This window comes from Streptomyces sp. NPDC087422, assembly GCF_044744145.1.
Taxonomy (GTDB): Bacteria; Actinomycetota; Actinomycetes; order Streptomycetales; family Streptomycetaceae; genus Actinacidiphila.
Genome location: NZ_JBIUXT010000004.1, coordinates 740,274 through 855,616, shown reverse-complemented (window position 1 = coordinate 855,616; position 115,343 = coordinate 740,274). Strand labels below are relative to the sequence as shown.

Sequence of the window (115,343 nt, the reverse complement as noted above, 5' to 3'; positions counted from 1 at the left end):
ACCGGAGTCCGGGTGCAGGTGGTCCACGTGCGCCGCGTCCACCAGCCCGTGCATCGCGGTGTCGATCGACGGCGCCGCGCCGCCCTTGCCGTGCAGGCAGTAGTCGAAGGCGGCGACCATCTCGTCCTCGCGCTCCACCCCCGGGTAGACCTCGGTGAGGGCGCGCAGCCGGTCCAGGCGCAGCACCGCGAGACCGGAGCCGGTGAGCGTACCGAGGTCGCCGCCGGACCCCTTGACCCACATCAGCTCGGTGTCGGCCCCGGTCACCGGGTCGGGCGCGGTGCCCTTGGCGGACGTGTTGCCGCCCGCGTAATTGGTGTTGCGCGGATCGGATCCGAGCCGGTTCGAACGGCCGAGCAGCGCCCCGACCGTGCTGTCGTCGGAACTGGAGGCGGAAGCCATGCGGTGTCCTTCGGAGGAATGAGTACGGGTGCGGGTGCGATGAGCTCGACCGGCTCGGAGGCTCCACTGCGCGTCGCGAAGCCGGTCGGCCGCGTGGGCTCGCCGTCAGGAGGGCCGGCGAGTGAACCGAAGCGGAGCGGTCGCTGTTGAAAGGGAGAACGCGCGCAGGTTGTGAGGAACGAGCAACCGAGCACGATCGACCGTCGACAGCGACTAAGCGCAGCGGAGGTGAACCGAGCCTTGAAAAAACTGGCGCGGTGAACCGAGCCTTAAAAAATCACGCGCCCCAGCCGGCCTGTTCGCCGCCGACGCGTTCCGAGATGATGCGGGTGGCCCAGCCGGAGCCGCGGTAGGCGGCCATCGGGTCGGGGTCGAGACCCAGTTCGGTGCGCACCTCGGCGAGCAGCGGCCGGACGTCGGTGTTGTAGGCGTCCATCAGTACGGCGTTGGCCTCCAGTACGTCACCGGCGCGCTGGGCGGCGCCGAGAGCGTCGAGGTCGACCAGCAGTGCCTTGGCGGTGGCCTCCTGGACGTTCATCACCGAGCGGATGATCGCGGGGATCTTCGCCTCGATGTTGTGGCACTGGTCGAGCATGAAGGCGACGCCCGTCTCCTGCTTCAGGCCGCCGTTCTTGGCGACCTCGTGCATGATCCGGAAGAGCTGGAAGGGGTCGGCGGAGCCGACCATGAGGTCGTCGTCGGCGTAGAAGCGGGAGTTGAAGTCGAAGCCGCCGAGCTTCTTCTCGCGCAGCAGGAACGCGACGATGAACTCGATGTTGGTGCCCGGCGCGTGGTGGCCGGTGTCTACGACGACCTGCGCCTTGTCGCCCAGCTTGAGGCAGTGCGCGTAGGAGGTGCCCCAGTCGGGGACGTCCGTGGTGTAGAAGGCGGGCTCGAAGAGCTTGTACTCCAGCAGCATCCGCTGGTCGTCGCCGAGCCGGTCGTACACCTGGGACAGCGCCTCGGCGAGCCGGTCCTGGCGGGCGACGATGTCGTCCTGGCCCGGGTAGTTGGTGCCGTCGGAGAACCACAGCTTCAGGTCGCGCGAGCCGGTGGCGTCCATGATGTCGACGCACTCCAGCAGATAGCTGACGGCCTTGCGGCGGATCGCGGGGTCGGCGTTGGTGACCGAGCCGAGCTTGTAGTCGTCGTCCTGGAAGACGTTGGAGTTGATCGCGCCCAGGGTCAGGCCGCGCTCCTTCGCGTACGCGCCGAGCGCCGCGTAGTCGTCCACCAGGTCCCAGGGGATGTGCAGGGAGACGATGGGCGCGACGCCGGTGGCCGCGTGCACCTGGGCCGCGTCGTCCAGCTTTTCGTACGGGTTACGCGGCACGCCCTCCTGCCTGAACACCTTGAAACGGGTGCCCGAGTTGCCGTAGGCCCACGAAGGGGTCTCGATCCGCTGGGACTTCAGCGCCGCCTTCACGGCCGACAGGTCTGTCATGGCAACCTCTGTGAATCGTTTCATTTGACGGCTCACCTTAAAGGCGACACTGCGCCATGTCAATGGTCATGACGAGAACCCGATGGCGGGCCGGTCGCCGTTATTGAATCGTGTCACATGAGCCGGACGCGCTGCTAGAGGGTCTCTTTCCAGCCGCGATTGGCCGTCCGTCGGGGGTTGATCTCCCGAAATGGCTTCCACGGACTCTTGACGGCCTGATCAAGCGGGGCTAACGTCCCGGCAACTCCATTGAAACATTTCACCCCGCGGCGCAAGACCGGGAGATCCAGGAGACATCAATGACCGACCCCGAACCGGAACGGACTCCGGTCCTCGCGCTGGAGGGGGTGAGCAAGTCCTTCGGCGCGGTACGGGCACTGCGCGACGTCTCACTGCGGCTGTACGCGGGTGAGGCGCACGCCCTCGCGGGGGAGAACGGCGCCGGCAAATCGACCTTGATCAAGGCACTGGCCGGGGTGCACCGACCGGACACCGGAACGGTACTGCTCGACGGCGCGCCGGTGGTCTTCCACGGCCCGGCCGACGCGCGCGACGCCGGTGTGGCCGTCATCTACCAGGAGCCCACGCTCTTCCCCGACCTCTCCATCGCCGAGAACATCTTCGTCGGCCGCCAGCCGCGCCGCTCGCTCGGCCGGGTCGACCACAAGGCCGTGCACAAGGCCACCGAGCAACTCTTCAAGCGGCTCGGCGTCGACCTCGACCCCGACCAGCCCGCCCGGGGCCTGTCCATCGCCGACCAGCAGCTCGTCGAGATCGCCAAGGCGCTCTCCTTCGACGCCCGCGTGCTGATCATGGACGAGCCCACCGCCGCCCTCACCGGCAGCGAGGTCGCCCGGCTCTTCGGCGTCGTCAGGGCGCTGCGCGAGGACGGCGCCGCCATCCTGTTCATCTCGCACCGCCTGGAAGAGGTCTTCGCGCTGTGCCAGCAGGTCACCACCCTGCGGGACGGCGCCTGGATCGCCAGCGAGCCGGTCGACGGCCTCACCGAGGACGACCTGGTCCGCCGGATGGTCGGCCGTGACCTGGACGAGCTCTACCCCAAGCAGGACGCCAAGGTCGGCGATGTCGCGCTGAGCGTGCGCAGGCTGACCCGTGAAGGCGTCTTCACCGACGTGTCCTTCGACGTCAGGCGCGGCGAGATCGTCGGCCTGGCCGGACTCGTCGGCGCCGGGCGCAGCGAGGTGGCCCGCGCCGTCTTCGGCGTGGACCGCTGGGACGCGGGCGAGGTCGAGGTCGACGGCCGCCCGCTGAAGTCCGGCGCCCCCAGCCTCGCCATGGCCGCGGGCCTGGCCCTCGTACCCGAGGACCGCCGCGAACAGGGCCTGGTCATGGAGATGTCCATCGAGCGCAACATCAATCTCACCGGCTTCAAGGCCACCACCCGCGCGGGCCTGATGGACCGCGGCGCCGAGCGCAGCCGCGCCGTCGACTGGGCCATGCGCCTCCAGGTGAAGTACGCCCGGCTCGCCGATGTCGTCGGCACGCTGTCCGGCGGCAACCAGCAGAAGGTGGTGCTGGCCAAGTGGCTGGCCACCGACCCCCGGGTGCTGATCGTCGACGAGCCCACCCGCGGCATCGACGTCGGCACCAAGGCCGAGGTGCACCGGCTGCTCTCGCAGCTCGCCGCCGACGGCCTCGCCGTCCTGATGATCTCCTCCGACCTCCCGGAGATCCTCGGCATGGCCGACCGTGTCCTGGTGATGCACGAGGGCCGGCTGGCCGCCGACATCCCGCGCGCGGACGCCACCGAGGAATCCGTCATGGCAGCGGCCACCGGCCGCGGAAGGAACGCGGCATGACCATGACCGCCAAACCGGCGTCGGCCGCGCCGCCGGACACCGCCTCCACCGGCGGCCTCCTCGACCGGGTGCTGAAGGTCAGGGAACTGGCCATCCTCGTCGTCCTGGTGCTGATGCTGCTGGCCACCCAGCTCGACAACAGCGCCTTCCTGTCCCAGCAGGGCATCAAGGACCTGCTGCTCAACGCGACCATCCTGGTGCTCGTCGCGGTCGGCCAGGCCATGGTGGTGATCACCCGGAACGTCGACCTGTCGGTCGGCTCCACGCTGGGCATCACCGCCTTCGCCGCGGGCGAGTTCCTGCGCGGCGGCGGCAATCCGCTGGTCGCCATCCTGATCGCGGTCGCCCTCGGCGCCGGATTCGGCATCGTCAACGGCCTGTTGGTCAGCCTCGGCCAGGTGCCCGCGCTGGTCGTCACCCTCGGCACGCTCTACATCATCCGCGGCCTGGACTCGATCTGGTTCGGCTCCAAGCAGATCACCGCCGCCGACCTCCCGTCGGGCTTCGGCAGCTTCGGGCACGACGGCCTCGGCGCCGTCCCGTATCTCGCGCTGCTCACCGCGGTCGTGCTGATCATCGCCGCGTACTACCTGCGCAGTTACCGCAGCGGACGCGACCTGTACGCGCTCGGTTCGAGCCCGGAGGCCGCGCGGCTGGCCGGTGTGCCGGTCCGCAAGCGCATCCTCACCGCCTACATCGTCTGCGGCGCCCTCGCGGGCCTGGCGGGCGCTCTCTACCTCGCCCGCTTCGGCAATGTCGACTCCGGCACCGGCAGCGGCTACGAACTCACCGTCGTCAGCGCCGTGGTGGTCGGCGGCGTCGCCTTCACCGGCGGCTCCGGCAGCCTGTACGGCGCCGCGCTCGGCGCCCTGCTGCTGACCTCGATCAACAGCGTGCTCCCCTCGATCGGCGTCAGCTCCGTATGGGTGCAGGCCATCGACGGCGTCCTCCTGCTGCTGGCCATCGCCGTCGACCGGGTGGTCGCGCTGCGGGTCGCGGCGGTGCTCCGTAAGCGGGCCGCACAGACAAGGAGTGCGACAACTCATGCCTGAGCCAACGAAATCCACCGGTCCGGCGAAGGCCGCGAAGCCGTCCGCCGGTACGAACCCGTCCGCCGGTACGAAGCCGTCCGCCGGTACGAAGCCGTCCGCGAGCGCGAAGCCCGCCACCGCGGGCCGTACGGCGACCGGTTGGGCGCGGGACGCGTTCCGCTGGGACACCGTCGTCGGAGCCCTGCTCGTCGTCCTGCTGCTCTGCTCCTTCTCCCTGGTCGACAACTTCGGCAACGCGCTGAATCTGTCGTTCCTGATCGGCAACACCCTGCCGATCGCGCTCATCGCGCTGCCGATGACGATGCTGGTGATCTCCGGCGAGATCGACCTGTCGGTCGGCTCCACCGCGGGCCTGTCCGGCGCCGTCATGGGCAAGCTGTGGAACGACGGCATGGCCATCGAGATGATCATCCCGCTGTGCATCCTGCTCGGCGTGGTCTGCGGCCTGGTCAACGGCCTGCTGGTGACCCGGCTCGGACTGCCCTCGCTGGCCGTCACCATCGGCACCCTGGCCGCCTACCGCGGCATCGCGCAGATCGTGCTCGGCTCCAACTCGGTGACCGACTTCCCGCAGCAGTACCTGGACTTCGGCTCCGCGCGGATCGGCGGCACCTTCATCCCGCAGGCCGCCATCCCGTGGGCCGTCCTGCTGGTCATCGCGGCCGTCGTCCTGCACGCCACCCCGGTCGGCCGCTCGCTGTTCGCGGTCGGCGCCTCGCAGGAGGCCGCGCGCTTCGCGGGCATCCGCACCAAGCGGCTGAAGCTGTCGATGTTCGTCGCCACCGGCACGATCTCCGCGCTCACCGGCGTCTTCTGGGCCCTGCACTACGCCAGCGCCCGCTACGACAACGCCACCGGCCTCGAACTGTCCGTCATCGCCGGTGTGCTGCTCGGCGGCATCGACTTCGACGGCGGCAAGGGCACGCTGGGCGGCGCGATCGCCGGAGTGTTCCTGCTCGGCGCGCTCCAGAACGTGATGAGTCTGATCAACGTCTCCGCGCAGTCCCAGATCCTGATCACCGGAGTCCTGCTGGTGATCTCGGTACTGGCACCGCGGGTGGCCCGGCAGGTGGGCAGGGCGCGAGCCCGGCGCAGAACCGCCGACGCGCCACCACCGGCCGCACTGGCCGCCACCTGACCCCCCGCACCACGCACGTCGTCCGAACACCCTCACCTGGTCGTCACCTGCCGCGAGTGCGGCATCGAAAGGACACCCGCATGTCGTACAGAACCGCCCCCGCCCGTCGCGCCGCGGCCGCGGTCGCCGTTGTCGCCGTTGTCGCGCTCAGCGCCGCTGCCTGTGGCGGCACCACCAAGAAGTCCAGCTCGGACTCGGAATCGGCCTCCGCCGGATCCGGTACGAAGGCGTCGGCCTCCGCCGACCCGAACGCGCCCGTCAAGAAGGGCCTGACCATCGCCTACCTGCCCAAGCAGGTGAACAACCCGTACTTCACCATCTCCGACAACGGCGGCAAGAAGGCCGTCGAGGCGCTCGGCGAGAAGTACAAGGAGGTCGGCACCAGCAGCGGCACCGACACCGCGGGCCAGGTCAGCTACGTCAACACCCTGACGCAGCAGCAGGTCAGCGCCATCGCGGTGTCCGCGCAGGACCCGGGCGCGCTGTGCACCGCGCTGAACCAGGCGCGCAAGAACGGCGTCAAGGTCGTCACGTACGACTCGGACACCAACACCAACTGCCGTGACGCGTTCGTCTCGCAGGCCAGCGCGGAGGACCTGGGCCGTACCGAGGTCCAGTTGATGGCCAAGCAGATCAACAACAAGGGCCAGATCGCGATCCTGTCGGCGGCCCAGACGGCCACGAACCAGAACACCTGGATCGACTTCATGAAGGACGAGCTGAAGAAGCCGGAGTACAAGGACATCCAGCTCGTCAAGGTCGCCTACGGCAACGACGACGCGCAGGCGTCGTTCCAGCAGACCCAGGGCCTGCTCCAGCAGTACCCGAACCTGAAGGGGATCATCTCCCCGACCACGGTCGGCATCAAGGCCGCGGCGCAGTACCTGAGCGGTTCCAAGTACAAGGGGAAGGTCCAGCTCACCGGCCTGGGCACGCCCAACGACATGCGCGCGTACGTCAACAACGGCACCGTGCAGTCCTTTGAGCTGTGGGACCCGGCCAAGCTCGGCGCGCTCGCGGGCTACACCGCCGTCGCGCTGGCCTCCGGCCAGATCACCGGCGCCGAGGGCGAGACCTTCACCGCGGGCGACATGGGCACCTTCACCGTCGGCAAGGACAGCGTCATCGTCCTCGGCAAGCCGACCGTCTTCGACAAGGCGAACATCGGCCAGTTCAACTTCTGAGCCGACGGCACCATCCAGTAAGGCAGTTGGACCGCCGGCCCTGTGGGTCCGGGCCGGCGGTGTGCGGAAGGAAATCCTCAAGTGCGGCGCGTCTGCTTTGTGTTGAAGGTCCGTCAGGAACGGCTGGACGAGTACCGTGCCAGGCACGCGGACGTCTGGCCGCGAATGCGTGAGGCGCTGTCCGCCGCCGGCTGGCACAACTACTCGCTGTTCCTGCGCGAGGACGGCCTGCTCGTCGGCTATCTGGAGACCGAGGACTTCGAGCGGGCGCGCGCCGCCATGGACGGTACGGAGGTGAACGCCCGCTGGCAGGCGGAAATGGCGGGCTTCTTCGAGGAGTTGGACGGCGTCGCGCCCGACGCGGCGATGGTCCCGCTCACCGAGGTGTTCCACCTTCCGTGAACATGAGAGGTTGGAACGATTCAGTTCGTGCCGGATCAACCAGCACGCACTGTGCTTGAATAAGTTCAATGCGTTGATTCCGGGTGAACGTCGAGCACGTCGCGCCGACGCCGGATGAGCGTTACGAGGAGCCCTGCCTGCGGCGGGCGGGACGGAGCAGTGGAGCCCATGGTTGGGATCAAGGACGTGGCACGGCAGGCGGGTGTCTCGGTCGGGACCGTCTCCAATGTGATCAACCGCCCGGACCTGGTGTCCGAGGAGACCAGGACCCGGGTGCAGTCGGTCATCAGCCGCCTCGGCTACATACGGAGTGAGTCCGCCCGCCAACTGCGGGCCGGGGCAAGCCGTATCGTCGCGCTGCTCGTCCTCGACATGGGCAACCCCTTCTTCGTCGACGTGGCCAGCGGCGCCGAGCGCGCCGCCCGCGCCGCCGGACTCGGCGTCATGGTCTGCAACAGCGCGCAGAGCACCAGCGAGGAGGTCGAGTACCTGTCGCTCTTCGCCGAGCAGCGGGTGCGCGGCGTGCTGGTCACCCCCGCCGACGCGACCGGACACAGCCTCAAGACGCTGCGCAGCCAGGGCATTCCGTACGTCCTGGTCGACCGGGTCTCCGCCGACGTCGCCGTCTGCTCGGTCTCGGTGGACGACGTCGTCGGCGGACGCCTCGCCGCCCAGCACCTGATCGCCGCGGGACACCGCTCGATCGTCTACGTCGGCGGCCCGCCCGAACTCCCGCAGGTCCGCGACCGCCGCGCCGGGGCGCTCGCCGCGCTGGCCGAGGCCGGACTGCCGCCCGAGTCGCTGACCGAGGTGTCCGCCGAGCGGCTGGACGTCTCGGCGGGCCGCGACGCCGGAGCCCGGCTGCTCGGCCTGGCGCCCCGGCCCACCGCCGTCTTCTGCGCCAACGACCTGCTGGCCCTCGGGGTCCTCCAGGCGGTCTTCGCCGCCAGGATCGCGGTCCCCGAGGAGATGGCCATCGTCGGTTACGACGACATCGAATTCGCCGCCGCCGCGGCCGTACCGCTGACCTCGGTCCGGCAGCCCGCCGTCGCGATGGGGCGGCTCGCCGCCGAGATGCTGCTGGAGGAGACGGCGGACCCCGAGGGCCACGAGCACCGCCAGGTCGTCCTCCAGCCGGAGCTGGTCGTGCGCGGCTCCAGCCTCGGGGCGCGCTGAGGGGGTCCGGTCGCGCGCCCCGCGTTACGTGAGCGGGGCGTCGTTCGGCCGGGTCGGGACGGCGTCCAGCGCGGCGAGGGTCGCGGCGTCGAGCGTGAGCGCGCCCGCGGCCACGTTCGCTTCGAGGTGGGCGGTGTTCGACGTGCCCGGGATGAGGTGGACGTTCGGCGCGTGGTGCAGCAGCCAGGCCAGGCCGACCTGGGAGGGCGTGGCGCCCAGCGCCCGCGCCGCGGCGATCACCGCCGGTTCGTCGGTCACCTTCGGCAGGCCGGGGAAGGCGCTGCCGAGCGGGAAGTACGGCACCCACGCGATGTCCTGCGCGGTGCAGAGGGCCAGCATGTCCTCGTCGTCGCGCGCCACGAGGCTGTACGCGTTCTGCACGCACGCGATGCCCGCCGGGATCGCCCGGCGCAGATTGTCCAGGCTCACGCTGCTCAGCCCGATCGCGCCGATCTTGCCCTCGTCGCGCAGCGCCACCATCGTCGCGAGCTGGTCGTCGAGCTCGACCACCTGGTCGCCCTCGGCCCGCAGGCCCGGCCCGACATCGGTGCGGCGCAGATTCACCAGCGGGATCCGGTCGAGGCCGAGGCTCGCGAGATTGTCCTCCACGGCCGCCCGCAACTCCTCGGGCTTCTGCGCGAGTCGCAGGTGCACCGGGCCGCCGGAATCCGGTGTGGCCCCCACCTTGCTGGCGACCAGCACCTCGTCCTCGGACCCGACCGCCTCGCGGATCACCCCGTTGACGAAGCCGTCGCCGTAGAACTGCGCCGTATCGACGTGGTCCACCCCGAGTTCGACCGCCCGCCGCAGTACGGCGACCGCGGCGGCCCGCCCGGCCCGCTCGGTCAGTTGCATCGCCCCGTACCCGACGCGCGACACCGTCCGCCCGGCCAGCGCCCCCGCCCCTCCGGCCCGCCGCGCCCCGCCGGCCGTCGTCCCGTCCGAGGCCATCCCGCTGGAAGCCATGAGCATCCCGTTCCCGTGCGACACCAGAACAAGCGGAGGTCACTCCGCTTCTTCGACCGTACCACTACCGGAGATCCCTCCGCTTTGCTCCGGCGCTCTCCGCCCGCCCGCGGCGGCGGCCGTTAATTCGGTGGCGGAGGCGGTGGGGGAGGGGCTACGGTCCCTGGTGTTGGAGCGGAAGCCGCGGAAGTGGCTCGCCGCTGTCGGCTCGTGAGTACGGCCAGGAGGTGTGACTCGATGACTGCCTTGGTGATGGGCGCTGCCCAGATGCGGAAGTTCATTCAGTTCACCTCTGTGGTCTCCGGCTGACCTCTCTTCTTCTGCCGCGCCGATCGGACGCGCGGTGCCGGGGCCCTGTTGGAAGGGTTTCCCTTGTCTTTCTCGTCTTCTTCCTTCTCGTCGTCGTCCTCCTCTTGGTCCTCACTCGTCCCGTACGGCTGGGACTCGCTGCTGGACGACGCCTTCTCGGCGTACGCGGCGGACGGACTGGTGCCCGCGCGGATCGTGCGGGTCGACCGGGGGATGTGCGACGTCGTCGTCCCCGACGGCGCGGACGGTCTGCTGACGGTCCGCGCCGGTACCGATCCGGTGCACTCGCCGGATCCGATGCTCGTGGCGTGCACCGGGGACTGGGCGGCGTTCGACCCGGACCCGGCGCAGCCGAAGGGCCCGTCGGTACGGGCGCTGCTGCCGCGCAGGACCGCGATCGTACGGTCGGCGTCGTCCAAGCGCTCCGAGGGCCAGGTGCTCGCGGCTAATATCGACCACGCGGTGATCGCGGTGTCGCTGGCGGCCGACCTCGATCTGGGGCGCCTCGAACGCTTCCTCTCCCTGGCCTGGGAGAGCGGCGCGCAACCGGTGGTCGCGCTGACCAAGGCGGACCTCGTGCCGGACACCACCTATCTGCTGGAGGACGCCGAATCGGCGGCGCCCGGAGTGCCGGTCCTGGTGGTGAGCGCCACGACCGGCGAGGGGATCGAGGCGCTGTCGGAGCTGCTGGCGGGCGGCACCTCGGTGCTGCTCGGCCAGTCGGGCGCGGGCAAGTCCACGCTCACCAACGCCCTGTTGGGGCGCGAAGCGCAGGAGGTGCAGGCCACCAGGGACTCCGACGGCAAGGGCCGGCACACCACGACCACGCGTGACCTGCTGCCGATGCCGCAGGGCGGGGTGCTGATCGACACGCCGGGGCTGCGCGGGGTCGGCCTGTGGGACGCGGAGTCCGGGCTCCACCAGGTGTTCTCCGAGATCGAGCAACTGGCCCGCGACTGCCGCTTCCAGGACTGCTCGCACCAGTCGGAGCCGGGCTGCGCCGTCCTGGCCGCGCTGGAGGACGGCACCTTGCAGCACCGCCGTCTGGAGAGCTACCGCAAGCTGCTGCGCGAGAACGCGTGGATCGCCTCACGCACCGACCAGCGGCTGCGCTCCGAGATGCGGCGCGAGTGGAAGCAACGGACCGCGGCGGGCCGGGAGATGTACGAGCGCAAGCGCGGCGGGGGCGGCGGCCACCGCCGCCGGTCCTGAACCCGGTCCCGTACGGCCGACCGTACGGGCGCGGACCCTATCCGGCGCCGCCGCCAGGACCCTGCTGGTGGCGGCGCCGCACCGCGATCGGGCTGCCCGCACTCCAGAACGAGCCGACGACACAGGCGACCACGAGCACGACGATCACGACGCCGAGAATCACGCTGTATGCCATGTCGGACCTCCTCGCCTCCGGCACGGCCTTCACCGTGCCCTCACCTTCGCTACCTGTTCGTGACCTTCCCTTCGCCCGACGTTCCCAACCCACAGGTGGGGGACCGGTGTTCGCGCGTGGGTTCGATCCGATGAAGTGACGGTATGTCAGGCGGAGTCGGGCGGTGCCGAGTGCCCTCGGACGGGCGCGGTGCGGCGCTCAGGGGGAAGCGTGGTGCTCGGGCCGGGATTCGGCGCTCAGGCGGAGGCGCGGACCACGAGGTGCGTCGGCGTGACGATGGAGGACAGGGCGGGAACGCTCTGCGGGCCCGTCGGCGGCGCCACCGCGCGCAGGAGGAGGCGGGCCATGAGGCGGCCCATTTCCTCGATGTCCTGGCGGACGGTGGTCAGGGGCGGGTCGGTCCATTCGGCGACGGAGACCATGTCGTCGAAGCCGACGACGGCGATGTCGTCGGGGACGCGGTGTCCTGAGGTGCGCAGCACGCGCAGGGCGCCGGAGGCCATGACGTCGGAGGCGGCGAAGACGGCGTCCAGGTCGGGGCAGCGCTGGAGGAGTTCGGCCATGGCGCGGGCGCCGCCTTCCGGGGTGAAGTCGCCCTCGGCGATCATCCGGGGGTCGGTCTCCGGCAGCACGTCACGGAACCCGTCCAGCCGGTCCACCGACGCCGTCTGGTCAAGTGGCCCCGCGATGTGGGCGATCCGGCGGCGGCCGATCCTCAGCAGGTGCCGTACCGCGTCCCGCGCACCGCCCCGGTTGTCGCAGTCCACGTACAACGTGCCGTGGTCGCTGTCGAAGTCGGTCCAGCCGGGCCGCCCGCCGATCACCGTGGGCACTCCGGCCCTGCGGGCCAGCACGGGCAGCGAGTCGTCGGTGTGCAGCGAGAAGATCAGCGCGCCGTCGACGTGACCGCCCGCCAGATAGCGGCCGACCCGCTCGTAATCCGCGGCCCCTTCGGTCAGCAGCAGCACCAACTGATTGTCCCGCGCGGTGAGTTCCTTGCTGATCCCGCGCACCTGCTGCGCGAAGAACGGGTCGGTGAAGAACCGCGTCTCCGGCTCGGCCACCACCACCGCGATGGCGTCATTGCGCCGCGTCACCAGCGTGCGGGCCGCCTGATTGGGCACATATCCCAGCTCGTCCACGGCCTTGCGGACCCGCTCCACCAGCGGCGCCCGTACCCCTTCGCTGCCGTTGACCACGCGCGAGGCGGTGGCACGCGACACCCCGGCCCGCGCGGCGACGGCCTCCAGCGTAGGACGCGGCGCGAAGCTCGGGTCGGACAAGGGACGTCTCCTTCACGCGGAAATAACAGAAAACCGGGGGCCGGTACGCGCACAGCGTAACGGGTCCCCCGGCGCGGCGTGAGAGCGCTCTCCGTGTCGGTTCGGCAGGTGAGACGGGTGTGCCTTGTGTGCGCCTTGTGCGGGCCGGGCGACGGTGGTGCGAGCGACGCCCGGCGAGGTCCGGCGCGCGGGGTCAGTCCTCCAGGCCCCAGCCGATGATCGAGTACGGGTGGATCCGGATCAACTCGTCGCTCATCTGCGCGCCGAGGTCGTGCGGGCCCACGACCTGCTCGGCGGTGCCGCGGATCTCGACCCCGCGCACCGTCCACGGGTCGGTGCCCGCGATGTCGTCCACGACCAGCGACACGTAGTGGTTCGCCGCCACATTGCGCCACTTCTTCGTGGCGCCCATCGTGTAGCCGCCGATGTCGACCGTGCCGTCCGGGCGAAGGAAGTAGCCGACCGGATTGGCCTGCGGACGGCCCTGCGCGTCCACGGTCGCCAGCCGCCCGAGGCGCTGCGTGCGCAGATAGCGCAGCTCGGCCTCGGTCAGCGCTGTCCTGGGTGTCTTGATCGCCATGCCCTCACCCTCACACGGGTGAGCGCACCGGGCCATTGGACCTTTGACCTATCCAGGACCTAGGCCGAGTGGGGACGCGCGGTCGTACGGCCATACGTATGTCCGTACGACCGCACACCCCGTACGTCTCCCCCTGAGCGCGGGGCCGGGTGCCGGTCAGCCCGCGATCACCGCGCCCAGCCACGCGCCCGCCACGACGAGGCACGCCAGGAGTTCGACCAGGACGGAGCCGCCCACCGCGCGCATCGCGGTGCGGGTCGCGGTCCAGGCGGCGCGGTGGCCGCCGAGGCGTACGCGCTCGGTCGCGTAGATCGTGCCGACGAAGCCGAGGACCGCGCCCACCACCGGGATCAGGAAGAAACCGGCGATGGCGAAGGAGCCCGCGACCAGCACGGTGTGCCAGGTGATGCCCGAATCGCGGATCCGGCGCGCCGGGAGCAGCCACACCACCACCTGGACGACGGCCAGCAGACCGGTCGCCCCGGCCAGTACGCCCCAGGTCAGGCTCGTGTGCTCCTGCGTCGCCCACCACATGACGGCGGCCCAGCAGAGCAGCGTCCCCGGCACGCCGGGGGCCAGCACACCGACGAGTCCGAGCAGCATCACCGCGCCGATCAGGCACACCTGTGCGGTCCCCATGAGCCCACCCTGCCCGATGACGCGCCCGTCCGCCGGGCGGATCACCCTCGGGGCGCAAGGCGAGACCTGTCCGAGACCCGTAGGACCACTCGCGTACGCCGCTCGTACGCCGTCCGTACGCCGTGGGGACGTCGTCGGTCCGCCGCCCCGTCAACCGTCCGGTGGCGCGCTCACCCTTCCGGCGGGACCGGCGGGACCGGCGGGACCGTCGGCCCGGTCGCCGGTCGCCGGTCGCCGCGTCCGCCGTGTACGGCCCCGCGCTCATACGTCCGTGTCGCCGCGTGCCACCCAGCCGCGTTCGTAGGCGTGCCAGCCGAGCTGGAGGCGGGTGGTGACCTCGGCGATCTCCATCAGCCGTTTGACCCGGCGCTGCACGGTGCGCAGCCCGAGGTCGAGCTGCTTGGCCGCCGAGGCGTCCGTCAGACCGGCCAGCAGCAGCGAGAGGATGCGCAGGTCGGTGCTGTCCGGCGCCTCGGGGGACTCCTCGGCCACGGTGCCCGTCCCGTCCAGGCTCAGCGGCATCCCCTGCCGCCACACTCCCTCGAACAGCCCCATCAGCGACTCCAGCAGCCCGCTGGCGTGCACGACCAGCGCGGCGGGCTGGGCGAGGCGGCGCGTCAGCGGCACCATCGCCAACGACCGGTCGGCCACCACCAGTTTGGTCGGCACCCGGTCCACCACCCGCACCTGTTCGTTCCTGCCGAGCGCGGCGGACACCTCCGTGAAACCGCTCGGGCTCGTCACGACGGAACGTTCCAGCACCACGCGGTACGTGACGCCGCGTCGGGACGCCTCCTGCTCGGCGTCGTTCTCCGTCCCGGTGATGGCCACCGGGCGGTCGGTGACCAGGGCGCAGACCTCGCTCTCCGCGCCGAACTGGAGTTGCAGGAAGCGCTGCGCCACCGCGTTGGCGCCGGTGACCACCTCGACCAGGTCGTGCACGGCCGGTTCCGTCGCCTCCGCGCGGAACTCGGCGGCCAGGACGGCGGCGGCCAGCTCCGCCTGCTCCAACTCGTGCCGCTGCCGGGTCAGCAGGGCCGACAGCGCCACGGCCGGTGGCGCGGCGACCCAGCGGCCGGGCCGCGCCGACGACTGCGCGACCAGCCCGTGCCCCTCCAGCCTGCGCAGGATGCGGCCCGCGTCCTCCTCGTTCAGCCCGAGGCGGTGCGACAGGTCGCCGACCTCGGCCGCGCCCAGGCCGACCAGCGCCCGGTAGGCCGATTCCTGCACTTCGTCCAGACCGATGGCGCCGAGCACGGAGCCCCCTCCCTGCGGTGATGGTGACGGTGGCGGAAATGAGCCACGGCGGTTTCCCGCCTTGGTCATCTTGTACTCCCGCAGGTCCGCTCTGCCAGTGTGATCGACACCGAGCTTTGCGGAGAGCTTGACGGGGAGCTTTTCGGTGGCTTCGCGGGAGGCGGGACGGAGGGCGCCGGGGACGGTGTCCGTGGCAGCCCCCGGAAGAAGTCTTCGGACGCGTCCGAAGGTCTCGGTGCGGTCCCCGGAGGATCTTTCCCGAGGTCCCGGCCGGGGACGGCGACTCCGCCGGGCGGCCCTGCTGTGGGGGCGGGGCCGGCCCGGCGGTTCCACGTTTCCCGGCGGCCCGCGCGGTGGACAATAAGGGCATGAGCCAGCAGGGGGACTCCCACAGCAGCCAAGAGGACGACTGGTGGCGTCAGTTGTACGACGACGACGCGGCCACGCCGTCCGCCACGCCGGATTCCGTCGACGCGCACTTCGATACGGCGCTGGACGCGGTGGCGCCTCCGCCGCCGACGCCGGCCGCCGACACGTTGCGACTGCGTCGGCCCACTCCGCCGCCTCCGCCCCCTTCCTGGCCGGGGCCGCCGCGCACACCGGGTGCGCCTCCGGCGCCGGTCCCGACCACGGCGCCGGTCTCGGCTCCGGAGCCCGCTTCGGTGTCGATTCCGGCTCAGCAGGACGCGTCGCCCGAGGTGCCGGTCGACGAGGCACCGGCTGACGAGGTGCCGGCCGACGTGGTGCCGGTCGAGCCGCCGGTCGAGTCCTCGGCCGAACCACCCGCCAAGCCGTCGATCGCCGCGCCGGACGCGCCGCCGGTCGACGAGGTGCCGGCTGACGAGGTGCCGGCCGACGAGGCGCAAGCCGACGAGGTGCCAGCCGAGCGGCCGGTCGAGCCGCCGGTCGAGTCCTCGGCCGAACCACCCGCCAAGCCGTCGATCGCCGCGCCGGACGCGCCGCCGGTCGATGACGCTCCCGCGTGGGACGCCTGGTCGGCCGAGCCGACCTTCGGTACGGCGCCGCCGCCACCGGAAGAGGCTCCGGAGGCCGCCGCGCCCGAGCCCACTCCGCCGCCCCGGCCGGAGCAACGCCCTTGGGACGCCTGGTCGTCCGCTCCCACCTTCGCCGAACGCCCCGAGCCGTCGGCCCCCGCCCCGGAGCCCCGCGAGGCGCCGCGCCCCGCGTCCGACTCCTGGTGGACCCGCTCACCTTCGGCCGCCCCCGAGCCGGCACCGGCGCCGGAGCCCGTCGCCGAAGAGCCGGAGGCCCCGGAGGGCGATACGCCCGGAGCCTCGTGGGACGCGTGGTCGGCCACCCCGACCTTCGCCGTAGAGGACCCCCCGCCCGCTTCCCCGGACGAGCCTGCCCTCTGGCCCCGCACCGCCTGGCAGGCCCCGACCCCCGAGACGGCCGAACCGGCACCGGCCGAGCCGGACGATTCCGGGCCGCCGTCGCCGAACGACTCGGCACTCGACCAACTCCTGGCAGCCCGCCGCCCCGCGCCCGAGCCGCCCCCCTCCGACAACTCCTGGGCCACCCCCGAGGCGGACCGCCCCGAGGCCGAGCCCCACCGCCCGCTTACCGCCCCGACCGGCGCGGTGGACCCCAACTACCCCTGGCCGCCCGCCCCGACCACGCCGAGCGCACCCCCGAGCCCGCAGACCGCCCCGCCCGGACCGGCCCCCGATCGTTCCCCTTCGGCGGCCCAACCACCCGCCCCTGCGACACCGGACGAGCCCGCCCAGCCCATTCCCCCGCAGCCGTCCGCCCTGCCCGAGCCCCGCCGCCCGTGGGTCCCCCCGACCGAGGCGGAGCCCGCCCGGTCGGGTCCCTCCTCGCAGGCGGCTGACGCCGAGCCTGTCCCGGCCGACCGGGAGGCCCCCACCGCCTTCCCGGAGCGCGGCTCTCCCTGGGCTGTCCCGCCCGAGGCGGACGTCGATCGCTCCTGGGCGGCCCAGCCGCCCGCCGTACCGGAGCCCGATCAGCCGAGCCCCCCGCAGCAGTCCGCCCCGGCCGAGCCCCGCCGTCCCTGGGTGGGTCCGACTGCCGTGGGTGTGCCGACCGCAGCGCAGAACGATCAGCCGGGTCCTTCTCCGGAGGCACCGGCCCAGCCGGGTCCTTCTCCGGAGACGCCTGCGGCCGAGGCCGAACCGGCCGAGCCGGAGCCCGATCCGTCACGCCCTTCGCAGGCGGCTGACGCCGAGTCTGTCCCGGCGGTGCCGGGCGAGTCCGACGGGTCGGAGTCCGAACAGCCCAATCCCCCGCAGCCGTCCGCTTCGGCCGAGCCCCGCCGTCCGTGGGCGGGGCCCGCGGTCGTCGGCGTGCCGGTCGGCGGGCGGAAGGGGCAGGCGGGGGAGCGGGACGGTGCCGAGGCCGGGACCGGGGCGACCGAGGGCGCAGGGAAGGCGGCCGGGTCGGCGGCGGGGTGGGGGCGGGAGACGGCGTTCGTGGAAGGGGAGGTGCGGTGGGCGCCGGAGCTGCCGCCCGGGTGGGTGGCGGCGGTGGGGGCGCGGGACGAGGTCGCGGAGCCGGAGGTGGTGGGCGGGGGACCGCCGACGTACGCGGCGGAGCCGACCGCGTGGCCGGAGGCGGAACCGGACGACCTCGGCGCCCTGGTGGCGGACACGGTGCTGGACGGCGCGCGGTACGGCCGCATGACGGTCCGGACGGTGTCGCTGCGCGGCGACTCGGCGCGGTACCGGGGCCAGCCCCGCAGGGACGCCCTGCTCACGGCCCGCTTCGGCAGCGGCGACGAGGCGCTGCTGCTGGTCGCGATGGCCAGCGGCGCCCGCGCGGCGGACGACGCGCACAAGGCGGCGCAGGACGCGGTGCGGTGGATCGCGGGCGCGGTCGGCCGGAGCAGGAACCGGCTCTCTGACGACCTGCGCGCGGCCCGCAGAGGCTCGCTCAAATCGGGCCTGCACCGGCTGACCGACCGTTGCTACGGACGCCTGCGGGCCCGCGGCGAGGACCTGGGCCTGGACGAGGGCACGTACACCGCCTCGCTGCGCTGTCTGCTGCTGCCCGCGGACCCGGAGTGCCGGACCCGGCTGTTCTTCGGCGTCGGCGACGGCGGACTGTTCCGGATCAGGGACGACACCTGGCAGGACCTGGACCTGGCGCCGGACGAGACGGCGGCGCCGTTCCGCTTCCGGGCCACCGTCGCCCAGCCCGGCGACGCGCTGGTGATGTGCAGCGGCGGCCTCGCGGAACCGCTGCGCGGCGAGCCCGCGCTGGCCGTCCACCTGGCAGGCCGCTGGGGCGCGGGACCGCCCGGCATGGCCGCGTATCTGGCCGACGCCCAGACCCGTGTCAAGGGCTACGCCGACGACCGGACGGCGGTGACCGTCTGGGACGCGTGACCGGGCGGGCCCCGGCGCTCCCGGATGCGGGGCCACCCACTTCCCGGTGAGATGAGAGGAGTCACCGACGAGGACAGGTGGGCCCGATGGCGAAGCAGACCGTGGCCGAGCAGTTCATCGACGTGCTGGTGCGCGCGGGCGTACAGCGCGTGTACGGGGTGGTGGGCGACAGCCTCAACCCCGTCGTGGACGCCGTACGCCGCAACCGTTCCATCGAATGGGTGCACGTACGCCACGAGGAGGTCGCGGCCTTCGCGGCGGGCGCGGAGGCCCAGCTCACCGGCAAGCTCGCGGCCTGCGCGGGTTCCTGCGGCCCCGGCAATCTGCACCTGATCAACGGCCTGTACGACGCGCACCGCTCGATGGCCCCGGTGCTGGCGCTGGCCTCGCACATCCCCAGCAGCGAGATCGGCACCGGCTACTTCCAGGAGACCCACCCCGACCAGCTCTTCCGCGAGTGCAGCCACTACAGCGAGCTGATCTCCAACCCGGCGCAGATGCCGCGGGTCCTCCAGACCGCCATCCAGCACGCGGTGGGCCGCGGCGGCGTCAGCGTCATCAGCCTGCCGGGCGACATCGCCGCGCAGACCGCGCCGCAGCGCAGCATCGAGCACGCCCTGGTCACCCGCCGCCCCACCGTCCGCCCCGGCGACGCGGAACTCGACGTCTTCGCCCGGCTCGTCAACGGCGCCAACAAGGTCGCCCTGTTCTGCGGCAGCGGCACCGCGGGCTCGCACGACGAGGTGATGGCCTTCGCCGAACGCGTCAAGGCCCCGGTCGGCCACGCCCTGCGCGGCAAGGAGTGGATCCAGTACGACAATCCGTACGACGTCGGCATGAGCGGTCTGCTCGGCTACGGCGCCGCGTACGAGGCGATGCACGAGTGCGACCTGCTGATCCTGCTCGGCACCGACTTCCCGTACAACGCCTTCCTGCCGGACGACGTGACGATCGTGCAGGTCGACGTGCGGCCCGAGCACCTCGGGCGCCGCTCGAAGCTGGACCTGGCGGTGTGGGGCGACGTCGGCGAGACGCTGCGCTGCCTGACGCCGAAGGTGCGGGAGAAGTCCGACCGCAAATTCCTCAACCGGATGCTGAAGAAGCACAGCGACGCGCTGGAAGGCGTCGTGAAGGCGTACACCCGCAAGGTCGACAAGCACGTGCCGATCCACCCGGAGTACGTGGCGTCCGTGCTCGACGAAGAGGCCGCGGACGACGCGGTGTTCACCGTCGACACCGGCATGTGCAATGTGTGGGCGGCCCGTTACCTGACGCCCAACGGCAAGCGCCGCGTCATCGGCTCCTTCACGCACGGCTCGATGGCGAACGCGCTGCCGCAGGCGATCGGCGCGCAGTTCCTCGACCGCCGCAGGCAGGTGGTGTCGATGTCGGGCGACGGCGGCTTCACCATGCTGATGGGCGACTTCCTGACGCTCGTCCAGTACGAACTCCCCGTCAAGGTGGTGCTGTTCAACAACTCCTCGCTCGGCATGGTCGAGCTGGAGATGATGGTCGAGGGCCTGCCCGCGTACGGCACCACCAACCACAACCCGGACTTCGCGGCCATCGCCAACGCCGCCGGGGCCTACGGCGTCCGGGTCGAGAAGCCCAAGGACCTGCGGGACGCGCTGCGCGGCGCCTTCCGGCACAAGGGGCCCGCCCTGGTCGACGTCGTCACCGACCCGCACGCCCTGTCCATCCCGCCGAAGATCACCGGCGAGCAGATCGGCGGCTTCGCGCTGTCGGTGGGCAAGGTCGTACTGGACGGCGGCGTCGGCAAGATGGTGCAGCTCGCGCGCTCCAATCTGCGCAACGTGCCGCGCCCGTAGCCCCGTTCGGCTCCGTTGTGACCCAGGACCGCGCCCTCCGGCACACCCCGACCGGCACCTTCCACCGGCTCGACCCCCCGTCCCGGTCCAGCGGTGCCCGGACAATCAGCCGTCGCTGTACGGGTACCGCGGGACGGAACAGGGGGCCGACGGAGGAAAAGCCGTCAACTCTGGATCAGATCGAACTCCTCCCACTGCCCGATGGCCGCCCGATTCGCGATCAGCGCCGCCGCGCCCCCGTTCTCGGCCGTCACGTACTGGTTGTTGACCCGCGCCCGCAGGCTGACGCTCCCGTCGCCGTTGCGCACGAGCTGGAACTGCTCCCAGGTGCCGACCGCGTCGACCTTGGCGAGCAGCGGGGCGGCGCCCGCGTTGTCGGCCGTCACGTACTTGTTGTTGGCGTGCGCGCGCAGCGCGATCCAACCGCCGCCCTGGTCGATCTCGTCGAACTGCTCCCAGGGCCCGATGGCCGTACGGTTGGCGATCAGCGGCGCCGCGCCCGCGTTGTCCGCCGTCACGTACTGGCCGTTGGCGTGCGCGCGCAGCGAGACCACCGTGCCGCCGCCGGGCGCGGTGCCGCCGCCGTCCAGACCGATCTGCACATTGCCCAGGTGCTTGGCGGCGGTGGCGGGGGAGCCGGAGACCTGCGCGTAGGGCAGCGCCGTGGTCGGCGCGGCCACCGGCTCGACGAGGTACGACTGCCCCGAGGCGACCGGCACATTGAAGGTGCCCGCGGTGGTCGGCGCGACCACGACGGCGTTGCTCGAACCGTTCACCACCTGCACCGACTGACCCGGCCAGGGGTTGCGCACGCGCATGGTCTGCGACGACCCGGCCTGGATGGCGACCGTGACCGGGGTGCCGTTCTGGACCTGCACGTCCACCTTGGTGTTGCCCTGCACCGAGACCGTGCCCGCCGCGTCCCAGCCGGCCGGCCAGGCCGGGGCGATCCGCAGCAGCCCGTCGTAGTCCTGCACCAGCGCCTCGTTCAGCGCGGTCGCGACACCGGACGCCTGCTCGATGTACGCCTCCGTGCCGACGGTGTTGCCGAGGTCGGCCAGCCCGTTGATGTACACCTGGTGGCTCTGGGTGATCGACGTCAGCCTCGCCGCGACCTCACTGGCCAGCCCGAGCCTGGCCGCGTCGATCGCGTCCATGCTCCAGTCGTTGCCCCCGGTCACCGCCCGGTGGTTGTACGAGCGCACCGCCAGGTCCCGCAGCGACCCCGGGTCGTCGGTGACCAGGTTGTACGGCCACACCGGCTCCAGGTCGATGTTCTCGCTGTTCCTGATCTGCGCGGTCGGCTGGTACGAGTACGCGATGATGTCGTTGTTCGACGCGTCCGCCGACGGCGGCAGCACCTGCGTACGGCCGTAGTCGGTACGCGCCCACGCCGGTATCTGGCCCTGCGCGGTGGTCAGTTGCGAGATCAGCGCGGTGTCCCCGGTGTTGAGGAGCTGCGCCGCCTTGATCACCACGGGGAAGAGCGCGGCGTCCGCGGCCAGGTCGGTCGTCGGGTCCTGCACCGCCCACTGCGTCTCGTGCGCGTTGGCGACCGCGTGCAGCTTCCCGTCCGAGCCGACCTTCTGGTAGTTGAGCAGGAAGGTCGCCGACGACTTCAGCAACGGGTAGTACGTGCGCAGGAAGTTGATGTCGCCGGTGGCCAGGTACTGCTGCCAGATGAACAGGCTGATCTCGGCGCCCGAGGTGATGTTCAGGGCGTTCCAGTTGGGGCTGCCCGGCTGGCTGCACGCCGCGTTGGCGCCGTTGCCGGGGTCACCGCCGTTGCCGTTGAACCGCATGACCTCGGGGACGCAGGCGCCCGGTGTGCCGCCCATCTGCTGCTTGGTCCACGCCTCGATGGCGGCCAGGTTGTTCTGGTAGAGGTTGAAGATCGGGATGTTCAGCGCGAAGTTGCCGCTGCTGGTGTTTGCGGAGATCTGGGTGCGCAGATTCCACAGCCAGGTCGCCGACGGCGTCCAGTTCTGGTGGTCCTGGCCGAAGTTGAACATGTCGGCGACGCCCGCCTGGCTGCCCGGCACGGTGCCGCGCATCGAGGCGGCCTCCATGTACAGGTACAAGGTGCGCAGCGTCTCCATGTACTGCGCGGTGCCGTCGGCCGAATTCGCCTCAAGGACACCGGAGTTGGCCCAGAAGCCGGACCACCAGGACTGCTGGGAGGACAGCAGCGAGGACTCGGCGGCGGTCGCGTCGGAGCCGAGCAGATTCGCGGCGGTGGTCGCCGCGTTGCCGCCGGTCCAGGCCGGGGCGCCGAGGATCACCCGGTAGGAGCCGTCGGCGTTGGGGGTGAACGCGACCTTCACCTGGGTGGAGTTGACCACCGAGGCGGTGACATTGCGACCGCCCGCGGAGAGCGCGGCCAGCGAGCCGAAGGTACGGCCCGAGGAGCCCGCCTCCTGGTTGTCCACCCAGGTCTCGGCCAGCGTGCCGACGGTGCCCGAGACGGCGGCCTGCGGACCGCGGCCCGACCACAGGCTCAGCGTCGCGGTCTGCTGGGCGCCCGGATCGGCGCCGGTGACGTCCACGATCAGTTCGTCCTTGGTCGCCGACACCCAGGACTTGAGGGTCATGCCGCCGCCGGACTCGGTGAGCACACCGGTGTAGACGTCCAGCGAGCCCTTGAAGTCGCTCGCGTTCGTCAGCGCGGACAGGCCCGGAATCTGCACCTGGCCGGGGGACTTGCGGCCCGGCAGGGTGTCGGCGCGGTTGAGCTGCGCGGTGAAGCCGCCCGCGGCCCAGGCGGCGGCGCCCAGCGAGCCGTTGCCCAGCGGCAGCGACTGCGCGGCGGCGGTGTTCGGCGAGCCGAGCACGATGTTCGAGCGCCGGATCACATTGGGGGTGTCGACATGGAAGCCGCCGTTCTGCCAGGCCGTGGTCGCGGTCGCCGCCGCGGCCGGCGGGGCGGCGGCGGGGACGAGCAGGCCCGCGGTGAGCAGGCCCGCCGCCAGAAGTGCGGTGGTGACGAGCGCGGGTGGTCGGATCATTCGCCGACGTCCGAGTTTTCCTTGCGGTGAGTACACGGGCCCCTCCCGAGGCAACGGGACGACAACACAGGCGCAACACCCAAGAGACACATGGGATGAGTGCGCCACAGAGTGGAGGCCGTGACCGCGTAGTGTCAAGGATTTTCACAACGCTGAGTCGGCTATACATCGGACCTCTCTAGGGAGTGGAGGTCAGAGTGCCTGCCCGGGTCGAGAATCCGCGACGGCGGCGGCGCGATCCGCAGACCTCCGATGTGACGTCGGCTGCGCGCATCCGGGACACATCAGGGGATCACGCGCGCAGGACTGGAACCTGTGGGGCTGGGAATGCCTATCGGCAAGAAAGTTCGACCGGGGAATCGCGGCGGCGACCGGAGCGGGGCCATGGAAGAGCCCGAAGCAGGGGAACTGGGGGATCAGACGGACATCACGGGGCAGATACTGCGGCATACGGTGCGGCACGCCGACCTCCCGGCCGTGGCCGAGGTGCGTCGCCTGCTGCGCGAGCATCTGCGGGACTGGGGAGTGCCCGTGCTCTGCGACACGGCGGAGCTGCTCGCCACCGAGCTGGTCACCAACGCACTCCAGCACACCACCGACGGGGCGGTGCTCACCGCCACACTCGTCCCCGGGCGGACGGCCGGGGAGCGGCTGCGCGTCGAGGTCTACGACGACCTCGCCCGGCACCCGAGGCTCCCGGCCCAGGCGACCGCCCCCGAGGACCACGGCACTTCGGGCCGCGGGCTCCTCCTCGTGCAGTCCCTGGCCGACGCCTGGGGCGCGCACTCACGCGGCAAGGGCAAGGTCGTCTGGTTCGAAGTCGACGCCCGCCGCGCGTGACAGCGCCCACGGGGCGGGGACCCGGGTATCTCTCCCGTGCCCCACCACCCGTGGGCGGCAGTCGACAACCGGCTTTCGGCTCAGCCGAATTGGCGTTCCATTTCCTCCAGCTTGCGTTCCAGGGAGTCCAGTCGGGGGAGGGTCATCGTGTCGTCCTCCGCCGTCAGGTCGATGGTGAAGGGGGCCGCGGCGTCCTCGCGTACCGGCTGGAGCGCCGGACGGGCGCGGACGGGGAGTTCGGCCGCGTGGGCCTCTATGGCAGGCTCCGATGCGGCCTGGCCGCTGCCGCCCGCGGCACTGGCCGCCGGAGGCAGTTCGACCTGACGGCCGCCCCGGCCGCCACCACGCGGCCAGTTCCTGTGCTGCCGGTTGAGCGCCTTGACGCGCGCCCGCTCCAGCCGGTCGTGGTCGCGGCGGCGCATCACGTTCTGCTCGCGCTCCCGCTTGTCCTCCCGGACCTCCTCGACCGCCTCGTCCAGCGTGCGTACGCCTTCGAGGAGCATCAGGGACCAGGCCGCGTACGTCTCACGCGGTGCCCGCATCCACCGCACCATGCGGATCTGCGGCAGCGGACGCGGTACGAGCCCCTGTTCGCGCAGCGCCGCCCGGCGGGTCTGCTTCAGCGCGCGGTCGAAGAGGACCGCGGCCGAGAGCGACATCCCGGCGAAGAACTGCGGAGCACCGGCGTGGTCGATACCGCGCGGCGCGTGCACCCAGTTGAACCAGGCGGCGGCGCCGGCGAACAGCCACACCAGCATGCGCGAGCCGAGAGCAGCGTCACCGTGGCTGGCCTCCCGCACGGCCAGTACGGAGCAGAACATCGCCGCGCCGTCCAGGCCGAACGGAACCAGGTACTCCCAGCCGCCGGTCAGGTTGAGGTTCTCCCGGCCGAAGCCGACCAGGCCGTGGAAGGAGAGGGCCGCGGCGACGGCGGCGCAGCAGAAGAGCAGCACGTACGAGGCGCTGCCGTATATCGCCTCCTTGCGGCGACGGCGCTCCTCACTGCGCTCCCACGAATCCACCTGGGCGCCGTCGGCGCTGCTCGAACTCGCCTTGCGGTTGCGGAAGACGAGCACGCAGGCCACGAGGACGACCAGGCCGATGGCCCCCGAGAGCGCCCAGTCCAGCGATATGTCCGTAAGTCTCATGTGCGATTCCTAGTGTCGCTTCCGTCGCGCTCGGGCCGCGGGACGGCTTACGAGCGACATCTTTGCGAAGAGCGCGGATGACTGGAGAGGTTATGGCCCAAGAGCACGCCTTCGGATGGATTGCTCGAACTTCCGTGCCACAACAACTCAGTTGAGCGAGATCGTAGCGTGATCGTCAGGCTGCCGAGACCAGCCGCCTGATCCGGTCCGCGTCGCAGGTCCGCGGGCAGGTGGTGCAGGCATCGGCCGGACTGATCGTATAGAACCGGCAGCAGGTGAGCCGGTCCCGGGTCCGGCTCACGGGCGGTGACGGTACGTCAGTACCGGTCGGGACCGTCAGTTCGCGGAATGCGGCGCCTCCCGCATACGGCGTAGTGCCACCGGGCAGCAGCGCGGCCAGCTCCGCCGCGGCCCGCTCCTCCTCGCCCAGCAACTGCCCCACGCGCCAGAGCCCTTCGGTGATCTCGTCGGTCGCCATGCCCCACAGCGCACGCGGTCCGCGCCGCAGCCGCGGCCCGAATCCCTCCAGCAGCGGCGCGAGATGCTCGGCCAGCGCGGCCCGCAGTTCGTCGCGCAGTGCCGCCTCGTCGGGCACGACGCGGGCGTGGGGGAGCGCCGCGGCCGGGTCGTCCGGCAGGCAGGCGAAGGAGCGCGGCCGTACGGTCATCCGGCCCGCGGCGCGGTGGAAGGACACGTCGGTGACCGCCAGCCGCGGCACCCGGCGGCTGAGGAACCACGGCACGGTGAAGAGCAGGCACGCGGGCCACGCGTAGCGGTGCAGCGCCAGCGCCGCCGCCACGTCGGGCCGCGGGCGGCGGCCGTGGTCGGCCGTGACCTGGGCGGCGACGGTGTCCGTGAGGGCGTCCGCCGCCGCGCCGCCGTCCGCCAGTTCGCGCGCCCCGACCCAGCCGGGGCCGTGCGGCAGCGGCTGGGTCACGTCGGTCGCCTCGGTCACGACGAGGCCGGGGAAGACCTCGGCGAGCCGGTCGTACGCCATGGTCAGTGGCGAGCCGGTCGGTGCGGCGGGCGGCAGGATTCTGGACACGGGCATGCGGCTCACCATCGGGTGTTTCGAGCGACACGAGATCGTTACGAGGTAAGGCTTACCTTACTCATGGAGAAGGGTTCTTGAGCAATCCGGGGTGTTTGCCACTACGGCATTCGGGGGAAAGGCGTGCCCGCACGCCCCCCTCCGGCTGCCCCGCGCCCCCACCGGCCTGCCCCGGCCGCCGCCCGTGCCGGGCGTGTCGCGTCGGTCCGCTACCGCTGCGCCTCCAGGTCGCGGAGCCAGCGGAGCTGGGTGGCGCGGTGTTCGGCGGAGCCGCCCTCGTGGCCGTTCCAGGGGTAGACGCTGATGTCCTTCGTGCTGCCCGACCAGTGGTTGTACGAGGCGAAGACCGTCGACGGCGGGCAGACCTGGTCCATGAGCGCCACCGAGTACAGCGCCGGAGCCGTCGCGCGGGCGGCGAAGTTGAGGCCGTCGAAGTACGAGAGGGTCGTGAACACGTCGTCGTCCGTGCCGCGTTGGGTCGCGAGGAACAGCACGATCTCCTGGTACGGGTCCCGGTCGGTGAGGGTCAGCGCGCGCCGGAAGTGCGACAGGAAGGGCACGTCGATCAGCGCCGCGGCGACCCCCGGGTGCAGTCCGGCGGCGGCGGTCGCGATGCCGCCGCCCTGGCTGCCGCCGGCCACGTACACCCGCCCGGCGTCGACGGCGGGATGGGCCGCCGCCACGTCCACCGCGCGGACGGCGTCGGTGAAGACCCGGCGGTAGTAGTACGCCTCCGGGTCCAGGATGCCGCGGGTCATGAAACCGGGGGCCTGCGGGTTGCCGCCGCCGTGCGGGTCCGGCGTCGAGCCCGCGCTGTTGCGGCCCACCGCGCCCTGGCCGCGGGTGTCCACCACCAGCGCGGCTCGGCCGGTGGCGGCCCACACCAGATGGTCGTGCGGCAGGCCGCGCCCGCCGCCGTACCCGATGTACTGCACCACGCACGGCACCGGGCCCTCCGCGCCGCGCGGCACGACCAGCCAGGCGGATATCGGGTGGCCGCCCCAGCCGGAGAAGGTCGTGTCGAAGACGTCGACGGCCGTCAACGCGGCGTCGACGGGCAGGAATTCGGCGTCGGGAGCCGACCGCGCCGCCTCGTCGAGCGTGCGCTTCCAGAAGGCGTCGAAGTCGTCGGGCTCGTGGCGCTCCGGCCGGTACGAGCGCAGTTCTTCGAGGGGCAGATCGAACAGGGCCATGCGGACTCCATGGGCGAGAGCGAACCGAGAGTAAACAAGGTCGCACAAGAATAAACGAGACCGCACGCCCGGTCGGCTCCGCCAGCCCGGTCCGTTCTCTCGGACTGGTCCAATGCCGGTGGGGGATAAGGCCGTTGGACCAGTCCACTCATGGTTCCGGAAGCTGACGTCGGACCTGTCCGACGTCACTGCGTCGCACGGAATCCGGTGCGGGGAATTTCCCTCGGCGGGCGGTGACCGGCGCGCGTACGGCGCTCCGCGCGATACCCCGCGGGGGTAATGCGCGGGCGGCCGGGGACACCACCGGCGCGGGTTACGCTTACCGCACTGCGCCACCCGAGTGGCGTCACCAGGCACTGGTCACCGGTCACGGCCAGGACGGCCGGTCACGCTCACGGAGTACGGAGAGGGACGCCGCGTGGAACGAGCCGCACCCGGGGGCGCCGAGCAGGTACGCGGCGACCACCCGCACGCCGGGCAGCCGGAGCTGCCCGTGCCGCGGCGCATGCCCGAGCGGCTGTCCGTACGCGACCAGGTGCTCGGAGCGCTGCGGCACGCGCTGGTCAGCGGTGAGCTGCCGCCCGGCACCGTGCACTCCGCGCCCGCCCTCGCCGGCCGCTACGGCGTCTCCGCCACGCCCATCCGCGAGGCCATGCAACTGCTGGCCCGCGAGGGCGCCGTCGAGGTGCTGCCCAACCGCGGCTTCCGGATCACCGAGCGCAGCGCCCGCGACCTGGCGGAGCTGGCCGAGATCCGCGCCCTGCTCGAGGTGCCCGTCGTCCTCGGCCTCGCCCGCAGCGTCACCGCCGACCAGTGGGAGGCGCTGCGCCCGCTGGCCGAGGCGACCGTGACCGCCGCCGCCCTCGGCGACCGGGCCGCCTACGCCGAGTCCGACCGCGCCTTCCACCGCGCGATGCTGGGCCTGTCGGGCAACCTCCAGCTCGTCTCCGTCGCCGACGAGCTGCACCGCCGCGCCCAGTGGCCGCTGGCCGTCCCGCGCCCGCCGCACGCCGCCCGCCCGGCCCCGGCGGAACTGCTCGCCGACGCCACCGAGCACGCCGTACTGCTCGACGCCCTCGTCGCGGGGGACACCGACACCGTCGAGGCGCTGGTCAGGGAGCACTTCTCGGGCGCCGCCCGCGGCTGAGCCGGTCGAGACGGCCGAAGACGCCCGCGTATGCCGGTGAGCGGGTCGGCCATGGTCCGGGGGAGGGCCGCTGACGTTGGCTTGACCCATGACGACGACAGACGCACGACACGAGACGGTGCTGGTCCTCGGCGGCAACGGGAAGACCGGCCGCCGCGTCGCCGCCGGGCTGCGCGAGCACGGGTTGCGGGTACGGATCGGCTCGCGGGCGGGCGAGCCGCCGTTCCTCTGGGAGGACCGGGGGACCTGGCCGAAGGTGCTCGACGGCGTCCGCGCCGCCTACATCGCCTACTCCCCGGACCTGGCCGCGCCCGAGGGCGCCGACGACGTGGGCGCCTTCGCCGCGCTCGCCGTGGAGCTGGGCGTACGGCGGCTGGTCCTGCTCTCCGGCCGCGGCGAGCCGGGCGCGCTCCGCGGCGAGCGGGCCGTCCAGGACAGCGGCGCCGACTGGACGATCGTACGGTCGAGCTGGTTCGCCCAGAACTTCAGCGAGGACTATCTGCTGGAGCCGGTGCTCGCCGGGGAGATCGCGCTGCCCGCGGGTGAGGTCGGCGAGCCCTTCGTCGACGCCGAGGACGTCGCGGACGTCGCCGTGGCCGCGCTGACCGCGCCGGGGCACGAGGGGAAGGTGTACGAGGTCACCGGGCCCCGCCTGCTCACCTTCGGCGAGGCCACCGCCGAGATCGCCCGCGCCACGGGGCGCGACATCCGGTACACGCACCTGCCGGCCGCCGAGTACGCCGCCCTGCTCGGCTCCCACGGGCTTCCCGCCGAGCTGGTCTCGCTCCTCACCGACCTGTTCACCGAAGTCCTCGACGGCCGCAACGCCCACACCGCGGACGGCGTCCGGCAAGCCCTGGGGCGTCCGCCGCGCGACTTCACCGAATACGCCCTGCGGGCCGCTTCCGAAGGCGCCTGGACCCGGGGCTGACCCCGCGCCGCCCCGGGGAACGCAACCGCGCGGACCGCCGCCACCGGCCGGTGTCCGGAGACGACCGAACCGCCCCGCCGGGGCCGGTGGCGGGGGCCTGCCCTAGGCCGCCGTGAAGGCCGGGGCGAGCCAGGTGGGGACGCCGTCCAGGAGGGCGTAGAGGCGGGCGGCCTCAAGACGGAGCCGGGCGGCCTCGGGCTCGTCCTCGACATCGGCCAGGGCGAGCAGCGCCGGGGCGGTGCCGACGAGGTGCCCGAGGGAGACCCGGATGCGGAGGGACTCCGCGAAGCCGTGCCGGGCCTCGGCGATCTCGCCGTCGGCGGCGGCGAGCCCCGCGAGGTGGCGCCAGGTGAAGGAGGTCAGGAAGACGTCGCCGTGGGCGACGGCGCCGGCGTGGGCGCGGCGGTAGGCGGCGCGGGCGGCAGCCGGATTGGCGGCGATGTTCTCGGCGACCAGGCCGCGCCGGAAGTCCAGCAGCGGCCTGCCGGGAGAGGCGGGGGACAGCAGCGCGGCGGCGCGGCCGAACGCGGAGCTGGCCTCGTCGGCGCGGTCGCGTACGGAGAACAGCGTCGCGCCGTACGCGAGGTACCCCCGTTCGGAGGCGGCGGCGCCGCGCTCCTCGTCGGTGCCCGCCAGCGCCTCGGCGGCGCGCAGCGCGTCCTCCGCCTCGGACCAGCCGTCGAGGTGGTAGAAACACCCCTCGACCAGCAGTTCCGCCCTCCGTAGCGCGGCTCCGGCGTGGTCGGCGCAGAACGGCGCGAGCAGTGTCGCCGCCTCCGCCCAGCAGCCGCGAGCCCGCAGCCGCCATACGTCCGGTTCCCCGACCACCGATTCCGACAGGGCGGTTTCCGCCACAGTCTCTCCCCCAAGCGCGTCGTCGAGCGAGTGCGAGTTCCTGCTTACGTGCAGTGGCCGAAGTCCAACATGGCGCGGGGGTCCACGCCAAGGGGTTGGAGATCACCTTTTGTGAACGGGATCACTAATGCCTGTTCGGCAGGTCGGACGGTCCAACAGGTGAACGTGTGAAGGAGATTCGACGGCCGCTTCGGCGGGCGCGCCGCCCGTACCGCCGTGCCGTCAGCTCATCCGCAGCGCGAGGAAGAAGTCCAACTTGTCCTCAAGGCGCGACAGATCACGCCCCGTCAGCTGTTCGATCCGCCCGATCCGGTACCGCAGCGTGTTCACGTGCAGGTGCAGCCGGGTGGCGCAGCGCGTCCAGGAGCCGTCGCACTCCAGGAACGCCCCAAGGGTCGGGATGAGGTCGGCGCGGTGCCTGCGGTCGTACGCGCGCAGCGGGTCGAGCAGCCGGGCGGTGAAGGCGCGGCGCACGTCGTCGGGGACGAAGGGCAGCAGCAGGACGTGGGAGGCCAGCTCCTCGTGCCCGGCCACGCAGACCCGGCCGGGGCGGGCCGCGGCCACCCGGCGCGCGTGCCTGGCCTCCTCCAGGGCGCCGCGCAGCCCCTCGGCGGACTGCACGGCGGCGCTGACGCCGATGGTCAGCCGTCCGTCGTCGGCGAGCCCGCGGCCGAGCGGGCCGCGCAGCACGTCGAGCAGCCGGTCGGCGTGCAGGGTCGCGGGGGAGTCCTCGCCGCCCTCCTGGGCGCCGGGGACCGGCGGCGGCAGCGGTACCAGCGCCATCGCCTTGTCGTCCAGGTGCGCCACCGCGATCCGGTCCGTCGCCTCGGCCCCGGCCGCCGCCGGGTCGACCAGCACTTCCTCCAGCAGGTCCCGCGCCACCGGTCCCGGCGCCAGGTCGCCGCCCGCCCAGTCGACCCGGGCGACCACGATCTGCCACTGCGGCGCGCCGCCCGCGCCCGGCACCAGGACGGGCGCCGCGGCCCGCAGCCGGGCGCCGATCTCGGCGGGCGGCGCCCCGCCGCGCACCAGCTCGAAGACCTCCGCGGCCAGCCGCCGCCGTACCGTACGGGCCGCGTCCCGCCGCTCCCGCTCCACCGCGATGAGCTGCGTGACGCCGTGCAGCAGGTCCAGGCGCTCCGCGGGCCACTCTCCGGCGTCCGCCTCGACGGCGAGGAACCAGTCGGACAGTACGGTCGCCCGTACGTCCTCAGCCCCCGCGCGGACCGGGAAGAGCGAGTAGATCCGGCCGCCCTGGACCGCGACGCGGTGCGGCGCGGGCCGGGCGGTGCGGGCGGCGGCCTGCTGGGCGCCGGCCAGCTCGGCGCGGACCGAGGCGGCCAGCGACTGGCCGGAGCCGCCGATCTCCCGGCCGACCGCGGACAGCACCCAGGCGCGCAGGTCCAGGTCGCTGCCGAGCAGGTCGAGCACGGCGTCGGGGCCGCCGCCCGCGGGCCCCGACGACATCAGCCGCCGGTGCCGGTCCACGACCGCCGCGAGATCACCCGCCCGGCCGCCGGAGACCTGCCGGACCACGTACTCGGTGACGGTCGCGAAGGCCACCGTCTCGTCCACCGCGAACAGCGGCAGCCGGTGCCGGGCGCAGGCGGCCACCAGATCCTGCGGGATCGTGCTCAGCCCCGCCTCGCCCGCCGCGAGCGCCGCCACCCCGGCGCCGGCCAGCAGCCGGACGAAGGGCTCGCAGTCGCCGGGGCCGCGCCGCCAGGCCAGACCGGTGAGGACCAGTTCGCCGCCGGTCAGATAGCGGCTGGGGTCGCGCAGGTCCGTGGTCATCACCCCGCGGACCGTACGGTCCAGCTCGTCCTCGCCGCCGAGCAGCCGCAGGCCGAGGGCCTCGGTGTCCAGCAGTGCGCGCAGCCGCATAGTCGTCGCCTTGTCCTCTGCCGGGTCGTGGTCGCGGTCCCGGCCGTCGTCGCGGGAGCCCGGGGTCGCAGTGTCGAACACCGGTGTTGCGGGTGGGCTGCCGCGAGGTTTCGGAGCGGACCCTTTCGGAGGAATCTACAAGACCCACCCATTGGCCAGCCAACCGCTTCATGTTTTCGGTGACTGCACCCGGACGGCCCCACAGCCGTGTACTGGGGCCACCCCGCGTGTACAGGACATGAACAGCCCACTCGGATTCGAGAAGAGAACCCCATGGAATTCCTGCGCCCCGCCAGCTGGGAGGAAGCGCTCGCCGCCAAGGCCGAGCATCCCTCCGCTGTGCCCATCGCGGGTGGCACGGACGTGATGGTCGAGATCAACTTCGACCACCGCAGGCCCGAGTTTCTGCTGGACCTGAACCGCATCGGTGAGCTCCAGGAGTGGGAGGCGGCCGAGGACACCGTCCGGCTCGGCGCCTCCGTCCCGTACACCCGGATCATGGAGAACCTCAGAGCCGAGCTGCCCGGCCTCGCGCTGGCCAGCCACACCGTCGCCTCCCCGCAGATCCGCAACCGCGGCGGTGTCGGCGGCAACCTCGGCACCGCCTCCCCGGCCGGTGACGCCCACCCGGCGCTGCTCGCGGGCGGCGGCGAGGTCGAGGCGCAGTCCGTACGCGGCACCCGGCTGATCCCCATCGACGACTTCTACCGGGGGGTGAAGCGCAACGCGCTGGAGCCCGACGAGCTGATCCGCGCCGTGCGGCTGAAGAAGGCGACCGGGCCGCAGCAGTTCTCCAAGGTCGGCACCCGCAACGCGATGGTCATCGCGGTCTGCGCCTTCGGCCTGGCCCTGCACCCCGAGATCCGCGAGGTCCGCACCGGCATCGGCTCGGCCGCGCCCACCCCGATCCGGGCGCGGACGGCCGAGGAGTTCCTGGCCGCCGCGCTGGACGAGGCCGGGCTGTGGGAGAGCCGCGGGGTGATCCCGCCCGCCGTCGCCCGGCAGTTCGCGGAGCTGGTCTCCGGGGCCGCCAACCCGATCGACGACGTCCGCGGCACCGCGTCCTACCGGCGGCACGCGCTGGCCGTCATGGCCCGCCGCACGCTCGGCTGGTCCTGGGAGCAGTACCGCGGCAACGAGCCCCACGAGCTGGACGACAGGAGCAAGCCATGCGCGTGACCTTCACCGTCAACGGCAGTCCGCAGGAAGCCGACGACGTATGGGAGGGCGAGAGCCTGCTGTACGTGCTGCGCGAGCGGATGGGCCTGCCCGGTTCCAAGAACGCCTGCGAGCAGGGCGAATGCGGCTCCTGCACGGTCCGCCTGGACGGCGTGCCGGTGTGTTCGTGTCTGGTCGCCGCGGGCCAGGCGCAGGACCGCGAGGTCGTCACCGTCGAGGGCCTGGCCGGTGAGGGCGGTGAACTCTCCACCGTCCAGCAGGCGTTCGTGGACGCGGGCGCCGTCCAGTGCGGCTTCTGCACCCCCGGACTGCTGGTCGCCGCCGACGAGTTGCTCGAACGCGTCCCCGAGCCGTCCGACGGCGACATCCGCGAGGCGCTGTCCGGCAACCTGTGCCGCTGCACCGGCTACGAGAAGATCCTCGACGCCGTACGGCTGGCCGCCGCCCGTACCGAAGGAGCGGTGTGAGCATGCCCAACACACCCGCGCCCGGCGCCGGTTCGTCCGTCACCCGGACACCCACCAGCCTCACTCAGGGCGCCGCCTCCAAGGGCGGCATCGGCGAGTCCACACTGCGCCCCGACGGCATCCTGAAGGTCACCGGCGAATTCGCGTACTCCTCGGACCTGTGGCACGAGGACATGCTGTGGGGCTACACGCTGCGCAGCACCGTCGCGCACGCCGAGATCCGCTCCATCGACACCTCGCAGGCGCTGGCCACCTCGGGCGTCTACGCGGTGCTCACCTACGACGACCTGCCCACCGAGGTGAAGAACTACGGCCTGGAGATCCAGGACACCCCGGTCCTCGCCCACGGCAAGGTCCGCCACCACGGCGAGCCGGTGGCGCTGGTCGCCGCCGACCACCCGGAGACCGCGCGCCGCGCCGCCGCGAAGATCCGCGTGGAGTACGTCGACCTGCCGGTGATCACCGACGAGGCGTCCGCCACCGCGCCGAGTGCCGTCCTGGTCCACGAGGGCCGCGAGGACCACCACATCGGCCATGTCCCGCACCCCAACATCGTCCACCGCCAGCCCATCGTGCGCGGCGACGCGGACGCGGCGGCGGCCCGCGCCGACGTGGTCGTCAGCGGCGAGTACGTCTTCGGCATGCAGGACCAGGCGTTCCTCGGCCCCGAGTCCGGCCTGGCCGTGCCCGGCGAGGACGGCGGCGTCGACCTCTACGTGGCCACCCAGTGGCTCCACTCCGACCTGCGGCAGATCGCGCCGGTCCTCGGGCTGCCGGAGAAGAAGGTCCGGATGACGCTCTCCGGCGTCGGCGGCGCCTTCGGCGGCCGTGAGGACCTGTCGATGCAGATCCACGCCTGCCTGCTGGCGCTGCGCACCGGCAAGCCCGTCAAGATCGTCTACAACCGCTTCGAGTCCTTCTTCGGTCACGTCCACCGCCACCCCGCCAAGCTCTGGTACGAGCACGGCGCGACCCGCGACGGCAAGCTCACCCACATCAAGTGCCGGATCGTGCTGGACGGCGGCGCCTACGCCTCCGCCTCCCCGGCCGTCGTCGGCAACGCCGCCTCCCTGTCGGTCGGCCCGTACGTCGTCGAGGACGTCGACATCGAGGCGCTGGCCCTCTACACCAACAACCCGCCCTGCGGCGCGATGCGCGGCTTCGGCGCGGTCCAGGCGTGCTTCGCCTACGAGGCGCAGATGGACAAGGTCGCGGCCGAACTCGGCCTGGACCCGGTCGAGTTCCGTCAGCTCAACGCCATGGAGCAGGGCACGCTCATGCCGACGGGCCAGCCCGTCGACTCGCCCGCGCCGGTCGCCGAACTGCTGCGCCGGGTCAAGGCCCGCCCGCTGCCGCCCGAGCGCCAGTGGGAGGTGGCCGGGGGAGCCGCCGACGTACGCGCGCTGCCCGGCGGCCTGTCCAACACCACGCACGGCGAAGGCGTCGTACGCGGTGTCGGCTACGCGGTCGGCATCAAGAACGTCGGCTTCTCCGAGGGCTTCGACGACTACTCCACCGCCCGGGTGCGGATGGAGGTCATCAACGGCGAGCCGGTCGCGACCGTGCACACCGCGATGGCTGAGGTCGGCCAGGGCGGCGTCACCGTGCACGCCCAGATCGCCCGCACCGAACTCGGCGTCACCCAGGTCACCATCCAGCCCGCCGACACCCGGGTCGGCTCGGCCGGTTCCACCTCCGCCTCCCGGCAGACGTACATGACCGGCGGCGCGGTGAAGAACACCTGCGAAGCCGTACGCGAGAAGGTGCTGGAGACCGGCCGCCGCAAATTCGGCACCTACCACCCGGCGTGGGCCACCGCCGAACTCCTGCTGGAGGGCGGCAAGGTCGTCACCGACGGCGGCGAGGCGCTGGCCGACATCGCGGACGTCCTGGAGGACGAAGCCGTCGACCTGGAACTGGAGTTCAGGCACCGCCCGACCGTCGCGTTCGACCTGCGCACCGGACAGGGCAACGGACACGTCCAGTACAGCTTCGCCGCGCACCGCGCGGTGGTCGAGGTCGACACCGAACTGGGCCTGGTCAAGGTGGTCGAACTCGCCTGCGCCCAGGACGTCGGCAGGGCGCTCAACCCGCTGTCGGTCGTCGGCCAGATCCAGGGCGGCACCACGCAGGGCCTGGGCGTGGCGGTGATGGAGGAGATCATCGTCGACCCCAGGACCGCCAAGGTCCGCAACCCGTCCTTCACGGACTACCTGATCCCCACGATCCTCGACACGCCGACCATCCCGGTCGACGTGCTCGAACTCGCCGACGAGCACGCGCCCTACGGCCTGCGCGGCGTCGGCGAGGCGCCCACGTTGTCGTCCACTCCCGCGGTCCTCGCGGCGATCAGGAACGCGACGGGGCTGGAGTTGAACCGGACCCCGATCCGGCCGGAGCACCTGACCGGAACCTAGGCGGCCGGGGGGCACCCGCCCCCCGGTCCCCCTTTCTTGTTCGTCTCGGGCCGTCCCCCGGGTCGTGCAGGCCACGCAGATCCCAAATCCCGTACACCGCGTACGAGTGCCCCTGTGAACCTTGGGAGTTGGCACCATGACCCAGACGCCAGTAGAGCCGCGGACGGCGGCGGAGGACGCGGGCGAAGGCTCGCGACAGCCCGCCGGGAGATCCTGGCTCGACCGGTACTTCCACATCTCGGCCCGAGGCTCGTCGATCCCCCGCGAGGTCCGCGGCGGCATCACGACCTTCATGGCGATGTGCTACATCCTGCTCCTCAACCCGCTGCTGCTGTCGGGACCCGACGTCGCGGGGCACAAGCTCAGCCACGCCGCGCTGATCACCGCGACGGCGCTGGCCGCCGCCGTCTCCACCCTGCTGATGGGCTTCGTCGGCAAGGTGCCGCTCGCGCTCGCGGCGGGGCTGAGCGTGGCCGGGGTGATCTCCACCCAAGTGGCTCCGAACATGACCTGGCCGCAGGCTATGGGTATGTGCGTGATCTACGGCGGCGTCATCGTGCTGCTGGTGGTCACCGGGCTGCGCGAGATCGTCATGAACGCGATACCGCTGGCGCTCAAGCACGGCATCACCATCGGCATCGGCATGTTCATCGCGATGATCGGCCTGGTCAACGCCGGTTTCGTCGGCAAGGGCGACCCGCACGGCACGGCCCCGGTCGCCCTCGGCGCGGGCGGCCAGCTGCGCGGCTGGCCCGTGCTGCTCTTCTGCGTGACCCTACTGCTGATCTTCATGCTCCAGGCCAGGAATCTGCCGGGCGCGATCCTGATCGGCATCGTGGCCGGCACCGTCCTGTCCGTGATCGTCAACGCGGCGGGCGACCTCACGGCGGCCGACTGGGGAGGCAGCGCGCCCAAGCTGGAGGGCAGCGCGGTCTCGATGCCGGACTTCGGGCTCTTCGGCCATGTCGAGTTCGGCGGCTGGGGCTCGATCGGCGGTATGACCGTCGGCGTCATCGTTTTCACTCTGGTGCTCGCCGGGTTCTTCGACGCGATGGCCACCATCATCGGCGTCGGCACCGAGGCCGGGCTCGCCGACGACAAGGGCCGGATGCCGGGCCTGTCGAAGGCGCTGTTCATCGACGGCGCGGGCGGCGCGATCGGCGGCGTCGCGGGAGCGTCGGGGCAGACCGTCTTCATCGAGTCCGCGACCGGCGTCGGCGAGGGCGCCCGCACCGGCCTGTCCTCGGTCGTCACCGGCGTCCTCTTCGCGCTCGGCCTGTTCTTCACCCCACTGGCCCAGATCGTGCCCGGCCAGGTCGCCGCCGCCGCGCTCGTCGTGATCGGCGCGATGATGATGAGCAACGCACGGCACGTCGACTGGTCCGACCGCGCCGTGGCCGTACCGGTCTTCATGACCGTCGCCCTCATGCCGTTCACCTACTCCATCACCGCGGGAGTCGGCGCCGGGGTCGTCTCGTACACCGCCATCAAGGCCGCGCAGGGCAAGTGGCGCGAGCCGGGGCTGTTCATGTGGATTCTCACGGCCGTCTTCGTCGTCTATTTCGCCCTGCACCCGATCGAGGGCTGGCTCGGCGTCAAGTGACCGCCGGGAAGAGCGAGTTGTAGGAAGAAGGAGCTGGAACGCCATGCTGGACATCGCTGACGAGTTGTACCGCTGGTGCGGTCTCGGGCGTCCGTTCGCCGTCGCGACGGTCGTCGCGACCGGCGGCAGCGCCCCGCGCCAGCCCGGTGCGGCGCTCGCCGTCGACGGCGGCGGCGACGCCATCGGCAGCGTGTCCGGCGGGTGCGTGGAAGGCGCGGTCTACGAGCTGTGCCGGGAGGTGCTGGCCGCGGGCCCCGACGCGGCCGCGGTCCTCCAGCACTTCGGCTACTCCGACGAGGACGCCTTCGCCGTCGGCCTGACCTGCGGCGGCGCGATCGACATCTTCGTGCAGCGGATCGACCCCGCGGTACGGCCCGAGGTCGTCGCGGCGCTGGCCGCGGCCGTCTCCGGCGAGGCGGCGGCGGTGGCCCGCGTGGTCGAGGGCCCGGCGGAGCTGCTGGGCCGGGCGCTGCTGGTGTCCGAGGCCGAGGGCGCCGGTGCGTACGCGGGCTCGCTCGGTGACGACGAGCGGGACCGTACGGCGGCGGCCGAGACCCGCGCGATGCTGGCCGCCGGGCGCACCGGGACCGTCGTGATCGGCGCGGACGGCAGCCGCTACGGCGCGCCGCTCACCCTGCTGGTCGAGGCCAGCGTGCCGCCGCCGCGGATGCTGGTCTTCGGGGCGATCGACTTCGCGGCGGCGCTGGTACGGGCGGGCAAGTTCCTCGGCTACCACGTGACGATCTGCGACGCGCGGCCGGTCTTCGCCACCGCCCGCCGCTTCCCCGAGGCCGACGAGGTGGTCGTCGACTGGCCGCACCGCTACCTGGAGGCAGAGGCGCGGCAGCGGCGGCTCGACGGCCGTACGGCGGTCTGCGTCCTCACCCACGACGCCAAGTTCGACATCCCCCTGCTGGAGCGGGCGCTGCGGCTGCCGCTGGCCTACATCGGCGCGATGGGCTCGCGCCGCACCCATCTCGCGCGCCTGGACCGGCTGCGCGACACCGGGGTGACCGAACTCGACCTGGCCAGGCTCCACTCGCCGATCGGCCTCGACCTCGGCGCCCGCACGCCCGAGGAGACCGCCCTGTCGATCGCCGCCGAGATCGTCGCCCACTCGCGCGGCGGCTCCGGCGCCCCCCTCACCGGCGCCCGCACCCCGATCCACCACGAGCCCAAGACCCCGTCCCGCCGCCTGGGCTCCCCGGCCGCGTAGCGGCCACCGGCCCGCCGAGACCGGGTGCGGGTCCCGATCGGGACCCGGACCCGGACCTCGCCGCACCCCCCATTGCGGGGCCCGGGTCCAGGGCGGCCCGAACTCCTGTTGGCGGTGTCGGTCAGCGTGCTTTGAGCGGCGCCTGGATGACCGGGGGCAGTTCCACGATGTCCGAGGGGTCCGGGGCGGGACCGCCGGGCATCTGGCCGGGATGGTCGACGACGCCGGTCGTCACGCGGGCGAAGGAATCGGAGAAGTCGCTCTCTCCGTGCCAGTCGACGCGGTCGCCGCGGTAGGTGTACGTGCTCGGGTCCAGGATGAGGTACTCGTGCGTTCGTTGCCGATCGTGGAAATCGAAGGCGATGGCGAGTCCCGGCCGACCGGCCGCGTCTCGCATCGGCGTGCTGACCAGCGTGGTTCCGGGGATCAGCGCCAGCGCGTGGTAAAGCGCGGCGTTGATCCGGGGCGGGACGGTCGATGCGGTCCGCAGAATGTGGAGGATCCTGGTGAACTGCGCTGCGGGTGTGACGGCCGGGGGCCGTTCACCCAGGCTGTGGAATATTCCGTTGGTGGGGGCCGCGCCCGGCTCTTCTCCTGAACTGTTGAAGAAGGGGTCAGTACTCACCCGCCTGAGGAGCTCGTGGGGATCGGTGGGCAGTCGGGACAGAACCTCGCGGGTCTCCCGCGGATGGTCCCCGACCTTCCCCGAGCGGAAGGGGGTGAAGACATCGCGCACCTGGACGGCAGTGCGGTTTCCTGACGCCAATGACTTGCCGACCGATGCGCTCTTGAGACCGTCGTACCGGTACCAGGACCGCTCGTGCCCGCACGTCGTCACGCAGACAACATCGTCCGTGTACAACCACTGGTGGAGACCCGGCTCCTTGCCCGGACCCTTCGCGGCGTTGTCCGCGGCGGCGTCCAGCACCTGGGCGACCGTCATGGCGTGTACCGGCTGGGGCTGCACTCCCCGGACGGAGGAGGTCGCGACGATCGTGGTGGCCGCCACGCCCGCGGCCAGGCCCGCGAACGCGGTCCGACGTACGGCGGGACGTGCGAGGATCCCGCGGGCGGCCACCGGCGGCTTTGGTCGGGATGCCCGCTCTGTTTCCCGCTGTTCGGCTCGTACCTGTTCCAGTAGGGCCAGCTCGGCACCGAGGCGTTGCTTGAATCCGACCGGGGTGTTCATCGGGTGACCTCCGTGAGGGGGGAATCGAATGCGGCGGACGGGGTGGTGGATTCGGCACGCAGGGCGGCGCGGGCGCGGTGCAGGCGGACCCGGGCGGTCGCCTGGGAGATCCGGAGCACCTTCGCGGCCTCCTTGGTCGTGAGACCGTCGACAGCGACGAGGTCGATCACCGCGCGCAGCGGCTCGGAGAGCCCGGCGTGCCGGGCGAGCAACTCCCTGGCCGCCCATTCGGCGTCGATGCGCTCCTCGAAGCGCTGCATGTCCTGCTCGTCCAGCAGCCGCCGACCGCTGACCGCGGCCACCGCGTCCCGCTCACGTACCGCGCGGCGGGCATGCGCGGCCGTGGTGTTGCGGGCGATCCCGTAGAGCCACATGAGGTGCGTGCCGCGCCTGGGGTCGTAACCCTCGAATGCCTCCAGCGCGGCCACGAAGACGTCGGCGGTCAGGTCGGCGGCCAAGTGCCGGTCGGTGGTTCTCCGGGTAATGAAGCCGAGAACGGCGTCGAAGTGCGCCTCGTACACCTCGCCGAACGGGGTTCGGTTCCGTCCGGGCTCGTGCGTGGGTATCTGCACGCGGGGACCTCCTGTGCTGTCTGCCACCTGTCACCCATCACTTGGTTCGGGGACCGAAAACCGTTTCTTCCCGCAGGTCAGGGTGGTCAGTGGTGCGGCCGTCGCGCGCACCGCCCGCACCGCCCGCCCGCCGTCGCGGACAGCGACTGTCCGCGACGGGCCCTAGCGTAGGAGCCATGCTCACGCCGCTCGACCGCCGCACTCTCAACCGGACCCTGCTCGCGCGCCAGCTTCTGCTGGACCGGCGGCGGACGGCCGCCGAGGACGCCGTCGCCCATCTGCTCGGACTCCAGTCGCAGCACCCCACCTCGCCCTATCCGGGCCTGTGGACCCGGCTGAACGGCTTCCGCTTCGACGAGTTGGGCACGCTGCTCACCGAACGCGCGGTGGTGCGCGTCGTCTTGATGCGCGGCACCGTGCATCTGGTGACGGCGGCGGACGCGCTGCGGCTGCGGCCGTGGATCCAGCCGATGCTGGACCGGGGATTTCGCGGCTCGCAGTGGGCGGCGGGGGCCGCGGGCGTCGACCGCGCGGAACTGGTCGCGCACGGCCGCGAGGCGCTGGCCGAACGGCCGCTGGGACCCGCCGAGTTGCGTACCGCGCTGAGCGCCCGCTGGCCCGACGCGGACCCCGCCTCGCTGGTCAACGCGCTACGGGTGTGGGCGCCGCTGGCACAGGTGCCGCCGCGCGGGCTGTGGGGCGCGAGCGCCCAGCCCGCCTACACCCTGCTGGACGACTGGCTGGGACAGCCGATGGCCGACCCCGCCGCGACCGCCGCGGAACCGGCCGCGCTGGTCCGCCGCTACCTGGCCGCGTACGGCCCCGCCACCCCCGCCGACATGCAGAAGTGGTGCGGACTCACCGGCCTCAAGAAGGTCTTCACCGCGCTGGACTGCCGGACCTACACCGCCGAGGACGGCAGGGAGCTGTACGACCTGCCGGACGCGGAACTCACCGACCCCGCCACCGAGGTCTCCGCGCGCTTCGTCGCCGACTTCGACAATCTGCTGCTCTCGCACGCCGACCGCACCCGCGTCCTCGCCGACGAGCACCGGCCGCGGGTGATGACCGTCAACGGCATCATCCGCGGCACGGTCCTGGTCGACGGATTCGTCGGCGGCACCTGGCGGTTCGAGCGTGCCAAGGACACGGCGGCCGTCGTCGTCGCGCCCTTCGCGCCGCTGCGCCCGGCCGACCGGGACGCGCTCGACGCGGAGGGTCTGCGGCTGCTGGCCGCCTCCGACCCGCGGGCGCGGACGCCCGAGGTGCGGTTCGAGCGGCCCGCCGGGTGAGGCGGCGCGCTGACGACCGCTCAGCGCGCCGCCTCGAACGCCCGCCCCGCCGCCGTCTCCACCGGACCGCTGTGGAACAGCCCGCTGCTCGGCTTGTTGTCGTCGGCGGGCAGCCCGAACCAGGCGTACCGCTGGAGCCACGGCAGTCCGTCGAGCATCTTCGTCGCGGCCGTCACGAAGGCGGCCTGCTGGCTGTCGGTCGGGAAGCGGACGCCGTTGGCGAAGTCGATCAGCGCGAATTCGGTGAGCCAGATCGGCTTGTTGTACCGGTTGTGGACCGCCGTCAGATACGACTTGAGCTGGGAGACCGCGTTCGGCGTCGTGAAGTCCCCGCCGTACCAGTGCAGGGCGATGAAGTCGACGCGGTAGCCGCGCTGTTGAGCCCCCGACATGAACCGGTCGAGCCAGCCGCCGGCCGTGTCGCCGCCGTAGGCGACCGCGGGACTGCCGAGCACCTTGCCGTTCGCCATCAACTTTGGCCACAGCGACAGCGCCTGATCGACCGTCATGTTCGCCTGGCCGCCCATGTCCGGCTCGTTGAAGCCCAGCAGGTACGGACCCGCCGCCTTCGCCTGCGCCAGTGCCGTCGGACTCGCGCTGTCACCGCCCCAGATCATCGGTACGAAGCCGGGTCCGCTGATGCCGCCGTGCGTCGTGGACCACGTGTAGTACCAGCCCGCGCCCGACCGGTCGAGCGCGGTGTTCACACCGGGGAAGGACCACACCCCGACGCCCTTGCGGACCGAGGAGACCGGCGCGACCGGCGGCGGCGCCGCGGGCGGCGGCGCATGGGTCGTCGGCGTGGGCTTGCGCGGCGGCTTCGTCGTCGGCTTGGCGCCGGTCCTCGTCGCGGACGGCGTGGGGGAGGGGGAGGCGGTCGTGGCGGGCGCCGAGATCGTCACCGAAGGACGGATCGGCGTGCTGTCGGCGGCCGGGGTGCCGGGGGACCGGTCGGCCGACAGGTGCACGGCCAGCAGCGCTCCGGCCGCCACCGCCGCGACCGCGCCCATCGCGGCGGCCGGGACGCTCAGCGGACCGTGCAGCAGCCTGCCGCGGATTCCCCGGGGCGCACCGCTCCGCCGTGGGGGGCGGTGTCGCGGAGCGGTGCGCGGGGCCGCCGCTTGGGGAGCGGCCTGGGAGGGGGGTATCGGGGAGTGCGCGGGCGGCGGGCCCGCGGGGCCGGTGTGCGGGGGCGCCGCCGGGGCGTGCCCGCCGAAGGGGGCGCTGAACGGCATCCCGAGCGGCACCGGCAGCAGCGGCAGCCCGCTGAGCAGCCGGTCCATCGGCAGCAGCGTCCGGCCGCGCTGCCCGCAGTCCGGGCAGCCGCGGATGTGCCGCGCGAAGCGCTTGCGCCACAGCGGGCTCGGCACACCGTCCCAGCCGCCGGTCACATGCGTGAGACCCGCGCAGCCGCCCGCGTCGCCGAGCGCCCGCACCACCGTGCGCGAGGTTTCGAGCTGTTCCTTCATCCGCTGGACCTTCACCGCGGCGTGCTGCCGGGTCAGGCCCAGGGCGTCGGCCAGCTCCGAGCGGCCGAGGTCGCCGGTCTCCTCCAGCCACCACAGCGCGAGCAGCGTACGGTCGTCGCGGTCCAGCCAGCGGGTGGCCTCCGCGATCTCCCGGCGCTGGTCGGTCAGCCCGAGCCGCAGGATCGTCACGGCGGCGAAGTCCGAGGCCGGGTCCGGTATCAGCTCCGCCGCGTCCAGAGCGGTCTGCTGGTGCCACGCCGCCTTGCGCGCCTGCTCGCGGTCGCGCACCTGGCGGACCGCGATGGCCACCAGCCAGGAGCGGAACGCCGCCGGGTCGCGCAGGTCGGACAGGCCGCGGACCACCCGCAGCAGCGTCTCCTGCACCACGTCGTCCACGTCGTCGTGCCCGTCCAGGGCGCGCCCGACGATGTTGTAGACCAGCGGCAGGCACTCCGCGACCAGCCGGTCGAGTGCCGCCTGGTCGCCCGCCCGCGCGGCACTCACCAACGCGGGGTCGGGACCGACCCGGTCGCCTGCGCGCATGCTGCTCACACTCCGTCCTGGCCCGGACTCCGGCCGGGTGACACGTATCTGCCCTCGGACAGGAGACGCTGCCACGACCAGGGGGATAACAGAAACCCGCCGGCCCCCCGGACTTCCCGCGCGGGGAGGTCCGGGGGGCCGGCGACCGGACGGCGGGCCGGGCCCCCGGTCCGGGGGCCCGGCCGCGCCACCGGATCAGGAGGACGGCACGGTGTCCGTGAAGGTGGTGCCCGCCGTGCGGTAGGCCGCGACCTGGGTCTGCACCTGGGCGGGCGTCAGCACCTGGTCCTTGAGGAAGTACACGTAGTCGACCTGCTGGTTGTACGAGCGCGGGGTGTTGCTCGTCTGGCCCGCGAGGTCGATCAGCCAGTGGTTGAAGTCGATCCACTGCGGCGTCTCGGGCAGGTACGGCTCGCCGTGCTGCGCGACCTGGTTGCCGTCGATGTAGTAGGTGATGTTCGTGTTGTCGATGGTGATCTGGAGGTTGTGCCAGCCGTCGAGGCTGCCGTACTGCTGGCCGTGGGTGTTGACCGCGTTCCACGGGTCCGGGTTGTAGGTCTCCCAGGACGTCTCGTACATGATGTTCTGGGTCTCGCCCCAGCCGCCGTTGGGCAGGTACTCGAAGTCCTGCTCGCTGTAGTTCGGGTCCATCGGCGCGTTGAGCGGCGTGAAGGTGAAGAAGGTCTGGTTGACGTGGTCGCCGTCGGGGCCGCCGGTCGGTGTGTCGTTGAACTTGACCCGGGCCGCGTAGGTGCCGTTCTTGAACTTCCTTGCGGTGGTCTGGAGTTCGGTCTCCTTGGTGCCCGCCGCCGTGCCGTCGGTGGTGAGCCGCAGATTCATCACCTTGTTGCTCGCGCCGTCGGCGACGAAGGTCACGTCCTGCGGCGACCAGGTGGCCCCGGCCACACCGGGGCCGCCCTGACCGGACTTGACCGTCCAGCCGTGCTGCTGCACGGCCGGGTCGGAGCTGGAGGTGTAGGTGAAGTCGTCGAACATCGCGGGACCGGTCGGGTTGCCGGTCGGCGGGGTGGTCGGGGGAGTGGTGGGCGGGTTGGTCGGGTCGTTGCCCGCGGGCGCGGTGCCCCAGACCACGGCGCCGCTCTTCTGCACCGTGACCTTGTTCCAGTTCGCGTACGCCGTCTGCGAGCCGTTGAAGGAGTAGTCGTCGGACTGCGTGAGGGTCTGCCAGTCGGCGCGGTAGAACCGCAGTTGCATGTCACCGGTGTTCTGACCCGGCGTCAGCGAACCCGCGCCCGAGGTGAAGCCGATCTCCAGGTAGCGGTCCGCGGTGGCCGTCGGATTGGCCAGCGTCCCGAAGGCGCCGGTGATGTTGCCGCAGCCCTTGACCGCCCACGAGCACGCGAAGCGGTAACTGACGTTCGGGCCGTCGGACTTGAAGTAGTACCGCACGGTGACGGTGTTCAACGGCACCGTGGTGCTGCCGGTGTTGGTGACCTCCAGCCACGGCTCCGACTGGTCGGCGGTGGCGCCGGAGGCGCTGGTGCGGTACTGCGCGCTCAGCGAGTCCTGCGCCGCCGAGGCGGGCATCGCGGTGAGCGCGGCGCAGGCGAGACCGGCCGCCGTACAGACGGCCATCGCCGTACGGACGCGGGTCGACATGCGGAACTTTCCTGACACGGTGATCCCTTTCCAGAGGGGGGTGATGGTGCGGGACTACTGGGAGATGGTCCGGGGAGAGGTGGTGCGGGAGGTGGCTCGGGGGGTGTGCGGCGGGACCGCGGGGTGCGGGATCGTCCGGTGGGCGATACCCAGCGCCGCCAGCCGGTCCTCGTGCCGGAGCAGGGCGGGCAGGAAGTCCGTCGACCAGTCGCCCGCCGGATTCCACGCCCGGTCGGCGAGCGCGCACAGCCGGGGGAAGACCAGGTACTCGGCGTGTTCGGCGGTCGGTACGAATTCGCTCCAGAGCTGCGCCTGCGTGCCCAGCACCCGTGCCGCCGCGGCCGGTTCCCAGTCGGCGGGTACGGTCTCGCCGCCGTGCACGGCCCGCAGGTCGACGATTCCGCCCGCCTGGCCGAGCGGTTCACCGGGCTGTTCGGTCTGCGGGTAGTCCAGATACGTGGAGCGGTGCGGCGCCATGATCACGTCGTGGCCGCGCCGGGCGGCGGCCAGCCCGTGGTCGGTGTCCCGCCACGGCATCACGGTGAACTCCGGCGGCAGCGTGCCCGAGTCCTCCGCCCAGCACAGCGGGCGCCGCCCCGCCTCGATCAGGAAGTCGCCGATCCGCCCGAGGAACCAGCCGCGCAGGTCCTTGGGCGCGGCCAGGCCCAGCTCCGCCGCGCGCCGCCGCGCCGCCGGGCTCTCCTCCCACTCGGTGACCGGGCACTCGTCGCCGCCGATGTGCACGTACGAGGAGGGGAACACGTCGAGCACCTCGCCGAGCACGGTGCGGCAGAAGTCCAGCACCTCGTCGTGGACGCCGAGGATGTTGCGGCACACACCCCACTCGGTCCACACGTCCAGCTCGCGCCCCGGCACGTTCCCCAGGTGCGGATAGGCCGCCAGCGCCGCGCGGGTGTGCCCCGGCATCTCGATCTCCGGCACCACCGTGACGCCGCGCTCGGCCGCGTAGGCGACCAGCGACCGCAGCTCTGCGGCGGTGTACGCCCCCGCGTGCGGCAGGTCGTCGAACCGGCCGCTGCCCGAACGCCCGATCATCGAGCGGGACCTGGCCCCGCCGACCTCGGTGAGCCGGGGGTAGGCGGCGACCGGCATCCGCCAGCCCTGGTCGTCGGTCAGGTGCAGATGCAGCACGTTCAGCTTGTGGAACGCCAGCAGGTCCACGAAGCGCCGCAGGAACGACACCGGCTGGAAGTGCCGGGCGACGTCCAGCATCATGCCCCGCCAGCCGAACCTCGGCACGTCGGTGACCTGCACGCACGGCATGCGCCAGGCCACCCCGCTCTCCGGGCGCTCCGACAGGGCCTGCGCGGGCAGCAGTTGACGGATCGTCTGCACACCGTGCAGCAGCCCCGCCGGCCTGGCCGCCCGCAGCAGCACCGCGTCGGGCCCGACGGTCAGGCCGTAGCCCTCCGCGCCGAGACCGCCGAGTTCGGGGTCGAGCGCGAGCACCACCCGGCCGGTGGGCGAGGGCCGCAGCGGCAGCCCGGTGGCGGGCGCGAGCAGCGTACGCAGCAGGTCCGCCGCGCCCTGGGCGCCGTCGCTCGCCCGGACGGACGTGGTCGCGTCGAAGGTGAAGTGGCCGGGGATACGGGCGAGATGGGAGGGGTGCGGAATGATCACAGCGGCTCCAGTGGGGGCGGCGGGGGTCGGCGGTCGACGGCGTCGAGCGAGGTGACCTGGGAGCGGGCGCGGGGAGCGGGCGTGGGGAGGTAGCGCGGACAGCGGTCGCGGGCAGGGGGCGCGGGGAGCGGTCGCGGGGTCAGCCCTTCACGGCGCCGGCGGTCATTCCGGTGGTGACCCGGTTCTGGAGGACGAGGAAGACCAGCAGCACGGGCAGCATGAACAGCGAGGAGGCGGCCATCGTGGCGCCCCAGTCGGTACCGAAGACATTGCTGAACGAGGAGAGCCAGACCGGCAGCGTGCGGGCGTCCTGGTTCTTGATGATCAGCGTGTTGGCGAAGGCGAACTCGTTCCACGCCGTGATGAAGCCGAACAGCGACGTGGACAGCAGGCCGGGCGCGAGCAGCGGGAAGGTGACCCGACGGAACGCCTGCGGCCTTGTGCAGCCGTCCACTTGGGCGGCCTCCTCCAGCTCCACCGGGATCGCCGCGAGGAAGCCGCGCAGCGTCACGATCGTGAACGGCAGCGTCGTCATGAAGTAGACCAGCGTCAGCATCGACAGCTTGTCGAGCATGTCGGTGTCCCGCGCGATCACGTACATCGGGATCAGCAGCGCCTCCCACGGCGCCATCTGCGCGGTGAAGACCAGCAGGATGAAGGCCCGCCGGCCGCGCCAGCGCATCCGGCCGACCGCGAAGGCCGCCAGCAGCGCCACCACCAGCGACATCAGCACCGCGCCGAGCGTCACGGTCAGGCTGTTGCGCCAGAAGGTGCCGAAGCCGTCGGCGTGCATGGCCGTGCGGAAGTGCGCGAAGGTGGGGTGCAGCGGCAGGAAGGACGGGGTGTCGGCCTGGATGGCGGTGGTCGGCTTGAAGGCCGTGATCACCATCCAGTAGACGGGGAAGGCGGCGACCGCCAGCGTGAACAGCGCGGCCAGATTGAGCGGCAGCCGCCGCAGGGACCCGCGGCCCGGCCGGTTCCGACGGCCCGCGCCGCCCGCGCCGCCCGCGCCGCCCGGTCCGCCCGGTCCGCCCGCGCGCGGGGCCTTACCAGTTGCGGTGAACGTGCTCACTGCGCGCCCTCCTCACGGAACATCCGGCGCAGGTTGAAGACCAGCACGCCGAGCAGGATCAGGACGGTCAGCGTGGAGACCGCGGACCCGAGGTCGTACTTGTGCAGGGACTGCGCGATCTGGAAGGCGTAGACCGGCAGCGTGGTGGTCGCCCCGTTGGGACCGCCCTCGCTGATCACCCAGATCTGGGCGAAGCACTTGAAGCACCAGATCACCTCAAGGGAGGTGATCAGCGCGAACAGCGGGCGCAGCATGGGGAAGGTGACCAGCCGGAAGGTCTGCCAGGCGCCCGCGCCGTCGATCCTGGCCGACTCGTACAGCTCCGCCGGGATCGTGGTCAGGCCGCCGTAGAGGGTCAGCGCGGCGAACGGCACGGACTGCCAGACCACCAGCGTCACCAGGATCGCGAAGGTCGAGCCGCCGTGTGCGAACCAGGTGTAGTCGCGGTACGACTCGAAGCCCAGCTTTACCAGTAGCCAGTTGACCACTCCGAAACGGGACTGGAACAGCCACTGGAAGATCGTGGTGGCCGCGATCACCGGAGTGGCCCAGGCCAGGACCAGACCGCTCATCACCGCGAGCCGCATCCGCTTGCCGAGCTTGACGAGCATCAGCGAGACCAGCGTGCCGAGCACCATGATCAGCACGACGTTCAGCCCGGTCCACCACAGGGTGCGGCGGACCACCGTCCAGAACTCCGGATCGTCCAGCACCGTACGGTAGTTGGCGAAGCCGACCCAGGTGGCGCCGCCGCGGATCAGCTCGCCGAGGCCGAAGTGCTGGAACGACATGACGGTGTTTCTGACCAGCGGGTAGACCAGCAGGAAGGCCGTGCCCACCACGGTGGGGGCGACCAGCAGATACGGCCAGACCGCGGCGAGCGGGCGGCGGCGGCGCCGACGTTCGCGGGGCGGCGGTGGCGGTTCCGCGACGGCCGGCCGTGAGGCGGCGTTGGGAGCGGTGAGCACGGCGGTTCTCCTCGGGGCGCTGATCGGACGCTGTCGGGCGGACGCGGATCAGATAGGGAGCGGGCGGGGCGTGGCCGGTCAGGAGGCGGTGTTGAGGGCCTTGGTGACGGCCGCCGAGGCCGTCTTGCCCGCCGCGTCCGGGTCGCTGCCGGTCAGCACCTGCGTCATGTACTGCTTGATCGGGTTGTTGGCCTCGACCGCCGCCCAGTTGGGCGAGTTGGGCGTGGCATGGCCGTTGGCCGCGCCGACCGCCATCACCGAGGCGCCCTCGTTGCCCGCCAACACCCCCGCGAGCGAGGTGCGGTTGGGCACGTAGCTCATCTCCTTGGCCATGTCCGTCTGCCACTTGGTGCCCGCGAGCGCCTTGACCACCTCGTAGGCGAGCGCCTGGTGCCGGGACGCCTCGGGGATCACCAGGTCGGAGCCGCCGGTGAAGACCGCGCCCGGCTTGTCGGCGGTCTTGCCGGGGATCGGGAAGAAGCCGATCTTGTCCTTCATCGCGGGATTGGCCTTGACGATGGCGTCGGCGCCGCCGGGCACCGAGATGATCTGCGCGCTCTTGCCCTTGGCGAAGACGTCGGCCTGGAGCGGCTTGGCCTCGTCGGAGTCCTTCGGGCCCTTCCCGAGCGCCTGGAGCCGCTTGTAGAACTCCATGCCCGCCTTGGCCTGCGGGGTGTCCAGCGCGCCCTTCCAGTTGTCGCCGTCCTGGACCGCCAGGTCGCCGCCCTCGTCCCAGATGAATCCGGCCAGCGCGTACCAGGTCTGTCCCGGCAGGTAAATGCCGTCGTTGCCCCCGGTGTTGAGCTTGGTGGTGTCCTGGATCCACTCGTCGCGGGTCTTGGGCGGCGCGGCGATGCCCGCCTTCGAGAAGAGGTCCTTGTTGTAGATCACGACGCGGTTGGCCGCGTACCAGGGGATGCCGAACTGCTTGCCGTCGATCTTGCCGGGGTCGGCGAGGCCGGGAATCCAGTCGGCGCCCTGGAGGTCGGTCACCTTGTCGGTGAGGTCCTTGACGCCGCCGCTCGCCGCGTACTGCGCGACCTGCGTGTTGCCGACCTCCATCACGTCGGGTGCGTCGTTGCTGGCCAGCGCGCTGGTGATCTTCTGGCCTATGCCGTCCCACTCCTGGATCTGGATGTCCAGGGTGGTGCCCTTGTGCCCGGCCTCGAAGTCGGACCTGAAGCGGCTGAGGAAACCGTCGGACATGCTGCCGCGCATGATCCACACGGTGAGCTTGGCGGGGGCCGGCGTCTTGGCGGAACCGCCGGTGCCGCCGGAGTCACCGGAGCCGCCGGATCCGGAGGAGGAGCCGCACGCGGAGAGCGCGGCGACGGCGAGGACGAGCGCCGCGGCGCCGGGAACGAGTCTGGATCTCACGGGGATGTCACCTCGGGCAGGGAGCGAACAGGACTTACCACTTGCCAACTGGTCTAGTGCTGGTCAGTGAAAATGGCATAGACCACTGAGCACGTCAAGGGTTCGCGCACCCGTCGCCCGCCGACCCGCCGTCCGCCGCGCACCCGCCACACGCAGGCCGTATACGAATGAGGCCCCAGAAAGCCAGGTGGCAAGGAGCGCTGGCATACTGGTCAGCATCTGGATAACCTCAGCTCACCAGCACGTCACATGAACCCACCGGCACGTCCCCCGAACTCAGCAGCACGTCATACGAACTCACCCGCACGACGGCGGCACACCGGTGACCCGTCGGCGGCAGGAAGGTGCCCCCCATGGCCAGCGAGCCGCCGCGCTCGGCGCTGAAACGCGAACGGGTCCGCGACTACCTGATGGAACTGGTCGAGTCGCGCGCGCCCGGCGACCCGATCCCGTCGGAGCGCACCCTGTGCGAGCAGCTCGGCGTCTCCCGCCCCACGCTCCGCTCCGCCGTGGACGAACTGGTCACCACGGGACTGCTGGTCCGCGAACACGGCCGCGGCATGTTCGTCGCCCGCGCCAAGATCACCCAGGAGCTGGCGCTCGACGGCCAGGCGCACCGCCTCCCGCAGGCGTCCGGCACCTGGGCCAGCCGCGTCCTGGAGTTCACCACCGTGCAGGCGGGCGCCCGCGTCGGCCGCAAGCTGCGCATCTCCCCGGCCGCCGAGATCACCTACATCGCCCGGCTCCGGCTGGTCGACGACGAGCCGATGGCCATCGAATACCTGCACGTCCCGGCCGACCTCGTGCCCGGCCTGCACGCGGCGGACATGGAGTCCGGCGACTTCTACGACTTCCTGCGCGCCCGGCACGGCGTCCACGTGCACGAGGCCGTCCAGTCCATCGAGCCCACCGTGACCAACGACGAGGAGGCCCGGCTGATCGGCGTGCCCGTCCTGTCACCGGCGCTGCTCTTCGAACGGCTCACCAAGGACGCCACCGGCCGCCCGGTGGAGTACGTCCACTCCGTCTACCGCGGCGACCGCTACCGGATCGTCTCCCGGCTGGCCCTCGGCGACGCCGCGCCCGCGACCGCGCAGTCCGCCGACCGGCACCACCCGGGCATCCCGCCGGGCGACCTCGCGGGGCGCGGGGACGTGACGGCGCAGATGGTGGGGGAGGTGCAGCCCGCGGGCTGAGGCCGGGGGCGTACGTGCTGAGGGTGCGCCGCGGCGCACCCTGGCGTGCCGGGGTCTCGAACGGCGAACTACGGTGCCAGGCCCGCCGGTTGCTGGCGTATGCCGTCGCCGCCCTCGTCCCCTTCAGCGGTGCCCGCCGCGGCGCCGTCGGTGCCGCGGCGCGGGCAGGGGCGGCCCGCCGCCGGATCGGTCCAGGAAGCCGGGGGCCGGGCGGTCAGCAGCGGGTCGACGGTCAGATGCCGGGCGCCCAGCGGCTCGGCCATCGCGCGCAGCGCGCTCTCCGAGAGCTTGATCCACGGCTGGGTCGGCCCCAGCACCGAGCGCAGCCGCTGGTCACTGGTGAAGGCGACCGCCGTCCTGCTGCCGACGGGCGTACGCCACAGCCGTACGACATAGCCCGCGGGCCCCTGTCGCACCGGCACATACAGCGGCCCTTCCGGTACGGGCACGGATTCCGCGGTCGGCGAGACCGGCCCGGGGGGCGTCTCGCGGGCCGTCGCGGGGGCCGTCTGCTCGTGGGGCTGTCCTTCGGGAGTCCGGTCACCGGGTCCGTCGTGCTGGCTCACGTGCATGCAGCCACCGTAACCCGGCCGCCGGACGCGCATTCGGCGAGGTCGAGGCGTGGACACCGCGCCGACCGGGCCCGCGCGCCGCTTCGGCCGCCCGCCCGCCCCGCGCCCGGCACCCGCCGATCGAGTGACGCGTCCGCCGGACACGGCCGCGGACCGCCGTCGTCCATGTGCCCTCGCCACGCTTATGGCGTCCGATCCGGGGCGAACGTTACGTTTGCGCCATGACAGCGCCGAACACCGTACTCACCTGGCAGGTCGAGGAGACCGGCGGATACGAGACCGCGTGGGTCGAACTGGCCGCCGGACGGCTGCGCGCGCACGGCCGCGCGGTCGGACTGAAGCCCGAACCGTACTGGCTGAGCTATGAGTTGGACACCGATGCCGGGTACGTGACCCGGCGGCTGCACGTCACCTCGCACACCGTCGACGGCACCTACGACCTCGAACTGCGCCGGGACGAGCGCAGCCGCTGGACGGCCAACGGGCAGGTCGTCCTCGCGCTCGACGGCGCGCTCGACTGCGACCTCGGCATGTCACCGCTCACCAACACGATGCCGGTGCTGCGGCACCAACTCCACCGCAACGAAGGCCATCAGGACTTCCTGATGGCCTTCGTCCCCGTCCCGACCCTCGCCGTCCGCCCCTCCATCCAGGGCTACACCCACCTGACCCCGCTGATGTCAGGGGCCCGGCTCGGCTACGCCTCCGGCACGTACCGCAGCGAGATCGACGTGGACGCCGACGGTCTGGTCGTGCACTACGAGGGCCTGGCCACGCGCCTCAACCGGGCGGCCCCCAAACTCTGAGGGCCCGCCCGCCGCCCCGTGGCCGGGCGCTCAGACGCCTCCGCCCTCCTCCGCGAGCACGGGACCCTCGGCCCCGCCCCTCGTCCGCCGCGCCCAGCCGATCGCGACGGCGGCCAGCAGCGGCGGGACCGCCGCCAGGAGGAAGCAGAGCGCCGGCGGCACGCCGGCGACCAGCAGTGCGGCCACGGCGCCACCGGCCGACGACCCGGCGTTGACGGCCGAGTTGACCCAGGTCGTCGCGCGGGTGGTGGCGCCGTCGGGCGCCGCGCCCGCCGCCGCGAGATAGGCGGTCGAGAGGATCGGCGCGGTCAAGGTGCCCGCGGCGGCGACGCACAGGCCGAACACCGTGAGTACGGGGGCGGCGGCCGTGACCGAGACGAGCGCGGCCAGGACGAGGAGCAGGCCGGGGAGCCGGGCGGCGGCGGGCAGCCGCCAGGAGATCCGGCCGTACAGCAGGCCGCCGAGCGCGCTGCCCGCCGACTGCGCGGCGAGGATCCAGCCGACCGCCGAGGGGTGGTGGTGCCGGTCGGCGAAGGCGATCACGAACAGCTCCACGCAGCCGAGGCAGCAGCCGATCCCGGCGGCGGCGTACGCGGCCCTGCGGACGCCGCCGCCCTTCTCGCCGAACAGCCGCAGCCGCCCGGCCGCCGAAGCGGTCGACGTGTGGCGCGGCGGCAGCAGCCGGGCGGCGGGGGAGGTGACCATCGCGAGCGTGCCGCAGCCGATCAGGGCGCCGGAGAGCACCAGGCCGTTCACCGGGTGCACGGCCACCACGAGCAGCGGCCCGCTGAGGAAGATCAGCTCCTCCGCGACCGTGTCGACGCTGAACGCCCTTTGCAGCAGCGCCTCGTCGGGCGTCAGCGCGTCCCACAGCGCGCGCATCGTCGGCCCGAGCGGCGGACACAGCGCCCCCGCCGCGCCGCTGAGCCCGGCGAACGCCCACAGCGGCGTGCCGGGCTCCCGAACGGCCGCGGCCAGGACGAACAGGGTCGTGGCGAACGGCAGCGCCAGCGTGGTCAGGCCGCGCCTGGCGCCCCAGCGGTCCACGAGCGCGGCCCGCGCGGGGCCGAGCAGGACGGACACGGTCGCGAAGAGCGTGGCCAGCAGCCCGCCGCGCGACAGCGACCCGGTGGCGGAGGTCAGGGACAGGACGAGGGAGAGCGAGACGACGCCGTAGCCGAGGCGTCCGAAAAGGGCCGCACCGAAGGTGCGGCGGGCATGGGGAAGACGGAAGACGGCAGCGTAGGACGCAGCCCGGGCAGGCGCGGACATGGGGGTGATCCTCGGGTTTCCGGGGGAAGGCGGGCGGTTTCGCGTATGCCGCGCAGCGCCGTCAACCCGCCGTCAGGGCGGGGCCGGTCGTCTGTGGGCGCTTACCGCTGCCTAGACACGGTGGGGGAGGATCATGCGCCGCACCCTACCCGTCGGACAGGGTGCGGGAAAAGAGAGACCGGCCGCCCGGCCTGTGCGCACGGGGGCGGCGCACTGGCCGGGCGGCCGGTCGGGGGGCCGGGGGTGCCGGGTGTCCCGTCCCCACGATGACCCGGCGGCCCGGTCCCCTTGACCCCGGCCCACTACCGCTCACTGCGGGGCCGGGGGGCTTGGGGAGCCCGGAGGCTTGCTTACATGTGGACGGCCTGGACGGTGGTGTCGCCCTGGCTGGGACGGCCGCTGCGGTACATGAGGGCGGCGAGGACGAAGCCGACGGCGAAGAGGGCCGCCGACCACCAGTAGGCGGTGGAGTAGCTGTGGAGCTGGGCCTGCGCGGCCACGGCCGGGGACGGCTTGTGGCTGGACAGGTAGCTCGTCGCGGCGCTGGCGGCCAGCGTGTTCAGCAGCGCCGTACCGATGGAACCGCCCACCTGCTGCATGGTGTTGACGGCCGCGGAGGCCACACCGGCGTCGTCGGCGGCGATCCCCGCGGTGGCCACGCTCATGGCGGGCGGCAGGGCCAGGCCGATACCGAATCCGATGACGAGCAACTGCGGCAGGACGTGCGCCGCGTAGGTGCTGTTGAGGTCGAGGACGGTCAGCCAGGCCATACCGGCGCCGGCCATCGCCATGCCGAGCGGGACGATCGGGCGGGGCCCGAACCGCGGCATCAGGTTGTTGGTGGCGATCTGCGCGGAGACCATCAGCGCGCCGATCATCGGCAGGAACGCCAGACCGGTCTTGACCGGCGTGTAGTGCAGCGACGCCTGGAGGAAGTAGGTCAGGAAGAGGAAGACGCCGAACATCCCGGCGCCGGAGATCGCCAGCATGATGAAGGACGCGCCGCGGTCACGGTCCAGCAGGACGCGCAGCGGCAGCAGCGGGTGCGCGGCCCTGGTCTGCCACCAGGCGAAGGCGCCGACCAGCACGCCGCCCGCGACCAGGAAGCCCCAGGTCATCGGGGAGCCCCAGTGGTGGGTCTCGGCGTTCGAGAAGCCGTAGACCAGGCCGAACAGACCCGCGACGACCATGACCGTGCCGGGGACGTCGAGCTTGGGGCGGTCGGCGGGAGCGCCCTTGCGCAGGAAGGCCATACCGCCGACGAAGGCGAGGACGGCGAAGATCAGGTTCACGTACAGCGTCCAGCGCCAGCTCAGGTGCTCGGTGAGCACGCCGCCGAGCAGCAGGCCCACACCGCCGCCCGCGCCCGCGATGGCGCCGTAGATGCCGAACGCCTTGGCGCGTTCCTTGGCGTCGGTGAAGGTCGTGTTGAGCAGCGACAGCGCGGCCGGCGCGAGCAGGGCGCCGAACAGGCCCTGGAGGGCGCGGCCGGTGACCAGCACCTCGAAGTTCTGCGCGGCGCCGGCGAGGGCGGAGGCGCCCGCGAAGCCGACGACGCCGATCAGGAAGACGATCTTGCGGCCGATGAGGTCGGCCAGGCGTCCGCCGAGCAGCAGCAGGGAGCCGAAGGCGAGGGAGTACGCGGTGACGATCCACTGCCGGTTTCCGTCGCTGAAGCCGAGGGCGTTCTGGGCGGACGGCAGGGCGATGTTCACGATGGTGGCGTCGAGGACGACCATGAGCTGGGCGAGCGCGATGACGCTCAGCACCCACCAGCGGTGGTTCGCCTTCTCTGTCTTCTGCACCGGGCCCGTGGGGCCCGCGCCGAGGGGCCCTGAGGCCGCGGCGGAGTCGCCGACGTGCGCGTCGGCGGTGGACTGGGATGACATGAGGCGGGACTCCTGAGGAGGAACGGGACGGGCAGGAACCGACCGGAACCGCTGCATGAACGAAACGGTTTCGTACTCCAACGACGGTACGACCCGACCTATCGAAACGCAAACGTTTCGTTGCCGCGTGCCCTGTGCCTCTGATCACATCACCCGATCCACCCGTCCCACCAGGCACGACGGCCGGGCGGGAGGGGTGAGGGCGGTGGTCCACCGCGCGCGTACATGTCACATCCGGCGCGCCGCGGGGTCCGGCCTACTGGTCGGCGCGCCCCGTGACCGCGACCGTCACACCCAGGCCGATCATCGCCAGACCCCCGGTGCCGCCGACGGCCGCCAGCCGCCGCGGCGAGCGGGCGAACCAGGTACGGGCCGCCGACGCGGTCAGCGCCCAGACGCTGTCGCAGATCAGCGCGATCACCGTGAACACCAGCCCGAGCAGCAGCATCTGCTCGTGTACGTGCCCCGCGCCCCGGTCGACGAACTGCGGCAGCACGGCCGCGAAGAACACCATCGTCTTCGGATTCGTCACGCCGACCACGAACCCCTCCCAGAGCGTACGGAGATCCCCCCGGGCGGCCCCGGCCGGTTCGTCCGCGCTCATCGCCGCCGACAGCGCGCCCCGCTGCCGGAACGCCTTCACCCCCAGATAGACCAGATACGCGGCGCCCGCCAGCTTCAGCGCCACGAACACCGTCACCGACCGCGCGACGATCTCCCCGAGCCCCACCGACACCGCCGTCACCAGCACATACGCGCCCGTGGCGTTCCCCAGCACACTGCCCAGCGCGGTCCGCCGCCCGTGGGCCAGCGCCCGGCCGAGCACGAACAGCACGCTCGGACCCGGAATCAGCACCAGCACCAACGACATCGCCGCGAACCCGGCCAACCGGTCGACCGACATCCCGTCCCCCTCCACGCCTCGACTCCCGCAGTCCGCGCCGTCGGCGCGCCGCAGGTCCGACGAGCGTAACCGCGGGCCCCCGGCTGAGGCCCCCCAATAACGCCGCCGTTCATCCGCCCGAGGTCAGGGCAGCAGGCCCTCGCGGCGCGCCGCGACCACGGCCTCAAGTCGCGTGTGGGCACCCAGCTTCCGCATCGCGGACCGCAGATAGCTCTTCACCGTCTCGGGCCGCAGCCGAAGCCGCGCGGCAGCCGCCGCGTTGGTGGCGCCCGACGCCACCGAGGCCAGCACGTCCAGCTCGCGCGGGGTCAGCGGCGCCGGGCGCGGGACCCGCGACGCCGCGCCGGAGGGGACCGCGGCCGAGGCCAACCGGGCGCAGGCGGACAGCAGTTCCTGCCGCAGCCGCACATCGGGAATGCGGGTGGCCAGCGCGCGCAGTTCGAGATGCGCCTCGCGCACCTGCTCCCAGGCCCGCGGGTCGGCGGTCAACGGCTGCTGGCAGAAGGAGAGCAGCCGCTGGGCCTCGTCCCGTACGGCCAGCGCCTGCTCCAGTTCGCGGACCGCGTCGAGGGCGACGGACAGCGGACGGTCGCCCAGGGCGTACGGCTGCCGCAGCGCGCCGTACAGCACCCCGCGCACCCGGCGGCGGACGACGACGGGCACCGCGAGCACCGAGCGCAGCCCCTCGGCGGCGACGGGCGGGTCGTACTCGTGGCTGATCACGCGGGACGAGCCGTAGTCGGTGACCGAGCAGGGCCGGACCGTGGCGAGGGTCTTGCCGCCCAGACCGTTGCCGGTGGTGATGGCGAGGCCCCGCAGCGACTCGGTGTCGGTACCGGACATCTCGGAGATACGGAACTGCCGGGCGCCGTAGCCGCCCGCCTGGCCCGCGGCGCCGGTCACCAGTCCGCCGAAGGCCACCGGCAACAGCCCCGACCTGCGCATTCGCAGCAACGCGGCCCGTACCTCGACCGCCTCGCCCCGCTGACCGTCCACCCGATCCACCTCCTCGCCCCCGACCGTCCACCCCGGCCAGGAGCCCGTGACTCCCGGCCGGACGGAATCGGACACCGGCTCTCACCCCCGTCCGGGGGTAGTGAGACCCAGGTCACTACCGCACGATGCTACCGAGGGGTCCATCGATGAGGAGGACAGATGGCGGCAACGGACGCGACCGGTGCTTTCCGGGCCGCCCGTGACTTCCTGCTGCGGCACCGTGAGGACTACCAGGCGGCCCGCGAGGGCTTCCGGTGGCCGGAGCCCGAGGAATTCAACTGGGCGCTGGACTGGTTCGACGCCATCGCGAAGGACAACGACCGCACCGCGCTGTGGATCGTCGAGGAGGACGGCACCGAGGTCAGGATCTCCTTCGCGGAGATGGCCGAGCGGTCCGCGAAGGTGGCCAACTGGCTGCGGGCGCGCGGCGTCCGCGCGGGCGAGCGGGTCCTGGTGATGCTCGGCAACCAGGCGGAGCAGTGGGAGACCGCGCTCGCCGCCATGAAGCTGCGGGCCGTCGTCATCCCCGCCACCCCGCTGCTCGGCCCCGCCGACCTGCGCGACCGTATCGACCGCGGCGCCGCCCGGCACGTCGTCGTACGCGCCGCGGACACCGGGAAATTCGCCGAAGTCCCCGGCGACTACACGCGGATCGCGGTCGGCGGCGCCCCCGACGGCTGGCTCTCCTACGAGGACGCGTACGCGGCGGACCCCGGCTTCGTACCCGAAGGGCCGACCCCCTCGGGCGACCCGCTGATGCTCTACTTCACCTCGGGCACCACCGCCAAGCCCAAGCTGGTCGAGCACAGCCACCTCTCGTACCCGGTCGGCCACCTCGCCACGATGTACTGGATCGGGCTGCGGCCAGGTGACGTCCACCTCAACATCTCGTCACCCGGATGGGCCAAGCACGCCTGGTCGAGTCTGTTCGCGCCGTGGAACGCCGAGGCGACCGTCTTCGTGCACAACTACACGCGCTTCGACGCCGCCCGGCTGATGGCCGAGATGGCACGCGCCCGGGTGACCAGTTTCTGCGCCCCGCCCACGGTCTGGCGGATGCTGATCCAGGCCGACCTCAGCGCGCTGGGCACCCCGCCGCGCGAGGCGGTCGCGGCCGGTGAACCGCTGAACCCCGAGGTCATCGAGCACGTACGGCGGGTGTGGGGCGTGCTGATCAGGGACGGCTTCGGGCAGACCGAGACCGCCGTGCAGGTCGCCAACAGCCCGGGCCAACTGGTCAAGGCCGGCTCCATGGGACGGCCGACGCCCGGCTACACGGTCGCGCTCGTCGACCCGGTGACCGGCGAGACCGGCGACGAGGGCGAGATCTGCCTCGACCTGCGCCGGGGCCGGCCGGTCGGCCTGATGACCGGGTACGCGGGCGAGCCCGAGCTGACCGCCGAGGCGATGGGCGGCGGCTTCTACCGCACCGGCGACATCGGCTCGCGCGACGCCGACGGCTACATCACGTACATCGGCCGCGCCGACGACGTCTTCAAGGCGTCCGACTACAAGATCTCGCCCTTCGAGCTGGAGAGCGCGCTGCTCGAACACGAGGCGGTCGCCGAGGCGGCGGTCGTGCCCGCGCCCGACGAACTGCGGCTGGCCGTACCGAAGGCGTACGTCGTCCTCGCCGAGGGCTGGGCCCCGGACGGCGAGACCGCCAAGGCGATCTTCGCGCACTCGCGGGCCGTCCTCGCCCCGTACAAGCGCATCAGGCGGCTGGAGTTCGCCGACCTCCCCAAGACCGTCTCCGGCAAGATCCGCCGCATCGAGCTGCGCGAACGCACGATGCACGACGGGAGCGGCGAATTCCACGAGGAGGACTACAAGTGAGCGCGGCGGGCGGCCCGGCGGCCCGGAGCGCCGAGCCCTCCTACGCGCACGGGACAGGGGAGACGCCGTTGCTCGGGGACACCATCGGGCGCAATCTCGACAGGGCGATCGCCGCGCACCCCGCACGCGAGGCCCTGGTGGACGTGGCGAGCGGGCGGCGCTGGACGTACGCCCAATTCGGCGCGGACGTCGACCGGTTGGCGCGCGGACTGCTCGGCCGCGGGGTGATCAAGGGCGACCGCGTCGGCATCTGGGCGGTCAACTGCCCCGAGTGGGTGCTGGTGCAGTACGCCACCGCGCGGATCGGCGCGGTCATGGTCAACATCAACCCGGCCTACCGCGTGCACGAACTCGACTACGTCCTGCGGCAGTCCGGCATCGAGGTGCTGATCTCCTCCACCGGCCACAAGACCAGCGACTACCGCGGGATGGTCGGCGAGGTGCGCGGCAACTGTCCGCTGCTGCGCGAGGTCGTCTTCATCGGCGACCCGACCTGGGACGCCCTGCTGGCCGCCGCCGACGGTGTGTCCGAGGATCAAGTCGCCGCCGTCGAGGCGACGTTGAGCTGCGACGACCCGATCAACATCCAGTACACCTCGGGCACCACGGGCTTCCCCAAGGGCGCCACGCTCTCGCACCACAACATCCTCAACAACGGCTATTTCGTGGGCGAGACGGTCGGCTACACGCAGGAGGACCGGGTCTGTCTGCCGGTGCCCTTCTACCACTGCTTCGGCATGGTGATGGGCAACCTCGGCATCACCACGCACAGCGCGTGCATCGTCATCCCGGCCCCCTCCTTCGACCCGGCCGCGACCCTGCGCGCCGTCCAGGAGGAGCGCTGCACCTCGCTCTACGGCGTCCCCACGATGTTCATAGCCGAGCTGGGACTGCCCGACTTCGCCGACTACGACCTGTCGTCGCTGCGGACCGGCATCATGGCCGGATCGCCGTGCCCGGTCGAGGTGATGAAGCGGGTGATGGCCGAGATGCACATGGCCGAGGTGTCCATCTGCTACGGGATGACCGAGACCTCGCCGGTCTCCACCCAGACCCGGATGGACGACGCCCTCGAACACCGCACCGCCACCGTCGGCCGGGTCCTGCCGCACCTGGAGGTCAAGGTCGTCGACCCGGTCAGCGGCGTCACCGTGCCGCGCGGCGAGCCCGGCGAACTGTGCACCCGCGGCTACTCGGTGATGCTCGGCTACTGGGAGGAGCCGGAGCGCACGGCCGAGGCGGTGGACGCCGGGCGCTGGATGCACACCGGCGACCTCGCGACGATGCGGGACGACGGCTATCTCGCCATCGTCGGCCGGATCAAGGACATGATCATCCGCGGCGGGGAGAACGTGTACCCGCGGGAGATCGAGGAGTTCCTGTACACCCACCCGAAGATCTCCGACGTGCAGGTGGTCGGGGTGCCCGACGAGCGGTACGGCGAGGAGATCCTGGCCTGTGTGATCCCGCGCGACCCGGCCGACCCGCCGACCCTCGCCGAGATCAAGGACTTCTGCGCCGACCGGCTCGCGCACTTCAAGGTGCCGCGCCACCTGCGGATCATGGACGCCTTCCCGATGACGGTCAGCGGCAAGATCCGCAAGGTGGAGCTGCGGGAGGACTTCAAGCCCGAAGGAGCGTGACCGCCGGGCCCGAAGCCGCGTGACGGCCGGGCCGTGACTGCTGGGCCCGCCGGCCCGTGGACCTCAGACCCGCCGGGCCCGTGGACCTCAGACCCGCAGCGGCACGACCGCCGTGGGCGCGTGGCCCGGCTCGGTGGCCAGCTCCTCGAATTCCACGACGTTGCTGATGTCGGCCGTCGTGCTCATCGAGATGTTGGTGATCCGCTCCAGGATCGCCTCGACCACCACCGGCACCCGGTACTCGGCCGCCAGCTTCTTGGCCTGCTCGAACGCCGCGCCCAGCTCGGCCGGGTCGGTGACCCGGATCGCCTTGCAGCCCAGGCCCTCGACCACCTTGACGTGGTCGACGCCGTAGACGCCCAGCTCGGGCGAGTTGACGTTCTCGAACTCCAGATTGACCTGGAAATCGATGTCGAGACCGATCTGCGCCTGCCGGATCAGCCCCAGGTACGAGTTGTTCACCAGCACGTGCACATACGGGATCCGGTGCTGCGCGCCGACCGCCAGCTCCTCCAGCATGAACTGGAAGTCGTAGTCGCCGGACAGGGCGACGACCTGCGCGTCCGGGTCCGCGGTGGCGACACCGAGGGCGGCCGGGATGGTCCAGCCCAGCGGGCCCGCCTGGCCGCAGTTGATCCAGTGCCGGGGGCGGTAGACGTGCAGCATCTGCGCGCCCGCGATCTGCGAGAGGCCGATGGTGGTGACGTACCGCGTCTCGGGGCCGAAGGCCCGGTTCATCTCCTCGTAGACGCGCTGCGGCTTGATCGGGATGTCGTCGAAGTGCGTACGCCGCTGCAAGGTCGCCTTGCGCTCCAGCGTGGAGTCGATCCAGGCGCGGCGGTCGGGCAGCCTGCCCTCGGCCTTCAGCTCGCGGGCAGCCTCGACGAAGAGCGCGAGCGCGGCCTTGGCGTCCGAGGCGATGCCGTAGTCGGGGGCGAAGATCTTGCCGATCTGGGTGGGCTCGATGTCGACGTGCACGAAGGTGCGGCCCGCGGTGTAGACGTCGAGCTTGTAGCCGGTGTGGCGGTTGGCCCAGCGGTTGCCGATGCCGAGGACGAAGTCCGACTCCAGGAACGTGGCGTTGCCGTACCGGTGCGAGGTCTGGAGGCCGACCATGCCCGCGTTCAGCTCGTGGTCGTCGGGGATGGCGCCCCAGCCCATCAGGGTCGGGATGACCGGGGTGCCGGTCAGCTCGGCGAATTCGACCAGCAGGTCGCTGGCGTCGGCGTTGAGGATGCCGCCGCCCGCGACGATCAGCGGGCGCCGCGAGGCCAGCAGCATCGCGAGCGCCTTGTCGATCTGGGCGCGGGACGCGGCGGGCTTGTAGACCGGCAGCGGCTGGTACGTCTCCGGGTCGAACTCGATCTCGGTGAGCTGGACGTCGATCGGCAGGTCGATCAGCACGGGTCCCGGACGGCCCGAGCGCATCAGGTGGAACGCCTGCTGGAAGACGCCGGGGACCTGCGCGGCCTCCAGCACGGTGGTCGCCGCCTTGGTGACCGGCGCGGCGATCGAGGCGATGTCGACCGCCTGGAAGTCCTCCTTGTGGATCACGGAGGTCGGGGCCTGGCCGGTGATGCACAGGATCGGGACGGAGTCGCCGGTCGCCGAGTACAGGCCGGTGATCATGTCGGTGCCCGCAGGGCCCGAGGTGCCGACGCACACCCCGATGTTGCCGGGGCTGGTGCGGGTGTAGCCCTCGGCCATGTGCGAGGCGCCCTCGACGTGCCTGGCCAGCGTGTGGCGGATGCCGCCGGACGCCTTGAGCGCAGCGTAGAAGGGGTTGATCGCGGCCCCGGGCACCCCGAAGGCGACGTCGACGCCCTCCAGCTTGAGGATCTCCACGGCCGCGCGGGCGGCGGTCATACGAGGCATGAGGTCCCTCTCCTGCTTCTGTCGGCGACTACTTCCCTCCAAGCTTTCCGCTATGTGGAAAAGTAGTTCTGCGATATGGAATGAACGTAAGCCGTGCCGGTGCGCGCGTCAAGAGGCGTCCCGGGCAGCGAAAAGGCGCCCGGCGCGCGGGAATTCGCGCTGCCGGGCGCCTCGGGGCACCGTGAAGGGGGGCGGGTCAGCCGGGGGTGCCGGAAAGGGGGATCAGCCGGAGGTGCCGGAAAAGGGGGGCGGGTCAGCCGGGGGTGCCGGGGCCCGTCCTGATCAACTCGTCCGCCGCGTCGTTCACCGGCTGCGGGGTGCCGGTCAGGTCCATCACGAACAGCGGTACGCCGAGCTGGTCGGCGCGCAGCCGCGCGTCGTGGGCGTAACCGGCCAGCGAGAAGAAGGCCCCGACCGCGTCCTCGTTGGCGCAGTTCAGCCAGAGGCACTCCACGTCACGGGCCGCGGTGGGCTGCGTGGTCGGGTCGACCTGGGCGACCAGTCCGTCCCCGCGCAGATCGATGCCGTTGGCCGTACGGTCCCCGGCCAGCCGTATCCCGCCGAAGCCCAGCCACTTCAGGAACTGCGCGGCGGCGGTCAGCGCGTCCCTGCCGGTCCTGATCGTGACCGGCCGGAACGGCGGCCGGTCCGTCGGCGGCGGCGGAACCTGCCCGGTGGGCTCGGGCGGCGAATCCGCCTGATGCGCCCCCGCGGGCACGGCCCCGGCCTCCTGCGCGGCCTCGCCCGCCAACGGCAGCCGGATCAGGGCGCCGCAGGCACAGTCGAACTCCGGCTTCGGCCACTCGTCGGCCCGGCCGCAGTCGGGACACCGCAGCCGTACCCACGAGTCGTCCCACGTCTTGTGCCCGATCTGCTCGGGCGCGCCCCCGGACAGCACCGGGAGCGCGAGCGGCGCACCGCACGCGCACGGGAAGGTGGGCGCGGTGTACGTGTGCTCACGGTCGCAGGCCGGACAGCGCACGAGCACCCTCTCTGCCATGTGGACAACTCCCGGTCTGCGGCGGCGGAATGTGCCTATGACAACGTGCACATCCCATAGTGCAGGAGTTTGCCGCACCTGGACCACGGCCGGGAGCACTCCCCGTACGCCAGGGCATGACGGCCTTCCGTGACGAGCGGGCCCGAAGAGAGGAAGAGGGTGGTACCGCCCGGTGGTGCGTTTGGGCGCGACAGGACAAGTCACGCACCACCGGGCGGAGTTCATGGGGTCAGGACATCGGGTGTGTCAGTCCTCGACCGGGAGGCCGGACAGCCGCTCCACACCGCGCAGCAGCGCGGAGTGGTCGAGGCCGCCGTCGCCCTGGGCGCGCAGCGAGGCCACCAGGTTGGCCACCACGGAGCCGACCGGGAGCGCGGCGCCGACGGTACGGGCGGCGTCGGTGACGATGCCCATGTCCTTGTGGTGCAGGTCGATCCGGAAGCCGGGCGCGAATTCGCGCGCGAGGAAGTTGTCCTTCTTACGGGTCAGCACGGTGGAGCCGGCCAGACCGCCGTTGAGCACCTCAAGGGCGGCGTTCAGGTCGACGCCGGACTTCTCCAGGAAGACCACGGCCTCGGCGCACGCCTGGATGTTGACCGCGACGATCAACTGGTTGGCGGCCTTCACCGTCTGCCCCGCGCCGTGCGGGCCGCACAGGATCACCGTCTTGCCGAGCGCGTCCAGCAGCGGCTTGGCCTCGTCGAAGTCGGCCCGCTCACCGCCGACCATGATCGACAGTACGGCCTCGACCGCGCCCGCCTCGCCGCCGGACACCGGCGCGTCCAGCACGCGGATGCCCTTGTCCGCGGCGGCCTTCGCCAGGTCCACCGAGGTCTGCGGGGTGATGGAGGAGGTGTCGATGAGCAGCGCCCCCGACCGCGCGTGCGCCAGGATGCCGTCCTCGCCGTACGCGATGGCCTCGACCTGCGGCGACGCCGGGACCATCGTGACGATCACATCGGCGTCCCGTACGGCCTCGGCGATCGACCCGGCGGCCGTGCCGCCGTTGGCCGCCAGCCGCTCCAGCTTCGCGGCCTCCAGCGTGTAGCCGGTGACGTCGTATCCGGCCTTGATCAGATTCTCGGCCATGGGGGAGCCCATGATGCCGAGTCCGATCCAGGCGACCTTGGGAAGGTGGGTGCTCATGGGGTCCTCTCAGGGGATGGTGGGGTACGGGAGCGCGGTCCGCGTGTCGGGGGCGCGCCGCTCCTCGCGCGTCTACGGGCGCGGCTGCCTGCCGGGAATCCAGCCGAAGGCGTTGCCCGAGCCGTCGGCGCCCGGCTTGTACTCCAGACCGGTCCAGCCGGTGTAGCCCGCCTTCCGCAAGCGGCCGAGCAGCTCCTCCAGCGGGAGGGTGCCGGTGCCGGGGGCGCCGCGGCCCGGATTGTCGGCGATCTGGACGTGCCCGGTCCTGTCGGCGTAGCGGTCGATGACCTCGGGCAGGTCCTCGCCGTTCATCGACAGGTGGTACAGGTCCAGCAGGAAGCGCGTGTTGTCCAGGCCGGTGGCGGCGTTGACCCGGTCGACGACCGCGACCGCGGCCGGGGCGCTGACCAGCGGACAGCGCGGTGACTCGGGTGCGTTCAGCGCCTCGATGAGCAAGGTGGCGCCGACCCGGTGGGCGGCGCGCGCGGCCAGCACCAGGTTCTCCAGCGCCAGCTCGTCCTGGACCGCCGGGTCGACGCCGTCGACCCGGTTGCCGTACAGCGCGTTCAGCGCGGTGCAGCCGACGGACGCGGCGAAGTCCGCGGCGACGTCGATGTTGGCGCGGAAGCGGTCCGACTCGGCGCCGGGCACCGACAGCGCGCCGCGGTCGGGCCCCGGCAGCTCGCCCGCGTAGAAGTTGAGGCCCACGAGCCGGGTCCCGGCCGCTTCGAGCGCGGACCGAAGCCCGTCGAGCCGGGCCTGGTCCGGCGTGGGGTCGTCGGTCCACGGCCACCACAGCTCGACCGCGTCGAAGCCCGCCGCAGCGGCGGCCGCGGGCCGCTCCAGCAGCGGGAGTTCGGTGAACAGGATCGAGAGGTTCACATCGAAGCGCGCGTCGGTGAAGCTCACTAGTGTGCGCACCTTCCGTATTGCGGAAGTTGTTTTCTGTCTTGTGGAACATTGAATCAGCCCCTCGGCGGCTGTCAAGTCTCCGCGGCCCCGTCCGCCGCGGTCCGCGCCCGGCCGCCCGTCCGGGCCTTCTCCCGTGCGCGCGTCCGCGTGCGATCCGGTCGGCGGCGACCCTCCGCAGCTCAGGCCGGGCGCGGGTGTCACGGAATGGCGCTGGTCTATTCCTCTGGCGAGCACGCCCGGTCAAAATCCGACAGAAACTTGACACGTAAATCAAAGTCGACCTCGGGGTGACGGGCATAAAGCCGCCCGGTGAGGGGTAAGGGGAATGCCGCTTTACGCTCCCGCAATACTGCGAAGTATGTCCGATTACTCGCATCCGTACCGGAGGGATACGGTCCGGTGTGTCCCGATTCCGGGAGCGAGTTCACATTTTGGGTACACCGACCCCATCTAACAGACCGGTAACCCGGTGTCACGTGATTTTTCCCTGGACAAGGCAAAGAGTGCTGCCGTACTGTCCTCGGTGACCGCCAATAGGTATGACCCTCAGGGGATTCTGCCTCACTCCGGCCCACTCCCGCCGGGTGTGACAGCGGTCGTAACGGGGCAACGGGGATGGTGGATTGGTGGTCTGGTCCAACGCGCTCGAAAATAGTGCTGGATTACCAACGGCAAAAGGCGATACGCCGCCGCAGGTAGTCCCGCAGACGCGATTCACGGTACTCGGAATGCTGGCCGTCACCGACGGCAGCGAATCCGCGGTGCTTCAGCCGTCGCGGCCCGCCGCACTCCTGGCCGCATTGCTGCTGAATGCCAATTCCGTCGTCTCCGCCGACTTCCTGCAACGCGTCATCTGGGGCGAGGAGACTCCTGCCCAGGCCAAGTCCGCCCTGCACAGTTGCGTCCTGCGATTGCGCCGGCTGTTCGGCAAATACGGGATCGCGGGCAACACCATCGAAGCCGTACCCGGCGGATACCGGCTCACGGCGGACGCCGCGACCCTCGACCTGGTGCAGTTCCGCGAACTCCTCGACCAGGCGTACGCCACCGAGGAGCCCGACGCCGAATTGCGTCTGCTGCGCTCCGCGCTCGCCCTGTGGCAGCCGCCGCTGCTGGCCAACGTCCCCTCCGACCTGCTGCACCGCGACGAACTGCCCCGGCTGCACGAGGAATGGCTGCGCGCGATCGAGCGCGTCTTCGACCTCGAACTGGCATGCGGGCGGCACCGGGAGGCGGTGGCCGAGATCTGGCCGACGGCCCGCGCCCACCCGCTGCACGAGCGGTTCACCGAGCAGTTGATGGAAGCGCTGTACCGCGTCGGCCGCCGCGCCGAAGCGCTCGCCGAGTACCGGCGGGTCAAGAACCACCTCGCCCAGGCCCTCGGCGTGGACCCTGGACCCGCGCTGCAACGCCTCGAACTGGCCATCCTGCGCGGTGAATCCGAGCAGAGCCCGCCGCCGCAGGGCCGGCCGGTGACCCGCGGCGACCCGCGCCCGGCGGCATCCGGAGGCCCGGCGCCGGTCCGTGACGCGGGCGCCGACCCGGTCGCGGGCGAACCCGTCGAGGGCGGTCGCGTCCTGGACAGCCTGGTCGGCGCGGGACTGCTCGAAGAGGGCCCGCGCGGTCTCTACCGGATGCACGAACTCCTGCGGGTGTTCACCCGCGCAGCGGCGGCCGACGGGGTCGGCGGCGCCGCGCCCCCCGGACGCACCGGGCACACCCCCACCCCATCGCAGCGGCCGAGCGCCGTGGAACTGCATCCTACGGAGGCGTGACTGACATGGTGTCACCGTATGACGAGATCGCCGACACCCGGCCGCGGATCCGCCGGGACGTGCTCTACACGCAGACCCCGACCGGCGTGCACTTCCACAACGCGCGCGGCGGCTTCAGCGTCGTCATGCCCTCCGCCTACCGCTTCGCGACGCTGATCGTCCCGCACCTGACCGGCGACCACACCGTGGCCGCGCTCTGCCAGGGCCTCGGCGACAAGCAGCGCGAGATGGTGGTACGGCTGGTAGGCACGCTCTACGCGCGTGGTTTCGCCCGCGACGCCGTCCCCGCGCGGAGCGACACCGAACCGCTCGACTCCGCCGTCACCGAGCGCTTCGCCGCGCAGATCGACTACGTCGACCACTACACCGACGGCGCCGCCGACCGCTTCCGGCGCTTCCGGCAGGCCCGCGTGGCCGTACTCGGCGACGACGCCCTCGCCCGCTGGGCCGTCCTCGGCCTCGTCCGCAACGGCTGCGCCGCCGTCGCCGTGCCGCGCGCCGTCGACAGCCCCGGCAACCGCTTCGCCGAAGTCCTCGACGAAGCACGGGCGTTGCGCGCCGAGAACTGCCCGGTCGAGCTGGACTGGCTGGACGACCCGGCCGACGCGGAGGGCGCGCCCGGCACATACGGCTGGGAACACCTCGACGGCTACGACACGGTCCTGGTCACCGGCGAACGCGGCCCCCGGCAGATCGCCCGGCTCCTCGACGCGGGCCTGCCCGCCGGCCGACTGCTGCTCCCCGCCTGGACGTTCGGCGAGTCCGTCGTCATCGGCCCGCTCATGGCGACCGGCACCGCCGGCTGCTGGACCTGCGCCGCGCTGCGGCTCGGCGCCAACGGCGAGGCGGGCGCCGCGGCCGACCTGTGGAGCGCGGTCGCCCCCGCGGGGCCCCGCGACAGCCCCGCCCCCGTCGTCGGCGGACCGCTCGCCGCGATGATCGGCAACCTCCTGGCGTACGAGGTCTTCCGCCGCACCACCGGCGTCCTCCCGGCCGAGACGGAGAACCAACTCCTCGTCCAGGACATCGACTCGCTCGACACCGTCGCCGAACCGCTGCTCCCGCACCCGCGCTGCCCGCACTGCGGTACGGCGGCGGCCTCGGAGTCGGCCACGGCCTCGGACGCGGCTTCCGCGGACGCCCCGCTCGAACTGGCCGCCCTGGACAGCGAGTCGGCGGCCGAGGTCGGGGCCGCCGCGTCGCCGCTCGGCGGACCCGTCTCGGACGGCGCGGGCGAGGAGGACGCCGCGCAGGCCGCCCTCGCCGAGATCACCGGCCGGTCCGTCCTCGTCCAGCGCAGGACCGGCGTCTTCCAGGCGTACGCCGACGAGGAGTGGGCGCAGACACCGCTGAAGGTCAGCACCGTCGTACTCGGCACCGGACACCGGGCCCGGCGGGAGATCACCGCCTTCGACGTCCACCATGTCGCGGGCGCCCGGCTGCGGGCGCTGTACCGGGCGGCCGAGGTCTACGCGGAGCACGTCGTGCCCGTCCAACAAGCCCTGTCCGGAGCGGAGTTGGAGGCGGCGCGCGGCAAGTGGCGGTCCGTCGACCCGGCCGCGCTGAGCATCACCAGCGGACTCGGCACCGCGGCCGGGCTGGTCCCGCGCTGGTGCGCGGCCACCTCGCTGCTCAGCGGCGAGACGCTGCTGGTGCCCGCGGCGGCGCTGCGGCCGTTCGGCCCGGACAACCGCGAGCGGATCGTGGAGGCCACCTCCGCGGGCACCGGCGCGGGCGGCACCGCGGCCGAGGCCGCCACCCGAGGTGTGCTCACCGCGCTCGCCCACGACGCGCTGCGCCGCGCCGTCGGCGGATCGCTCGCCGTACAGCACGTCCCCACCGCCGAGTTGGAGGGCGCGGACGCCGAACTCACCTTCCTCGCCCGCTCGGCCGCCGGGCTCGGCGTCGACCTGGAGATCCTCGACCTCGGCGCCCATGAGGAGCGCGTCCTGCCGGTCGTGCTGGCCCGCGCCGCCGATCCGGCGACCGGACAAGCCCGTTGGGCGGTGGCGGCCGGAGTGCGCTGGCGCGACGCGGCGCTCGACGCCGTACGCGACCTGCTCGGCGCCGTGCAGGTCGGCGGCGCGCCCGACGCGGGCGACCCGCTGCTGGCCGACCTCGCCCCCGGCACCGTCGCGGTGACCGCCGAAACCCGCGCCGACCTGGCCGCCGCCACCGACTGGCCCACGGTCGCCGACCGCCTCCGCGCCACCGGCCGCGACCTGCTGACCGCCCCCACCCACGCCCCCGACCTGGCCGCGGGCCGCGTCCACACCACCCGTGTCCTGCTCACCACCGCCCCGGACCGGCCATGACCGCGGATCTCCTCGCGGACGCGTGCACGGCCCTGGCCGATCGCCTCACCGCCGGCCTGGCGGCCCACGCGCCAGTCGCCGACCCAGCCGCCGGGCCCGCCGGGACCGGTACGCCGGTGGCGGTCGGTGCTCGTGGTCAGGCCAGTGGCGTCGCCGTCGCCGCCGGTCCGGCCCCGGCGCGGGCCGTACCGGCCGTGGCGGTCAGCGCGCTCGGTGTCCGTGACGAACTGACGCTGCGCGCGAGCGAATTCGACGGTCCGTCGACCGAGACCGTCGGCGTACGCGTCTACGGGCACCACACCGTCGTCGGTCCCTTCGCGCCCGGCGGCCGGGCCGGGTGCGGGCGGTGTCTGGCGCGGCGGTGGCAGAGCGTGCGGGCGCGGGCGCTGCGGGAGGCGCTGGAGACGGGTACGGGCACGCGCGCCGCGGGACGGCCGCCGCGGGCCACGGCCTTCGGGGTCGACGGCCTCGCCGCGCTCATCGCGGCCCACCACCAGCGGGGCGGGCCAGGAGGCGGGAAGACCGGCGGCGACAGCCGTCTGCCGTACGCGTTCCTGGTCGACATGGAGACCCTGCGCGTCACCCGCTTCGCCTTCGTGCCGGACGCCGAGTGCCCGCAGTGCGGGGAGCGCGCCGCCGATACGGCCGAGGGCGCGCGGATCGGCTTCGCGCCGTCGCCGAAGCCCGCGCCGGACGTGTTCAGGGCGCGGCCCGCGGACGACTACGACGTGCCGTTCGAGGCGTTCGTGAACCCGGCGGCGGGCATGCTCGGCCCCTCGGTCGTGCCCGATCTGATCTCGGCGTCCACGTCCTCGACGGTCGGCTCCTTCCTCCTGCGATCCGGCGACTATCTGCGCGAGTGCTTCTGGGGCGGCCACACCCCGCGCTACCGCTCCAGCGAACGCGTCGGCCTGCTCGAAGGACTTGAGCGCTTCGCCGGGATGCGCCCGCGCGGCAAACGGACGGACGTCACCGCGGCGTACAGCGAACTCGCCAGCGGCGAGGCCGTGTTGGACCCGCGCACCTGCGGCCTGTACACCGACGACTTCCACCGCGCCGAGCCCGGCGTACGCCCCTTCGACCCCGAGCGGCCGATCCCGTGGGTGTGGGGCTGGTCGCTGCGCGACCAACGGCCGGTGCTCGTACCGGAGATCCTGGCGTACTACCACGCGCCCGGCGGCCTGGAGAACCGCTTCGTGCAGGAGAGCTCCAACGGCTGCGCGTCCGGCGGGAGTCTGGCCGAGGCCGTGTACTTCGGGCTGATGGAGGTCGTCGAGCGCGACGCGTTCCTGCTCGGCTGGTACGCGAAGGCGCCGCTGCCCGAGATCGACGCGAGCGGCAGCGGCAGCCCCGAGACCCGCGCGATGATCGACCGGCTCGCGATGTACGGCTACCGGGCCCGGTTCTTCGACACCCGCGTCACCTTCCCGATCCCGGTCGTCACGGCCGTCGCGGAACGGACCGACGGCGGCCTCGGCCGGCTCTGCTTCGGCGCGGGCGCGGGCCTCGACCCGGAGGCGGCGCTCGCGGCCGGACTGTGCGAGATCGCCACCGACGCGGTCAACCTGCGCCGCAGGACCGCCCGCGACGAGCCGCGACTGCGCGCCCTGGCCGCCGACTTCGACCGCGTCCAGGTGCTGCACGACCACCCGCTGCTCTACGGGCTGCCCGAGATGGCCGTCCACGCCGACTTCCTGCTGCGCGGCGACGACCGGCCGCGCGTGGCGCTGGGCGACCTCACCACGACCGGGGTCGGCGCCGTACCGCCCGCCGACGACCTCGCCGACGACGTCACCGCCTGCGTCGAGGCGGTCGCCAAGGCCGGGTTCGACGTCATAGCCGTCGACCAGACCATGCCGGAACAGCGCGCCCTCGGCTTCCACACGGCCGGAGTCATCGTGCCGGGTCTGCTGCCCATCGACTTCGGCTGGCGCCGCCAACGCGCACGCCATATGAGCAGGACTCGGACCGCGCTGCGGGAAGCGGGCCTGCGCGGGCGGGACTTGACGGCCGACGAACTCAATCAGGCCCCGCATCCGTTCCCTTGAGCCGCCCGCCGTCCCCGCGGCCTCACGGAGACCGAGACCGAGACCGAAACAGAGCACCGAGCCCGACCCGAGACCCCGACCGAGCCCCGAGACCTGAGCCCCGAGACCTGAGCCCCGACCGTCGACCGAGAGAGGAACGCCCGTGGGATTCGCCCATGAGTACGCGACCGCCATCGTCCGGCGGGGCCGGTATCCCATGGAACCCGCCGACTTCGTGCCCGACTGGGCGGACCGGCCGAGGAAGGGCAAGCACTTCCCCGGCGCGGAGACCTTCCCGCTCCCGTGCGACGAGGCACCGGCCGAAGCCACCGTCCAGCAGGGCCTGTTCGGCCCGCGCGGCACCGGCGCCTTCACCCTGCCGCTGCTCGCGGGGATGCTCCAGGAGTCCTACGGCCTGGTCGGCAGGCGTCTTGCCGTACAGGCCAACTCCGACCTCGGCACCCTGCCGATGTACACCCAGGCCAACTGGTCGCGCGGCACCGCCTCGGGCGGCGGCCTCTACCCGATCGGCGTGCACTGGGTCAGCGGCCCCTCCGGCCCGCTCACACCCGGCGTGTACTACTACTCGACGCCCCACCACCACATGCGGCGGCTGCTCGCCGGGGACGCCACGGCGGAGGTCCGGGCCGCGCTCGGCGGCCGACTCGGCGCGGACTGCGACCAGTTCCTCGTCCTCGGCGTGCGCTTCTGGCAGAACGCCTTCAAGTACAACAGCTTCAGCTACCACGTCGTCACGATGGACATCGGCGCGCTGCTCCAGACCTGGCGGATCTGGGCGCGGGCCCGCGGACTGCACATCGGCGCCGCGCTGTGGTTCGACGAGGCCCGGCTCGGACGGCTGCTCGGCCTCGGCCAGGACGAGGAGGGCGTCTTCGCCGTCGTACCGCTGACCTGGGACGGCGCCCCGTCGGCGGCCCCGGCGCTGCCGGCCGGCGACCCGCCGACCGCGCCACGGGTCCGCCACGCCGACCAGGAGCGCTCCCGCACCACCATGACGTTCGAGACCGTACGCCGGATGCACGCGGCGACCCTCGACGGCGCCGCGGACCGACCGGCCCCCGGAACGCTGGACACCGCGCTCGCGCTGCCCGTGCCCGAGGGCGGCGAGCGGACCGCGCTGCCCGCCCCCCGGCCCCTGGACACCCCCGTCGGGCAGGCGCTGCGGGCCCGGCGCAGCAGCTTCGGCCGCTTCCAGGCCGTCCGCCCGCTGCCCGCCGACGCGCTGTCGACCGTACTGGCCGCGGTCGACGCGGCGAGCAGCCTCGACACCGACACCGAGACCCCCGGCGCCCCACCCCTCAGCCGCGCCTACGTCTTCGTCAACCACGTGGCGGGCATCGCGCAGGGCAGTTACCTCTACGACCGGGAGGACCGTTCGCTGCGGCTGGTCAAGGCCGGGGCGCCGGGCGAATTCCTCCAGCGCAACTACTTCCTCGCCAACTACAACCTGGAGCAGGCGGGGGCGGTGATCGTGCCCGTCGCCCGCACCACCGCCGTGCTCGACGCGGTCGGCGACCGCGGCTACCGGCTGGTCAACGCCGTGATCGGCGCCGTCTCGCAGGCCGTCTACACCGCGTCCGCCGCGGCCGGGCTCTCCTGCGGCGTCGCGCTCGGCTTCGACGCGATCTCCTTCACCGAGGAGCTGGCGCTCGACCGGACCGGTGAAGTGCCGCTGCTGATCATGATGATCGGCCACGAGCGGCCCCGCCCGGCCGACTTCCGCTACGAGATCGCCTGACCGGGCGGCAACGGCCGCTGACGGCAGCCGAGTCCAGAACCCCGCACGACCCCGCACGACCTCACACGGCCCCAGGGCCCGAGGGACCGCAGGGCCTTACGACCGCACAACCTTACGACCGCAGGGCCTTACGACCGCAGGGCCTTACGACCGCAGGGCCTTACGACCGCAGAGCCCGAGGACCGCAGGGGCCTTACGACCGCAGGACGGAAAGGAGCGGCATGAGCGTCATCGCCGACGCGCAGGACACCGAGGCGCCACGGAGCTGGCTGCTGCACCGCCGCTTCATGCTGCGGGTGGCGGGACTGCCGGTCGAGGCCGTCCACCGGCTGCGCTGCCCCGACACCCGGCGCTGGGCCGACCGCGTGCTCGCCGCCGAGGAGCGACTGGCCGCGCTCGCGGCCGAGTTGAGCGACCCGCTGACCGTCCTGGTCAAGGCCACCGAGGACGACACCGAGCGGCGCGCCGTGCTCGCGCTGCGCCGCCAGGTCTTCAACGACCGGCTGCCGCGCGACCCGGACGCCGTACGGGACCTCGCCGCCGCGCTCGGCGGCCCGACCGGCGAACTCCTCGCCGACTGGCTGGAGTCCCGGCTCGGACTTGAGCAACTGCGCGGCGATGGTGGCCCGTTGCTCGACCGGGAGCTGGCCGCGAGCCGCGCGGAGCTGCGCGGCCTCGCGGGCGAGGAGCGGCTGCGGCTCGCCCTCGCCCTGGCCTCGCCGACGCTGGACGGCCAGCTCGACGCGTTCATCGCCGACCGCGCCGCCGTACCGGACAAGCGGACCAGGAAGAAGGAGCGCTCGCTGCTGGCGTACCTCTACAGGACCGCCTGCAAGACCAGCCCGTTCAGCACCTTCACCGCCGTCGCCGAGGGCCGGTTCCGCGAGGTCGGGCCCGAGGTGCGGACCGGCGGCGACTGGACCAGCCACCCCCGGCTGAACGTCGTGGTGCTCGCCAGGCTCGCCGAGCTGATCGGCGCCGACGGCACGCGGCGCGGCGACCTCCCCGTCGCCCTGTCGGCGGGCTGGGAACTGGACGAGAACCGGATCCGCTACGTACGCCGCTCGGTCACCGCGGGCGACGACAGCGCCGCCGTCAGCTTCGACGCGGCCCACGACCGGCTCTTCTTCCTGCGCCACAGCGACATCCTGGAGCGGATGATCGCCCTCTTCCACGGCGAAAAGCCCGTCAGATACGCCGAGTTGACGGCCTGGCTGGCGGCGGAGACCGGAGCGAGCCGGGACGAGGCGGCGCACTACGCCGCGACCCTGCTCGACCTCGGCATCCTCCAGATGACCGGCCTCGCCACCGATGTGCACGCCCCCGACCCGCTGCGGTCCTTCCAGAGCGCGCTGCGCGGCCTCGGCCGCGACTGGGCCGACGCCGTCGCCGACCGGCTCGACGCCCCGGCCGCCCGCGTCGACGCCTGGGCCACCGCCGACGTACCCGCCCGGCGCGCGCTGCTCGCCGGGCTGCGCCGCGACCTGACCGCGCTCCAGACCGAACTGGGCGCCGCCGCGCCGTCGTTGCCGCAGACCCTGCTCTACGAGGACGTCCGCGAGGACGCGGTCGAGGCCGACGTCACGCAGTGGACGGAGCTGGCCGCCGCGCCGCTGCACGCCCTGACCGGCATGCTGCCCGCCTTCGACGTGGCCCTCCCGCAGCGCCTGGTCCTCAAGGGCTTCTTCCTGGCCCGCTACGGCCGCGGCGGCCGGTGCGACGACCTGCTGCGGCTCGTCCACGACTTCCACGAGGACATCTTCACGCAGTACCTCCAGTTCACCTCGATGAAGTCGCCCTGGGCGGCCGACGGCGGCCACGCGCCGGAGGAGAACTGGCTCGGCATGCCCGAGGTCACCGCGGTGGACCGGGCCCGCGCCGAGTTCACCCGCCGGATGCGCGACGCCTGGGCCGCGTACGCGGCGGCGCCCGGCGGCGAACTGCGCCTGGACGAGGACACGGTGGCCGCCGTCACCGCCGAACTCGCCCCGCTGGGCACGTCCTTCGCCCCGCACAGCCACTTCCTGCAACTCGCCCGCCGCGCCGAGGACCCGCTGGTGGTGCTCAACAACTCCTACGGCGGCCTGTCCTTCCCCTTCACCCGCTTCACGCACTGCTTCGACGCGGCACCCGAGAGCGGCGGCGCGGCGGCGGACGGCGGCGACCCCGCACCCGGCGGCCTCACCGACCGGCTGCGCGAGACCCTGCGCGAATGGCAGCCGCCCGGCGCGGTGTTCGCCGAGATCACCGCCGGGTCCGCCACCACCAATCTCAACCTGCACGGACGGCTCACCGACCACGAGATCGTCTGCCCCGGCGAGAGCAGCACCGTGCCCGCCGCCGGCCGGATCGACCTGGACGACCTGTACGCGGAACACGACCCGGTGGACGACCGGCTGGTGCTGCGGTCCCGGCGGCTCGGCCGCGAGGTCGTCCCGCTCTACCTCGGCTACCTCGTCCCGATGGTGCTGCCCGAGGTGCCGCGCACGCTGCTGCTCTTCTCGCCGACCTCCCGCGCGGCGGTCGACGTGTGGCGCGGCGTACCCGCGGGCCCCGAGCGCGACGGCGTCACCGCGCGGCCCCGGGTCCGCTTCCGGAGCCTGGTGCTGCACCGCAGGTCGTGGACGGCGGCGCCCGGCGCGCTGCCCGCCCGCGAACCGGGCCTGGACGAGGCCGGGTTCTATCTGCGCTGGCAGCGCTGGCGGCGCGACCACGGGCTGCCCGACCGGGTGTTCGCCACCGTCCACGAGGAGAAGGCCGACGACGCGAGCGGTTTCGGCGCGGTCTTCGGCGGCTCCAAGCCGCAATTCGTCGACTTCGACAGCCCGTTGTCACTGATCGCGCTCGACGGGCTGACCGGCGGCGGCCGTACCAGGACCGTCTTCGAGGAAATGCTGCCGGGCGAGCAGGAGTTGCACGTCCGCTCCCCGCGCGGCCACCACGTGGCGGAACTGGCCGTCGAAATCGTCCCCCGCGCGGCGGAACCGGCCGCGGCGGGCCACCACGGAAGGCAGGACAGCTCCGTATGACCACCTCCGGGGCGCGATCCGCCCCCGTCACCGGCCCGCGCCCGACACCGCGGTCCGCGCCCGAATCCGCGGCCGTGCCCGAACCGGCAGGCGCTGCGGGGCGCGGCGACTGGCAGGCGTTCCACGTCTTCTACGCCGCCAGCCCCCGCCCCTTCCTGCTCCAGTGCGTGCGCCCGCTGGTCGAAGGGCTCACCCGCGACGGCCTGTTGAGCGGCTACTTCTTCATCAACTACTGGCTGGAGGGCCCGCACATCAGGGTGCGGCTGCGCCCCTCGTCACCGCAGGCCGCATCCGTGGTCACCGCGCGCGCCACCGCCGCCGTCGACGCCTTCCTGCGCAAGCGCCCCGCGCTCTACGAGGTCAAGGGCGGCTTCCTCGCCGACCTGTACAACACCCTCTTCGAGCTGGAGTTCCCCGGCGGCGAGCGCAACGGCCTGGTCGACGAGGAGGGCCGCATGCGCCTGCGGCCCAACAACTCCTTCAGCCCCGAGCCCTACGAGCCCGAGTACGGGAAGTACGGCGGCCCGGCCGGGGTCGAACTGGCCGAGTGGCACTTCCAGCGCTCCAGCGACCTGGTCATCGACGCGCTCGCCACCATGAACCTGCACCTGCGGACCGTACTGCTGGGCGTATCGGCCCAGTTGATGATGACCATGTCCGGGTGCCTGCTGCGCGGCGACACCGCGCTGCTGGAATTCCTCGACCGCTACCACGAGTTCTGGAACTCCGCGTTCTCCGGCACCAACTACACCGCCCAGGACGGCTACGACCGCGCCTACGGCACGATGGAGGCGTTGCCCCAGCGCTTTCAGGAGATCCGCGCGGCGGTCGCGGAACCCGCGCCCGAGCGGCTGCCGACATTCCTCGCCGGGTGGGCCGAGCACTGCCTGGAGCTGCGCGAACGCGTCGTGGCCCTGGCAGACGGCGGCGACCTGGTCTTCCGCTCCTGGGACGGCACCCGCGACCTGCCGGTCACCGACCCCGGACAGGCGCTGCCGATGCTGCTGTCGCCGTACATGCACATGACCAACAACCGGCTGTCGGTCACCGTCCGCGACGAGGCGTTCTTGTCGTACGTCCTGGCCCGCGCGCTGCGCGAGCCCCGGACGCCGCCCGGCGCCGACTCCGACGGCCGGTCCGAGCCGCAGCCCTCGGCGGCGCCATGACCACCGGCGGCCTGCTCGAACTGCGGCCCGCGCTGCGCCCCGGCATCCTGGTCGGCCCCGCCCTGATGCGCGGCCCCGCCCTCGTCCATCTGCTCAAGGACCCGGTCACCGGGGTACGGCTCGAAGTCGGCGCCAAAGAGCACTTCATCATCGCCCGGCTCGACGGCAGCCGGTCGCTCGCCGAGATCGGCGCGGAGTACGCGGACCGGTTCGGCGCGCGGCTCGGCGACGCGCAGTGGCAGCAGATGCTGCGCCTGCTGTCGACCCGTCAGCTCCTCGACGGCGGCGGCCGACCGGTCGTCGTGCCCGTCGCCAGTGCCGAACCGGCCTTCACGTCAACGCTGTTGAGCGGGAAGACGCGCATGGTCGCGGACGCCCCCGCGCTCATGGACACCCTGCACGGCGCCACCACCTTCGCCCGCAGGCGCGCCGTCCTGTTCCCGCTGCTCGCGCTGGCCGTCGCCGTCCTCGCCCTCGTCGGCCTCCGCTTCGGCCAACTGGCCGACCAGACCGGGCGCCTGTACGACCAGCCGGTCGCGCTCGCCGCCGTCGGCTGTGTGCTGTGGGTCAGCCTCGGCCTGCACGAACTGGCCCACGGGCTGGTCGCGCGGGCGTACGGGCTGCGGGTCGGGGAGATCGGGCTCCGCCGGGTCTGGGGCTTCATGACGTACCTCTACTGCGAGGTGCACGACGTCCAGTTCCTCGACCGGCGCGGCCGTCAGGTCGCCGTCGCGGCGGCGGGCGCCGTCATGAACCTCCTCTTCCTCGCGCCCTTCTGGCTCGTCTGGGCCCTCCTGCCGGAACACGCCCAGGCCCTCCCCTTCTTCGGCGGCCTCATCCTCCTCGGCACCGCCATGGCCCTGCTCAATCTCCTGCCGCTCCCGCCGCTCGACGGCTACAAAGCCCTCGGTTACACCCTGGGCACGCTCCAACTGGCCACCGAGAGCCGCCGGTTCCTGGGCGTGGCCGCGCGTGCCCCGCTCGGGCGGAGGGCCGACTCCGGCCGGGACGGCGCGGCTGCCGCCGCCGCGACGACTGGCCGAGTGCCCGGCTCCGGCCGGAACGCCCGCGCGCGGCTCGCCGCCTATCCCACGCGGCTGCGCGTCATCTACGGCGGATACGCCGCCTGTTGCGCGGTGCTGGCCCTGGCGGCGCTCGCCGTGGCCGGACTGCTGTGCCGCGCGGCACTGCCGGACGACTGGCGCACCTGGACCCCGTACCTCCCGGTGGCCCTGGTCGCCGCGGCCCTCCTCCTGCGCCTGCTCGGCCTGCGCGCCGCGGCCATGCGCGAGGCGGCGCTCGCGCGCCGGACGCCGGGGGAGACGGCCGACCTCCGGCCGGGAAGCGGCTCCGCGACGACCGCCTCGGGCGCCGCGGCGGGCGCGAAGGACTCTGAACGGCCCGCGTCAGCGGGGACACCTCAGGAGCGGGAGAAAGGCGACATGAAACGAACCGCACGTCCGACGGGGCCGGCGATCGAACTGGTCGGGGTCAGCAAGCGGTACGGCGAGGTGCACGCGCTCGACGGGGTGTCGCTGACGGTCGAGCAGGGCGAGTTCTTCGGCGTTCTCGGGCCCAACGGGGCCGGAAAGACCACGCTCGTGGAGATCGTGGAGGGGATGCGGAAGGCGGACGCGGGCAAGGTCGCCGTGTTCGGCCAGAGCCCGTGGCCGCGGAACATCGCGCTGCTGCGGCGGATCGGGGTGCAGACCCAGGCGTCGGCCTTCTTCACGCGGCTGACCGCGTGGGAGCACCTGGAGACGGTCGCCGCGCTCCAGGGCGTGGACCGCGCCGCCGCGCGGCACGCGATGGACCTGGTCGGGCTGCGGGACAAGGAGCGCAGCCGGGTCGACGACCTGTCGGGCGGCCAGCGGCAGCGCCTGGCGCTGGCCACCGCGCTGGTCCACGAGCCCGACCTGATCTTCCTCGACGAGCCGACCGCCGCGCTCGACCCCGAGGCGCGCCGCGCCCTGTGGTCGGTGCTGCGGGACCTGCGCGGCGAGGGCCGCACCATCGTCTACACCACGCACTACCTGGACGAGGCGGAGGCGCTGTGCGACCGGGTGGCGATCATCGCCGACGGCCGCGTCGTGGCGCTCGACAGCCCCGGCTCGCTGATCAGGTCGATGGCCGCGCCCGCGCGGCTGCTGATCCCCGCCGGCCGGATCACGCTCGACCAGGCGCGCGCCGTCGAGGGCGTCGACCGGGCGTTCCTGGAGGGCGCCGAGGTCGTCGTCGAGACCCGGCACGCCAACCGGGTGCTGGTCGCGCTCGGCGAGTTCGTCGACATGGACGCGATCCAGACCAGGACCGCGACCCTGGAGGACGCGTATCTGCGGCTGACGGGACCGGGCGCCGGGGGAGCCGGAAAGGCGGAAGCCTCGGGCCCCGACACCGGGACCGGCCCCGACACCGGCCCCGATCCCGACACCGGTCCCGGTCCCGACCTCGACACCGGGACCGCCACCACGACGGCCGCCGTCGGAACGGAGCACCGTCCATGACCACCACCACCGCCTACTCCGCGCTGACCAGGGCCACATACCTGGCGTCGATACGCGACCGCACCACCGTCTTCTTCACCTTCGCCTTCCCGCTGGTCTTCCTGGTCGTCTTCGGTCTGCTCTTCCGCGGCCAGTCGGTCGACGGGGGCCTGGCGTACATCAACTACGTGGCACCCGGCGTGCTCTCGTGGGGCGTCGGCAACGCGGCGCTGTTCGGCCCGGCCTTCGCGCTGATGCACTGGCGGCGCGACGACATCCTGCGGCTGATCTGGCGTACGCCCACGCCGCTGCCCACCGTCCTCGCCTCGCGCTTCGTGGTCGCCGTCGTGGTCGGTCTGTCGCAGGCGGTGCTGTTCACGGCGGTCGCGCTGCTGCCCTTCTTCGGCCTTCACCTGGACGGGAGTTGGCCGCTCGCGCTGCCGCTGCTGGTCTTCGGCGTCGCCGCCTTCCTGGCGATGGGCCTGGTCGTCGGCAGCCTCGCCGACACCCCGGAGGCGGTCGCCGCCATCGCCAACTGCGTGATGGTGCCGATGGCGTTCCTGTCCGGCTCCTTCTACCCGGCGGACCTGCTGCCCGGCTGGATCCAGACCATGTCGTGGGTGCTGCCGCTGCGTTACCTCGACCACGGCCTCACCGATGTGCTGGCGGGGCGCGCCGACTTCGCCTCGCTCGCCGTCGACTGCGGCGGCCTGGCCGCCTTCACCGTCGTCTTCGGGCTGATCGCCGCCCGCACCTTCCGCTGGAGCAACCGGACATGAGCCTCGACACCGCGGTACGGCCCGCTCACGTGCCCGAGATCCCCGGGCAGACGCCGCTGGAGTCCGCGGGCCGCGACCTGGAACGACGGCTGGCCGCGCGAGCCGCCCGCGCCGCCGCGCCCGCGCCCGGGACCGCCGTCGTCGGCGGCACCGATGTGCTGCGCCCGGAACCGGCCGAGACCGCGGGGCGACGCGCCCGCGCCACCGTGCACCTGACCGCCGACGCCGTGCTCCTCGGCCCCTGGGGCGGCTCGCCCGCCGAGTCCGCCTGCGGCACCTGCCTGGCCATCCGCTGGCAGCGGCTGCGCACCCGTACCGAACGCGAGGCGCTGGAGACGGGCCTCGCCCGTACCGCCGCCGGGCGCTGGCCCGTGCTGCCCGACTTCACGGTCGACGCGGTCTGGGCCCTCTACGAACTGACCCTCGGGCGGAAGGCGGGGGCCGGTTCGGAGACCGGTTCGGAGACCGGTTCGGAGACGGGGGCCGGGACCGGCGGCCACGACCTGCCCCGGGTCACCCGGTACGACCTGGAGACCGGCCTCGTCCAGACCGTGCCCCTGCTCGCCGATCCGCTGTGCCCGCACCCGCACGGCGCCCCGCCCGCGACGACCGCACCGACCCGGCCCGACCTGCCAGCACCCGACGCGGCGGCCCTCGACGTATCCTCCGCCGACGTATCCGGTACCGGCCCGTCCGGGCCCCACCCGTCCGGGCCCGGGCACTTCCTCGCCACCGGGCCGGAGGCCGAGCCCTTTCCCGTCTCGCGGCACAAGCCCACCCCCGACAGCTACCGGCTGCGGTCACCCGGCGCGTACGCCCTGCCGACCGCCGCGCTCGCCAACCCCGTGTGCGGGGTGCTCGGCGCGGGCACCTGGAGCGATGTCACCTCGCCGACCACCGCGCCTGTCGCGGGCAGCGTCTTCATGCGCGGTTACGCGGGCCTGACCGACGTCACGTGGAGCGGCCAGGCCAACTCCTTCGCGCACAGCAGGGACTTGGCGTTCCTCGAAGGGCTGGAGCGGTACGCGGGCACCCACCGCAGGGAGACCGGCGGCATCGTCACCGACTCGTACGACAACCTCGGCGACGCGGCCCTCGACCCGCGCGACTGCGGGCTCTACACGCCGGAGACCTACGCCGCCGACCCGATGATCGCGCCCTTCGACCCCGCGCGGCCGATCCCCTGGGTACGCGGCTGGTCGCTGCGCGACGAGCGGGAGGTGCTGGTGCCGGCCCGGCTGGTCTACTACAGCGCGGGCACCGCCGCCGACCACTTCGTCTTCGAGTGCTCCAACGGCTGCGCGATCGGCAGTTGCCTGGAGGAGGCCGTGCTGTTCGGCCTGCTCGAACTCATCGAGCGCGACGCGTTCCTGCTCGGCTGGTACGGCAACGCCCGGCTCACCGAGATCGACCTCGGCTCCTGCCGCAGCCCGGTGGTGCGCGCCATGACCGACCGGGCGGCGCTGTGCGGCTACGACGTGCACGCCTTCGACAACCGCATCGACCTCGCCGTGCCGGTCGTCACCGGCCTCGCCGTCCGCCGCGACGGAGGCCCCGGCACGCTCGCCTTCGCCGCGGGCGCCGCCTTCGACCCGGAGACCGCGGTGGAGTCGGCGGTCTCCGAGATCCTGACGTATCTCCCGCACCTGCCACGGCAGGTGACGGAGCGTCCGGCCGAACTGGAGGCGATGGCCGAGGACTTCGACCTCGTCCGCCGACTCCCCGACCACGCGGCCCTGTTCGGCCTGCCGCGGATGAGGGAGCACGTCGGCAGCTACCTGGAGCCGCCCGCCGTACGGCCGTTGGACGAGGTCTACGCGCGGTGGGAGCGGGACCGGCCGCGCGGGCTCGACCTGCGCGACGACGTCCTGTGGTGCCGGGACGAACTGGCGCGCGCCGGATGCGATGTCGTCGTGGTCGACCAGACCACCCCGGAGCAGCGGCGGATGGGCCTGCGGACGGTCTGCACGCTCGCGCCAGGTCTGCTGCCGATCGACTTCGGCTGGCCGCGGCAGCGCGCGCTGACCATGCCCCGGCTGCGGACCGCACAGCGCCGCGGCGGCCTGCGCCCCGACGACCTGCGCGACGACGAGGTGCGCCGCGTGCCGCACCCGTTCCCGTAGGAACCCGTAGGAACCCGCAGGAACCCTGAGGAATCTCCGAGGAAACCGACGATGACGACGCCGCGACATGACTACTCCGCGGACCGGGGAGGCCGGTCCGCGGAGCGTGAAGCGGGTGGTGGCTCGTCAGGCGGTGCAGCTCGTGGTGCTGGTGGTGCTGGAGCAGGTGCTGGTGCTGGAGCAGCTCGTCGACGAGCCGAGCATGACCTCGCTGGCGTCCGAGTAGTCGGTGATCTCGAAGGTCTCCGACTCGAGCTCCAGGATCTCCTGGGCCAGAGAGGCGAGCGGCGTGTCCAGCTTGGAGATGTCAGCCATGATGACTCCTTCTCAGCAGGGAGCGCGGCCCACGACGGGCCGGCCCCATCTTTCTACGCGCGTCCACTGGCGAATCACCCTGCCGCCCGCTGTCATCCCGCTTGCACCGCCCGCCGCCCCTGTCACGTGACCCGCATTCCGGCACCCCCGCCCCCGACCCCCGCCCGGAGCGCCCGATGAACCCGCCGACCGGACCCACACCCGTATCCCCGCCCGTCTCAGGAACCGTCTCCGACGCCGTCCTGACCCGCGCCGCCGAGCTGTATCTGGACCTGCACCGGCACCCCGAGCTGTCCGGGGCCGAGGAGCGCACCGCCGCCCGCTTCGCCGCCGCGCTCAGGGCCGCGGGACTGCGCGTCGAACGCGGCGTCGGCGGCCACGGCGTGGTCGGGGTGCTGGCCAACGGCCCCGGCCCCGTCGTCATGCTCCGCGCGGAGCTGGACGCCCTCCCCGTACGCGAGAACACCGGCCTGGCGTACGCCAGTTCCGCCACCGCCGCGGGACCCGACGGCGCCCCCGTCCCCGTCATGCACGCCTGCGGCCACGACATGCACCTGGCGTGCGCGGCGGGCGCGGCGGCGTCGCTCGCGGGGGCCGCCGACCGGTGGCAGGGCACGCTCGTCGTCGTCGGCCAGCCGGCCGAGGAGACGCTCAGCGGCGCCGCCGCCATGCTCGCCGACGGCCTCTACCGGCGCTTCCCCGTGCCCGACGACGTGCTCGCGCAGCATGTGGTGCCGCTGCCCGCGGGCATGGTCGCGCACGCGCAGGGCCCGCTGCTCGCGGGCAGCGTCACCCTGGAGATCGTGCTGTACGGCCGCGGCGGCCACGCCTCCACACCGCAGTTCGCCGCCGATCCGGTGATCACCGCGGCGGCGGTCGTCCTGCGCCTCCAGACCGTCGTGTCGCGCGAGACGGGCCCCGGCGAGCCGCTGGTGCTCACGGTCGGCTCGGTACGGGCGGGCACGCCCGGCGCGGGGAACGTCATCGCGGACTCCGCGACCCTCCAGGTGACCGTGCGGGCCTTCTCCGACGCCGCGCTCGACCGGGCCGTGGCCGCCGTCCACCGGATCGCGCGCGCCGAGTCCGCCGCCTCGCCCGACCCGCAGCCGCCCGCCCCCGACCTGCGCGTCCTGTCCCGTTCCTGCCCCACCGTGCCCGACGCCGAGCTGACCACCGCCGTGCGCCGCGCCCACGAGGCCGCCTTCGGTCCGCAGCGCGTCACCCGCTGGCAGCCGTCGACGGCCACGGAGGACTTCGCGCTGTACGGCGACGCGGGCCGCGCGCTGCACGGCGTGCCGGGGATACGGACCGGCTACTGGATGCTCGGCGCGGTCGGCCCCCGGCAGTGGGTCGAGGCGGGCCGCGGCGACACGGACACGGCCGGGCGGCTGGCGGCACTGCCGCCGAACCACTCCTCGCGGTTCGCCCCGCACCCCCGCCTCACCCTCGAAGCGGGTATCGCGGCGATGACTGTGGCGGTACAGGCCCGTATGCCGTCGGTTAAGGTCGCATCGACCGCGTCGAGCGTATCGACGACGCCGTCCCGGCAGGACCGTCCGGCAGGGCGGGGGACGGCGGGCACGTAGCGCAGCCACCCGAGGGGCCCTGGTGAGACTGAGGCTGGAATTCACGACCGAGCCGTTCGACCTGGACGAGCCGCCCGAGCACGCGGTGGTGGCCCGTGAGGTGGTCGAGGGCGCGTCGCTCGACGCGGTGGACGTCGGCCCGTTCGGCAACACCGCCGAGGGCGAGGCCGACGCGGTCGTCGCGTCCGTCGCGGAGCTGCTGCGGCGCACGCTGGCGGCGGGCGCCACCCGGGTGTCGCTCCAGGTCAACGTGGTCGCGGCGGCCGGGCGGGCGCAGGAGGACGGCAAGTGACGGGCACCGGGGGGCACCCCTTCGCCGCGGCGGTGAAGCCGCTGGTGGACGCGATGGGCGCGGAGATGGTCGCGCCGGACGAGGCGCGCGGCGACGACGTGGTGCTGAGCTGGGAGGGCGAGGAGGTGGTGGCCGTCCGGCTGCCCCATCTGGCCGACTCCCTCGACCACCTGCTGGCCGACCTCGAACGCCGGCACGGCTCGCTGCCCGCCCTGGGCCGCAAGGACAAGCAGACCGTCGTCCGCATCCTGGAGGAGCGCGGCGCCTTCTCCGTGCGGCACGGCGTGGAGACCGTCGCGTCCGCGCTCGGCGTCAGCCGCTTCACCGTCTACAACTACCTGAACAGGGAGAACGCCCTGAACAGCGAGAAGAGTGCCCGCGAGAGCGAGTGACCGGCCGTTGTTTCCTCTTCCGTCCGCTCCCGGACGGCTTTGTTACCGGAAGTTTTCAACAAACTGTTGACGTCGTACGGCGGCGGCTCTTAGCTTGCGACTGTGACTTCCAGCGCATCGCCGGGTCTTTCCCGGCTCAATGAGGCCACCTCGTCAGCGGCGTCCGCGCTGCTCCACGAGGTGTGCGCCAGTACGGCGTGGGACGCCGCGCTGGCCGCCGGACGGCCGTACGACCGCCTCGACGACCTGCTCGCGGCGAGCGACACCGCCATGGCGGCGCTCACCGCGGACGACCTCGCGCAGGCGATGGCCGGACACCCGCCGATCGGCCGCCCGACCCCGGGCGACGCCACGTCGGCGCGGGAGCAGAGCGGGGTCGGCGCGGCCGAGCGCGAGGAACTGCTCGCGCTCAACCTGGCCTACCAGGACGCGCACGGCCATGTCTTCCTGATCTGCGCCACCGGCAGGACCGGTGAGCAGATGCTGGCCGCCCTCAAGGAGCGGATCGGCAACGACACGGACACCGAACGCGAGATCGTCCGCGCCGAACTGGGAAAGATCAACCGCATCCGGCTCACCCGCCTCGCCGGAGCCGGAGCCGATACCGGGACCGGCACCGGTGCCACCGCCGGAGCCGCACGCGAGGCCGCGTCCGAAGGAGATCCCTCATGACCGACACGTCGGTGTCCACGCACATCCTGGACACGAGCGTCGGCCGCCCGGCGGAAGGCGTGCCCGTCCATCTGTCGGTGCGCGCCTCGGCCGGCGGGATCTGGTCGCCGCACGGGTCGTCGAAGACCGACGGCGACGGCCGCTGCAAGGATCTCCCGGCCCTGCCGGAAGGCACCACCCACGTACGGCTGCACTTCGACGTGGAGCCGTACCTCACCCGCCAAGCCAACGCACAGCAGGACGCCCCCCGCGCAAGGGACAGCGGAGCTTTCTTCCCGGAGGTGGCGATCGTCTTCGCCGTCAGGCCGGGCGAGCACTATCACGTACCGCTGCTGCTCAATCCGTTCGGCTACTCCGTATACCGAGGGAGCTAGCACCGATGACCGCCACTTCCCGCCCGTCCCATCCGGTTTTTCTCGGCCAGAACCAGTACGGCAAGGCAGAGAACCGTGTCGTCAGGATCACCCGCGAGGGCGGCACGCACCACATCAAGGACCTGAACGTCTCGGTCGCGCTCTCCGGCGACATGGACGACGTGCACCTGTCCGGCTCCAACGCCAACGTGCTGCCGACCGACACCACCAAGAACACGGTGTTCGCCTTCGCCAAGGAACACGGCATCGAGTCCGCCGAGCAGTTCGGCATCCACCTCGCCCGGCACTTCGTCACCAGCCAGGAGCCGATCAAGCGGGCGCGGATACGGATAGAGGAGTACTCCTGGGAGCGGATCGCCGCCTCCGAGGCGGGCTCCCGCTTCATCGGCGCCGACGAGATCCAGCACTCCTTCGTCCGCAAGGGCCAGGAGACCCGCACCACCGAGGTCGGCTACGACGGCGAGAACTGGCAGGTCGTCTCCGGCCTGAAGGACCTGGTGGTCATGAACTCCACCAACTCCGAGTTCTGGGGCTTCGTCAAGGACGAGTACACGACCCTCAAAGAGGCGTACGACCGCATCCTCGCCACCGAGGTCACCGCCCGCTGGCGGTTCAACTGGACCAGCGACGAGCGGCGCGCCCCGCAGTGGGAGAAGGCGTACGGGCAGGTCCGCACGGACCTGCTGGAGGCGTTCGCCGAGACGTACTCGCTCTCGCTCCAGCAGACCCTCTACGCGATGGGCTCGCGGGTCATCACCAGCCGCTCCTACGTGGACGAGGTCCGGCTCTCGCTGCCCAACAAGCACCACTTCCTGGTCGACCTGGAGCCGTTCGGCCTCAAGAACGACAACGAGGTCTATCTCGCGGCCGACCGTCCGTACGGCCTCATCGAGGGCACCGTGCTGCGTGACGGCGCCGAGCCCCGCATCCCGGTGACGGACTGAGAGGCACCACCATGAGCAACCGCATCGTCATCGAGAACTGCGGCGTCGCGACCGTCGACGCCGACGACACCGAGTACGCCACCGGGCACGTCGTCGTCGCGGACAATCTGATCGAGTCCGTCGGAGCGGGCCCCGCACCGGCCGGTCTGGAGAACGTCACCCGCCGGATCGACGGCACCGGACACCTCGTCACCCCCGGCCTGGTCAACACCCACCACCACTTCTACCAGTGGATCACCCGCGGCCTCGCCCAGAACAGCAACCTCTTCAACTGGCTGGTCGAGCTGTACCCGACCTGGGCGCGGATCGACGAGCGGATGGTCTACGCGGCGGCCTCCGGCTCGCTCGGCGTGATGGCCCGCGGCGGCGTCACCACCGCGATGGACCACCACTACGTCTTCCCGCGCGGCGCGGGCGACCTGCTCGGCGCCGAGATCCGCGCCGCCGCCGAACTGGGCGTGCGCTTCACCGCCGCCCGCGGCTCGATGGACCGCGGCAAGAGCGACGGCGGACTGCCGCCGGACTTCGCGGTGGAGACCACCGAGGGCGCGCTGCTCGCGACCGAGGAGGCCATCGACACCCACCACGACGCCTCCTTCGGCTCGATGCTGCACATCGCCGCCGCGCCCTGCTCGCCCTTCTCGGTCTCCACCGAACTGTTGCGCGAGGCCGCGGTGCTGGCCCGCCGCAAGGGCGTCCGGCTGCACACGCACGGAAGCGAGACGGTGGAGGAGGAGAAGTTCTGCCACGAGCTGTTCGGCATGGGCCCGACGGACTACTTCGAGTCCACCGGCTGGCTCGGCGACGACGTGTGGATGGCGCACTGCGTCCACATGAACGACTCCGACATCGCCGCCTTCGCCCGGACCGGGACCGGCGTCGCGCACTGCCCGTCGTCCAACGCCCGGCTCGCCGCGGGCATCGCCCGGGTGCCCGACATGCTCGCCGCCGGGGTCCCGGTCGGCCTCGGCGTGGACGGCACCGCGTCCAACGAGTCCGGTGAACTCCACACCGAACTGCGCAACGCCCTGCTCATCAACCGCCTCGGCGGCGGCGAGAAGGCGCTGAACGCCCGTCAGGCCCTGCGCCTGGGCACGTACGGCGGCGCGCGCGTGCTCGGCCGTACCGCCGAGATCGGCTCCCTGGAGGCCGGGAAGCTCGCCGACCTCGTGCTGTGGAAGCTGGACGGCATCGCGCACGCCTCGATCGCCGACCCCGTCGCCGCGCTGGTCTTCGGCGCGGCGGCCCCGGTCACCCTGTCGCTGGTCAACGGCGTGCCGGTGGTCGAGAACAACCGGCTCACCCGCGCCGACGAGGACGCCATCGCGCGGCTGACCAGGACCGAGGCGCAGCGCCTCGCGCGGATCGCGGGCCTGGCGTAACACCGTAGGCACCGCCGCGAAAGCGACCGGTCGGGGAGGGACGGCCCCCGACCGGTAGCCGGACCCTGTCCTGACACGGGTCCGGCGACACCGCCCCCGGACCGTGGGACCACGGTCGGCCCCGCGGCTCCGGGGGCGGCGTCTCCCCGAAACCACGGCCCGCACCACGGCCCGCACCGGGCCGGGTGCCACGGCGGGTACGCGACGACCTCCCGCTCCGCGCCGTTTACTATGCGTTCAGCCGGACGTCCGCACCCCGCCGGGTGCGGGGCGCGGCAGGCAGGATCCCGCCACAGCCAGAGGTGAGCGCCCGTGAGCCCGACCGAGCCCGTATCCGCCGAAGGCTCCGCCGCCGAGCCCGCCACGGGGGCCGTCACCCTGGTCACCGGCGGCACCGGCACCCTCGGCCGCGCGCTGGTCGACCGGCTGCTCGCCGCCGGCCGCCCGGTACGCGTGCTCAGCCGCGGCCCGCGCGGGGCCGACGACGCGCGGCCGTACGAGTGGGCGGTCGGCGACCTGCGGACCGGCGTCGGCATCGACGGCGCGCTCTTCGACGGCGTCGGCACGATCGCGCACTGCGCGACCACCAACGGCCGCGGCGACGTCGAGGCCACCGAGCGGCTGACCGGAGCGGCGGTGCGCGCGGGCGGCGACCCGCACCTGGTGTACATCTCGATCGTCGGCGTCGACCGCGTCCCGCTCGGCTACTACCGCGCCAAACTCGCCGCGGAGACCGTCGTGGAGGAGTGCGGGCTGCCGTGGACGGTGCTGCGCACCACGCAGTTCCACGACCTGGTGGCCCGGCTCACCGTCGCGCAGCGGCGGCTGCCCGCGATCCTGACGCTGTCGGGAGTCAGCTTCCAGCCGGTCGACGTCACCGAGGTCGCGGACCGGCTCGCGGACCTGGCCGGAGGCGAACCCGTGGGCCACGCACCGGACTTGGGCGGTCCGCAGATCCGCAGCGCCGCCGATCTGACCCGCGCGACCCTGCGCGCGGCGGGCCGCCGCAGGCTCGTCGTACCGCTGCGGCTGCCCGGCGCCCTGGCGGGCGCGCTGCGCGCGGGCGGCAACCTCACCCCCGATCACGCCGACGGCCGGATCACCTACGACTCCTGGCTCGCCGCCCGTACCCCGCCGAGGAAGCCGGGGCTCACAGCGCCCGGTGCATGATGTGCAGGCCGACGTAGCCCAGACGCGGATGCCGGAACCCCTCGGGGACCGTACCGATCACCCGGAAGCCCAGTGACTCGTACAGCTTCACCGCGTACGTGTTGGACTCCACCACGGCGTTGAACTGCATGGCGCGGAAGCCCTCGCGCTCCGCCCAGCGCAGCGCCTCCTCGCACAGCGCGCGGGCCGCACCGCGGCCGCGGTGCGCGGGGTCGACCATGAAGCTGGCGCTGGAGACATGGGCGGCGTTGCCGCCCTGGTTGGCGTTCATCTTGGCGGTGCCGAGCACCGTGCCGTCGTCGCCGACGGCCACGACCGTCCGCGCGGGCGGCGCGAGCAGCCAGTAGTCCCTGGCCGTCGCCTCCGGGATGTCCGTCGGATAGCTGAAGGTCTCGCCGTCCGCGCAGATCCGCCGCAGGAACGGCCAGATCAGCGGCCAGTCGGCCTCGGTCACATCACGGATGAGCATGCGGAGCAGCATGAACGGCCGCCGGCGCCGGGTGCAAGCGCGTTTCGGCGCGGCGGCCGTTCCCGGGCGCCGGGGCTCAGTCCGCCAGCAACTCGTAGGCGGGCAGCGTCAGGAAGTCGACGTACTTCGCGTCGAGCGCCGTGCGCAGCAGCAGCTCATGGGCCTCGGTCCACTTGCCCGCCGCGAACGCCTCCTCGCCGATCTCCTCGCGGATCGCGGCGAGTTCGTCGGCGGCCACCCGCAGCACGAGGTCGTGGGTCGCTTTCTCGCCGTTCTCGAAGACGACCCCCGCGTTGATCCACTGCCAGATCTGCGAGCGGGAGATCTCGGCGGTGGCGGCGTCCTCCATCAGGTTGAAGATCGCCACCGCGCCGAGGCCGCGCAGCCACGCCTCGATGTAACGGGTGCCGACCTGCACCGCGTTGCGCAGCCCGTCGAAGGTCGGCTTCGCGTCCAGCGAGGCGATGTCGATCAGCTCGGCCGCGGTGACGTGCACGTCCTCGCGCAGCCGGTCCTTCTGGTTCGGCCGGTCGCCGAGGACCGCGTCGAAGGAGGCGCGGGCGATCGGCACCAGGTCGGGGTGCGCGACCCACGAGCCGTCGAAACCGTCCCCGGCCTCACGGTCCTTGTCCGCCCTGACCTTCTCGAACGCGACCTTGTTGACCTCCGCGTCGCGCCGGGACGGGATGAAGGCGGCCATCCCGCCGATCGCGTGCGCGCCGCGCTTGTGGCAGGTGCGCACCAGCAGTTCGGTGTACGCACGCATGAACGGGGCCGTCATCGTCACCGCGTTGCGGTCCGGGAGCACGAAACGGGCGCCGCCGTCACGGAAGTTCTTGACGATGGAGAAGAGGTAGTCCCAGCGGCCCGCGTTCAACCCCGAAGCGTGGTCGCGCAGTTCGTACAGGATCTCGTCCATCTCGTACGCGGCGGTGATCGTCTCGATCAGCACGGTCGCGCGCACGGTGCCCTGCGGGACGCCCACGTAGTCCTGCGCGAAGACGAACACGTCGTTCCACAGCCGGGCTTCGAGGTGCGACTCGGTCTTGGGCAGGTAGAAGTACGGGCCCTTGCCGAGGTCGATCAGCCGCTGGGCGTTGTGGAAGAAGTACAGGCCGAAGTCGACCAGGCCGCCGGGGATCTGCTCGCCGTCCACGGTGAGGTGGCGTTCCGGCAGGTGCCAGCCGCGCGGGCGCATCACGACGGTGGCCAGGTCCGCCGGGTCGCCGAGCGCGTACGACTTGCCCTCGGGGGAGGTGAAGTCGATCCTGCGCTCGTAGGCGTCGATCATGTTGACCTGGCCGCCGATGACGTTCTCCCAGGTGGGGGCGGAGGCGTCCTCGAAGTCGGCGAGCCAGATCCGCGCGCCGGAGTTCAGCGCGTTGATGGTCATCTTGCGGTCGGTGGGGCCGGTGATCTCCACCCGGCGGTCGTCGAGCGCGGCGGGCGCGGGGGCGACCCGCCAGTCGCCGTCCCGGATGTGCGCGGTCTCCGGGAGGAAGTCGAGGGTGCCGGTGCGGGCGATCCCGGCGCGCCGCTCCTGGCGGCGGGCCAGCAACTCGGCGCGGCGGGGCGCGAAACGGCGGTGCAGCTCGGCGAGGAACACCAGCGCCTCGGGGGTCAGCACCTCCTCCGCGCGGGGGACGGGCCCGGCGGCCTCGGAGACGACGGCCGGAGACGGCGCTGATGCGGACATGCTGTCACTGCTCCAGAGTGCGAGTGTGTCTGGCGCCCGCCGGGGTGCGGGACTGGCACCGGGTGCCAGGGCCGGTCCGAGGTACGGGCGGTTCTGCAAGGTGGAGTATAGATTTCACAGTGCGGAAGTTCAACGCTTTGTGGCACGGGGTGCAGCCGCAGGCTCCGCCGGGTCCGGGGCGGGCCGGAGAAGCCCCAGGTCGGCGGGGGTGTCGATATCGGCCGGGTCGCCGATGTCACCGCACTCCACGAGCACGGTGTGGTCGGCGTGCTCGCGCAGATACGTACGCGCCCCGCGGTCCCCGGTGGCGCTGCCCGCGACCCCGGCCCAGCGGGCGCCCCCGATCAGCACCGGGTGGCCGCGCCTGCCGTCGTACACCGCGCAGGCCAGGGCCGATGCCAGGGCCTCGCCTCCACCGGCCGCCGCCAGCACGCGGGCGACGGCCGCCGCGCCCACGCCGGGCTGGTCCACCAGGCCGATCAGCGCCGCGGCCGGGGCGTCGGCCGACGCCGCGAGCGAGGCGAGCCCGGCCCGCAGCGAGGAGCCCATGCCCTCCTCCCAGCGCGGATTGCGCACCACCGCGCAGCCGGAGAGGTCGGCGCGCTCCACCACCTCGTCGGCCGCCGCGCCCAGCACCACGTGCACCGGGCCGCAGCCGCCCGCGCGCAGCACCCGTACCGCGTGCTCCACCAACGGCCGCCCCTCGTACGGCAGCAGCGCCTTCGGCCGCCCGCCCAGCCGCCGCCCGCCACCGGCCGCCAGCAGCAGTCCGGCCACCTCGCCCTTTGTGTGCATAACTCCTGCATACCGTGACGGGACCATGGCCGAACAGGCCGCGGTCGGCGTGGCGTGTTCCGGTATCGTCGGCGTGAGGGCCGGAAGGGGCGGTGACCGGCCGAGGGAACGGGGACTGATGGGCGCTCAGCACTTCCAGCCGCTGACGGCCGAGGATCCGACCGGCGTCCCGGGCTACCGGATCAGCGCGCGGCTCGGCGGGCGCGTCTACCTCGCGCACGCGCCGGGCGGCATACCGGTCGCGCTCCGGCTGATCGACCGGCTCCCGCCCGACGTCCACGCCCTGCGGCAGGTGCACGGGCCCTACGTCGTCCCCTTCGTCGACGGCGGCGCCGACGACTCCGGCGCGGGCCCCTGGCTCGCCACCGCCTACGTCCCCGGCCTCTCGCTGCGCACCGCCGTCACCACCACAGGGCCGCTCCCCGTCCCCAGCGTGCTGCGGCTCGTCGCCGGAATCGCCGAAGCGCTGCGCACCATCCACCACCGCGGCCTCACCCACGCCGCCCTCACCCCCGCCCACGTCCTCCTCGCCGCCGACGGCCCGCGCGTCAAGGACTTCGCCCTGACGGGCGCGGCCGCGTCCGATACGTCAGCCGCCGCGTCGTCGGCGAGCCGGACGGCGCCCGCGGGTGCCGCGGAGGGCTTGCCCGCCCAGGGACCGGCGCCCGTCTCGCTCATGGGGGAACCCGTCGCCGACGAGCCGCCCGCCGCGGCGGCGTTCCTGGCGCCCGAGCAGCTGGCGGGGAAGACCGGGGGGCCCGCGGCCGATGTGTTCTCGCTGGGGCTGATCGCCGCGTACGCGGCCGTCGGAGGGGCGGCCGTCGGGGGCGGGGAGGCGGATCTCAACGAGCTGCCGGGGGAGCTGCGGGAGATCGTGACGCGGTGCCTGATCAAGGACCCCGCGCTGCGGCCGTCGCCCGCGCAGATCATCGCGATGTGCGCGCAGGCGGCGCCCGACGCGTCGCGGCGGCGGGCGGACCGGTGGCTGCCGCCCGCGCTGCTGGCGGCGATCGTTCCGGCGATGCCGCCGCCCGCGCCGCCGATACCGGTGGCGCCGCCGACCGGGCATCCGGGATCGCTGCACTACGGGTGGGCGCGGCCGAGCGCCGGGCACGTACCGTACCGCCCCCACCTGCCGCACTTGCCGCACCTCCCGCGCCCGCCCGCCCGGCGCCGGGGCGGCACCGTCCTGGCGGCGGTCGCCGCCCTGGCGGTCGTGGCCGCCGTCGGGGCCGTCCTCCTCGACCGCTCCGACGACGACCACCGCGCGAGCGGCGCGTCCACCGCCTCCACCGCGCCCGCCGCGGCGCCCACCACCTCGCCGCCGGACTCCGGCGCAGGAGGCGGGGACGCGACCGGCGCACCCGAGCAGCCGAGCGGCATCCGTTACGCGGGCATACGGCTCCCGGCGGGCTCGGGCCTGTCGCTGACCCAGGACCCGCCCGTGGTGCTCCCCGGCCCCTTCACCGGGGACATCGGCTTCACCCCGGAGCCCGAGGCGTTCGGCACCGACCCCGCCCACGGCACCGTCGCCCTGCTGGACCCGGCCGCGCCCGACACCCTCGCGGGCTGCCGCGGCGCCGCCGCCGCAAGCCCTTCCATCCCGCGGGACTCGGTGAGCGCGGGCTCGCGCGTCTGCGTACAGTCCGTCGACGGCACGGTCGCGCTGGTCGTCTTCCGCGCGCTGACGCCGAAGGGCGCTCCGGCACCCAGTGCCAGTCTGGACGTCACCGTGTGGCGGACCGAGGGGCGCAGCGCCGAGGCCAACCAGGACGGCATTCCAAACCCACAAGCGCTCGGCACCGTGAATTTGGCGCATTTTTCGAAGACCGTATAGCGCGACCGGCTTCGCTTCGCGTTAACTGATCGGCCCCGGAGGCCACGTCGGAGAACCGGGGGCGGAGTGGGTGTGAGGCAGAAGTACGCGCTGGGGGAGACACAGGTGGTCAGTGCGCCGGGGGCGGCGGAATTACGGGCGGCGGTGGCTCGCGTTCAACGGGAACTCGCGGCGTATCGCCCGGCGTTGCCGGACCGCGCCGTCGCGGAGGACGAGCTGGCCGTCCTGGCCAGGCTCGCCGCGCAGCCGGCGCCGGCCGCGATACGCGACGCCGAGGCCGTTCGGCACTCTCTTTTACTCGTCGCCGCCGCTCTCGGTTCGGTCAGCGCCCTGACCGAACCGCTCGCGGAGCTGCACGAAACGGTGGAGCGCGCGACGCCGACGTGCTGACCGTGCGGGTGCCGTTCTTCGCGGGCGCCGCCCGTGCGTGGGCCGGTCCCGGTCCATGGACGGGCGGAGGCCGTGCGCCTCAGGAGGACGGCGACGGCGCCGTGGTGGTGGCCAGGGCGAGCGACAGGGCCTGGGCCACCTCGTGGAGGACGGGGATGATCTTGTCGGTGGCGGATTCGGTGACGCGGCCGGCCGGGCCGGAGATGGAGATGGCGGCGGCGGTGGGGGAGTCGGGGACGGTGACGGCGAGGCAGCGGACGCCGATCTCTTGTTCGTTGTCGTCCACGGCGTAGCCCATCGCGCGGATGCGGCCGAGTTCGGTGAGGAAGTCGTCCGGGTCGGTGATGGTGCGGTCGGTGGCGGCGGGCATACCGGTACGGGCGAGCAGGGCGCGTACCTCCTCCGGGGGAACGTCGGCGAGCAGGGCCTTGCCGACGCCGGTGGAGTGGGGGAGGACGCGGCGGCCGACCTCGGTGAACATCCGCATGGAGTGGCGGGAGGGGACCTGGGCCACGTAGACGACCTCGTCGCCGTCGAGCAGCGCCATGTTGGCGGTCTCGCCGGTGGCCTCGACCAGTTCGGCGAGGTAGGGGCGGGCCCAGGTGCCGAGCAGGCGGGAGGCGGTCTCGCCGAGGCGGATCAGGCGGGGGCCGAGCGCGTAGCGGCGGTTCGGCTGCTGGCGGACGTATCCGCAGCTCACGAGGGTGCGCATCAGGCGGTGGATGGTCGGCAGCGGGAGCCCGCTGCTGGAGGACAGCTCGCTGAGCCCCACCTCGCCGCCCGCGTCCGCCATGCGCTCCAGCAGGTCAAAGGCCCGTTCGAGGGACTGGACGCCCCCGGCGCGGTCAGCAGACACGTGCGATCCCCTCGGCAAGGTCGGCGTTCGTCGGCAATCATGGCGGTGCGGTGGTACGGCGGTGCGGCAGTGCGCGAAGGCGTCGGCGGCCAGGTCACCAGCCGTGCCGACGGTGTTGCGAAATGCGGTTTCCGCTCTGCGGAAGCTTACACGCCCTTGACGGTGTGCGGGATCTTCCTGCACATTGCGTTTCAACGAATTGTTGAAGGTGTGGTGGGAGGGTACGTGAAGGACGCGGAGGAACTGATCCTGCGCTCGCGGCGCGTCGTGACGCCGGAGGGCGAACGGCCCGCGGCGGTCGCCGTCAGCGGCGGAGTGATCAGCGCGGTGCGGCCGTACGAGGCCCCCGACCCGGCCGGTGCGCGCGTGGTCGACCTCGGCGACGACGTCCTGCTGCCCGGCCTGGTCGACACCCACGTGCACATCAACGACCCCGGCCGCACGGAGTGGGAAGGCTTCGCGACGGCCACCGCGGCGGCTGCGGCGGGCGGCATCACGACGCTGATCGACATGCCGCTCAACAGCGTCCCGCCGACCACCACCACCGCGCATCTGACGGTCAAGCGGGACACCGCGCGCGGCCGGGTGCACACCGACGTCGGCTTCTGGGGCGGCGCCGTCCCCGGCAACGTCAAGGACCTCCAACCCCTGCACGACGCGGGCGTCTTCGGCTTCAAGTGCTTCCTGCTGCACTCCGGCGTCGACGAGTTCCCGCAGCTCGACCCGGCCGAACTGGAGGAAGCCCTCACCGAGTTGACCCGGTTCGACGCCCTGCTCATCGTGCACGCCGAGGACCCGGGGCTGATCGACGGCGCCCCGCGGCGCGGCGGCCCGCACTACGCCGACTTCCTCGCCTCCCGGCCGCGCGCCGCGGAGGACACCGCCGTCGCCGGTCTGATCGCGCTGGCCGAGCGGCTCGGCGCCCGCGTCCATGTGCTGCACCTGTCCTCCTCCGGGGCGCTGCCGCTGATCGCCGCGGCCAAGCGCGAGGGCGTCCGCGTCACCGTGGAGACCTGCCCGCACTTCCTCACCCTGACCGCGGAGGAAGTCCCGGACGGGGCAACGGAGTTCAAGTGCTGCCCGCCGATCCGCGAGGCCGCCAACCAGGACGCGCTCTGGCGGGCGCTGGCCGACGGCACCATCGACTGCGTGGTCTCCGACCACTCGCCGTCCACCGTCGACCTCAAGCGCAAGGACACCGGCGACTTCGCCGCCGCCTGGGGCGGCATCTCCTCGCTGCAACTCGGCCTGCCCGCGATCTGGACCGAGGCCCGGCGCCGCGGCCACACCGTCGCCGACGTCGCCCGCTGGATGTCCGCGGGACCCGCCCGGCTCGCCGGACTCACCGCCAAGGGCGCCATCGCCGCGGGCTACGACGCCGACTTCGCGGTCCTCGCCCCCGAGGAGACCTTCACCGTCGACCCGGCCCGTCTGCACCACCGCAACCCGATCACCGCCTACGCGGGCAGGACCCTGCACGGTGTCGTACGCGGCACCTGGCTGCGCGGCGAGCGGATCGCCGACCACGGCGCGGTGACCGGCGAGCCCGTCGGCCGGCTCATCGAACGGCCGGCCGACGGGAGTTGAGACCCCGTCAGGGGCGGGCGCGCGGAAGGGGTGCCGCATCCCCGGGACGGCACCCCTCATCCGCGACCGCGATCTCAGGCCGCGCGCCGCACCCGGCGCCGGTGGGCGGCGATGATGTCCGCGTAGCGGCGACCGCTGCCCTTGATCGTGCGCTTCTGCGTCGGGTAGTCGACGTGCACCAGACCGAAGCGCTTGTCGTAGCCGTACGCCCACTCGAAGTTGTCCAGCAGCGACCAGGCGTAGTAACCGGCCAGCGGCACCCCGCGGCGGACCGCCCTGGCGCAGGCGGCCAGGTGCTCCTCCAGGTAGGTGGCCCGCTCCGGGTCGTCGACCTGTCCGTCGGGACCGACGGTGTCGTGGTAGGCGGAACCGTTCTCCGTCACGAAGATCCGGCTCGCGCCGTACTCCTCGGAGAGCCGGACCAGAAGCTGCTCCAGGCCGTCGGCGTTGACCTCCCAGTCCATCGCGGTCCGCCGGACGCCCGGCAGGTACACCGACTTGGCGTACGGCGCGGGGCCCGTCGGGTCGTCCGTGATGACATTGCGGAAGTAGTAGTTCAGACCCAGCCAGTCCAGCGGAGCGGCGATCGACTCCAGGTCGCCGTCCTTGATCGGCAGGTCCACGCCGTACAGCTCCACCATGTCCTGCGGGTAGCCGCGGCCGTGGATCGGGTCCAGCCACCATCGGTTGGTGTGTCCGTCCGCGCGCCGGGCGGCGGCCACGTCGGCGTCGCGGTCGGTGGCGGGCTCGCACGGGCTGAGGTTGTTCACGATGCCGATCCGCAGATCGGAGTGGGCCGCGCGCAGCGCCTGCACGGCCAGGCCGTGGCCGACGTGCAGGTGGTACGAGGCGCGGACCGCCGCCGTCAGGTCCGTCCAGCCGGGGGCCATGGTGCCCTCCAGGTGGCCGATCCACGCCGAGCACAGCGGCTCGTTGAGCGTCGCCCAGTCCTTGACACGGTCGCCGAGCGCCTGCCCGACGACGGCCGCGTACTCGCCGTACCGCTCGGCGGTCTCCCGCTCGGGCCAGCCGCCCCTGTCCTGCTGCGCCTGCGGCAGGTCCCAGTGGTACAGCGTGGCGTTGGGCGTGATGCCCGCTTCGAGCAGGGCGTCGACCAGCCGGTCGTAGAAGGCGAGTCCGGCGGCGTTGACGGCGCCGGAACCCTGCGGGATCACCCGCGGCCACGCGATCGAGAAGCGGTAGGAGTCGAGGTCCAGGGCGCGCATCAGCTCCAGGTCCTCGGGCCAGCGGTGGTAGTGGTCACAGGCGACGTCGCCGGTGTCGCCGCCCGCGACCTTGCCGGGGGTTCGGGAGAAGGTGTCCCAGATGGACGGGGCCCGGCCGTCCTCGTCCACCCCGCCCTCGATCTGGTAGGCGGCGGTGGCCGCGCCCCAGACGAAATCGGCGGGAAGAGAGCTGAGGTCGTTCACAAGCAGCCTTTCGGTGGGGTCACTTGACGGCGCCGGCGGTGAGCCCGGCGACGAGGTAACGCTGGAGGAGGAGGAATCCGGCGACCACCGGCACACTCACCACGAGCGACGCGGCCATGACCTGGTTCCAGTACACGTCGTTCTGGCTGGCGTATCCGCGCAGGCCCACGGCGAGTGTCCTGGTCGAGTCATTGGTCATGACGGACGCGAAGAGCACTTCGCCCCACGCCGTCATGAACGCGTAGACGCACACGGCGACGATGCCGGGGATGGCGGCCGGCACGACGACCCGGAACAGCGCGCCGAGCGGGCCGCAGCCGTCCACCTTCGCGGCCTCGTCGAGGTCGCGCGGGATGGAGTCGAAGTACCCGACCAGCATCCAGATGGAGAAGGGGAGGGAGAAGGTCAGATACGTGATGATCAGGCCGAGCCTGCTGCCGTAGAGCTGGATGCCCGTGCTGTTCCCGATGTTGACGAAGATCAGGAACAGCGGCAGCAGGAACAGGATGCCGGGGAACATCTGCGTCGACAGCACCGTGACGGTGAAGAACTGGCGGCCGGGGAAGCGGTAGCGGCTCACGCCGTACGCCGCGAAGATCGCGATGACCACCGAGAAGAGGGTGGCGCTCACCGACACGATCAGCGAGTTCATGAAGTAGTGCCCGAGCGGCACGGTCTTCCAGATGTCGACGTACGGCCGCAGGGTGAGGCCGTTCGGTATCCAGTGGAACGTGCCCTGCACGTCCTGCAACCGCTTCAGCGACGAACTGAGCATCACGTACACGGGAGTGAGCACGAAGAGCAGCAGCAGGGTCAGAACGACCCGGCGGGTCCACAGGAAGGACTTCGGGGAGGCCATCGGCGACGGCTGCACGGGGATCCTAGGCATCGACTTCCCGCTTCCGTGTGAACAGCAGGTAGAACGCGGTCACCACGAGCAGGAAGAGCAGCAGGAGCACGGACATCGCCGAGCCCGAGCCGAAGTTCCAGGTGATGAACGACGACTGGTAGATGTGGATGGAGATCAGGTCGGCCGCGTGCGGTGCGGAGTTGCCGAAAAGCACGAACGGCGTGTTGAAGTCGTTGAACGTCCACAGGAAGAGCACCAGGACCAGTACCTGGTTCACCGGCCGCAGCGACGGCAGGGTGATCTTGCGGATCTGCTGCCAGATGCCCGCGCCGTCCATCGCCGCGGCCTCGTACAGCTCGCGCGGGATGTTCTGGAGACCGGCCATCAGGCACAGGAACGCGAACGGCCAGGACTTCCACACCGACACGATGACCAGCGCCCAGAAGCTGTTGTCACCGATCAGCCAGAACGGCTTGTTGGAGGTGAGGTGCAACTGGTCGTGCAGTACGTGGTTCACCAGGCCGGTGTCCTGCTGGAACATGAACGCCCAGGTGATGACGGCCGCGTAGACCGGCAGCGCGTACGGCACCAGGAAGATCGCGCGCATGATCGCCCGGCCGCGGAAGGCGTCCTGCATGAGGATCGCCGCCGCGGTGCCGATCAGCCAGGACAGGCCGACCGACAGGACGGTGAACATGACGGTCACCCAGAACGAGTGCAGCAGCGCCTCGCCGACGGGCTGGTCGAACTTGACCGCCACGCGGTAGTTGTCGAGACCGGTCCAGGGCGCGCTGCCCCAGTCGCGGATGAAGAACTGCGTGAGCCCTTTGAAGCTGATCACGATGCCGACGACCATCGGCACCAGGTGGATCAGCAGTTCCAGGATCAGTGCGGGGAAGAGCATGAGGTACGGCACGCCGACGCGGCGCAGCCGAGCGGGAATACGCGGCCGGAGCCGGCCCCTTCCGACGGGCTTGCCGTCGGAGGGGCCGGCCTCGGGAGCGCTCCGAGGAGGGGCAGTGGCAGTCATGGAGCCGATCCTTAGGAAGCGGGCATCTGCTGCTGCGCCTTGGTCAGCGCGGCCTTGACGGAGTCGGTCGAGACGTCCTTGCCGGCCGCGGCGTCCGCGAACAGGTCCTTGACCGCGGTACCGACCAGGGTCTCGAACTGGGCCTCGTTGGCGACCTGCGGCAGCGGGGCGGCGGAGCTGCCCAGCACGCTCGCGAGGGTCTTCAGGTCCGGGGTCTGGAAGGCGGGGTCGCTCTGCGCGGCCTTGACCGGCGGCAGCGAACCGTACGTCGAGTTGAGGGTCTTCTGCTCGGCGTCGCTGGTCATGAAGTTGACGAACTTCAGGGCGCCGTCGATGTTCTTGGAGTTCTTGAAGACCGCCATGTTGATACCGGCGACCATCGAGGTCACACCGGCGTCGCCGGTCGCGCCCGCCTGGAGGGTCGGGACGGGAACCACGCCGTACTGGTCGGGGTTCATGCCGTGCGACTTGATCGAGGTGGCGGCGGACTGCCACATCATCATCGCGGCCTTGCCGGTGGCGAAGTCGGTGATGGTCTGGTTCTGCGCGTACTCCGCGTTGCCCTTCGCGGCGATCTTGTCCTTGGCGATGAAGTCGACGTACTGCTTCACCGCGGCGACGTTGTTCGGGGTGTCGAAGGTCGCCTTGCCGGACGCGTCGAACCAGTCGGAGCCCCGCTGCTTGGCCAGCACGAAGGCGTGGTGGATGTTCTCGGAACCGTTGCCGCCCTCGACCGCGAGGCCGTAGTGGCCGTCCTTGGTGAGCTTCTTGCCGTCGGCGACCAGCTCGTCCCAGGTCTTGGGCGGGTTGGCTATGCCGGCGTCGGCGAACATCTTCTTGTTGTAGTACAGGCCGTACGCCATCGAGTACAGCGGCACCGCGGCCGGGTCCTTGCCGGCCGCGCCGGCGGCGGCGATCGACGCGGGCGCGAACTTGTCCTTGCCGCCGATCTTCGCGAAGGTCGCGTCGTCGAAGGGCAGCAGGGCGCCGGTGGCCTGGAGGGAGGCGGACCAGGTGTTGCCGATGTTCAGCACGTCGGGACCCTGGCCGGAAGTGGCCGCCGCGAGGATCCGGTTGAGCAGGTCGGACCACGGGATGACCTCCAGCTTGACCTTGATGCCGGTCTGCTGGGTGAACTTGGCGAGTTCGGGGGTGAGCACCTGCTTGTCGTTGTCCAGGCTGGTGCCCTGGTTGCTGGCCCAGTACGTCAGCGTCTTGCCGCCGCCGCCACTGGTGCTCTTGCTGCCGCCGCCGCTGCCGCTGTCGTCCGAGCCGCCACAGGCGGAGACGGTGAGACCGAGCGCGGCCACGAGGGCAGTGGCCGCGAGGAGTCTGCTGGAGGTGCTGGAGGTGCGCATAACGGGTCCCTCTCAGAGGTGGGTTCGCTTCAGGAAGTGAACAGCGCCTGTGCCTTAATTCAGGCCGTGATTTAACTTGTGAGAAAAGGTGGCGTCAAGACCCTGTGCAGCGATAGATTCACGCCGGACGAGACGGGAGGGCGACAAAGTGGCTGAACGCGGCAAGCGAACAGTGCGTGACCTGCGGCGGGGCAACCGTGCATCGCTTCTGCGTCATTTGTATTTCGAGGGACCCCTCAGCCGCCAGGAGTTGGGCCGGGACACCGGCCTCAGCGCCGGGTCGATCAGCAACGTCGTCGGCGAGCTGATCGCCGACGGCATGGTCGAGGAGGCGGGTGCCGTCGAGTCCGACGGCGGCCGGCCGCGCATCCTGCTCCAGGTCTCCGCCGGATACGGATACGTGGTCGGCGTGGACGTCGGCGAGACCCGCGTCAGGGTCGAGCTGTTCGACCTCGCGCTGACCGAACGGGCCGCGGCCGACCTGCCGTTGTCCGACAGCGGCCACGACGTCGACCACGTCGTACGGCTCGCGCTCGAAGGCATCGAGTCCGTGGTCCGCGAGGCCGGGATCGACGACAGCGAGGTGCTCGGCGTCGGCATCGGCGTCCCCGGCATCGTCGAGCAGGGCGACAACGCGCCCGGCGAGGGCGACGGCGTCGTCGTGCACGGCCAGACCATCGGCTGGGAAGCCGTCCCCTTCGGCCGCCTGCTGCGCGCCGGGACCGCCCTTCCGCTCTACATCGACAACGGTGCCAAGACCCTCGGCCAGGCCGAGATGTGGTTCGGCGGCGGACGCGGCTCCGGCAACGTCGTCATCGCCCTCATCGGCTCCGGCGTCGGCGCGGCCGTGGTCGCCGACGGCACCCCGTACCGCGGCGCGAGCAGCAGCGCGGGGGAGTGGGGCCACACCACGCTGCGGGTCGGCGGGCGCACCTGCCGCTGCGGCTCACGCGGCTGCCTGGAGGCGTACGTCGGCGCCGAGGCACTGCTCGGCCGCTGGCCGTCGGCGCCCACGGGGGTCAGCGAGGAGACCGGCCTGGCCGCGCTCATCGCCGCCGCCGACCACGACCCCGAGGCCGGGGGACTGCTCGCCGAGGCCGCCGAATACCTCGGCGCCGGGATCGCCGACCTGATCAACCTCTTCAACCCGCAGCGCATCGTCATCGGCGGCTGGGCGGGACTGCTGCTCGGCCCCCGGCTGCTGCCCACCGTCCGCGAGGTCGCCGCCGCGTACTCCCTGCACCACCCCTGCGCGCAGACCTCCATCGAACTGGGCAGGCTCGGCGCCGATGCGGTCACCGTGGGCGCCGCGACACTGCCGCTGGCCCGTTTCCTCGACGCGGGCGGCGAGCGGACCGTGCGGCTGCCCGCGCAGCCCGCAGGGCCCGACGGCGGCGGCCCGGCACTCGGCGGTCCGGGTCCGGCGCGGAACCGGATCGCGCGGGCGATACGTTGACGGTGAGGCTGGTGGTGTGCCGCGCCGGGGCTACGCTCGGGCCGGCGGCCACCCGCCCGCCGCACCTTGGCCCGTCGTCCTAGGAGTACCGCTGTGACCCTCCAGCAGCAGATCGTCGGCAACGCCATGCAGATGGCCGTCTGCACCCTCAGCCCGGGCCAGACGGTGTACTGCGAGGCGGGGAAGTTCCTGTTCAAGACGGCCAACGTCTCGATGGAGACGCGGCTGGGCGGCCCCGGCTCGGGCGGTTCAGGCGCAGGTTCCGGGTCCGGGTCCGGCTCCGGCGGCTCCGGTGTGGGCGGCATGCTCCGGCAGGCCATGGGCACCGCCATGCAGGTCGGCCAGCGCGCCCTGGCCGGGGAGTCGCTGGCCTTCCAGTACTTCACCGCCTCGGGCGGGGAGGGCACCGTCGGCTTCGCCGGTGTGCTCCCCGGCGAGATGCGCGCCCTCGAACTGACCGGTTCACGCGCCTGGTTCGCGGAGAAGGACGCCTTCGTCGCCGCCGAGTCCACCGTCCAGTTCGGCATCGCCTTCGCGGGCGGGCGCCAGGGCATGAGCGGCGGCGAGGGCTTCGTCCTGGAGAAGTTCACCGGCACCGGCACCGTGATCATCGCGGGCGCGGGCAACTTCATCGACCTCAACCCCGCCGAGTTCGGCGGCCGGATCGAGGTCGACACCGGCTGCATCGTCGCCTTCGAGGAGGACATCCAGTACGGCGTCCAGCGCATCGGCGGCCTCAACCGCCAGGGCGTCATGAACGCCGTCTTCGGCGGCGAGGGCCTGTCCCTGGCTACCCTCGAAGGCAACGGCCGGGTCATCCTCCAGTCCATGACGGTCGAAGGACTCGCCAACGCCCTCAAGAAGTCCCAGGGCGGCGACAAGCAGGGGCCCACCGGAGGTCTGTTCTCCACGCACGCGGGCTGACCCCGGCCGCCGCCGTTCCGGCCGGGGCGGGGTCCGGCACGGAGTGTCGGTCACACGCCCCAGTCGGCGCGCACCGAGGCGAAGAAGGAGTGGAAGTCGGGGAAGGTCTTCTTCACGCAGCCCGGCTCGTCGAAGGTGGTGCCCGGCGTGCGCAGCCCGGCGACCGCGAAGCTCATCGCGATGCGGTGGTCCCCGTGGCAGGCGATCTCGACCGGCGCGGGGGTCCCCGGCGCGATCTCGATCCAGTCGCGTCCCGTGGTGACCGTGATGCCCTGGCGCCGCAGATTCTCCGCGCACGCCTCCAGCCGGTCGCACTCCTTGACGCGGGTGTTGTAGACGTCCTCGATACGGACCGGCCCGTCGGCGAAGGGCGCGATGGCCGCGAGCGTCGGCATCGTGTCCGAGATGTCCCGCATGTTGACGGTGAGACCGCTCAGGCGGCCCGTGCCGGTGACGGTGGTGGCGTCCGGGCCGATCTCGACGTCGGCGCCCATCGACCGCAGGACGTCCACGAAGCGCAGGTCGCCCTGGAGGGCGTCCGCGCCGAGCCCCGGCACGGTCGCGGTGCGGCCGGACAGCGCGGCGGCGGCGAAGAAGTAGCTGGCCGTGGAGGCGTCGGGCTCGATCGGGTAGTCGACGGCGCGGTAGCCGCCCGGCGGCACCACGAAGGTCGCGCCCTCGCGCGCCACCTCGACGCCGAAGCGCCGCATCATCGCCAGCGTGATCTCCACATAGGGCGCGGAGACCAGGTCCGTGACGTGGATCCGCAGCCCCTCGGCCATCAGCGGCCCCGCGAGCAGCAGCGCCGTCAGGAACTGCGACGACAGCCCCGCGTCCAGGTCGATCGCCCCGCCCTTGAGACCGTCGGCGACCACCGTCAGCGGCAGATGCCCCTCGGCCTCCTCGTGCGTCAGGTCCACGCCCAGCGAGCGCAGCGCCGTCGTGAGCGGCGCGACCGGGCGGCGGCGCATCTGCGCGGACGCGTCGAAGCGGTACGTGCCGTGGCCCGCGGCGGCCAGCGCGGGCAGGAAGCGGGCGGCGGTGGCGGCGTCACGGCAGTACACGTCGGCCTCCGGCACGGCGGGCCCCGACGGGCGGCCGGTGATCCGCCACGCCTGCGGATCGCGCTCGACGCGGTACCCGAGCCGGGTCAGGCCCTCCGCGAACCCGTCGGTGTCGTCCGACAGCAGCGGCCGGCGCAGCACAGTGGTGCCCTCGGCGGCGGCGGCGAGAAAGAGCGCCCGGGCGGTCACCGACTTGGAACCGGGGACGGCGACGACTGACACGGGGTGCCTCCTGGCAGGTAAGGGGCGCGCGCGTACGGCTCGGCCGCCGCCGTGATTCTAGAGCCTGCCCCCGCACGGGCCCTGGCCGGGGAGAGCGGTCAGAAGGTCACCGGGAGGCGGTGCACACCGCGGATGAGGAGGCCGGGGCGCCAGGTCAGGGCGGCCGGGTCGGCGGCGAGCGCCAGGCCGGGGCAGCGGTCCAGCAGGGTCCTGACGGCGATCCGGCCTTCGAGCCGGGCCAGCGGCGCGCCGAGGCAGTAGTGGATGCCGTGGCCGAAGGCGAGGTGCCCCTGCGGGGAGCGGCGGATGTCGAACGTGTCGGGCGCCGGATAGCGGCCGGGGTCGCGGTCGGCGGACGCGAGGGCGATCAGGACGGAGTCGCCCGACGGGACGCGTACGCCGCCGATCTCCAGGGTCTCGCGGGCGAACCGCCAGGTCGTGGTCTCCACCGGACCGTCGTAGCGCAGCATCTCCTCGACGGCGCCGTCGAGCAGTCCGGGGTCGGCGCGCAGGGCGGCGAGCTGGTCGGGGTGCCGGAGCAGGGCGAGGACGCCGTTGGCGATGAGGTTGACGGTCGTCTCGTGCCCGGCGACCAGCAGCAGGAAGGCCATGCCCACCAGTTCGTCGGACGAGAGCCGGTCGCCGTCCTCGTACCGCGTACGGATCAGCGCGCTCAGCAGGTCGTCGCGCGGCGCGGCGCACCGCTTGTCCTCGATCAGCTCGACCAGGTACTCCGACATGGCCTGGACCGCGTCGGCCTCGGCCTCGGGGCCGGTGGGGCCGACGATCTCGTTGGACCAGCCGCGGAACGCCTTGCGGTCCAGGTCGGGCACGCCGAGCAGTTCGCAGATGACGGTCATCGGCAGCGGGAAGGCGAGGGCGTCAACGAGGTCGGCGCTCCCGCCGGGCAGCATCGCCTCGACGAGGTCGTCGGTGATCGCCTGGACGCGCGGGCGCAGCGCCTCGACGCGGCGCGGGGTGAACTCCCGTGACACCAGCTTGCGCAGCCGGGTGTGCCGGGGCGGGTCGGCGTCCAGCATGTGGCTGGCGAAGCCGCCCGAGACGTCGCCGTCGGGCAGCAGCGACTGCCAGTTCTTGCTCAGCCGGCTGTCGGCGAGCGCGGCGCGCGCCTCGTCGTGCCCGACGACCAGCCACATCGCGCCGGTGTCCGCCGTCCGGACGTGGTGGACGGGGCCGCGCTCGCGCAGCCGCGCGTAGACGGGGTACGGGTCGGCGGTGAAGTCCTCGCCGTACGCGCGGGCGTAGACATGCAGATCCACCGTCTCCGGTGTGCTCACAGCTCCCCCTCGGGTCCGCGTCCCCCACGGACCAGCCTAACCAGGAGGCACGGCGTTCAGACGGTGTCCGCCAGCCGTTCCAGGAGCTCGGTCAGCCGTTTCGTCACGGTCTCGCGGTCGCCCGACGTCAGCGCCGAGCCCATGCCGACCGCGACGGCGCCCGACGCGACCCACGAGGGCGCGTCGGCCACGGTGATGCCGCCGCAGGGCAGCAGGGCCGCCTGCGGCATGATCGCCAGCACGTCGGTGACCCACGCGGGGGTGAACGAGGTGGCCGGATAGAGCGTCAGCGCGTCCGCGCCCAGCTCCATCGCCCGCACCACCTCGCCGGGCGTGGCGACCCCGGGGAACACCGGTACGCCGTACCGGTGGCCGGTCTTCAGCACGTCCTCGTCCAGGCTCGGCGACAGCAGGAACCGCGCGCCCGCGTCAATCGCCATCCGCGCCGACACCGCGTCCAGTACGGTCCCCGCGCCGATCACCGCGTCGTCCCCGACCTCGCGCACCAGCGTCGTCACCGCCTCCAGCGCGAAGGGCGTCGTCAGCGAGATCTCCAGCGTCGTCAGCCCCGCGGACAGCAGCGTGTCCGCGGTCGCCGCCGCCTGGTCGTAACTCTCGCTACGGATCGTGGCGAACACCCGCTGCGCCAGTGCGGCTCGCGTGGTTTCCCAGCGGTACACGGCGTATCGCCGTCCTTCCTGAGGCTGCGGGCTGCTGCGCGGGCGCACCGAAGCGCGCGGGCGCGAACGGACCGTGCGCCGGTGGGGCGGTGCACGCGATCAGCACGGTACCGGCAGCCGCCTCGCCTTTCGCCGGGGGTGGGGGCAGCTGTCACCGCAACGTGACATGAGAGGAGCATGAGACCTGCGGTAAGCCTGCCCCCCGTTCCGCCCCGCACCCATCCTTCGGCGCGGGGCGCTGGCGGGTTCGTTGCCGTGGGCGGTGAGCTGATCTTTTCAGGGGCGCGGGGAACGCACCTTCCTGTGTCCCAGATGGCGGCGGCTCGCCGGGGGGAACGGTTTTGCGGGGAGAGGACGGCGTCAGCCGTAGCTTCGGGGGCGGAGAAGCCGACCTTGGGAGGGGCCGCATGCGCACGCGTACCGCCGCCGTCGCCGTGACGACGGGCCTGCTCGCGGCAGCGACGTGTCTGCCGGACGGAAGCGCCGCAGCCGCGACCGGCAGATTCTCGTACACGTTCATGACGCGGCAGGGGCCGCTGACCAGTGTGCTGACCGACCCGCCGAGCGGGCAGTGCCTCGTGCTGCCGGAGGTGATCGGGCCGAGGGCGTACGGAGCGGCGTACGCGCCGCGGAACGAGACGGGGGAGACGGTGCGGGTCTATACGGGGGCGGACTGCACCGGGGGGTACGCGACGCTGCGCCCGCACAGCCGGCGCGCCCCGGAGCAGGTCACGCTGCGGGCGGTGTGGGTGGGGTGACGGCGGGCTCGCGGGGGAGGTCGAGCGAGAAGTGGGTGCGGTAGGCGGCGAGCACGGCCTCGGCGTCGGGGAGTTCGCGCTCCTGGCGCGTGCCGGAGGCGGTGAGGACGAGGGTGCGCCCGCTGAGCGTGGCGCGCCCCTCGGGGGTGAGGCGGGAGCAGATGAGGGACGTGCGGAAGTGCGAGACGGGCGAGGTGCGCTGCCACCAGCAGGTGGCCTCGAAGTCCGCCAGCAGCCGGGGCCGCCGCTCCAGCAGATACTGCGGCTCACCGTCGCGCACGACGACAAGATCCCCCGCGCCCGAGTGGGCGTCGGCGTCGGCGTCGGCGTCGGCGTCCGCGATCCGGAACACCCCTCCCGGATCGCCCTGTTCACCCCGCTCGGCGTAGCGCAGCGGAAAGTGACTGTGGCGGCCGAAGCCGACATCGGCCAGCCACGTCTCGCCGTCCGCCGTCCGTACCCGCAGCGCGAGATGGTCGTACGGCGGCCCGACGCGGCCGTCCTTCCCGTACACCCGCGCGGCCAGCAGCTCCACCCCGTAGCCGAGCGAGCGCAGCAGCGCGCCGAAGGCGCCGTTCAACTCGTAGCAGAATCCGCCCCGTCGGTCCGTGACGACCTTCTCGAAGAGCGCGGGCTCGGTGAGCACGATGTCCTGGCCGAGGTGGATCGACAGGTTCTCGAAGGGGACGGCGAGCTGGTGCCGCAGGTGCAGTTCGCGCAGCCCCGCCGCGTCGGGGACGGCGGGCCGTTCGGCCCCGATGCGCTGGAGGTAGGCGTCGGCCTGCGAGGAGTCCATGCGCTCCTTTATACGTCCGCCCGCCCCGGCATCGGTGATCCCGGCCCTCAGACGAGCAGGTCCGCCAGGACATCCGTGGCCCGCACCACCCAGTCCGGATCACCATGCCGCCGCCCCCACACGGCGGCCGTCACCGCGCGGTACTGCGCCCAGCGGCGGGCCCGTTCGCGGTCGATCCCGGCCGCGTCGGCGAAGACCGCGACGCGGCGCAGCAGGGCCGCCTTGAGGTCGGGCGCGGCCAGCAGGTCCTCGTAGCGGCCGCGCAGCAGCGTGGCCGTGTCGTACGCCGGGTCGCCGACGTACCCCTTGGGGTCGATGGCCAGCCACGGCTCGCGTGCGGAGGCCAGCACATTGGTGAAGTGCAGGTCGCCGTGGACGAGGGTGTCCGGTTGGTCGGGGCCCAACTCCGCGAGGGTGGCGAGCGCGGCGTCGACGGTACGGGCGGGCAGCGGCTGCGCCAACTCGGCGAGGTCCGCGCGCAGTTCGGTCGCCCAGGGCTCCGCCTGGTCGCGCAGCCTGGGCAGTTCGGCGGGCGCGGGCACGGCCAGCCGCCGCGCCAGGGCGCCCGCGAGGGCCACCGCCTCGTCCACGTCGGGGACTTCGGCGAGCGAGCGCGGCTCGGCCCGCTCCAGCAGCATCGCGAACCGCGCGTCGTCGCGCGCGTACAGCCGGACGGCGCCGCGCCCGCGCCACACGGCGAAGGCGTCCGGCTCGTGGACGTTCCCGGGGTGGGGGAAGGAGACCTTGAGGACGGCGGACCGGCCCTCGCCGTCGCGTACGGGCACCACCACGCCGACCTGCCCGTGGACGACGGCCGCCTCCGGTACGCAGTCCCAGCGCTGGAGCAGTTCGTCGACGAGCGTCGGCAGCCCGGCGATCCACTCGCGGCCCCGGCCCGCCTCCCGCGCCACCGTGCCGCGCGCGAAGTCCTCGGGAATCTCGACCATCACGTCACCCTAGCCCGCGGCCCGCGCGCGAAGGACGCGAAGGGCACGAAGGACGCGAAGGACCCGGAAGAGGGGCCCGGCCGCGAGGAGGGGAGGCGGCCGGACCCCGGACGGTCAACGCGCGCTGGATCAGGGCGCGTTGACCAGCTCGTACGCGGGCACCTTGACCGTGCGGTGCCCCGGCGTGCCGCCCAGGATCACCTTGCGCAGCGCCACGTTGTTGCCGTAACTGCTCTCCTTGAGCCGGTGGTCGGGGTTGGCGATCACCTGGATGTAGTACGTGCCGTTCGCCAGCTTGCTGATGTCGAAGGACTGGCCCGGGCGGTACTGCGAGTACGTGTCGCCGTTGCCGACGTCCAGCACCTCGCGCACCGACAGCGCGCTGTGCTCACCGCAGGCGGTCGCCAGATCGGTGTTGTTCGGGTGCCAGTTGGCGTTCTTCACCGTGTAGTCGATGGCGTCGGTGTTGGCCAAACAGAAGGCTTCCTTGCCGCTGCGGACGATCAACTTCTTGTCGGAGCTCAGCAGCCGGTAGCTGGCGAAGTCCGAGAAGTGCCAGTGCTGGTGGCCGACGCGCGGGTCCCACTCCATGGTGCCGGTGGGCGTGTAGCCGACCTGCTTGCCCTTGGCGTCGTAGAAGTACTGGTAGGCGTCCATCTTCTCCTTGCCGGGAGTGCGGAAGCCGTCCACGACCAGCGGCGCCGGGCCCGCGTCCCACACGGTGGCGCTGAAGGCCAGGTAGTCGGTGCCGGTGGCCGGGGTGTCGCCCTCACCGCCGTCGCTGCCGTCGGTGATCGCGATGCCGTACGCGGGCAGCGCCCGCAGGTCCGGCTTCGGCACGTTGGACGGCACGCCCGCGGCGCCCGTCGGCCGGTGCGCGGCGGCCCTGAGCGTGCCCGGCACGGAGACCGCGCGCGGCTGTCCGCCCGGCAGCGCGGCCGACATCCGCGACCGCGCCGCGCCCGACCCGTCCTGCACGGTCCGCACGGTCACCTTCACCGTCGGCTGGTCGTTCGGAATCCCGAACACGTCCCGGTACTTCTTCGCCACGGAGATCTTCGCGGTGTACGTGCCGGCCTTCAGGTCGACCCCGCCGTCCGGGCCGATGCCCTGCGAGGCCGCCGCGGCCCAGCCCTTCTGGACGCCCCACACCGAGCCGAGCGTGAACGGGTTGTCGGAGCAGCCGTCCGGGTACGGCGAGGTGGCCGGGGCGTCCGGACGGATGCGGCCCGACGCGGAGTTCGGGCAGAAGGTGTCGCTGGTGCTCGCGACCTTCACGCCCTTGCTGTCGGTGATGGTCACCTGGAGGAAGCCCGGCAGCCCGGCGAAGTCCTTGACCAGCCCGGCGGGCAGCTTCTTCGTGACCGTCTTCGAGCCGCCGCGCGTCACCTGCGCGACGACCACCGGGTCCTTGTACGACTTACGGGTCACGCGGAGTTCGAACGGCGCCTTGTCGGCGGTGAGGTACGCGCCGAGGTCCAGGTAGACGCCGGTGTCGCCGTCGTAGCGGTCAGCGGTGACCGAGGTGGAGGCGGCCACCAGCTTCAGCTTGGGGGTCACGGGCGTCGCCGCTCCGGCGCCGGGTGCGGCGCCGACGCCGCCCGCGACCACGGCGAAAGCCGCCGCGGCCACGAGAGCCGAGCGCCTGAGACGTCGGCTGCCTTGGGTATGCGTCATCGAATTCCTCGCGTCCAGGTGCGGTTGGGTCTACCTGCGAACAGGGACGCGAGCGCGCACAGGTTGCCGCGCGGGCGAAAGAACGCCAATTTCTGTCCTGATAATGCCTTTACGGCATGTCGGGTGTACGCGGGCCGCGCCGTGTGCCCGTTCCGGAATCAGCTCGCGCCGAGCGGGGTCATCAGCTCGCGCCGAGCGCGGCCCGGCAGATCGGGCACCGGTCCTTGCCGTCCCACTCGGACCAGCCGAAAGCCTCCGGTGAAAGGGAAAGACCTTCCAACTCCCTGCGCACGGCCACCCGGTAGGTCCACACCGCGCCGAGATAGGGGTGATAGACGTCGTGGAAGGCGACGGACGTCGAAGCGGCCCCCGCCGCGACCGCCCGCTGAACGGCGCGCAGGTGCTCGAACATCGCCTGGCCCGCGCCCGCGACGGCGGTGGAGGCGTCGATGAAGAGCCGCTCGCGCGCCTCGTAGATCCCGGCGTCGTCGAGCGCGGCGCGCGACGCGGCGTCCACGTCCGGCTCCGCGCCCGGATTCTGGGCGATCCGGCGCAGGCCCGCGTGGCAGACCCCGGTGGCGCTGATGAAGTCGATGTAGACCGCCCGGCGCCGCGCGTCGGTGCCCCGGCCGTCCTCGTGGCGGCGGCGCAAATGGTCGGCGAGCACGGTGCCGGAAATGGCGATGCCACCGCCGCTGAGCGTCGCGACGAGCGTTCCCCAGTCCACATCTGCCCCCAGTGATGTTCCGTGCCGCCGGTCCCCGTGCCGGGCCCGGCGGAATTCCGCCGCCGGTCCCGGAGATGATCACGACATCGGCACCGGAAATCTACGTGTGGACGCGGACTTGACCAAGTCATGACGATTTGGTGAGGCCGCCACGCGAACGTACTGACCGGTACGTTCGTATTTCTGGTATGACGCTCCCGCAGACGAAGCCCCCATTGCGCAAATACCGCGACGTGGCACCGGAGGAGGACGTCCCCACCACCCGCACGACCGGACTCGACCCGGACTTCTGGTATCCGCTCGCCCGGTCCCGCGACCTCAAGAGCGGCAAGACGCTGGCCGTGAAGTACGCCGGGACGGAGATCGTCCTGGTCCGGCCGGAGAAGGGCGCGCCGTACGCCCTGGAGGACCGCTGCGCCCACCGCCAGGTCCCGCTGAGCATGGGCGTGGTGAAGGACGAGCGGCTGCTCTGCGGCTACCACTGCTGGACGTACGACCGCACGGGCGCGTGCGTGAACATCCCCTATCTGGACCGGAAGCGGAAACTGCCCAACGGCGTGCGCAGTTACGCGTGCCGAGAGGCGTACGGATTCGTCTTCGTCTTCCCCGGCGATCAGGAACTGGCCGAGGTCACGCCGATGCCGGAACTGCCCTCGTACGCCGACCGCCGGTACAAGACGCGCGTGCTCGACCGGGACATCGCCTGCCACTACTCGTTCATGCACGAGAACCTGATGGACATGAACCACCAGTTCCTGCACCGCAGTCTGATGGGCCGGATCCGGGCCAAACTGCTGGACGTCCGCGAGGGCGAGGACTGGCTGGAGGCCGACTACTCCTTCTCGCGCACCGAGGGCAAGCAGTCCCTCGGCGAGCGCCTGATCATCGGCAGCGGCAACGACGACAAGTACGCGGACCTGATGACGATCCGCACCGGCTACCCGTACCAGACGC

92 protein-coding genes and 1 pseudogene (2 of these 93 cut by a window edge) are annotated in these 115,343 nt (G+C 72.4%); 46 read left to right on the top strand and 47 right to left on the bottom strand.

Going from position 1 to position 115,343, the window contains the following annotated elements:
- Nucleotides 1-402: the start of a bifunctional aldolase/short-chain dehydrogenase gene (locus tag ACIO6U_RS17065; RefSeq protein WP_401719709.1), read on the bottom strand. It extends 1,653 nt beyond the left edge of the window; 402 of the gene's 2,055 nt are visible here — the first part of the coding sequence; it begins with the start codon at nucleotides 400-402; the stop codon falls past the left edge of the window.
- A 277-nt stretch (nucleotides 403-679) separates the two neighbouring features.
- Nucleotides 680-1,846, bottom strand: coding sequence for an L-rhamnose isomerase (gene rhaI, locus ACIO6U_RS17060; protein WP_401719706.1), 1,167 nt, complete (start codon nucleotides 1,844-1,846; stop codon nucleotides 680-682).
- A 299-nt stretch (nucleotides 1,847-2,145) separates the two neighbouring features.
- Here rhaI and ACIO6U_RS17055 point away from each other — a divergent pair, with 299 nt between their 5' ends.
- The 6 genes from ACIO6U_RS17055 to ACIO6U_RS17030 all read left to right on the top strand — a co-directional run bounded on the left by ACIO6U_RS17055 (nucleotide 2,146) and on the right by ACIO6U_RS17030 (nucleotide 8,618).
- On the top strand, nucleotides 2,146-3,666 hold the full coding sequence (locus ACIO6U_RS17055; RefSeq protein WP_401719703.1) for a sugar ABC transporter ATP-binding protein: 1,521 nt from the start codon (nucleotides 2,146-2,148) through the stop codon (nucleotides 3,664-3,666).
- Nucleotides 3,663-4,718 (top strand): ABC transporter permease, encoded by a 1,056-nt coding sequence (locus ACIO6U_RS17050; protein WP_355350160.1) that lies wholly within the window; start codon nucleotides 3,663-3,665, stop codon nucleotides 4,716-4,718. Before ACIO6U_RS17055 ends, ACIO6U_RS17050 begins: the two co-directional genes overlap by 4 nt.
- Nucleotides 4,711-5,856, top strand: a complete 1,146-nt coding sequence (locus tag ACIO6U_RS17045) for an ABC transporter permease (protein ID WP_401719700.1) — start codon at nucleotides 4,711-4,713, stop codon at nucleotides 5,854-5,856. The genes ACIO6U_RS17050 and ACIO6U_RS17045 overlap by 8 nt, the downstream gene beginning before the upstream one ends.
- An 80-nt stretch (nucleotides 5,857-5,936) precedes the next feature.
- A complete protein-coding gene (gene rhaS / locus ACIO6U_RS17040) occupies nucleotides 5,937-7,040 on the top strand; it encodes a rhamnose ABC transporter substrate-binding protein (RefSeq protein ID WP_391049393.1) in 1,104 nt (367 codons plus the stop codon).
- Between the two features lie 81 nt (nucleotides 7,041-7,121).
- Nucleotides 7,122-7,442 carry an L-rhamnose mutarotase gene (locus tag ACIO6U_RS17035; protein ID WP_188282885.1) on the top strand — a complete coding sequence of 107 codons (321 nt, stop codon included), beginning with the start codon at nucleotides 7,122-7,124 and terminating at the stop codon, nucleotides 7,440-7,442.
- Between the two features lie 159 nt (nucleotides 7,443-7,601).
- Nucleotides 7,602-8,618 (top strand): LacI family DNA-binding transcriptional regulator, encoded by a 1,017-nt coding sequence (locus tag ACIO6U_RS17030; RefSeq protein ID WP_355350172.1) that lies wholly within the window; start codon nucleotides 7,602-7,604, stop codon nucleotides 8,616-8,618.
- Nucleotides 8,619-8,642: 24 nt separating this feature from the next.
- Here the strand turns inward: ACIO6U_RS17030 and ACIO6U_RS17025 are convergent, their stop codons facing one another.
- The gene (locus ACIO6U_RS17025) at nucleotides 8,643-9,584 is read right to left on the bottom strand and encodes an aldo/keto reductase (protein ID WP_401719695.1); all 942 of its coding nucleotides are present in this window, start codon (nucleotides 9,582-9,584) and stop codon (nucleotides 8,643-8,645) included.
- 372 nt (nucleotides 9,585-9,956) lie between these two features.
- On the opposite strand from ACIO6U_RS17025, the gene rsgA reads away from it, so the two are divergent.
- Nucleotides 9,957-11,105: a ribosome small subunit-dependent GTPase A gene (gene rsgA / locus ACIO6U_RS17020; protein WP_401719692.1), complete on the top strand. Its 1,149-nt coding sequence runs from the start codon at nucleotides 9,957-9,959 to the stop codon at nucleotides 11,103-11,105.
- Between the two features lie 37 nt (nucleotides 11,106-11,142).
- Here the strand turns inward: rsgA and ACIO6U_RS17015 are convergent, their stop codons facing one another.
- From ACIO6U_RS17015 to ACIO6U_RS16995, 5 genes are all read right to left on the bottom strand, one after another.
- Nucleotides 11,143-11,280, bottom strand: a complete 138-nt coding sequence (locus tag ACIO6U_RS17015) for a hypothetical protein (RefSeq protein WP_188282881.1) — start codon at nucleotides 11,278-11,280, stop codon at nucleotides 11,143-11,145.
- Between the two features lie 236 nt (nucleotides 11,281-11,516).
- On the bottom strand, nucleotides 11,517-12,563 hold the full coding sequence (locus ACIO6U_RS17010) for a LacI family DNA-binding transcriptional regulator (RefSeq protein WP_355350182.1): 1,047 nt from the start codon (nucleotides 12,561-12,563) through the stop codon (nucleotides 11,517-11,519).
- Nucleotides 12,564-12,756: 193 nt separating this feature from the next.
- Nucleotides 12,757-13,143 carry a PPOX class F420-dependent oxidoreductase gene (locus tag ACIO6U_RS17005; RefSeq protein ID WP_355350185.1) on the bottom strand — a complete coding sequence of 129 codons (387 nt, stop codon included), beginning with the start codon at nucleotides 13,141-13,143 and terminating at the stop codon, nucleotides 12,757-12,759.
- 156 nt (nucleotides 13,144-13,299) lie between these two features.
- Entirely contained in the window at nucleotides 13,300-13,782 is a 483-nt protein-coding gene (locus tag ACIO6U_RS17000) for a DUF456 family protein (protein ID WP_391049398.1), read from the bottom strand.
- 261 nt (nucleotides 13,783-14,043) lie between these two features.
- Complete coding sequence (locus ACIO6U_RS16995; RefSeq protein WP_355338832.1) at nucleotides 14,044-15,039, bottom strand: helix-turn-helix domain-containing protein; 996 nt, start codon at nucleotides 15,037-15,039, stop codon at nucleotides 14,044-14,046.
- A 368-nt stretch (nucleotides 15,040-15,407) separates the two neighbouring features.
- Between ACIO6U_RS16995 and ACIO6U_RS16990 the strand changes: the two genes are divergently transcribed.
- The gene (locus tag ACIO6U_RS16990) at nucleotides 15,408-18,404 is read left to right on the top strand and encodes a protein phosphatase 2C domain-containing protein (protein WP_401719686.1); all 2,997 of its coding nucleotides are present in this window, start codon (nucleotides 15,408-15,410) and stop codon (nucleotides 18,402-18,404) included.
- An 86-nt stretch (nucleotides 18,405-18,490) separates the two neighbouring features.
- The gene (locus ACIO6U_RS16985) at nucleotides 18,491-20,233 is read left to right on the top strand and encodes a pyruvate dehydrogenase (protein WP_355338838.1); all 1,743 of its coding nucleotides are present in this window, start codon (nucleotides 18,491-18,493) and stop codon (nucleotides 20,231-20,233) included.
- Between the two features lie 164 nt (nucleotides 20,234-20,397).
- Here ACIO6U_RS16985 and ACIO6U_RS16980 read toward each other — a convergent pair whose 3' ends face one another.
- Nucleotides 20,398-23,238, bottom strand: a complete 2,841-nt coding sequence (locus ACIO6U_RS16980; protein WP_401311744.1) for a fascin domain-containing protein — start codon at nucleotides 23,236-23,238, stop codon at nucleotides 20,398-20,400.
- Between the two features lie 384 nt (nucleotides 23,239-23,622).
- On the opposite strand from ACIO6U_RS16980, the gene ACIO6U_RS16975 reads away from it, so the two are divergent.
- Nucleotides 23,623-24,078, top strand: a complete 456-nt coding sequence (locus tag ACIO6U_RS16975) for an ATP-binding protein (protein WP_355338844.1) — start codon at nucleotides 23,623-23,625, stop codon at nucleotides 24,076-24,078.
- Nucleotides 24,079-24,158: 80 nt separating this feature from the next.
- Here ACIO6U_RS16975 and ACIO6U_RS16970 read toward each other — a convergent pair whose 3' ends face one another.
- The 3 genes from ACIO6U_RS16970 to ACIO6U_RS16960 all read right to left on the bottom strand — a co-directional run bounded on the left by ACIO6U_RS16970 (nucleotide 24,159) and on the right by ACIO6U_RS16960 (nucleotide 27,470).
- Nucleotides 24,159-25,226 (bottom strand): DUF2637 domain-containing protein, encoded by a 1,068-nt coding sequence (locus ACIO6U_RS16970; protein WP_355338847.1) that lies wholly within the window; start codon nucleotides 25,224-25,226, stop codon nucleotides 24,159-24,161.
- A 175-nt stretch (nucleotides 25,227-25,401) separates the two neighbouring features.
- Nucleotides 25,402-26,277 (bottom strand): (2Fe-2S)-binding protein, encoded by an 876-nt coding sequence (locus ACIO6U_RS16965; protein ID WP_401719681.1) that lies wholly within the window; start codon nucleotides 26,275-26,277, stop codon nucleotides 25,402-25,404.
- A 209-nt stretch (nucleotides 26,278-26,486) separates the two neighbouring features.
- A complete protein-coding gene (locus tag ACIO6U_RS16960) occupies nucleotides 26,487-27,470 on the bottom strand; it encodes an acetylxylan esterase (protein WP_401719678.1) in 984 nt (327 codons plus the stop codon).
- A 418-nt stretch (nucleotides 27,471-27,888) separates the two neighbouring features.
- Between ACIO6U_RS16960 and ACIO6U_RS16955 the strand changes: the two genes are divergently transcribed.
- Complete coding sequence (locus ACIO6U_RS16955) at nucleotides 27,889-28,617, top strand: GntR family transcriptional regulator (RefSeq protein ID WP_401719675.1); 729 nt, start codon at nucleotides 27,889-27,891, stop codon at nucleotides 28,615-28,617.
- Nucleotides 28,618-28,705: 88 nt separating this feature from the next.
- Nucleotides 28,706-29,548, top strand: coding sequence for an NmrA family transcriptional regulator (locus tag ACIO6U_RS16950; RefSeq protein WP_355338860.1), 843 nt, complete (start codon nucleotides 28,706-28,708; stop codon nucleotides 29,546-29,548).
- A 102-nt stretch (nucleotides 29,549-29,650) separates the two neighbouring features.
- On the opposite strand, the gene ACIO6U_RS16945 is transcribed toward ACIO6U_RS16950, so the two are convergent.
- Both ACIO6U_RS16945 and ACIO6U_RS16940 read right to left on the bottom strand, forming a co-directional pair.
- Nucleotides 29,651-30,403 carry a hypothetical protein gene (locus ACIO6U_RS16945; protein WP_391049409.1) on the bottom strand — a complete coding sequence of 251 codons (753 nt, stop codon included), beginning with the start codon at nucleotides 30,401-30,403 and terminating at the stop codon, nucleotides 29,651-29,653.
- Between the two features lie 222 nt (nucleotides 30,404-30,625).
- On the bottom strand, nucleotides 30,626-32,287 hold the full coding sequence (locus ACIO6U_RS16940; RefSeq protein ID WP_391049580.1) for a PucR family transcriptional regulator ligand-binding domain-containing protein: 1,662 nt from the start codon (nucleotides 32,285-32,287) through the stop codon (nucleotides 30,626-30,628).
- Nucleotides 32,288-32,560: 273 nt separating this feature from the next.
- Between ACIO6U_RS16940 and ACIO6U_RS16935 the strand changes: the two genes are divergently transcribed.
- From ACIO6U_RS16935 to ACIO6U_RS16915, 5 genes are all read left to right on the top strand, one after another.
- A complete protein-coding gene (locus tag ACIO6U_RS16935) occupies nucleotides 32,561-33,466 on the top strand; it encodes a xanthine dehydrogenase family protein subunit M (RefSeq protein ID WP_355338869.1) in 906 nt (301 codons plus the stop codon).
- Nucleotides 33,457-33,933 (top strand): (2Fe-2S)-binding protein, encoded by a 477-nt coding sequence (locus ACIO6U_RS16930; RefSeq protein ID WP_355338872.1) that lies wholly within the window; start codon nucleotides 33,457-33,459, stop codon nucleotides 33,931-33,933. Before ACIO6U_RS16935 ends, ACIO6U_RS16930 begins: the two co-directional genes overlap by 10 nt.
- Before the next feature lie 2 nt (nucleotides 33,934-33,935).
- Entirely contained in the window at nucleotides 33,936-36,350 is a 2,415-nt protein-coding gene (locus ACIO6U_RS16925) for a xanthine dehydrogenase family protein molybdopterin-binding subunit (protein WP_401719670.1), read from the top strand.
- A gap of 136 nt (nucleotides 36,351-36,486) precedes the next feature.
- On the top strand, nucleotides 36,487-37,953 hold the full coding sequence (locus tag ACIO6U_RS16920; protein ID WP_401311731.1) for an NCS2 family permease: 1,467 nt from the start codon (nucleotides 36,487-36,489) through the stop codon (nucleotides 37,951-37,953).
- A 43-nt stretch (nucleotides 37,954-37,996) separates the two neighbouring features.
- Entirely contained in the window at nucleotides 37,997-39,169 is a 1,173-nt protein-coding gene (locus ACIO6U_RS16915; protein WP_401719667.1) for an XdhC family protein, read from the top strand.
- Nucleotides 39,170-39,290: 121 nt separating this feature from the next.
- On the opposite strand, the gene ACIO6U_RS16910 is transcribed toward ACIO6U_RS16915, so the two are convergent.
- Nucleotides 39,291-40,358 carry a CU044_5270 family protein gene (locus tag ACIO6U_RS16910; protein WP_401719665.1) on the bottom strand — a complete coding sequence of 356 codons (1,068 nt, stop codon included), beginning with the start codon at nucleotides 40,356-40,358 and terminating at the stop codon, nucleotides 39,291-39,293.
- Nucleotides 40,355-40,930, bottom strand: coding sequence for an RNA polymerase sigma factor (locus ACIO6U_RS16905; protein WP_355338887.1), 576 nt, complete (start codon nucleotides 40,928-40,930; stop codon nucleotides 40,355-40,357). Before ACIO6U_RS16905 ends, ACIO6U_RS16910 begins: the two co-directional genes overlap by 4 nt.
- 176 nt (nucleotides 40,931-41,106) lie before the next feature.
- On the opposite strand from ACIO6U_RS16905, the gene ACIO6U_RS16900 reads away from it, so the two are divergent.
- Nucleotides 41,107-42,222 (top strand): winged helix DNA-binding domain-containing protein, encoded by a 1,116-nt coding sequence (locus ACIO6U_RS16900; protein WP_355338889.1) that lies wholly within the window; start codon nucleotides 41,107-41,109, stop codon nucleotides 42,220-42,222.
- Between the two features lie 20 nt (nucleotides 42,223-42,242).
- On the opposite strand, the gene ACIO6U_RS16895 is transcribed toward ACIO6U_RS16900, so the two are convergent.
- The 6 genes from ACIO6U_RS16895 to ACIO6U_RS16870 all read right to left on the bottom strand — a co-directional run bounded on the left by ACIO6U_RS16895 (nucleotide 42,243) and on the right by ACIO6U_RS16870 (nucleotide 50,912).
- Complete coding sequence (locus tag ACIO6U_RS16895; protein ID WP_401719770.1) at nucleotides 42,243-44,234, bottom strand: sigma-70 family RNA polymerase sigma factor; 1,992 nt, start codon at nucleotides 44,232-44,234, stop codon at nucleotides 42,243-42,245.
- A 195-nt stretch (nucleotides 44,235-44,429) separates the two neighbouring features.
- Nucleotides 44,430-45,854, bottom strand: a complete 1,425-nt coding sequence (locus ACIO6U_RS16890; RefSeq protein ID WP_401719661.1) for a cellulose binding domain-containing protein — start codon at nucleotides 45,852-45,854, stop codon at nucleotides 44,430-44,432.
- 54 nt (nucleotides 45,855-45,908) lie between these two features.
- The gene (locus tag ACIO6U_RS16885) at nucleotides 45,909-47,495 is read right to left on the bottom strand and encodes a beta-N-acetylhexosaminidase (protein ID WP_401719658.1); all 1,587 of its coding nucleotides are present in this window, start codon (nucleotides 47,493-47,495) and stop codon (nucleotides 45,909-45,911) included.
- A 139-nt stretch (nucleotides 47,496-47,634) separates the two neighbouring features.
- Nucleotides 47,635-48,384 carry a carbohydrate ABC transporter permease gene (locus ACIO6U_RS16880; RefSeq protein WP_355339482.1) on the bottom strand — a complete coding sequence of 250 codons (750 nt, stop codon included), beginning with the start codon at nucleotides 48,382-48,384 and terminating at the stop codon, nucleotides 47,635-47,637.
- Nucleotides 48,385-48,563: 179 nt separating this feature from the next.
- The gene (locus ACIO6U_RS16875; protein WP_391163586.1) at nucleotides 48,564-49,535 is read right to left on the bottom strand and encodes an ABC transporter permease subunit; all 972 of its coding nucleotides are present in this window, start codon (nucleotides 49,533-49,535) and stop codon (nucleotides 48,564-48,566) included.
- Nucleotides 49,536-49,613: 78 nt separating this feature from the next.
- Nucleotides 49,614-50,912, bottom strand: coding sequence for an extracellular solute-binding protein (locus ACIO6U_RS16870; protein WP_355338898.1), 1,299 nt, complete (start codon nucleotides 50,910-50,912; stop codon nucleotides 49,614-49,616).
- 353 nt (nucleotides 50,913-51,265) lie between these two features.
- Between ACIO6U_RS16870 and ACIO6U_RS16865 the strand changes: the two genes are divergently transcribed.
- A complete protein-coding gene (locus ACIO6U_RS16865) occupies nucleotides 51,266-52,108 on the top strand; it encodes a UTRA domain-containing protein (protein ID WP_391163588.1) in 843 nt (280 codons plus the stop codon).
- 68 nt (nucleotides 52,109-52,176) lie between these two features.
- Here the strand turns inward: ACIO6U_RS16865 and ACIO6U_RS16860 are convergent, their stop codons facing one another.
- Complete coding sequence (locus ACIO6U_RS16860) at nucleotides 52,177-52,680, bottom strand: SAV_915 family protein (protein ID WP_401719653.1); 504 nt, start codon at nucleotides 52,678-52,680, stop codon at nucleotides 52,177-52,179.
- Nucleotides 52,681-52,901: 221 nt separating this feature from the next.
- Between ACIO6U_RS16860 and ACIO6U_RS16855 the strand changes: the two genes are divergently transcribed.
- Nucleotides 52,902-53,486, top strand: a complete 585-nt coding sequence (locus ACIO6U_RS16855; protein ID WP_391049429.1) for a putative glycolipid-binding domain-containing protein — start codon at nucleotides 52,902-52,904, stop codon at nucleotides 53,484-53,486.
- 30 nt (nucleotides 53,487-53,516) lie between these two features.
- On the opposite strand, the gene ACIO6U_RS16850 is transcribed toward ACIO6U_RS16855, so the two are convergent.
- From ACIO6U_RS16850 to ACIO6U_RS16835, 4 genes are all read right to left on the bottom strand, one after another.
- Nucleotides 53,517-54,758 (bottom strand): MFS transporter, encoded by a 1,242-nt coding sequence (locus tag ACIO6U_RS16850; RefSeq protein ID WP_401719650.1) that lies wholly within the window; start codon nucleotides 54,756-54,758, stop codon nucleotides 53,517-53,519.
- A gap of 350 nt (nucleotides 54,759-55,108) precedes the next feature.
- Nucleotides 55,109-56,647, bottom strand: a complete 1,539-nt coding sequence (locus tag ACIO6U_RS16845; RefSeq protein WP_401719647.1) for a DHA2 family efflux MFS transporter permease subunit — start codon at nucleotides 56,645-56,647, stop codon at nucleotides 55,109-55,111.
- 256 nt (nucleotides 56,648-56,903) lie between these two features.
- Nucleotides 56,904-57,551 carry a LysE family transporter gene (locus ACIO6U_RS16840; RefSeq protein WP_391049584.1) on the bottom strand — a complete coding sequence of 216 codons (648 nt, stop codon included), beginning with the start codon at nucleotides 57,549-57,551 and terminating at the stop codon, nucleotides 56,904-56,906.
- A gap of 123 nt (nucleotides 57,552-57,674) precedes the next feature.
- Nucleotides 57,675-58,496: a LuxR C-terminal-related transcriptional regulator gene (locus ACIO6U_RS16835; protein WP_355339491.1), complete on the bottom strand. Its 822-nt coding sequence runs from the start codon at nucleotides 58,494-58,496 to the stop codon at nucleotides 57,675-57,677.
- 210 nt (nucleotides 58,497-58,706) lie between these two features.
- On the opposite strand from ACIO6U_RS16835, the gene ACIO6U_RS16830 reads away from it, so the two are divergent.
- On the top strand, nucleotides 58,707-60,383 hold the full coding sequence (locus tag ACIO6U_RS16830) for an AMP-binding protein (protein ID WP_401719644.1): 1,677 nt from the start codon (nucleotides 58,707-58,709) through the stop codon (nucleotides 60,381-60,383).
- Nucleotides 60,380-62,026, top strand: a complete 1,647-nt coding sequence (locus ACIO6U_RS16825; RefSeq protein WP_401719642.1) for an AMP-binding protein — start codon at nucleotides 60,380-60,382, stop codon at nucleotides 62,024-62,026. Before ACIO6U_RS16830 ends, ACIO6U_RS16825 begins: the two co-directional genes overlap by 4 nt.
- Nucleotides 62,027-62,113: 87 nt before the next feature.
- Here ACIO6U_RS16825 and gcl read toward each other — a convergent pair whose 3' ends face one another.
- From gcl to ACIO6U_RS16805, 4 genes are all read right to left on the bottom strand, one after another.
- Nucleotides 62,114-63,901: a glyoxylate carboligase gene (gene gcl / locus ACIO6U_RS16820; RefSeq protein WP_401311691.1), complete on the bottom strand. Its 1,788-nt coding sequence runs from the start codon at nucleotides 63,899-63,901 to the stop codon at nucleotides 62,114-62,116.
- Between the two features lie 253 nt (nucleotides 63,902-64,154).
- Nucleotides 64,155-64,901 carry a hypothetical protein gene (locus ACIO6U_RS16815; protein ID WP_391049440.1) on the bottom strand — a complete coding sequence of 249 codons (747 nt, stop codon included), beginning with the start codon at nucleotides 64,899-64,901 and terminating at the stop codon, nucleotides 64,155-64,157.
- A 246-nt stretch (nucleotides 64,902-65,147) separates the two neighbouring features.
- Nucleotides 65,148-66,047 carry a 2-hydroxy-3-oxopropionate reductase gene (locus ACIO6U_RS16810; RefSeq protein WP_355338928.1) on the bottom strand — a complete coding sequence of 300 codons (900 nt, stop codon included), beginning with the start codon at nucleotides 66,045-66,047 and terminating at the stop codon, nucleotides 65,148-65,150.
- Between the two features lie 72 nt (nucleotides 66,048-66,119).
- A complete protein-coding gene (locus ACIO6U_RS16805) occupies nucleotides 66,120-66,956 on the bottom strand; it encodes a TIM barrel protein (RefSeq protein WP_401719638.1) in 837 nt (278 codons plus the stop codon).
- A 731-nt stretch (nucleotides 66,957-67,687) separates the two neighbouring features.
- Here ACIO6U_RS16805 and ACIO6U_RS16800 point away from each other — a divergent pair.
- The 9 genes and pseudogenes from ACIO6U_RS16800 (at nucleotide 67,688) to ACIO6U_RS16760 (ending at nucleotide 84,415) form a co-directional block, all read left to right on the top strand.
- Nucleotides 67,688-68,734, top strand: a complete 1,047-nt coding sequence (locus ACIO6U_RS16800; protein WP_401719635.1) for a BTAD domain-containing putative transcriptional regulator — start codon at nucleotides 67,688-67,690, stop codon at nucleotides 68,732-68,734.
- Between the two features lie 5 nt (nucleotides 68,735-68,739).
- Nucleotides 68,740-71,049 carry a TOMM precursor leader peptide-binding protein gene (locus ACIO6U_RS16795; protein ID WP_401719632.1) on the top strand — a complete coding sequence of 770 codons (2,310 nt, stop codon included), beginning with the start codon at nucleotides 68,740-68,742 and terminating at the stop codon, nucleotides 71,047-71,049.
- Nucleotides 71,046-73,097 (top strand): TOMM precursor leader peptide-binding protein, encoded by a 2,052-nt coding sequence (locus ACIO6U_RS16790; RefSeq protein WP_401719629.1) that lies wholly within the window; start codon nucleotides 71,046-71,048, stop codon nucleotides 73,095-73,097. The genes ACIO6U_RS16795 and ACIO6U_RS16790 overlap by 4 nt, the downstream gene beginning before the upstream one ends.
- A 142-nt stretch (nucleotides 73,098-73,239) precedes the next feature.
- The gene (locus ACIO6U_RS16785) at nucleotides 73,240-74,835 is read left to right on the top strand and encodes a nitroreductase family protein (RefSeq protein WP_401719627.1); all 1,596 of its coding nucleotides are present in this window, start codon (nucleotides 73,240-73,242) and stop codon (nucleotides 74,833-74,835) included.
- 221 nt (nucleotides 74,836-75,056) lie between these two features.
- Nucleotides 75,057-77,864 (top strand): lantibiotic dehydratase, encoded by a 2,808-nt coding sequence (locus ACIO6U_RS16780; protein ID WP_401719624.1) that lies wholly within the window; start codon nucleotides 75,057-75,059, stop codon nucleotides 77,862-77,864.
- On the top strand, nucleotides 77,861-79,030 hold the full coding sequence (locus ACIO6U_RS16775; RefSeq protein ID WP_401719621.1) for a lantibiotic dehydratase C-terminal domain-containing protein: 1,170 nt from the start codon (nucleotides 77,861-77,863) through the stop codon (nucleotides 79,028-79,030). The genes ACIO6U_RS16780 and ACIO6U_RS16775 overlap by 4 nt, the downstream gene beginning before the upstream one ends.
- Before the next feature lie 1,442 nt (nucleotides 79,031-80,472).
- A pseudogene (locus ACIO6U_RS16770) lies at nucleotides 80,473-81,387 on the top strand (ABC transporter ATP-binding protein); the annotation flags it as partial.
- Between the two features lie 143 nt (nucleotides 81,388-81,530).
- Nucleotides 81,531-82,292 (top strand): ABC transporter permease, encoded by a 762-nt coding sequence (locus ACIO6U_RS16765; protein WP_188281751.1) that lies wholly within the window; start codon nucleotides 81,531-81,533, stop codon nucleotides 82,290-82,292.
- Nucleotides 82,289-84,415, top strand: coding sequence for a TOMM precursor leader peptide-binding protein (locus ACIO6U_RS16760; RefSeq protein WP_401719618.1), 2,127 nt, complete (start codon nucleotides 82,289-82,291; stop codon nucleotides 84,413-84,415). The genes ACIO6U_RS16765 and ACIO6U_RS16760 overlap by 4 nt, the downstream gene beginning before the upstream one ends.
- A gap of 126 nt (nucleotides 84,416-84,541) precedes the next feature.
- Here the strand turns inward: ACIO6U_RS16760 and ACIO6U_RS16755 are convergent, their stop codons facing one another.
- Nucleotides 84,542-84,730, bottom strand: a complete 189-nt coding sequence (locus tag ACIO6U_RS16755; RefSeq protein WP_093711265.1) for a thiazolylpeptide-type bacteriocin — start codon at nucleotides 84,728-84,730, stop codon at nucleotides 84,542-84,544.
- A 176-nt stretch (nucleotides 84,731-84,906) separates the two neighbouring features.
- Between ACIO6U_RS16755 and ACIO6U_RS16750 the strand changes: the two genes are divergently transcribed.
- From ACIO6U_RS16750 to ACIO6U_RS16715, 8 genes are all read left to right on the top strand, one after another.
- Nucleotides 84,907-86,316: an amidohydrolase gene (locus tag ACIO6U_RS16750; RefSeq protein WP_401719614.1), complete on the top strand. Its 1,410-nt coding sequence runs from the start codon at nucleotides 84,907-84,909 to the stop codon at nucleotides 86,314-86,316.
- Nucleotides 86,317-86,338: 22 nt separating this feature from the next.
- Nucleotides 86,339-86,608 (top strand): hypothetical protein, encoded by a 270-nt coding sequence (locus tag ACIO6U_RS16745; protein WP_355338956.1) that lies wholly within the window; start codon nucleotides 86,339-86,341, stop codon nucleotides 86,606-86,608.
- Nucleotides 86,605-87,000: a helix-turn-helix domain-containing protein gene (locus ACIO6U_RS16740; RefSeq protein WP_317452687.1), complete on the top strand. Its 396-nt coding sequence runs from the start codon at nucleotides 86,605-86,607 to the stop codon at nucleotides 86,998-87,000. The genes ACIO6U_RS16745 and ACIO6U_RS16740 overlap by 4 nt, the downstream gene beginning before the upstream one ends.
- A 102-nt stretch (nucleotides 87,001-87,102) precedes the next feature.
- Entirely contained in the window at nucleotides 87,103-87,672 is a 570-nt protein-coding gene (gene uraD, locus ACIO6U_RS16735) for a 2-oxo-4-hydroxy-4-carboxy-5-ureidoimidazoline decarboxylase (protein WP_401719611.1), read from the top strand.
- On the top strand, nucleotides 87,669-88,046 hold the full coding sequence (gene uraH, locus ACIO6U_RS16730; RefSeq protein ID WP_391049462.1) for a hydroxyisourate hydrolase: 378 nt from the start codon (nucleotides 87,669-87,671) through the stop codon (nucleotides 88,044-88,046). The genes uraD and uraH overlap by 4 nt, the downstream gene beginning before the upstream one ends.
- 5 nt (nucleotides 88,047-88,051) lie before the next feature.
- Nucleotides 88,052-88,990 carry a factor-independent urate hydroxylase gene (gene pucL, locus ACIO6U_RS16725; protein ID WP_355338965.1) on the top strand — a complete coding sequence of 313 codons (939 nt, stop codon included), beginning with the start codon at nucleotides 88,052-88,054 and terminating at the stop codon, nucleotides 88,988-88,990.
- Nucleotides 88,991-89,001: 11 nt separating this feature from the next.
- Nucleotides 89,002-90,372, top strand: a complete 1,371-nt coding sequence (locus tag ACIO6U_RS16720) for an 8-oxoguanine deaminase (RefSeq protein WP_401719607.1) — start codon at nucleotides 89,002-89,004, stop codon at nucleotides 90,370-90,372.
- Between the two features lie 378 nt (nucleotides 90,373-90,750).
- A complete protein-coding gene (locus ACIO6U_RS16715; RefSeq protein ID WP_401719766.1) occupies nucleotides 90,751-91,542 on the top strand; it encodes an SDR family oxidoreductase in 792 nt (263 codons plus the stop codon).
- On the opposite strand, the gene ACIO6U_RS16710 is transcribed toward ACIO6U_RS16715, so the two are convergent.
- From ACIO6U_RS16710 to ACIO6U_RS16700, 3 genes are all read right to left on the bottom strand, one after another.
- The gene (locus ACIO6U_RS16710) at nucleotides 91,523-92,011 is read right to left on the bottom strand and encodes a GNAT family N-acetyltransferase (protein ID WP_401719604.1); all 489 of its coding nucleotides are present in this window, start codon (nucleotides 92,009-92,011) and stop codon (nucleotides 91,523-91,525) included. The genes ACIO6U_RS16715 and ACIO6U_RS16710 overlap by 20 nt on opposite strands.
- Before the next feature lie 76 nt (nucleotides 92,012-92,087).
- On the bottom strand, nucleotides 92,088-93,707 hold the full coding sequence (aceB, locus tag ACIO6U_RS16705; RefSeq protein ID WP_401719601.1) for a malate synthase A: 1,620 nt from the start codon (nucleotides 93,705-93,707) through the stop codon (nucleotides 92,088-92,090).
- Nucleotides 93,708-93,836: 129 nt separating this feature from the next.
- Nucleotides 93,837-94,502: an NTP transferase domain-containing protein gene (locus ACIO6U_RS16700; RefSeq protein ID WP_401719598.1), complete on the bottom strand. Its 666-nt coding sequence runs from the start codon at nucleotides 94,500-94,502 to the stop codon at nucleotides 93,837-93,839.
- Nucleotides 94,503-94,620: 118 nt separating this feature from the next.
- On the opposite strand from ACIO6U_RS16700, the gene ACIO6U_RS16695 reads away from it, so the two are divergent.
- Nucleotides 94,621-96,339, top strand: a complete 1,719-nt coding sequence (locus tag ACIO6U_RS16695; RefSeq protein ID WP_401719595.1) for a hypothetical protein — start codon at nucleotides 94,621-94,623, stop codon at nucleotides 96,337-96,339.
- A 72-nt stretch (nucleotides 96,340-96,411) separates the two neighbouring features.
- Nucleotides 96,412-96,729: a DUF5955 family protein gene (locus ACIO6U_RS16690; protein WP_355338983.1), complete on the top strand. Its 318-nt coding sequence runs from the start codon at nucleotides 96,412-96,414 to the stop codon at nucleotides 96,727-96,729.
- A gap of 79 nt (nucleotides 96,730-96,808) precedes the next feature.
- Here ACIO6U_RS16690 and ACIO6U_RS16685 read toward each other — a convergent pair whose 3' ends face one another.
- The gene (locus tag ACIO6U_RS16685) at nucleotides 96,809-97,603 is read right to left on the bottom strand and encodes an IclR family transcriptional regulator (protein ID WP_401719592.1); all 795 of its coding nucleotides are present in this window, start codon (nucleotides 97,601-97,603) and stop codon (nucleotides 96,809-96,811) included.
- 207 nt (nucleotides 97,604-97,810) lie between these two features.
- Between ACIO6U_RS16685 and allB the strand changes: the two genes are divergently transcribed.
- The gene (gene allB / locus ACIO6U_RS16680) at nucleotides 97,811-99,172 is read left to right on the top strand and encodes an allantoinase AllB (protein ID WP_401719589.1); all 1,362 of its coding nucleotides are present in this window, start codon (nucleotides 97,811-97,813) and stop codon (nucleotides 99,170-99,172) included.
- A gap of 74 nt (nucleotides 99,173-99,246) precedes the next feature.
- Here the strand turns inward: allB and ACIO6U_RS16675 are convergent, their stop codons facing one another.
- From ACIO6U_RS16675 to ACIO6U_RS16660, 4 genes are read right to left on the bottom strand one after another with little or no spacing between them, the layout of a single operon-like run.
- The gene (locus tag ACIO6U_RS16675; protein WP_355338992.1) at nucleotides 99,247-100,602 is read right to left on the bottom strand and encodes a GH1 family beta-glucosidase; all 1,356 of its coding nucleotides are present in this window, start codon (nucleotides 100,600-100,602) and stop codon (nucleotides 99,247-99,249) included.
- Between the two features lie 19 nt (nucleotides 100,603-100,621).
- Nucleotides 100,622-101,491 (bottom strand): carbohydrate ABC transporter permease, encoded by an 870-nt coding sequence (locus tag ACIO6U_RS16670; RefSeq protein WP_355338995.1) that lies wholly within the window; start codon nucleotides 101,489-101,491, stop codon nucleotides 100,622-100,624.
- Nucleotides 101,484-102,482, bottom strand: coding sequence for a sugar ABC transporter permease (locus ACIO6U_RS16665; RefSeq protein ID WP_355338998.1), 999 nt, complete (start codon nucleotides 102,480-102,482; stop codon nucleotides 101,484-101,486). Before ACIO6U_RS16665 ends, ACIO6U_RS16670 begins: the two co-directional genes overlap by 8 nt.
- Nucleotides 102,483-102,493: 11 nt before the next feature.
- Nucleotides 102,494-103,840 carry a sugar ABC transporter substrate-binding protein gene (locus ACIO6U_RS16660; RefSeq protein ID WP_355339001.1) on the bottom strand — a complete coding sequence of 449 codons (1,347 nt, stop codon included), beginning with the start codon at nucleotides 103,838-103,840 and terminating at the stop codon, nucleotides 102,494-102,496.
- Between the two features lie 148 nt (nucleotides 103,841-103,988).
- Here ACIO6U_RS16660 and ACIO6U_RS16655 point away from each other — a divergent pair, with 148 nt between their 5' ends.
- Both ACIO6U_RS16655 and ACIO6U_RS16650 read left to right on the top strand, forming a co-directional pair.
- Nucleotides 103,989-105,296, top strand: coding sequence for an ROK family protein (locus ACIO6U_RS16655; RefSeq protein WP_391049477.1), 1,308 nt, complete (start codon nucleotides 103,989-103,991; stop codon nucleotides 105,294-105,296).
- Nucleotides 105,297-105,389: 93 nt separating this feature from the next.
- Nucleotides 105,390-106,220: an AIM24 family protein gene (locus ACIO6U_RS16650; RefSeq protein ID WP_401719584.1), complete on the top strand. Its 831-nt coding sequence runs from the start codon at nucleotides 105,390-105,392 to the stop codon at nucleotides 106,218-106,220.
- A gap of 50 nt (nucleotides 106,221-106,270) precedes the next feature.
- On the opposite strand, the gene aroA is transcribed toward ACIO6U_RS16650, so the two are convergent.
- The 3 genes from aroA to ACIO6U_RS16635 form a co-directional block, all read right to left on the bottom strand.
- Nucleotides 106,271-107,506: a 3-phosphoshikimate 1-carboxyvinyltransferase gene (gene aroA / locus ACIO6U_RS16645; protein WP_401719581.1), complete on the bottom strand. Its 1,236-nt coding sequence runs from the start codon at nucleotides 107,504-107,506 to the stop codon at nucleotides 106,271-106,273.
- 98 nt (nucleotides 107,507-107,604) lie between these two features.
- Nucleotides 107,605-108,804, bottom strand: coding sequence for a cytochrome P450 (locus ACIO6U_RS16640; RefSeq protein ID WP_401719578.1), 1,200 nt, complete (start codon nucleotides 108,802-108,804; stop codon nucleotides 107,605-107,607).
- Between the two features lie 56 nt (nucleotides 108,805-108,860).
- The gene (locus ACIO6U_RS16635) at nucleotides 108,861-109,484 is read right to left on the bottom strand and encodes a bifunctional 4-hydroxy-2-oxoglutarate aldolase/2-dehydro-3-deoxy-phosphogluconate aldolase (RefSeq protein WP_355339016.1); all 624 of its coding nucleotides are present in this window, start codon (nucleotides 109,482-109,484) and stop codon (nucleotides 108,861-108,863) included.
- Nucleotides 109,485-109,891: 407 nt separating this feature from the next.
- Here ACIO6U_RS16635 and ACIO6U_RS16630 point away from each other — a divergent pair, with 407 nt between their 5' ends.
- The gene (locus tag ACIO6U_RS16630) at nucleotides 109,892-110,242 is read left to right on the top strand and encodes a hypothetical protein (RefSeq protein WP_401719575.1); all 351 of its coding nucleotides are present in this window, start codon (nucleotides 109,892-109,894) and stop codon (nucleotides 110,240-110,242) included.
- Here ACIO6U_RS16630 and ACIO6U_RS16625 read toward each other — a convergent pair.
- The 4 genes from ACIO6U_RS16625 to ACIO6U_RS16610 all read right to left on the bottom strand — a co-directional run bounded on the left by ACIO6U_RS16625 (nucleotide 110,214) and on the right by ACIO6U_RS16610 (nucleotide 114,389).
- Entirely contained in the window at nucleotides 110,214-111,038 is an 825-nt protein-coding gene (locus ACIO6U_RS16625) for an arylamine N-acetyltransferase (RefSeq protein ID WP_401719572.1), read from the bottom strand. The two genes, ACIO6U_RS16630 and ACIO6U_RS16625, sit on opposite strands and share 29 nt — an antisense overlap.
- A gap of 47 nt (nucleotides 111,039-111,085) precedes the next feature.
- Nucleotides 111,086-111,985, bottom strand: a complete 900-nt coding sequence (locus tag ACIO6U_RS16620) for an aminoglycoside phosphotransferase family protein (protein ID WP_401719569.1) — start codon at nucleotides 111,983-111,985, stop codon at nucleotides 111,086-111,088.
- A 129-nt stretch (nucleotides 111,986-112,114) separates the two neighbouring features.
- Nucleotides 112,115-113,662: a lysyl oxidase family protein gene (locus tag ACIO6U_RS16615; protein ID WP_401719566.1), complete on the bottom strand. Its 1,548-nt coding sequence runs from the start codon at nucleotides 113,660-113,662 to the stop codon at nucleotides 112,115-112,117.
- A gap of 181 nt (nucleotides 113,663-113,843) precedes the next feature.
- Nucleotides 113,844-114,389 (bottom strand): CchlQ, encoded by a 546-nt coding sequence (locus ACIO6U_RS16610; RefSeq protein ID WP_188285437.1) that lies wholly within the window; start codon nucleotides 114,387-114,389, stop codon nucleotides 113,844-113,846.
- A 188-nt stretch (nucleotides 114,390-114,577) separates the two neighbouring features.
- Between ACIO6U_RS16610 and ACIO6U_RS16605 the strand changes: the two genes are divergently transcribed.
- Nucleotides 114,578-115,343: the 5' portion of a Rieske 2Fe-2S domain-containing protein gene (locus ACIO6U_RS16605; protein ID WP_401719563.1), read on the top strand. 368 nt of this gene lie beyond the right edge of the window; 766 of the gene's 1,134 nt are visible here — the first part of the coding sequence; the start codon lies at nucleotides 114,578-114,580; the stop codon falls past the right edge of the window.

Coding starts and splice junctions, on each gene's coding strand:
- ACIO6U_RS16810 (WP_355338928.1), bottom strand. CDS start 66,047: ATGAGCACCCACCTTCCCAAGGTCGCCTGGATCGGACTCGGCATCATG.
- ACIO6U_RS17055 (WP_401719703.1), top strand. CDS start 2,146: ATGACCGACCCCGAACCGGAACGGACTCCGGTCCTCGCGCTGGAGGGG.
- ACIO6U_RS16755 (WP_093711265.1), bottom strand. CDS start 84,730: ATGGCTGACATCTCCAAGCTGGACACGCCGCTCGCCTCTCTGGCCCAG.
- ACIO6U_RS16960 (WP_401719678.1), bottom strand. CDS start 27,470: ATGGCCCTGTTCGATCTGCCCCTCGAAGAACTGCGCTCGTACCGGCCG.
- ACIO6U_RS16845 (WP_401719647.1), bottom strand. CDS start 56,647: ATGTCATCCCAGTCCACCGCCGACGCGCACGTCGGCGACTCCGCCGCG.
- pucL (WP_355338965.1), top strand. CDS start 88,052: ATGACCGCCACTTCCCGCCCGTCCCATCCGGTTTTTCTCGGCCAGAAC.
- ACIO6U_RS16915 (WP_401719667.1), top strand. CDS start 37,997: ATGCTGGACATCGCTGACGAGTTGTACCGCTGGTGCGGTCTCGGGCGT.
- ACIO6U_RS17050 (WP_355350160.1), top strand. CDS start 3,663: ATGACCATGACCGCCAAACCGGCGTCGGCCGCGCCGCCGGACACCGCC.
- ACIO6U_RS16935 (WP_355338869.1), top strand. CDS start 32,561: ATGGAATTCCTGCGCCCCGCCAGCTGGGAGGAAGCGCTCGCCGCCAAG.
- ACIO6U_RS16660 (WP_355339001.1), bottom strand. CDS start 103,840: ATGCGCACCTCCAGCACCTCCAGCAGACTCCTCGCGGCCACTGCCCTC.
- ACIO6U_RS16625 (WP_401719572.1), bottom strand. CDS start 111,038: ATGGACTCCTCGCAGGCCGACGCCTACCTCCAGCGCATCGGGGCCGAA.
- ACIO6U_RS16930 (WP_355338872.1), top strand. CDS start 33,457: ATGCGCGTGACCTTCACCGTCAACGGCAGTCCGCAGGAAGCCGACGAC.
- ACIO6U_RS16850 (WP_401719650.1), bottom strand. CDS start 54,758: ATGTCCGCGCCTGCCCGGGCTGCGTCCTACGCTGCCGTCTTCCGTCTT.
- rhaI (WP_401719706.1), bottom strand. CDS start 1,846: ATGACAGACCTGTCGGCCGTGAAGGCGGCGCTGAAGTCCCAGCGGATC.
- ACIO6U_RS16855 (WP_391049429.1), top strand. CDS start 52,902: ATGACAGCGCCGAACACCGTACTCACCTGGCAGGTCGAGGAGACCGGC.
- ACIO6U_RS16840 (WP_391049584.1), bottom strand. CDS start 57,551: ATGTCGGTCGACCGGTTGGCCGGGTTCGCGGCGATGTCGTTGGTGCTG.
- ACIO6U_RS17025 (WP_401719695.1), bottom strand. CDS start 9,584: ATGGCTTCCAGCGGGATGGCCTCGGACGGGACGACGGCCGGCGGGGCG.
- ACIO6U_RS16910 (WP_401719665.1), bottom strand. CDS start 40,358: ATGAACACCCCGGTCGGATTCAAGCAACGCCTCGGTGCCGAGCTGGCC.
- ACIO6U_RS16970 (WP_355338847.1), bottom strand. CDS start 25,226: ATGAGACTTACGGACATATCGCTGGACTGGGCGCTCTCGGGGGCCATC.
- ACIO6U_RS16780 (WP_401719624.1), top strand. CDS start 75,057: ATGAGCGTCATCGCCGACGCGCAGGACACCGAGGCGCCACGGAGCTGG.
- ACIO6U_RS16790 (WP_401719629.1), top strand. CDS start 71,046: ATGACCGCGGATCTCCTCGCGGACGCGTGCACGGCCCTGGCCGATCGC.
- ACIO6U_RS16880 (WP_355339482.1), bottom strand. CDS start 48,384: ATGGTGATCACGGCCTTCAAGCCGACCACCGCCATCCAGGCCGACACC.
- gcl (WP_401311691.1), bottom strand. CDS start 63,901: ATGCCTCGTATGACCGCCGCCCGCGCGGCCGTGGAGATCCTCAAGCTG.
- ACIO6U_RS16830 (WP_401719644.1), top strand. CDS start 58,707: ATGGCGGCAACGGACGCGACCGGTGCTTTCCGGGCCGCCCGTGACTTC.
- ACIO6U_RS16795 (WP_401719632.1), top strand. CDS start 68,740: ATGGTGTCACCGTATGACGAGATCGCCGACACCCGGCCGCGGATCCGC.
- ACIO6U_RS16990 (WP_401719686.1), top strand. CDS start 15,408: ATGAGCCAGCAGGGGGACTCCCACAGCAGCCAAGAGGACGACTGGTGG.
- ACIO6U_RS16765 (WP_188281751.1), top strand. CDS start 81,531: ATGACCACCACCACCGCCTACTCCGCGCTGACCAGGGCCACATACCTG.
- ACIO6U_RS16670 (WP_355338995.1), bottom strand. CDS start 101,491: ATGCCTAGGATCCCCGTGCAGCCGTCGCCGATGGCCTCCCCGAAGTCC.
- ACIO6U_RS16860 (WP_401719653.1), bottom strand. CDS start 52,680: ATGCACGTGAGCCAGCACGACGGACCCGGTGACCGGACTCCCGAAGGA.
- ACIO6U_RS17045 (WP_401719700.1), top strand. CDS start 4,711: ATGCCTGAGCCAACGAAATCCACCGGTCCGGCGAAGGCCGCGAAGCCG.
- ACIO6U_RS16720 (WP_401719607.1), top strand. CDS start 89,002: ATGAGCAACCGCATCGTCATCGAGAACTGCGGCGTCGCGACCGTCGAC.
- ACIO6U_RS16895 (WP_401719770.1), bottom strand. CDS start 44,234: ATGCGCGCAGGCGACCGGGTCGGTCCCGACCCCGCGTTGGTGAGTGCC.
- ACIO6U_RS16975 (WP_355338844.1), top strand. CDS start 23,623: ATGGAAGAGCCCGAAGCAGGGGAACTGGGGGATCAGACGGACATCACG.
- ACIO6U_RS17005 (WP_355350185.1), bottom strand. CDS start 13,143: ATGGCGATCAAGACACCCAGGACAGCGCTGACCGAGGCCGAGCTGCGC.
- uraH (WP_391049462.1), top strand. CDS start 87,669: ATGACCGACACGTCGGTGTCCACGCACATCCTGGACACGAGCGTCGGC.
- ACIO6U_RS16900 (WP_355338889.1), top strand. CDS start 41,107: ATGCTCACGCCGCTCGACCGCCGCACTCTCAACCGGACCCTGCTCGCG.
- ACIO6U_RS17015 (WP_188282881.1), bottom strand. CDS start 11,280: ATGGCATACAGCGTGATTCTCGGCGTCGTGATCGTCGTGCTCGTGGTC.
- ACIO6U_RS16865 (WP_391163588.1), top strand. CDS start 51,266: ATGGCCAGCGAGCCGCCGCGCTCGGCGCTGAAACGCGAACGGGTCCGC.
- ACIO6U_RS16940 (WP_391049580.1), bottom strand. CDS start 32,287: ATGCGGCTGCGCGCACTGCTGGACACCGAGGCCCTCGGCCTGCGGCTG.
- ACIO6U_RS16965 (WP_401719681.1), bottom strand. CDS start 26,277: ATGCCCGTGTCCAGAATCCTGCCGCCCGCCGCACCGACCGGCTCGCCA.
- ACIO6U_RS16800 (WP_401719635.1), top strand. CDS start 67,688: ATGCTGGCCGTCACCGACGGCAGCGAATCCGCGGTGCTTCAGCCGTCG.
- ACIO6U_RS16695 (WP_401719595.1), top strand. CDS start 94,621: ATGGGCGCTCAGCACTTCCAGCCGCTGACGGCCGAGGATCCGACCGGC.
- rhaS (WP_391049393.1), top strand. CDS start 5,937: ATGTCGTACAGAACCGCCCCCGCCCGTCGCGCCGCGGCCGCGGTCGCC.
- ACIO6U_RS16630 (WP_401719575.1), top strand. CDS start 109,892: ATGCGCACGCGTACCGCCGCCGTCGCCGTGACGACGGGCCTGCTCGCG.
- ACIO6U_RS16615 (WP_401719566.1), bottom strand. CDS start 113,662: ATGACGCATACCCAAGGCAGCCGACGTCTCAGGCGCTCGGCTCTCGTG.
- ACIO6U_RS16815 (WP_391049440.1), bottom strand. CDS start 64,901: ATGGCAGAGAGGGTGCTCGTGCGCTGTCCGGCCTGCGACCGTGAGCAC.
- ACIO6U_RS17000 (WP_391049398.1), bottom strand. CDS start 13,782: ATGGGGACCGCACAGGTGTGCCTGATCGGCGCGGTGATGCTGCTCGGA.
- ACIO6U_RS16980 (WP_401311744.1), bottom strand. CDS start 23,238: ATGATCCGACCACCCGCGCTCGTCACCACCGCACTTCTGGCGGCGGGC.
- ACIO6U_RS16920 (WP_401311731.1), top strand. CDS start 36,487: ATGACCCAGACGCCAGTAGAGCCGCGGACGGCGGCGGAGGACGCGGGC.
- ACIO6U_RS16835 (WP_355339491.1), bottom strand. CDS start 58,496: ATGCGCAGGTCGGGGCTGTTGCCGGTGGCCTTCGGCGGACTGGTGACC.
- ACIO6U_RS16985 (WP_355338838.1), top strand. CDS start 18,491: ATGGCGAAGCAGACCGTGGCCGAGCAGTTCATCGACGTGCTGGTGCGC.
- ACIO6U_RS16950 (WP_355338860.1), top strand. CDS start 28,706: ATGACGACGACAGACGCACGACACGAGACGGTGCTGGTCCTCGGCGGC.
- ACIO6U_RS16665 (WP_355338998.1), bottom strand. CDS start 102,482: ATGACTGCCACTGCCCCTCCTCGGAGCGCTCCCGAGGCCGGCCCCTCC.
- ACIO6U_RS16890 (WP_401719661.1), bottom strand. CDS start 45,854: ATGTCGACCCGCGTCCGTACGGCGATGGCCGTCTGTACGGCGGCCGGT.
- ACIO6U_RS16925 (WP_401719670.1), top strand. CDS start 33,936: ATGCCCAACACACCCGCGCCCGGCGCCGGTTCGTCCGTCACCCGGACA.
- ACIO6U_RS16775 (WP_401719621.1), top strand. CDS start 77,861: ATGACCACCTCCGGGGCGCGATCCGCCCCCGTCACCGGCCCGCGCCCG.
- ACIO6U_RS16620 (WP_401719569.1), bottom strand. CDS start 111,985: ATGGTCGAGATTCCCGAGGACTTCGCGCGCGGCACGGTGGCGCGGGAG.
- ACIO6U_RS16760 (WP_401719618.1), top strand. CDS start 82,289: ATGAGCCTCGACACCGCGGTACGGCCCGCTCACGTGCCCGAGATCCCC.
- aceB (WP_401719601.1), bottom strand. CDS start 93,707: ATGTCCGCATCAGCGCCGTCTCCGGCCGTCGTCTCCGAGGCCGCCGGG.
- ACIO6U_RS16710 (WP_401719604.1), bottom strand. CDS start 92,011: ATGCTCATCCGTGATGTGACCGAGGCCGACTGGCCGCTGATCTGGCCG.
- ACIO6U_RS16750 (WP_401719614.1), top strand. CDS start 84,907: ATGAACCCGCCGACCGGACCCACACCCGTATCCCCGCCCGTCTCAGGA.
- ACIO6U_RS16700 (WP_401719598.1), bottom strand. CDS start 94,502: ATGCACACAAAGGGCGAGGTGGCCGGACTGCTGCTGGCGGCCGGTGGC.